The sequence below is a fragment of the Salinicola sp. DM10 genome (genome assembly GCF_017306975.2).
Taxonomy (GTDB): domain Bacteria; phylum Pseudomonadota; class Gammaproteobacteria; order Pseudomonadales; family Halomonadaceae; genus Salinicola.
The window spans coordinates 1-115,343 of the sequence record NZ_JAFLEN020000002.1 but is presented as its reverse complement, the minus strand read 5'-3'; the positions used below and the strand labels follow the sequence as shown (position 1 = coordinate 115,343).

Below are 115,343 nucleotides of genomic sequence, written 5' to 3'. Positions count from 1 at the left end.
TGAAACACCGAAAGCAACCGCTTGGCCTCGATCGCCTGCAGGCAGAGCTTCTCCGCCTCCGACACGTTGACCGTGAACGGCTTGTCGACCACCACGTGCTTGCCGGCGGCGAGCGCCTGGCTGACCAGCGGATAGTGGGTGGCATTGGGCGTGGGAATCACCACCAGATCGATGTCGTCCCGGGCGTAAAGCGCCTCGGGTGACGCTTCCACCGGCACATCGGGCCAGTCGGCTCGGACCTTGGCGCTGTCGCGACTGGCGATGGCGACCAGCGACAGCCCCTCCTGGGCGGCGATCAGCGGCGCATGGAACCGCTTGCTGGCCATCCCGTAGCCGACCAGCCCTACACGTATGGTTCCCTTCATGCAGCGTTCCTTGACGATGGATTCACGAGCCTGGAAGCGCCCGCGCTGGGCGGGCATCCATGGACCCGAAAACGGCTAGGATAGCGCAACTTGGCGCAGCGCGGTCGGTTGATCGCCACCGCTGGCCCGTGGCTTGGGCTGCCAGGCCGCCGGCAGCCGCCGCTCCAGCCATCCGCGCAGCGGCTTGACCACGTAGCGCTGCATGATCAGCGCCAGCACCACGATCAGCGTCAGATGAATCGCCATTGTCCACAGCGGGATGGCGAACTTCAGCGCCGCGTTGCTGCTCGCCGCGACCCAGCCCTCGTGCCAGCGCAGCAGCAGCCAGCGGGTGGCGCGGGCAAACGGGCCGATCAGCGGCGTGTGCAGAGCGAAAATGCACAGCGCCGCTTCGCCCAGGTGTTGTAGCCGAGCACGATTCGCCGCGCTGGCAGGCGAGGCGAAGGCGGTAGCACTCAGCAGCACCAGCGCCTGGAACGGCAGCAGCAGGCCGTTATGGGTCAGATAGTAGAGATGCAGGCCATCGAGCTTGAGCAGCCATACGCCCACCGGCACCCCGCACAGCCCCAACGCCAGCAGCGGATAGCGGAAACGGCGCAGCAGCTCGGCCAGCCCCTGCGTCTGCAGGGCGCGGTAGAGCAGGATGCCAGTCAGGAACTCCGGCAGTCGGAACAGCGGGTTGCGGTGCAGCATGCCGACGGTGACATAGTCGAAGGCACCGCTCAGGGTCGCTACCAGCGGACCCGCCGCATACAGGCCCCACACCACCAGCAGCGCCAGGCCCCAGCGCTGCAGGCGCATCAACCGCGGTGCCAACAGCGGAAAGCAGGCGTAGAAGAAGAGCAGTGCGGAGATCGACCAAGAGGCGCCGTTGAGCCATAGAAAACGCGGTTCCCAGGCTTGCAGCAGCGTCAGTTGGAGCGCGATGTGGCCGAGCGCGCTGGGCCAGGAGATGCGCCCGGCGAAGGCCGCCCGGGCCTCATCGCTGAGCGGTAGATAAGGGTGAGAATTGAAGTAGACATGCACGCCCTCCGGCCGGATCGGGTACTGGAACAACAGCAACCCCAGCGCCAGCAGCATGGTGATGACGTGGATCGGATAGAGGTTGCACAGCCGCCGCGCCACGAACGCGGGGCCCCCCATCTTCATCCCCCCGGTGTCATCCAGCGCGACATGGGCGAGCAGAAAGCCCGAGAGCATGAAAAAGGTGCTGGTGGCGAAAAAGCCCATACCGATAAAACTGCGCAGCAGGTCCGGCATGTCGCTGTAGATGCCGCCGAAATGGTAGGCGACCATCCACAGCGCCATGAGAAAACGCAACCACTCGAGACCGTGGTAGCGGCGCTTCTTGGGTGCATGCATGAATTCCTCCTCCCCCAGTGACCGGGTAGCAGGCCGATGAATGTCCCCTTCCTCGGAAAGGGAGCGAAATGCGACACGATGGTCCAAGCGAGCGCCGGAGATGATCGGGTTGAGGTCGGAGTCAGCGATGAACGGACGAGTCTCTCAAGGACTCTTGCCGGAGGCGTCGGTCGGCGTGCGTGCACGGCGGCACGGATTGTGCCCCAGCGAACGCTCAAAGTGTAATCAAACTGCAAATGAACGCGTATATAGCGACCGGGAATCACCGGGTTTTACACAAAGCCAAACGCCTTGTCGTCGATCAGAGACAAGCGCCTGCGCTTTCACCGATCGCCGAGCCCCGCTATCTTGAAATGCTATTTTGAGGTGCGATCCAGCGTCGGCCGCCGCGCCGCCGCCTCATCGTCGATAAGCCGACCGTTCAAGGAGTCAACATGAGCCAACCCCCTGTCGCTTTCATCACCGGCGCCACCTCCGGTTTCGGCCGCGCCTGCGCCGCGCGCTTCGCCGAGGCCGGCTGGGCACTGGTGCTCACCGGCCGTCGCCGCGAGCGGCTCGAAGAGGTGGAGCAGCAACTGGCCGCCAAGGTGCCGGTACATATCGCCACCCTCGACGTACGCGAGCGCGACGCCGTCGCCCAGGTCGTCGACGACCTGCCCGAGGCGTTCAAGGCGGTCAAGGTCCTGGTCAACAACGCCGGCCTGGCGCTGGGTGCCGGCCCCGCCCAGGAAGCCGACCTGGATGACTGGCAGACGGTCATCGACACCAACATCACCGGCCTGGTCAATGTCACGCGCACGCTGTTGCCGACGCTGATCGAAGTCGGCCGCGGTGCCGCGATCATCAATATCAGCTCCACCGCCGCCCTGTGGCCCTACCCCGGCAGCCACGTCTATGGGGCTTCCAAGGCCTTCGTCAATCAGTTCTCCTACAATCTGCGCTGCGATCTCAAGGGCACCGGCGTGCGTGTCACCGACGTCGCCCCGGGCATGGCCGAGACCGAATTCACCCTGGTGCGCATGAAGGGCGACCAGAACGCCCACGACAAGCTCTATGGCGGGGTCGAGCCGATCCAGCCGGAGGATGTGGCCGAACAGGTCTTCCACGCCGCGACCCTGCCGGCGCATCTCAACATCAACCGCCTCGAACTGATGCCGGTGTGCCAGTCCTGGGGCGGGCTAACCATCGACCGCGACTGAGGAACCACTGCATAAATGCCTGCACGAGCGAATGGCTACGTTGCGCGGTACTCGCAAGCTCGCCTAACTCCATGTTATGTCTCGCATGACGCGTTGCCTTCGGCAACTTGCCCTGACGGGCCGCCCTGTGGGCGTTCTCTACGCGTTGCTTCGAGTCTGCGTTCCGTGCGCCTTGCCCTTCATCTCGTTCGGCGATTTATTCAGCGCTTCCCTGACGCGGAGTTAGACCCTCACGCCGTCCATTCGCTTAGCCCTTTCGCTTCACCATCCTCGCTTCACCATCCTCGCGCCGCCCGCTGGCAACACCGCAGGGCGGCGCAGCCTCGTCGTAACTCGGCCTCGGCCGAGAAACACTGAGGCAGACCGTCATTGACGCCACCCCGGCGGCGACTCACCATCTGACTCTGACGACATTTCTCTCTCTGCGACCCGGTTACACCATGTCCACGCTCGACCAACGCGACACGCTGACGCTGCCTTCAGGCCACGACAAGCTGCTGCTCCACTCCTGCTGCGCGCCCTGCTCCGGCGAGGTGATGGAGGCGCTACAGGTCTCCGGCATCGACTATGCGATCTTCTTCTACAACCCCAATATTCACCCCAAGAAGGAGTATCTGCTGCGCAAGGAGGAGAACATCCGCTTTGCCGAGGAGAACGGCATCGCCTTCATCGATGCCGACTACGACACCGACAACTGGTTCGCCCGCGCCAAGGGCATGGAGTACGAACCGGAGCGCGGCATTCGCTGCACCATGTGCTTCGACATGCGCTTCGAGCGCACCGCGCTCTACGCCCATGAGCATGGCTATTCGCTCATCTCCAGCTCCCTGGGCATCTCGCGCTGGAAGAACATGGCGCAGATCAACGACTGCGGCCATCGCGCCGTCGCCCCCTACGCGGGCATGGCCTACTGGGACTACAACTGGCGCAAGAAAGGTGGCTCGCAGCGCATGATCGAGATCAGCAAGCGCGAGCGCTTCTATCAGCAGGAGTACTGCGGCTGCGTCTATTCGCTGCGCGACACCAACCTGCATCGCAAGGCCCAGGGCCGCGAGTTGATCCAGCTCGGCGTGCAGTACTATGGAGATGATGACTAAAAACGGGGGGGGGGGTGATTAAAAACGGGGGGTGATGAGTCAGAAACGCGGGACGCGGCTCATCGATCTACGAAAAGCGGCGGCGCCAAGGCGCCGCCGCACACCTGCCAAGAGACCGGCGTTCGGGTCAGCAGTTGCCCTTCTTGGCCTGACCCGGCGGGCAGAAATTGCCGTTACCGTGGCCATGATCGCCATCGCCGATGATCACTGCCGGTTCCGGCTCGATTCGCGCCGGGTGATAGCTGCACGCGCTCAGCAGCGCCATGGCCAGCATGGCCCAGACGACCTGGGTGGCGTAGCGATAGCGGCGAGAGGGATTGGTCATGGTGGTTCCTCGAGTTTCACGGTCATTCAAAGTCTAGCAGCCCGGGCGCTTGTCAGCGCCCGAACACCACCTTGGCGACATCCTGATAGACCTTGGCGAAATGCACCGTCATGCCGGCCTTGAGGTAGTCGGGTAGCTCGTCGTAATCGCGCTGGTTAGCGTCAGGCAGGATCAACTCGAAGATCTCACTACGCCGGGCGGCGATCACCTTCTCGCGGATACCGCCCACCGGCAGCACCTGGCCGGTCAGGGTCAGCTCGCCGGTCATCGCCAGCGGCCGGTCGATGCTCTGATTCTTCGCCAGCGACATCAGTGCCGTGGTCATGGTCACGCCGGCCGAGGGGCCATCCTTGGGCGTAGCGCCCTCGGGCACATGGACATGGATGAAGGCCTCGTTGAAGAAGTCGGCATCGGCGCCGTACTCGCCCAGATGACCCAGGGTGTAGCTGTAGGCGATATTGGCCGACTCCTGCATCACCTCACCGAGCTTGCCGGTGAGCTTGAAGCCGCGCGTCAGCGCATGCACCTTGGTCGCCTCGATCGGCAGCGTGGCGCCGCCCATGGCGGTCCACGCCAGGCCGGTGACCACGCCCACGCCCTTGAGCACCTTCTCCTTGCGGAATAGCGGTGCGCCAAGGAACTCCTCGAGGTTGTTGACCGAGACCTTGACCGTCTCCTGATCCTGCTCCAGCAGCTTGACCGCGGCCTTGCGCACGATGCGGTGGAGCTGCTTCTCGAGCTGGCGCACGCCCGCCTCGCGGGCGTAGCCTTCGATCACCTGCTTGAGTGCGGCGTCGGTCAGGTTGATGCGCTTCTTGGGAATGCGATCGCGCTTCAACAGTTTCGGCCATAGATGGTGCTTGGCGATCGCCACCTTCTCCTCGGCGATATAGCCGGAGAGGCGGATCTGCTCCATACGGTCGAGCAGCGGCCCGGGAATGGTATCGAGCTGGTTGGCGGTACACACGAATAGCACCTTGGAGAGGTCCAGGCGCACGTCGAGATAGTGATCGAGAAAGTCGACGTTCTGCTCCGGGTCGAGCACCTCCAGTAGCGCCGACGCCGGGTCGCCCTGGAACGACTGCCCCATCTTGTCGATCTCGTCGAGCATGATCACCGGGTTCTCGACCTCGACCTCCTTGAGCGCCTGGGCCAGCTTGCCCGGCATGGCGCCGATGTAGGTCCGTCGGTGCCCTTTGATCTCCGCCTCGTCACGCATGCCGCCAACCGAGAAGCGGTAGAACTCGCGCCCCAGGGCGTCGGCGATGGAGCGCCCGACCGAGGTCTTGCCGACCCCCGGCGGGCCCACCAGCAGCACGATCGAGCCGCCTACGTCGCCCTTGAACGAGCCCTCGGCGAGAAACTCGATGATGCGTTCCTTGACGTCGGCCAAGCCATCGTGGTCGCGGTCGAGCACCTCACGGGCGCGCTTGAGGTCGAGCTGATCCTCGGAGGTAATACCCCACGGCAGCGAGGTGAGCCAGTCGAGATAGTTGCGCGTGGTGCCGTACTCCGGCGAGCCGGTCTCGAGCATCGAGAGCTTGTCGAGCTCGTCGTCGATACGCGTCTGCACGCGCTCCGGTACCTGCAGGTTCTCCAGGCGCCCACGGAAGGTATCGACGTCGCTCTCGCGATCGTCCTTGGAGATGCCCAGCTCTTTCTGGATCACCTTGAGCTGCTCGCGCAGGAAGAACTCGCGCTGGCGCTCCTGCATCTGCGAGTTGACCTGCTCGCTGATCTGATTCTGCAGCTGGGCGACCTCGATCTCCTTGCGCAGCAGCGGCAGCACCCGCTGCATGCGATCCATGATCGGCAGCGTCTCCAGCACCTGCTGCAGCTCGCGCCCCTTGGCCGAGGTGATCGCCGCGGCGAAGTCGGTCAGCGGGCCCGGCTCGTGGGGACTGAAGCGGTTGAGATAGCTCTTCAGCTCCTCGCCGTAGAGCGGGTTGATCGGCAGCAGCTCCTTGATACCGTTGATCAGCGACATGGCGTAGGCGCGCGCCTCTTCCGCCTCGGCATCCACCGGCTCACGGGGATAGGAGACCTCGACCAGATACGGCGGCGTCTTGGAGAGCCAGCGATGGATGCGGAAACGCCGCATGCCCTGGGCGATGAACTGGATCTGATGCTCTTCGCTCTGGGTACGGTGCACCTTCACTGCGGTACCGATCTCGGGGAAGCTACCGGGGCTCAGCTCCTCCATGCTGACATCGCCGATGAAGGCAACACCGACCATGTGATGCGGGGTGTTGGCGACCCGCTGCATGGTCTCTTCCCAGCGCTGGCGCTGGATGATCAGCGGCTGCACCTGGGCCGGGAAGAACGGACGGTTGTGAATCGGCAGCAGGTAGATGCGCTCCGGCAGATAGTCGCCGGACGGCACCACGGCACCGCTGGCCGACTGCCCCTGCTTCGGCGTCTCCTCGCCCTGGGCCGCGTCGCCGCCCACGTCGATATGGCTATCGGCGTTCCAATCGTGTTCGCTCATCGTTGATCCTGTATCCGTCCATGGCCGAAGCGGCCCGATATCTGTGGGATGTGGGCAGGGGTGCGTAAGTTCAAGTGAACCCGCGACCGGCCAGTACCAATACAGGATAGGAGAGCGCCGCCAGCGCGGTGCCATAGCCGGCGAAAACAGGAAGGCCGAGCGGGATGCTCGGCCTTCGCAGGAGTATCGACACCGCGCCCCGGGCAGGGGCGCCTGGCGCTCAGGGCTGAGCGGGGGCAGCACCCGGCACCAGCGGTACCTGCTGGTCATTGAGGGTCATCACGCCATCGTCGAGCGCGATGCGCAGCGGGCCACCGCTCATCGGCAGTCCCAGCGACATCAGCAGGATCGGCGGCGCTCCCTTGAGTTCGAAATGACCGTCGAGACGCTTTAGCACCTCGCGATCGAGCGTCTCGGCGTCCATCGTGTCGAGATTCCAGTCAGCCATTCCGTCGCCGTCGAACTTGAGTTCGCCACTGCCCTGCATGTCGACACCCATCAGCGGGCTCTTCAGCGCCAGCTTGTCCACGGCCCAGCGCGGCGAGCCGGCGAAGATCGCCGCCAGCTGCGGCTTGAGCGGTGCCAGCGCCTGCGCCATCGCATCCTGATCGTCGGAAGCCGCGGCCGCCTGGATCTCGCTGGTGTGCGCTTCGAGCGCCGCCGCCAGGGCGCGATAGGCATCGCCATCGACATGATCCAGGGTCATTGCCAGCTCGCCACTGCCGAGCTGCTGATCGTCCATGGTGGTGTCGCCGAGCCGAGTCTCGAGATGCATGCGCATCTCCTTGGCATCGAGCTTGGCGTCGAGGGCGTAGCGCGAGTCGTGCGACACCAGCTTGGCGCCATCCGGCGAAACCACGGTGATGGTGGGCAGGGTGAGCGCGAGCGACTGGTCGAAGGCCTGACGGTCGCCCTGGAAAGCGCCCTCGATGGCCACGTTCTCCAGCAGCATGTTGGCGTCGGCGTCCTGCAGCTGCAGTCGCGGCGCCTGGCCATCGAGGGTGACCCGATCCGCGTGCTGGGTGAGGTTCAGCGTCAGACCCGAGAAGTCGACCTGCATCGGTCGCGCCGGGCGGAACTCGCCGCCGACTTCACCCGCTGGTACGGTCCACTGCTGGGAGAAACCGGGCAGCGCGATCGTGGCCTCCATGCGCTGCTCGCGGGTCAGGAAGCGCCCGTTCCAGGTCAGCGGCCCGTCGCTCTGGAGCAGATCGCCGAACAGGGTCTGGTCGTCGCCGATGCGCACCTGCCCCTCGCCGGAGAAGCTGGTCTCGAACAGGCCATGGTCGGCCTCGTAGGGCGCCTCGATCACCACCGGCTCGATCTCGTCATCGAGGTAGCGCGCCTCCAAACGGCCGCTGGAGTGGAACCAGCCGCTGTCGACGTCGGTGCGTTCGACCTGCCACTGAGGGCTGGCATCCAAGCGTGCCACGAGCTGCGACATCTCCTGCTCGAAGCGATGGCTGGAGTAGGCCTGGGCGCCGAGATAGCCCCCGCCCACGACGATCACGATAGCGGCACCCGCGCCGATCCACTTGCGCATTCCGCGCTCCTTGTCAGAGTTGATTGAGGGGTCGCTGTAGATAGTGATTCGGCGACGTCTTCTCAGGTGATGTACGCAACCCGGGACGCCGCTCGTTCAGTGCAGCCAGAACCACAGATGCATCACGCTCCAGGCATAGACCGCGGCCAGGATGTCGTCGAACATGATGCCGATCCCCCCGGCCACGCGGCGGTCGACCCAGCGGATCGGCCACGGCTTGATGATGTCGAACACCCGAAACACCACGAAGCCCCACAGCGCCGACTCCCACGAGAACGGCACCGCGGCCATGGTCAGCCAGTAGCCGACGAACTCGTCCCATACGATGCCGGAGTGGTCGTGCACGCCGAGATCCCGCGAGGTCTTGCCGCACAGCCAGATGCCGAGCAGCGTGGCGATGCCCATCACGCCTAGATAGAGTCCCAGCGGCAAACCCGAGAGCAGCCAGTAGAACGGGATCGCCGCCAGGGTGCCGAAGGTGCCGGGGGCAAAGGGCACGGCGCCGCTGCCGAGCCCGAAGGCCAGAAAGTGGGTGGGGCGACGCCAGACGCTCTTGGGGGCCCGGTTCATGCGCGTCTCTCCGCGAAATGATCCCAGCCGTCGAGCCCGGCGAACGCCTCGGGCAACCCACCGATGCCCTCGCCGGCGACGATGCGACCGATCGGCGTGAGTGGCAGATGCAACGCCGCCAGCTGCTGCTGTGCACGTTCGAGCTGAGCCGGGGGCAGCGTCACCAGCAGCTCATAGTCGTCGCCACCGGCGAGCACGCGGCGCTGGACCTGATCGGCGTCGAGGGTGGCGCGCAGCGGTGTTGCCAGCGGTAGTGCCGCCAGATCGAGCTGCGCGCCGACGTTTGAAGCGCGCAGTAGATGGCCGAGATCCGCCAGCAACCCGTCGGAGACGTCGATGGCCGCGCTGGCCAGCCCGCGCAGGCCCTCGCCGGCCGCCAGCCGCGGCTGCGGGCGCAGATAGGCATCTAGCAGCGGATGTGCCAGATCGCGCTCCCCCTGCTGCCATCGGGCCAGCCCCTCGGCGGCGCGGCCCGGATAGCCGGTCACCGCGATCCAGTCGCCAACCCGCGCACCCGCACGCGTCAGCGCGCTGCCGGCGGGCAGCTCGCCGTGTACGGTCACGCCGAGACTCAGATTGCCGCGGGTCACGTCACCGCCGATCAGCGCGCAGCCGCAGCGCTCGGCGAGGGCATGAAAGCCCTCACCCAGTGCTGCAAGCCAGTCGGGATCGGTCTCCGGCAGGGTCAGCGCCAGGGTGCACCAGCGCGCCCGCGCGCCCATCGCCGCGAGGTCGCTAAGCGCCACCGCCAGCGCGCGATGGCCGATCGCCGCTGGCGGCGCATCAGCAGGAAAATGCACGTCCACCACCGAGGTGTCGACGCTGATCGCCAGCTGGTGGCCGGGGGTGGGGGCGATCACCGCGCAGTCGTCGCCGTTGTCGACGACGATATCCGCCCGCCCGCTGGCGGGGCGCGCCAGGTAGCGGGAGATCAGCGCGAATTCGCTCAACGCAGCGCTGCTCATGTCAACGCCGGCGAGCAGCGACCTCGGCACCCCGCAGGCGCGAGGCCAGCTTGTCGAGGATGCCGTTGACGTACTTGTGGCCATCGGTGGCGCCGAAGATCTTGGCCAGCTCCACCCCTTCGTTGATCACCACGCGATAGGGGACTTCCGGGCGCCGCGACAGCTCGTAGGCGCCCAGGCGCAGGATCGCCAGCTCGATGCGGTCGAGATCCTCCAGCCGGCGGTCGAGCAGCGGCGCGATGGCGGCATCGAGCTCGCGCTGATGCTGGGCGGCGTTGTGCAGCAGCTCGTGGAACAGAGCAGCGTCGGCAATCTCCATCACCTTGTGCCAGTTCTCGTGATCCTCGAGATCCTCGTCGGCGATCTGGGCGCGAAACTCGGCCTCCACCGCGGTGATCGACTTACCGGTCATCTGCCACTGGTAGAGCCCCTGCACGGCCAGCTCGCGAGCCGCACGGCGCGACTCCTGGGCCTTGCTCGGCTGACGCGACGGTGCGCTCATGCCTCACCTCCCAGACGCTTGAGCAGCGAGACCATCTCCATCGCCGCCATCGCCGCCTCGGTGCCCTTGTTGCCGGCCTTGGTGCCGGCGCGCTCGATCGCCTGATCGATCGAGTTGACCGTCAGCACACCATTGGCGATGGGCGTGTCGTGAGCCAGCTGCAGCGCGGAGAGCGACGAGTTGCAGTTGCCGGCGACATATTCGAAGTGCGGCGTGCCGCCGCGGATCACCGCCCCCAGGGCAATCACCGCATCCGGGCGCGACACCGTGAGCACGCGCTTGACCGCCAGCGGCAGCTCCCACGCGCCAGGCACATGGATCAGCTCGATGTTCTCTTCACTCACGCCGTGACGCATCAGGCTGTCGACCGCCCCTTCGACGAGACTGTCGACGACATGATGATTGAAACGGCCGACGACGATGGCGTAACGCCCATCGACATCGGTGAACTGACCTTCCAGTTGCGCGATCGGTTGCATTGTCGGGTTCCGGAGTCACTGCGCCTGAAGCGGATCGGCGGATCCCCTCAGGCGTACGCTAAAAAAGAGTGATTGGCCGGCGCCAGAACGAGGCGCTCGGCGCGCGAAGCCGGCCATCTTACCATGTCCCGGCGGGCGCGGGCATGGCTCGACGCCAGCGGGCGACATGACCACCGCCCCGGGTACGACGGGCACGGCGGCATCACGGACGAGATCGGCATGGCCGCCATGGGATCAGACGTCACCGCTGACCAGTTCGACCACCTCGAGGTCGAACCCGGAGAGCGCCGAGAAGCGCCACGGCGAACTCAACAGGCGCATCTTGCCGACGCCGAGCTGACGCAGGATCTGGGCGCCGGTGCCGATCGACAGAAAGTTGCCACTACCATCGGCGGCGCTGGAGCGCGGCGCTGGGCGATGGCCCAGCAGTACATCGAGCTGAGTCTTGAGGTCGCCGCGCGGGCTGGCATCGTCGAGCAGCACGAAAACCCCGGCCTCGGCCTGACTCACCGCCTCCAGCGCGGTGTAGGCGGTCCAGTGCCCTTCGCCCTTGCACAGCGCCAGCAGGTCACCCAGGGTGTCGCCGGCATGCACCCGCACCGTGGTCGGCTGCATCGCCTCGGGCTCGCCCTTGACCAGGGCTAGGTGGTGGGTGTTCTGAATGCGGTCGTGGAAGACGTGCAGTGCCATCTCACCGAAAGCGGTCGTGACGCTCTGGCGTTCGACAGCATCCACCGTGCGCTCGTTGAGCATGCGGTAGTGGATTAGATCGGCGATGGTGCCGATCTTGAGATCGTGCTCGGCGGCGAAGCGCTCGAGCTCGGGCCGCCGCGACATGCTGCCGTCATCGTTCATGATCTCGCAGATCACGCCGGTGGCCTCGAAGCCGGCCATCGCCGCCAGGTCGCAGGCCGCCTCGGTATGCCCGGCACGCCGTAGCACCCCGCCCGGTTCCGCCATCAGCGGAAAGATATGGCCCGGCTGGACCAGATCCTCGGGACGCGCGTCACGCGCCGCGGCGGCGCGCACGGTGAGCGCACGGTCAGCCGCGGAGATACCGGTGGAGACGCCCCTGGCGGCCTCGATCGAGAGCGTGAACTTGGTGCCGTAGCCGGAGCCGTTGTCGTCGACCATCAGCGGCAGCTTGAGCTGCTGACAGCGCTCCCGGGTCATCGGCTGACAGATCAGGCCGCGCGCGTGACGCGCCATGAAGTTGATGTGGCTCGCCTCGACGCACTCGGCGGCCATGATGATATCGCCTTCGTTCTCGCGGTCCTCGTCATCCATCAGGATGACCATCTTGCCCTGCCGAATGTCTTCGACGAGCGCCTCGATGCTGGCCAGCCGGCCCGATTCCCCTGTCGTCATAGCTCTATCGCCATCGCCTTGGTCGTGCGCGCCGCGCGCTTGGATTCGATGACGGCACAGACTACCTGTCGGGCGGCGCCGACGCTACTGTCGTCGCATCGCAACGTCGCCGCATCGCAACGCCGTCACCGACCGGCGACGCCAGGGCTCAAGCGTCCACCCGCGGGCGGGCGCGAATCCACCAGTCGTCGCCCACGGCACGGATCTCGTCGATCTCGAGCCGACGCTGCTGGCGCATGCTGTCGATCCCGGGCAGCGCGAACAGCGGGCGCGCATCGCTACCCAGCAGCGTCGGTGCGACGAACAGTTCGAGACGCTCGATCCAGCCGGCATCGAGCAGCGCGCCGGCCAGGGTGGCACCGGTCTCCACCAGCACCTCGTTGCACGCTTCCCGGGTCGCCAGATAGCGCAGCGCTGCCTCGACATCGACCCGCCCGGCGCCATCGTCGGGTAGCGTCACCACCTCCGCCCCGGCGGCTTCGAGGCGCTCACGCCGAGCCGCGTCGGCACCGGCGACGCTGAGCACCAGGGTGCGGCCCGGCTGGCTCAGGCAGGCCGCTGCGAGTGGTAGGCGCAGCTGGCTGTCGAGCACCACCCGCAACGGCTGGCGGCGTACGATCTCGTCAGCCTCGTCGAGTTCCAGCTGTTCGGCGCGCAGGGTGAGCCGGGCATCGTCGAAGATGATCGACTCGACCCCGGTGAGAATCGCGCTGGCACCGGCGCGCAGACGCTGGACCTGGCGCCGTGCCGCCGGCCCGGTGATCCACTGCGACTCGCCGCTGGCCATGGCGGTGCGCCCATCCAGGCTCATCGCCATCTTCAACGTGACCCGCGGCAGCCCCTGCTGCATACGCCGCACGAAGCCCGGGTTGAGCGCCTGCGCCTGCGCTTCGAGCAGGCCCACCTCCACCGCGATGCCGGCCTCACGCAGTTGGGCGAAGCCGCGACCGGAGACCGCCGGGTTGGGGTCCTCCATCGCCGCCACCACCCGCGCTACGCCAGCGGCGATCAGCGCCTGGCTGCAGGGCCCGGTGCGCCCGGTGTGCGAGCACGGCTCCAGCGTGACGTAAGCGGTGGCACCGCGGGCAGCCTCGCCGGCCGCCGCGAGGGCGTTGATTTCGGCGTGGGCCTCGCCGGCACGACGATGAAAGCCCTCGCCCACCAGCTCGCCAGCGTTGACGATCACGCAGCCGACCCGCGGATTGGGATCGCAGGTGTAGTGGCCACGCTGCGCCAGGCGCAGGGCACGGTTCATCCAGGCCGTGTCCTGGGCCGCCGCACAAGCGGAGGTTTCGGAATCGAAGGCAGTACTACCCAGGGGGGCATCGGACATCGGCATCTCTCACACAGTGGCAAGGCCGGCGGCCGGCGCCGGCCAGCAGGGTCGGGGAAGCGCGATCAGCGCTTGGTGTCGCCGGGTATCTTCGGCTCCTGGGCCAGGCGGTCGATCTCGGCACGGAACTCATCGAGATCCTGAAAGCGGCGGTAGACCGAGGCAAAGCGGATATAGGCCACGTGGTCGAGGCGCTTGAGCATCTCCATCACCTCCTCGCCGACCTCACGCGCCTCCACCTCGCGGTCGCCGCGCGCGCGCAGGCGCTGGCGGATACGCTCCACCGCCGCCTCGAACGACTCGACGCTGACCGGGCGCTTTTCCAAAGCCAGCGACATGCCGGCGCGCATCTTCTGCTCGTCGAAACTCTCGCGCGAGCCGTCCGCCTTGATCACCCGGGGCATCACCAGCTCGGCGGTCTCGTAGGTGGTGAAACGCTCGCCGCAGGCAGCACACTGGCGACGCCGACGCACCTGATCCCCCTCGGCGACCAGGCGCGAGTCGGTCACCTTGGTATCGTGGGTACCGCAAAAAGGACAATGCATCGATGGTTCACTCGTCGGCGCGTTATGCGAGCAGTGTAACGGTTTGCACAAGATACCGGAAACACGGCGATTTCCGCGTTTCGTTCCCTGTTGGCCCAAGTTCTGCAAGGATAACGTCAAGCTCCCCTTTCGCCGCCACGTCAGGAACCGCCCCATGCCCAGCCGCGCTGCCAATTACCCCGCCCTGTCCGAAGACGCCTTCCTCGCCCGCGCCGGCGCCAGGCTCGAAGAGGTCTACGGGCCGCGACGGGACGAGGTGCTGCGGCGGCTGACCACATTGCTGGCGCACCATGAAGGTGCGCTCGACCGCCAGCCGCGCCCAACCTGGAGCGAACGCGACCAGATTCTGATCACCTATGGCGACAGCCTGATCGACGGCGAGCGCCCGCCGCTGGACGTGCTCGACGATTTTCTCGCTACCCGGCTCAACGGCGTCTTCAGCGGCCTGCACATCCTGCCCTTCTTCCCCTGGAGCAGCGACGACGGTTTCGCGGTGATCCACTACCGCGAGGTCGACCCCAAGCTGGGCGACTGGCAGGACATCCGCCGTCTGGCCGCGCGCAGCGACCTGATGGTGGATCTGGTGATCAACCACGTCTCGCGCGACTCGCTGTGGTTCACCGACTATCTGGCAGGTACCCAACCCGGGCGTGACTACTTCATCGAGATGGACCCGCAGACCGATCTTTCACAGGTCACACGCCCGCGTAACTCGCCGCTGCTGGTACCGGTCTCGACCCGACGTGGCACGCGCCATCTGTGGGCGACCTTCTCCGAGGACCAGATCGATCTCAACTTCGCCAATCCGGACGTGCTGCTCGAATTCATCGGCATCCTGCTGTTCTATGTCCAGCAGGGGGCACGAATCATCCGCCTGGATGCGATCGCCTACCTGTGGAAGGAGGTCGGCACCCGCTGCATCCATCTGCCGCAGACCCACGCCATCGTGCGTCTGCTGCGCGCGATTCTCGATTACGTGGCCCCGGGCACGCTGCTGATCACCGAAACCAACGTGCCCCACGCCGAGAACATGAGCTACTTCGGCCTGGAGAGCACGTCGGCTGAAGCATCGGCCACGGGGAGCGACGACGCTTCCGCCAGCGACACGGCGGCGCCCGACGAAGCCCATATGATCTACCAGTTCACGCTGCCGCCGCTGCTGCTGCACACGCTGACCAGCGGCGACGCCACTGCGCTGGCCGAGTGGGCGCGCGCGCTGCCACCACTGCCCGCCGGCTGCACCTACTTCAACTTCACCGCCAGCCACGACGGCATCGGGGTGCGTGCGCTGGAGGGATTGCTGCCGCCGCATGAGGTCTCGCTGCTGCTCGAGCTGATGCACCGCTTCGGCGGCTACGTCAGCATGAAGACCAACCCTGACGGCAGCGATTCGCCCTACGAGATCAACATCACCTACTTCGATGCCATGAAAGGCACCCGCCGCGGCGCCGATGCTTGGCAGGTCGAACGCTTCCTGTGCAGCCAGAACCTGATGCTCGCGCTGCAAGGCATTCCCGGGGTCTATCTGCACTCGCTGACGGCGACGCTCAATGACCACGAGGGCGTCGAACGCAGCGGCCGGCTGCGTTCGATCAACCGCCACCGCTGGGTCAAGGAGGAGCTCGACGAGCTGATCGACAGCCGCAGCACGCCCACCCGCGAAGCCTTCACCTCGCTCAAGCGCCGGCTCAATATCCGCGCCAGCGAGCCCTGCTTCCATCCCGAGGCGCCGCAGCGCGTGCTCGATACCGGGCCGGGGCTGTTCGCCATCGAGCGCGGCCCGCTGGCCAGCGGGCGCCGACTGCTGGCGATCTACAACATCAGTGACAAACGTCAGCCGCTGGATATCGACGCGCTGACGGACGGCGAGTGGTACGACGTGCTCAAGGATGGCAAGCGCTGGAATCCCCACCCCGAAGAGCGCGAGATCCTGCGACCCTACCGTAGCCTGTGGCTGGTGCAGCCGTGACTTGCCGCGGCCGTCGCGGCTGGCTAGAGTAGCAACCGGGAGATGGCATTCCTCCCGCGGCATGGGCCCCGCCGCCCCGGCCGCAAACCGCAGCCCGCTGATGATGCCTGCCAACGCACCCGAGGTGTGTCCTGCGCAGGCGTCATGCTTCAGCCCTTCCCGCCCGCAGGAGACCCCTCGTCTGCCGAGATCGACGAGGAGCGCAATACATGTGGATTTCGATCGCCGCCATCAGCCTGGGCGCCGCCATTGGCGCCAATCTGCGCTGGTGGCTGGGCGCGCACTACAACGGCTATTTCCTGCACATCCCACCGGGTACGCTGATCGCCAACCTGCTGGGGGCGTGGCTGATCGGCATGGCCCTGAGCTTTTTCCAGGACTCGTCGCTCAGCGTCGAGTGGAAACTGTTCGCGGTGACCGGCCTGCTCGGCGCGCTGACCACCTTCTCCACCTTCTCTGCCGAGATGGTCACTGCGATCCAGAGCGGGCGCTGGCTATGGGCCATCACCGGCACCCTGGTGCACGTACTCGGCTCGTTCGCCATGACCCTGCTGGGCATCGCCTGCTACGGCTGGCTGCGCCATTGAGTCCGGCTCATCCCTGATCTCATGCGAGCAGCGCCAGCGGCACCACCTGAACGTTGCCGCCTGGCGCCGAGACCACCAAATGCTCGCCGAGACGCTCGAGGCTGGCCGCCGCCAGCGCCGGATCACCCAGCGTCAGGCGCTGACGTTCGCGGCCCTCCAGCGCATCGATCACCACCAGTTCGCCGCGCGCGCTGATGACGTAGAACCGCTCGTTGTCCGCCAGCGGCGCCGCCAGCGCGGGCGGGTGAGACGCGTCGCGCTCCCCCAGCGCGACTTCCCAGACGCGCTCGCCACTGGCTGCATCGAAACCGAACAGGCACAGCGAGATCGGTGCCGCGCCGACATCCTGTACCGCCAGGCTCACCGCCACACGCTCCGCCTCAACCGCCGGACGCGCCGCCAGGCTGGCGGGCACGGCCTCGGGCATCTCGGCCATCCACAGCACCGCACGCGTCAATGGATCGATGCGCAAGAGCCGAGCGGGATCGGTGTCGCCCAGGAACAGCCGCCCCTGATCGTCGAGCAGCGCCGTGGCCAGGTCCACCGGCGCTCCCATGCCAATGCACCCGGTCTGGTGGCCATCGTGCAGCGACAGGGCGTGAATGGCACGATCACCGCCGCCGACATAGACCTCGCCAGCGTGCAGCAGCGGAAACGGCAGACCGCTCCCGGCATAGCGCTGATGCCACAGCGGTTTGCCGCTATGCAGATCGAAAGCGAGCAGACCGCTGGCGGGGGGCGTCTCCCCGCAGCGGGCAGACGAAGCGGTAGAGAGAGATCGTTCGGCATAAGCGACCACGCCGACAGCCGGCGTGGTCGCGATACGGGCATGGGCCCAGTCGGGCACCTCGAGCTGCCACAGCAGCGCACCGGAAGTGGCTTCGCGCCGCTGCAAAGAGCCCCGCGCCGAGGTATCGAAGCGTGGCGAGATCGACGCCCGCGCGCCGTACCAGGGAATCTCGGCCCAGGACGCATAGACGCTGATACGGTCATCGGGGGCTGCCAGCGCGACTGGTGCGACGTGACCGATCTCGAGCGCATTCTCTACCGAAGAGCAGAATGCACCTAAATCGATCGCGGATCGGGCGTGAGGGCCCGCCGACGTGAATGACGCGACATCTGTCAGGGCCTCGTCCGCGGGCGTCAGCGCGGGCGGGTCGAAAGCAGCATCAGGCACGGCGAATCTCCTCTCGGGGATAGGACGTGGCCCTGCGTAGGGTCGTTTTTGAGGTTATTTTCGCTAACGTGATTCTCACCGGCCCGAGCGATTCGCGCCGGTGCTAGGTCTACCCTACGCGTAACCGGGCGGCGCCGCCAGCGCTCTGGCGCCCAGGTGACAGAACCCATCAGCGCTTTGACTATCGCCTCAATCCACTTACCTAATTTAACTTAGATTAACTAAAAGCCTATGATGTAACGAAACGACTGCTCCGAATCGGCGGAAGCCCAAAGTCAGGTGATACATGCGGCCATTCTCGAACGCAATGCCAGGACGCAGGCGGCTACTCCCTTGCGTAGCCCGCCATGGGCCCCGCCACCTCCTGCTGGTGCTGGCCTGGCTTGCCCTGTGGCGCCTCTCTGCACTGATGGAGTTCGCTCCGCACGCCAGCCTCTGGTTTCCGCCGTCCGGACTGAGCTTCGCCGCCCTGCTCGTGCTCGGCTGGCGTGCGCTACCCAGTCTGATCGTGAGTTGCATGCTGGCCACCTTCTGGGTCGACCAGCTTTACGCCATGCACCAAAGCGCACGCGAGCTGCTGACGTCCGGACTGGCCTTCGGCCTCGCCCACTGCAGCGCCTATGGCGTCGGCGCCTGGGCGCTCAGAAGCACACTGGGCCGGCAGGCCGAGATCACCACGCTGACGCTGGTGCCACTGTTTCTGGTGACCGCCTGTCTCTCGGCGCTGGCCGCCACCCTCATGGGCATCCTAGCGCTGGAGATGACGGGTCTGCTGGTCTGGACCGAGCTGAGCGCGATCTGGCTGCCCTGGTGGATCGGCGACATGGCCGGCGTGATCGTGCTCGCGCCGCTGTTCCTGGCGGCGCTGAGCTGGCGCTACGCCGCACTCTCACCCTGGCTCGGCGGGCTCGACTTCCAGCTACCCCACCGTCCGAGCGTGGCCTTCATCGGCAAGCTTTTGCTGTGCCTTGGGCTGCTCAGTGTCGTGACCCTGGCCGATGCCTACACGCAAGATCCCGATGTCGCCTTCGCGATGTTCTTTCTGATCATCCCGTTGATGTGGGTCGTATATACCGAGAGTGCCTTTCGCAGCGCCCTGAGCCTGGCACTGTTCGCCCTGACGACCGCGCTCTGGGTAGCGGGGCTGGGTCTGGTCGAACAGTCGATGACCTATCAGTTCGCGCTCTGCGTGATCGCCACCAGCGGCTATTTCGGCTTCGCCGTCCCGGCGCTGACCGCGCGCAACCGCCAGCTCAGCGAGCTGGCGTCACGCGACTCGCTCACCGGCGTTTTCACCCGACGTGCCTTCTTCGACAAGGCGGTGCAGGTGCACGCGGAGGCGCAGCGGCGCGCCAGCCCCCTGGCACTGCTGGTGCTGGATATGGATCACTTCAAGCGGATCAATGACAGCCACGGCCATGATGTCGGCGATCAGACTCTGATCCTGCTGTGCCACACCGTGCTAGGCACGTTGGCACCTGGCCAGCTGTTCGGGCGCTTCGGCGGCGACGAGTTTCTGCTGCTGCTCGATAGCGATCTCGACGCCGCCCAGGAGACGAGTGATCACTTGCAGCAGCAGATCAGCCGCCTGCGGGTGCCGGGTACCCAGCAGCCGCTCTCGGCTACCATCGGCGTCGCCGAGCTAGGCCCGGAAGACACGCTCGCTCTAGCCTTTCGACGGGCCGACCTGGCCCTGCTACAGGCCAAGCGCGGCAGACGCAACCAGACCGATAATCCATCGGCTGCCGCCAACGGCTGATGCGAAGCGCGCCCCACGGGCCTCAGACGTCACCGGCGTTGTCGCGCTCGACGGCTTCGAAGAGCCGGTCCTGGAGGTCGGGAATCGCGGCCTGAACCCGGTTCCAACTGGGAATGAACGGCTTGTCGCGGGGGGATTCGAAAAACGCCGCACCGGCCTGCATGATGTTGTCGGCGAACAGCTCCACCGCCGCCTCCTCGCTATGGCGGTCGAGCTTGAGCCCATTCATCGCCGCATCGTGATCATAGGCCTCGATCAGGTCCAGTGCGGTGCGATAGTAGGTGGCCTTGACGGTGCGGAAGCTCTCGACGCTCATCTCCACCCCCAGGGTCGCCAGCTTGCGGTACATCGCCTTGGCGATGTCCATGCTCATGCGGTTGAGCCCGCCACTCGGGTCCGCCTCGGAGATCGGCTGATGCTTGTGGTCGTAGGCGTCGGCGATATCCACCTGACACAGCCGCTTGGTCGAGAAATTGCGATGCACCTCCGACAGCACCCCGATCTCCAGCCCCCAGTCGCTGGGAATACGGATCCCGTCGAGCACATCGGCGCGCATCGAGAACTCACCGGAGAGCGGGTAGCGGTAGCTGTCGAGGTAGTCGAGATAGGGCAGCGGGCCGTAGATCATCTTGAAGGCGCGGATCAACGGCGTGACCATCAGCCGCGCGACCCGACCGTTCAGCTTGCCGCCAGCAATACGCGAGTAGTAGCCCTTGCAGAACTCATAGTGGAAGCGCGGGTTGGCCACCGGATAGATCAGCCGCGCCAGCAGCCCGCGATCGTAGGTGACGATATCGCAGTCATGCAGCGCCACCGCCTCCGCCTTGCCGGAGGCGCGCACGTAGCCCGAGCAGTACCAGACGTTGCAGCCCTTGCCCGGCTCCAGCGGTGCCAGCCCTTCCGCCGCCAGCTCCTGGTGCAGCGCCTGCAGTCGCGGGCCGTCGTTCCACAGGATTCGATGGTGCTGCGGCAGGCGCGCGAAGAACTCCCGCGCCTTGAGAAACTGCTCGCGGTCGGCGCGGTCGAGACCGATCACGATCTCGCTGAGATAGGGCACCTTGCACAGCTCATCGACGATATGTGACAGCGCCGGCCCCTCCAGCTCCGAGTAGAGCGACGGCAGGATCAAACCCATCGGGCGCTGGCGCGAAAAGCCCTTGAGGTCGTTCTCCAGCGCCTCCACCGAGCGTCGGGTGAGGTTATGGAAGTTGGTGATGATACCGTTCTGGTAGAAATCGCTCATGCCACATCCTCGTTGTTATAAAAGCGCTGACTACAGACGCGCTGAACTGGCCGCCGGATATGCGTGAACAGCCAATCTCGAGGCACGCCGAACCTGTTCCGGCCTACGCACAAGAGCGACCGAGCGCACTCGGCGGCTCACGCTACGCTGGCCCTTGCCACCAATGGGCCACCCCTTCGGCCCAACCCTGCGGGCCCGGTGCCTCGGTGCGATAGAGCCGCGCATGGGTCAGCGACATCGGCTGGCCGTGATCCGCACGGATGATCACCGCCATGTCGGTGGCGGCAAGCAGGGTCAGATCGTTGGGCCCGTCGCCGAGCCCCAGGGTCGGCGGGCGATAGCCGCGCAGCGCCTCGAAACGTGCCAGCAGCCAGCGCACCGCGTGGCCCTTGTCGACCGCGCCCATCACATGCCAGAAGCGCCCGCCGCGGGTCAGCTGCAGGCCGTCGCTGTCGAGCGTCTCACGCAGCTGTTGCAGCTGGGTGTCGTCGCCCTCCCACACCAGCGGCTCACTGCCCTCGCGCGCCATCGCCTGGCGTGCGCCCTCGGCACTGAGCGCAGTCAGCTCGCATACCTCCTCAAGCGTCATCTCGCCCATCCGCCGAAAGCGCAGGTTCAGGCGCTCGCGCACCACGTCCAGACGCCGGCGGATGAAATCGACGTCCAGACTCGGCGTCTTCACCACCAGCCCTTCAGGCGACGCCGGATCGCGATCCAGACGCGCGTGCTGCCAGGCCGGCGGCAGGCCGATGACGGCGCCGTTCTCGGCAATGAATGGGGTGTGTTCGAGCGCCAGCTCCCGGCGCAGCGCCAGCAGCTCCGCCCGGGTCTTGCTGGTGGTGGGGATGACCGGCACCCCGGCCGCCGCCAGGCGCTCCAGCGAGGCCGCGGCGGGCTGCCAGTCGTAACTGTGGTGGTCTAGCAGCGATCCATCGAGATCGGTGAAAACCAGCAGGGGGGGCCGCTGCGGCCCGCCAGTCGCGTCACTCATCGCATCCCCCTATCCGCGTTCACGATCGGTCAGCCTCGGTGACCCTACCGCTTGAAGGTAGCACGGATCGTGCCAACGCCAGCGCACCGCGGCTATTCGGGCTGGCGCGACGCAAAACGGGGCACTGTCGCGCCCCGTGTTTCAGGGTAATGCACCAAGATGACGCACCAGGACGGTGCAAAGCGGCCTCAGCGCAACGCGTGGCGCGCCGCAATGGCGAGAACGCCGGCGATGGTGGCGGCATCGCTGTCGATAGTCACCACCGTCAGCCCCGCCTGCTCCAGCGCCTGGGTATAGCTCTGGCGTAGATTCTCGGCGCCGACCAGCAGGACCCGCCCGAGCGCCGGCCGCGCCGCGCGCATGGCGTGAACCTCCTCGCCGATCAGCACACCGGAGAGAAAGCTGCCCACCTGCTCCGCGGCCAGACCGGCATAGAGGTGTCGGCTGCGGCCTTCGAACAGCGCGTGCAGGACGCCACCGGCGTGGCCGGCGCGGGAGAGTCCCAACTGAAACGCGGCGGCGTCGAACGCCGCCTCGTCGCGGGCGGGCTCCCCCGGCAGGGTATGGAAACGCACCGCATGGTAGAGCTCACCGGTCATCAGCGTGGTGAAGTCGGTCAGACGCCCAGACTCGAGATGCGCCCACTTGCTGTGGGTACCCGGCAGACAGCAGTCGGCGCTGTCGACACCGGCCAGCGCCAGCGCCCCGAACGCCTGCACCTCCTCACCCCGCATGACGTCGACATGCGTCGAGGTGACCTGCTTGACCCCCGGCAAGATCCAGGTGTGATCGAGACCGGGCGCCTCGACCACCCGGTCGGCAAGCTCGGCGGCGGTCACCGGCAGCTCCAGCTGCGGCGCTTCGAACCAGCCGCGCTGCGAACCGACCATGCCGGCGAGATAGATCGGCACCGGCTCGCTTGCCTCGCCCGCCTCCCCTGCGCGCCAGTCGCTCACCTGTGCGGCGCAGTAGTGCGGGAACTCCTCGCGCGCCAGGGCACGCAGGCCGGAACTCGAACGCCGCGTATCGAGGATGCGACCGCTGGCAGCGTCGACCAGAAAGGCGCGGAAGTTGCTGGTCCCCCAGTCGACAACGATCAGGCGCGGGCTCATGCGTCGGCCTCGCGCTCCAACGCTTCGGCCTGCTGCGCCACTTCGCGCAGCCGCTGCCACTCGGCGACCAGCGCCCGCGCGATCTCGCCCACTTCGGCAGCGGGTCGGCCAGGCTTGTAGAGATTGCTGCCGAAGCCGAATCCGGCCACCCCATGGGCATGCCACTCGGCCATGTTGCTCTGCTCGATCCCACCGACCGCGAGCACCGGCAGCCCCTTGGGAAGAATGGCGCGGATATCCTTGAAGTAGGCGGTGCCCAGGCGCGCCGCCGGGAACAGCTTGAGCGCCGTGGCGCCCGCCTTGGCCGCGGCCAATGCCTCCGTGGGGGTCATGCAGCCGATCATCGGCGCCAGGCCGTGGGCGACCCCGGCACGGATCACCTCCGGGTCGCTGTTCGGGGTGATCAGCAGCGGCGCGTCCAGGGTGGCGAGACGCTCGGCATCCGCCGGGTCGAGTACCGTCCCGGCACCGACCACCACGTCTGCCGGACAGCGCTTGCTGATGGCCGCGATGCTATCCCAGGCGCGGGGCGAATTGAGCGGAATCTCAATCAGCTTGAAACCCGCCGCGACCAGCGCATCGAAGACGCCGTCGATCTCCTCCGGCGTGATACCGCGCAGGATCGCCACCAGCGGGCGCTCGCGCAGCGCCGTCTCGAGCGCGAACTTGCGTGTCTCCTTCATGTGTTTCTCCTGGATGTGGGTCCGTTCTGATGGTAGGCCACCAGCAGGATGCCAAACATCACCACTCGGCGATGGAGCCATCCTCGTGTGTCCATACCGGGTTGCGCCAGCGATGCCCGATCTTGGCGCGCTCCTCGACGAAGGCTTCGTCGATTTCCACCCCTAGCCCCGGGCCATCGGGGATCGCGCAGAAGCCGTCGTGAATCGATAGCGCGGACTTGTCCACCAGGTAGTCGAGGACGTCGTTGCCCTGGTTATAGTGAATGCCCATGCTCTGCTCCTGGATGAACGCATTATGGTTGACTGCGTCCACATGCAGCGAGGCGGCCAGGGTCAGCGGCCCCAGCGGGCAGTGCGGGGCCAGGGCGACGTCGAAGCACGAGGCCAGGGTGGCGATCTTCATGCCTTCACTGATCCCGCCGCAGTGGGAGAGATCCGGCTGCACGATATCGACCATGCCCTCGGCGAGCAGATCGCGGAACTGATAGCGGGTGTGCAGACGCTCACCCGTGGCGAGCGGATAGCCCAGGCCGCCAGCGATATGCTTGAGGCTGGGCAGGTGCTCGGGCAGCACCGGCTCTTCGACGAACATCGGATGATAGGGCTCGAGTTCGCGCAGCAGCGCCTTGGCCATGGGCCGATGGACACGCCCGTGGAAGTCGATGCCGATGCCCACATCGGGGCCGACGGCATCGCGCGCCTCGGCCACCCTCGCCACCGCCTCATCGACCTTGGCATGCGAATCGACGATCGCCATCTCGGCGGTGCCGTTCATCTTGAACGCGGTGAAACCCTTCTCGACCAGTACCTTGGCACCGGCGCCGACATCGCTCGGTTTGTCTCCGCCGGTCCAGGCGTACATACGCATGCGATCGCGCACCTTGCCACCGAGCAACTGGTGCACGGGCACACCCAGATCACGACCTTTAAGATCCCACAGCGCCTGGTCGATACCGGCGATGGCACTCATCAGAATCGGGCCGCCGCGATAGAACCCGGCGCGATACAGAGTGTTCCACAGGTGCTCGATACGGTGCGGGTCCTGACCGACCAGGTAGTCGGCGAGTTCATGCACCGCCGCCTCGACGGTCGCGGCACGCCCCTCGACCACCGGCTCGCCCCAGCCGTAGCAGCCTTCGTCGGTCTCGATCTTGAGAAACAGCCAGCGCGGCGGCACCTGCCAGGTCTTCAAACGGGTAATCTTCACGGCTCACCTATGTGCTAAGTCAGTGTCATGCCACTGGGTCAATGTCATGAAATGTGTGGGCGCGGGACGTCTCCGGCTCTCTCTGCGCGTGTCAGGGCGACGCCTGCGGCAGACCGATCACACGGGGATGTCGTACCAGCTCCTCCATGCCGAGATCACGCCCGGTCCTTTCGAGCACCGCCCGCGCGGCCTCGACGGCTTCCTCCGGCTGGCGCAGGCGGATCGCCTCCAGCACCCGGGCATGGCGCGCCATGCTGTCGTCGAGTTCGCCGGCACTGTGATTGGAGCGGGCGACGATCATGGCGATGGCGGGCTTGAGCACGTGCGAGATCTGCGCCCAGATAAGATTGTGCGAGGCCGCGAATACCGCTTCGTGGAAGGCGACGTCGTAGTCGTCGTGGCTCATCCCCTGCCAGCACAGATCCGGCGCCTCCAGCGCCGCCAGCATGCCCGCGTGCGCGCTTTCGATCGCCAGCAGATCGGCGGCGGTGGCGTGGGTCGCCGCCAGCCCGGTGACGAATGGCTCCACCGCTACGCGGAAAGCGAAGACCTCACGCTGCAGTTGGGGGTTGGGCCGCGCATAACGCGCCATCCAGTCACTCACCTGCGGGTCGAGCAGATGCCAGGCGGCCAGCTCGCGCACCCGTGTACCCTGACCCGAGATACGCGTGACCAGCCCGGCATTGACCAGCTTCTGCAGCGCGCTGCGCACGGTGCTGCGGCTGACCCCGAAGCGCGTGCAGAGATCGATCTCGCGCGGAATCATTTCGCCGCTGGCGTATTCACCGCCGAAGATCGACGCCGCCAGCGCGTCGGCGATGTCGGCACGGGGTTCCCGAGCGGCGGCGGCTCCGGCGGTTTGCACGTCTGTCGGCATGGATGTTCAACTCACTGCACACTATGTCCGACATAGCCTCGGGCATGCCAAAGAATAATGCTCTTAGACCATGGTCATGAACAAGACCAAAGTTGTAGGAAGGAAGCCTCCAGGATCATGCCTGGCGAACGAGTACCAGCATGGATACGAGTCGATCGGCTGAGGGAAAACTGCTTCCTGGAATGGTCATCGGCAACTGTAACGATCAATGAAATACGTTTAGTATCGCCGACCTCACCAATTTTCGAGGGTAACGAGATCCATGACGCAGCGACCTACGCTTTGGGAATCTCCTCGCTCTTGGCAGTGTCCCCGCGGTCTGTGGGTCGTGGGCGTCGCCTGCCTCTGGGCTTATGCCTGCCTGGGTATAGTGACCGAGCATCTAGGTGGCAAGGCAGGCACCCTGTCGGCATTGCTGGGCCTGATCGCGATTTTCGTCTACGGCAAGACGATGCGCCGCTCCGCTGCACTATGGTTACTGCTGGCCGCGATCGTAGTGCAAGTCATTTCCTGGACTTTCGGCTATTACCATCACCCCCAATGGATTGCGGACAATCCGCAGGTCGACCGCCTAGCCAAGCTATTCATCTTCACCGCCGTCGCCTGGTGGCTGGGCGGTAGCACCCGTAATACGCTTTGGCTTTGGATGCTGGCTCTACTCGGCTTTCTTGTCACCGCCGTCGTGCTCGCCGGTCCCGAAGAGTGGCTACGCGGATTGGAGGGAGAGCGCGTCGGCTTCGGCATTCGCAACGACCAGCACGGGTCTATGCTATTCGGGGTCGCCTTCCTCGGCATGGTGATCTTCGCCCGCCGCCTGATGATGCCAGCGGGACGTTGGGTAATTTGGCGCAGCGTCGTTTGGGGCATAGTAATGGCCGTGTGTGCCACCGCCATCGCCATCGGCCAGACCCGCGCGGTGTGGCTGGCGCTACTCGTCGCCCTACCGTTCGCCGGCCTCATCATGCTGGCCTGGGCACAGTGGCGCGGCACCGGCCAGCGCGTGCTAAGACCGCTACTGATCGGCCTGGCGCTAGGCTGCCTGTTGATCGTGATCGCAGTCTGGCTCTTCGGCGGCGTGCTGGTCGAGCGCATTACCGCAGAATCCTCCGTCATCTACCAGCTCGCCCACGGCAATCTGGAGGCCGTGCCCTACTCGAGCATCGGAATCCGTATCCATAGCTGGGTGGCGGCCTTTCAATGGATAGCGGAGCGCCCGCTGGTGGGTTGGGCCGGGGAGGGGCGCAGCCTGGTCATCGCCCACACCCCCTGGCTGCCGGTGGGGGTCAAGCAGAACTTCGGTCACCTGCACAACTTCTTCATCGAAGTCTGGGTAGCCTACGGCCTGCTAGGCGTAGGAGTGATAGCAGCCTTGGCGTTCTGGATCGGGCGTGGAACCTGGCTGGCCTGGCGCGGGGGCGCCATGCCCAATGACGTCGCCCTGTTCGGCGCGGCTTTCTTCGTCTATTGGATCATCGTCAACCAGTTCGAGTCCTACGACTCGTTCTGGACCGGGGTCTACGTACACAACCTTGTCGTCGGCGGGCTGGTGACCCACTACTGGCACTGGCGCTACGCCAAATCCGAAGAGAAGGCATAAAAACAGCGCGCCGCCGAGCGGTGGGTCTCGGCGGCGCGCAGGAAAAAAGATTTACGCCTTGAGCGCGACCGAAGAGGCTCCCTTCAGCCAGCGAGCGCCCTGATGCAGCGACTCAGAGCCTCCCGCCAGGGAGGCAAGACGACATCGAAAGTCTCGCTCAGCGAGGCGGTGTCCAGCCGCGAATTATGCGGCCGCGGCGCCGGTTGCGGATAGTCAAAGGAAGAGATGGCCTCGGTCGTCGGCCGTCGAGCAGGGTCGAGCAGCCCTTGAGCGATAGCCTCATCGAAGATTGCCTCGGCGAAACCGTACCAACTGGTCGCTCCGCTGGCCGTGAGGTGGTGGATGCCCGCCATCTGCTCGGTCCAGCCCTCACGGCGCCAGCCGTTTAACGCCAGCGCAGTGATATCGGCAATGGTAGCGGCCCAGGTCGGCGCACCGATCTGGTCATCGATGATTCGCAGTTGGTCACGTTCCTGCGCCAGGCGCAGCATGGTCTTGACGAAATTATGGCCATGGGCGGCATAGACCCAACTGGTCCGCAGCACCAGCGCCTTGGCGCCCGACTCAATGATTGCCTGCTCACCCTCGCGCTTGGTCTGGCCATAGACCGACGCCGGGGCTGTCGCATCGTCGGGTCGATAGGCCGTATTGCCCTCACCGGCAAAAACATAATCCGTTGAGTAATGAACCATTGGAATATCGCGCTCGGCACAGACGGTGGCCAACTCTGCCACCGCCTCGGCATTGATGCGTCTGGCTAGTGCCGGCTCGCTCTCCGCACGGTCGACCGCGGTATAGGCCGTGGCGTTGATCACCACGCACGGCGCATGGCGTGACACCGTCGCGGCCGCGGCGCCCGGCTCAGCCAGATCGCACTCCTGACGCCCCAGGACGAGCCCATGACCGAAAGGCTGCATGGCCCGTACCAGCTCGCGCCCGACCTGGCCGTTGGCCCCCAGAATCAGATAATCAATCTCCGTGTCGCTCACGCGAACACCTCCGCTTCGCAGAGTGCAACGCCAGCGAGATCCTTGTCAGAGAGCGTGAGATCGGCGACGTCAGGCCACTCAATACCGAGCTCGGGGTCGTCGTAACGGATACAGCGCTCCGACGCTGGATGATAATAGTCAGTGGTCTTGTAGAGAAAATCCGCGCTCTCAGAGAGCACCACGAAACCGTGTCCAAAGCCTTCGGGCACCCATAGCTGGCGATGGTTGTCAGAAGAAAGCTCCACGCCCACCCACTGGCCGAAACGGGGTGAAGAGCGGCGTAGATCGACGGCGACGTCGAAGACGCGGCCATGGGTCACGCGCACCAACTTGCCTTGGGGCTTCTCGAGTTGATAATGCAAACCACGCAGCACGCCTCGACGTGAGCGTGAATGGTTGTCTTGCACGAAATCACGCCGGCAGCCGGTAGCTTCCTCGAAAGCGTTACGGTTAAAGCTCTCCATGAAGAAGCCCCGCGCGTCGCCGAACACCTTCGGTTCCAGAACCATAACTTCAGGCAGAACGGTCGCCACAGCCTTCATCGATAAACCCCACGCTCTTTCACCACTCGGCGTAGGTACTGACCATAACTGCTCTTAGCTAGCGGCTCGGCCAACGCCAGCATTTGATCATCGTCGATCCACCCATGCCGCCAGGCTATCTCTTCTGGACAGCAAAGCTTCAACCCTTGACGATGCTCCAGGGTGGCGACGAAATGCGATGCCTCCATCAGCGACTCATGAGTGCCGGTATCGAGCCAGGCAAAACCTCGCCCCATGATCTCGACGCTGAGATCACCGCGCTCGAGATAGAGCCGATTGATATCGGTGATTTCCAGTTCACCGCGTGCGGAAGGTTTCAGCGACTTCGCCATCGCGACGACATCGCTGTCGTAGAAATAGAGCCCAGTTACCGCGAACGGTGATTTGGGCTCTGACGGCTTCTCCTCGAGAGACGTTGCACGCCCCTCGGCATCGAAATCGACGACACCATAACGCTCGGGATCATGAACGTGATATGCAAAGACACTGGCCCCTTGGGGCTGAGCCGCAGCATTGTTCAATAGCGGCTGAAAATCATGCCCGTAAAAAATATTGTCGCCTAAAACCAGACAGCTCGGCGCACCGTCGAGAAATGTTTCTGCGATAATGAAGGCTTGCGCCAGGCCGTCCGGAGACGCCTGCACGGCATACTCGAGCGAAACACCCCATTGATGGCCATCGCCTAACAGCTGCTCGAAACGCGGCGTATCCTGAGGTGTAGAGATGATCAAAATTTCGTCGATCCCTGCCAGCATCAGCGTCGACAAGGGATAATAGATCATCGGCTTGTCATAGACAGGCAGCAATTGCTTCGAGATCGATATCGTGACCGGGTGGAGGCGAGTACCGGAGCCTCCGGCGAGGATGATACCTTTGCGCTTCATGGCCTTTGTCCTAGTTCTACTCAGTTCGAGCCGTAATGGTGCGTCGTCCACTCGCGATAGGCACCGCTGGTGACCCCCTTCACCCAGCTATCATTCTCCAGATACCACTGCACGGTCTTGCGTAGCCCGGAGTCGAATGTCTCACGCGGCTGCCAACCAAGCTCGCGTGCGATCTTGCCAGCATCAATGGCATAGCGAAGATCATGGCCCGGGCGATCCTTGACATAGGTGATCAGGTTAGCATAGGACGCCACACCCGCTGGACGCTCAGGGGCTAGCTCCTCAAGCAGCGCACAGATACGCTCGACTACTTCGAGATTACGGTGTTCATTATGTCCGCCAATATTGTAAGTCTCTCCAACTTTGCCCGACTCGAGCACCGTGACCAGCGCCCGTGCATGATCCTCGACATACAGCCAATCTCTCACCTGACTGCCATCGCCATAGACGGGCAATGGCTTACCCGCACGAGCATTGAGGATCATCAAGGGGATCAGCTTCTCGGGAAAGTGATAGGGACCGTAGTTGTTCGAGCAATTGGTCACCAGCACCGGCAGGCCAAAGGTGCGGTGCCAGGCCCGCACAAGATGGTCGGAACCGGCCTTGCTCGCCGAATAAGGTGAACTGGGAGAATAAGGCGTCGCTTCGGTGAACAACGCATCCGGTCCCTCGAGATCGCCATACACCTCATCGGTAGAGACATGATGGAAGCGAAACGCCTGGCGTCCCTCCTCCGTCAGCGTCTCGACATAGGCCCTAGCTACCTCCAGCAAAACACCGGTACCTACCAAATTGGTCTGTATGAAGTCAGCCGGGCCGTAAATCGAGCGATCCACGTGAGACTCCGCCGCCAGATGCATGACCACGTCGGGCCGGTGGCGCGCGAACACGTCGCGCAGAGCATTCGCATCGCAGATATCGACCTGCTCGAACGCATAGCGGGAGTCACCGCTTGCCTCACCCAGGGAAGCTAGATTGCCCGCATAGGTGAGCTTGTCGACATTGACAACGCTGTGCCGAGTACCACCAATCAAGTGGCGGATTACCGCCGAGCCGATGAACCCGGCGCCACCTGTTACCAGAATTTTCATGACACACCCTGCCGGATCGAAAATCCACTCAGTCTACGGGTTCAAGCACCGGACGGCTACGCGCTGAATCACCAAGGTATCGAGACTCTGCGAGAAGATGCCCGACTAACGTCAGAGATAGTAGCTTTCATTTCACCTCTGAGATCGACAGATAGACAACGGAGAGTAATTAATCCAATCATTCAGACCGCACACACTAAGCGGGTGTTTACAAATTCAAAGAGCGAAGGAAAGACAACGCGAAATTGGCCGCAAAAGCGCAATTTACAAGAGGTAAATGAGCATTTTGAGGTCGATTTCAACGCCGTGTTGTCGAGCGCAGGCATTTTGTAGACACCCTCTAAAACAATCAAGTGATTAATTTTAGGGCCAGCGGGCGCACCGCCGCTGCCCAGGAGAACTGGCGCGCGGTGAGCTCCCGCGCCCGGGCGACCCGGGCCTGGCGCGTCGCGTCATCGGCCTCGAGCAGGGCGCGCAGGGTGTCGGCGAAGTCGTCGGGCTCGGCGACCCAGACAGCGTCGTCGGGGAAGCCCAGCCCGCGGTTGCCGAAGGGGGTGGTCAGCACCGGGATGCCGCTGGCGGTGTAGTCGAGCATCTTGAGATTGCTGCCCGAGCCGGCACTCATGGGGTTGAGCGCGACATCGACGCTGGCCAGCAGCACACGCAGGGCGTCGTCGCTGACCCGGCCCAGGGCGCGCACGTTGGGTGGCAGGTGGCGGAACTCGGGGCTGTCGCAGAGGCTGCCGGCGAGCAGAAAGCCCACGTCCGGGTGGCGCGGGGCCAGCCGCCGGCAGATGAAGTGCGCGGCCTGCAGGTTGGGGCCGTGCCAGCTCCCCACGAACAGCGCCAGCGGCCGGCCATGGACCAGACGCTTCTGCCAGCGTCGGCGGGTGGCGACGTCGATGAACGGCAGGTTCTCGAGCGCCGCGCAGTTGGGGATCTCGATGCCCTTGTCGACGTCCATGCCGTAGAGCGCGTGGAACCGGGTCAGATCGCCCCGGGCGCAGACCACCACCCGGTCTGCCTCGCAGCAGGCCAGGCGCTCGGCCTCGTCGACCCAGGCGATCGCCTCGGCGGCGCGGCTGCCGTCGACGGCGACCGCCTCGCGGCCGAGGATATCGCGCTTGAGATCGCCCTCGACGTTGTGCGCCTCGTAGAGCCAGGGCCCCGAGTAGTGGGCGCGCAGCGCATGCACCAGGTACGGGTGGGCGCAGATCGCCAGGGTGGCGCTGCGGGCGTGCTGGCGCAGCGCGGCGATATAGGCGTCGTTGGCCTGCCAGCCGTGAATGGCGGCGATGTCCGCCACCGAGGCCTTGAGCGCGCGGGTCAGCTCGAGCTGGCGCGCCTGCTGGCGCGAGGTCAGCGGAATGCGGTGCTCGTAGAGACCGGGGGCGATGCGCAGCTCGCGCGGGGTGGGCGTCTGCTCGTCGAGCACCAGCAGGGTGATGCGTACCCGCGCCGCCCGCGCCAGGTGGCGGTAGAGGTGGTACATGCGGTTCTGCCCACCGCCCATCGGCGGGTAGACGGCGTAGGTATTGAGCACCAGCCAGTGGCCCTGGGAGGTGTCCTCGTCGTCTTGCGCGGGCGCCGCCGGGGCGGCGGCGTCCGGCGCTTCAGCGTCGGCGGTGGCGCGGCCGTCGGCAGCGCCCGGCGTTGCCCAGTCCGCCCCGCCACGGCCACGCAGCACCGGGAACGGCGGCGTGTCGTCGGCGGCGAGTGCGCCGGAGTGTTCGAGCCGCAGCACGGTGTCCTGCCAGGTGACGTGCTGCACCGCCTGCCGGGCGCTGCGGCCCATGGCGATGGTGCGCTGGCGGTCCCCGTCGGCCTCGTCGAAGGCGGCGGCCAGGGCATCGGGCTCGGGGGCCACGCTCCAGCCGGTCTCGCCGTGGCGGACGAATTCGTTGACGCCCCCGGCGTCGTGACAGGTGATCACCGCCTTGGCCGCGCCCATCGCCTCGACGGTGATCAGGCCGTAGTCCTCATCGAACGGCAGGAACGGCACGGCCAGGGCGTCGCGGTACTGCGCAACGATCTCGCTGTCGCGCAGAAAGCCCAGAAAGCGCACCCGCGGGTCGTCGGCGGCGAGTTGGCGCAGGCGCGCTTCCTCCGGGCCGGTGCCGGCGATACGCAGCTCGCACTCGGCGTCACTGGCCATGAAGCCGCGCAGCAGCAGTTCGATCCGCTTGGGGCCGTCGAGCCGGCTGACGGTGAAGAAGTAGTCGTGGTTGCGGCCTTCGAACACCGGCAGGTCCGAGGGGTGGTGTACGACCTGCACCGGCACTCCGGGCGGGAAGTAGTTGTCGCGGCCGACCACGTTGCGCGAGATGGCGTTGTAACCGCGAATCGCTCCGGGGTCGAGGGCGATGCGATCCAGATGGTGGACGATGGCGCGGGTCAGCGGCCCGGGGAAGTGCAAGAGTCCCCAGCGCATCTTGTCGCTGAGCCAGCGGCCCTCGCGCAGGCTGGCGACCCGGGCGAACAGCTCCGGCAACTGGGCGCGCTCGGGCCGAGCCTCGAGCAGGCGGCGCAGGGCGCGCATGTCCGGGTGGTGGCGCAGGGCGACGATGGCGCTGGCGCCCAGGGCGTTGGGCCAGGCATGCGGCGAGAACGGGCTGTAGCGGGCGTGCTCGGGTAGCGGATAGGTGTCGTAGAGCCCGCGCAGGGTGTGCTGCAGGTAGACGTGATGGTCGGGGTGCTCGACCATCCACGCCGGGTACTTGGTGCTGATGACGCGGTCGAAGTGGCTGAGGTCGAGCACGGCGAAGCGCGCGTAGCTCTCCATGAGCTCGTCGAAGTTGCGCTCGGGGCTGGGCAGCTTGATCAGCTCCATGGCGTGATCGCTGAGCTGATTGACGTGGTGCTGGAGCCCCCACCAGAGCTTTTCCGCGCCGCCGACCGTAAAGGGCACCGAGCTGGGGGCGATGAGTGCGATCTTCATGCGCTTCCTTGACTACCGTGTGGCGCGACCGGCTGGCGCCCGCCGCGCGCTGTTCCTGAATAGAGAAGAGCGGCGCCGTCAGCCCACCAGCCTGGCGACGACGTTGTCCCAGCTGATGCCCGCCTGATGATAGGCGGCCTGTCCGGCGAGCCCCATGTCGCGGCTGCGGGCGCGGTGCTGCCAGGCGTCGTCGATGGCCGCGGCGACCGCCTCGGGCTGCGGCTCGGTGACCCAGCCGGTCTCACCGTGCTCGACGAAGGCCAGCGGGCCACCGGAGTCGGTGCAGGTGATCACCGGCTTGCCGGCGAGCATCGCTTCCAGGGTGACGTAGCCGTAGTCCTCGTCGAAGGGGCCGAAGAACACCGCCAGGGCGTGGGCGTAGCAGGCGATCTTCTCGGCTTCGCTGATGCGCCCCATCAGGCGCACGCGGTCGCCGAGGCCGTGGCGTTCGATCAGCCGAGCGAAGCGTTCCTGCTGGCCGCCCTCGCCGCCCAGCAGGAGCTTGACCGGGCTGGTCAGGTGGCGGGCGGCCTCGATCAGCAGGTCCTGGCGCTTGAGGCTTTCCAGGCGGCTGGGATAGAAGACGTAGCCCCAGTCTTCGTCGTGGCGCAGGCGTTCGGCCCCCGGCGGCGGGTGCGACAGTGGCTCGGCCTCGAGGCCGTTGTAGGTGGCCAGGCGCTCGGCGACCCGCGCCGAGTTGGCGAACAGCCGCTGGGCGCGAGCCAGGTGGCGCTCGTCATAGGCGTGAATGGCCTGGCGCAGCCGGCGCTGAGCATCGTTCGCGGCGGCATCGTCCCACAGTTCGTAGACGGCGCGATGCTGGTGCATGACCCATACGGTGTGGTCGGGGTGCGTGATGCCGTAGGTGGGGAACTGCAGGCTGACCGCCTTGTCGATGGTCAGCCCGTTGGGCGCGGTGACGTCCAGGGTCTCGGTGTAGTCCATGAGCCGTTGGATGTCCGCCTCGGGGCTGAAGCGAAACGGCAGGCGCAGGGTCTCGACGCTGTGCCCGGCGCGGCGCAGGGCGTCGCCGACCCCCTGGATGTGAGCCTCGGCCCCGCCGCTCATGAAGGGTACGTGGGTCGCGGTCACCAGCACTCTCATGACGTGGCCTCCGGGCGCTCGTCGGCGGCAGGCTCGGCATCGTCGGTCGTCGGCTCGTCGGCCGCCGTGGCGGTGGAGGCGGCCTCTGCGTTGGCGGCGCTGACCCGGCGCCCGACGACGGCGAAGTCCTGGGGGCCGCAGAGGTGGCCGTTGACCCGCTCGGTGAGCGGGTCGTCGCCGGGCACCCGGGCCGACTCGGGGTACGGATTGAAGCGCAGCACCTCGACCTCGGCGAAGCCGTGGTATTGCAGCAGGAAGGTCATCGCCGTAGGGGTCAGTGGGTTGCGGTGGGTGGGGTCGTGATAGAAGGTATGGCTGCCCACCAGCAGGTTCTCGGGGTTGGGGGTCTCAAGAATCAGCAGCCCGCCCGGGGCGAGCGCGCGCTGGGCTTCGTCGACCAGGGCATAGAGCGCTTCGAACGGCAGGTGCTCGGCGAGATGGAAGGCGCTGACCAGCGCCAGGCTGGCGTCGTCGCGGTCGCGCAGCGCGCCGATGGCGTCCTGCTGGCTGACCGCGAGCCCCTGCTCGCGGCAATGTTCGATCATGGCAGTGTTGAGGTCGATACCGTGGGGCACGAAGCCTTCGTCGGCGAGCAGGCGCAGCCATTCGCCGCGCCCGCAGCCGAGATCCAGCGCGCGCTCGCCGGCCTTCCGGGCCTGTGCGAGCTGGGGCCGGTAGTGGCGCAGGTGGGCGAAGATCTGCTCCTCGCTGCCGCGGCAGGCGTCCTCGAAGGCCAGGTAGTAGGTATCGAAGGTGTCCTGCTGCCAGCGCGCCGCCTGAGCGGCGTCCGCGGCCGGGGGCTCGGCGTCGGCGGGCGTCATCAGCGTTTCCACGGCGCGGCGCTGCTGGTGCAAGGCACTGAACAGCGCCGGCACGGTGCCCTCGGCCAGCCGGTCGAGACGTTCGCGCTGCGCGAGACCCGCGCGTTCCTGCCGGTCGAGACCTTCCTGTTGCTGCTCGAGGCGTTCCTGCTGTTGGCGAAGTCCTCGCTGCTGCTGACGCAGCTGCTCCTGCTGTTGGGCGAGGCGCTGCTGATGCAGGTCGTCCATGTCCTCGATCACATCGGCGAACTGGCGCCGCGTCTCGAGCAGGATCGCGGTCTGGCGCGAGAGCCGGGCCCGACGACGGAATGCCGGCCGCACGGCGATGGCGGTCACGCGGTAGGTGAGCTGAATCACCGGCCGCGCGAGGCGCCCCAGGGTGCCCAGGCGACCGGCGGCGCGCAGCGGCAGGGTGGCATAGCGCTGGCCGCGTACAGCGACCCCGCGCCGGCGCATGCTGTCGCGGGCCTCGTCGCTCATGAGCATGGCGGCCAGGGCGTAGAGCCGCCCGGCCCTGGGCAGCAGCCGGCCGTAGTGGTCGCGCCCGGCGCCGTCGGCCTCGCGCCCGACCAAGGTGCGGTAGGCGCGCTCGATGAAGGCCTCGTCGGAGAGGTCGGCGGCCACCAGTTCGTGCCAGCCGGGGCGCTGGGGGTCGATGGGGCCGCCCAGCTTGGTCGGGTCGTCGACGCTCAGCGCCTGCAGCGCGCGGTGGTATTCCGGCGCCGGCGGCTCGGTGGTTTCGCGCTGCTGCGGTAGCTGGGCGGCGACCCGTTTGAGGCGCCCGACCAGGGCATCCAGGTCCTGATAGTCTTGGGTCATGTCATGCGTTCCTTGAATGACTGGGTTCCCGGTCGGCGGGCAGCGCCGACAGCGTTTCGTTGGCCGTCACGTCGATGGGCAGACGGCATACGCCGGAGAACAGATGCTGGCGGAAGCCGGCGACCTCGAACTGCAAATAGCCATCGTGCCACCAGTAGCACTCGTCGAGATGGTGCTCGCGCGAGTGCAGGGCCACGGTCAGGGTGTATTTGCCCGGTGCGATGTCGGCCCCCACGGCGAGTTCGACGCGGCGCCGCTCGCCGGCGGCCATGTCGAAGGTGCGCTCCAGCTGGAAGGTGTTGACGCCGAAGATGTCCTGACCGAAACGGTCGCGGATCAACACGCCCAGCGAGATCGCTTCGACGTCGCGGAAGGCTTCCAGGGTCAGCGCGATACGCAGGGTTTCTCCGCTGCCCAGCATACTCGAATCGCTGGACTCGCCCCACAGCCGGCCATCGACCACGCTCACCGCGCCGTTGCCGTAAGCTTTCTGCTGACGTTCCAGGCGCGCTTCCTGCTCCTCGGCCTGACGCGCCATGATCCGGTTGTAGCGGTTGACGGCGTCGTCGGCGCCGCCGTCGAAGACCACTTCCCCGCCTTCGATGACCAGGGCGCGATCGCACAGCATCTTCACCGCGTTGAGGTCGTGGGAGACGAACAGGATCGAGCCGCCCCGCTCCTTGAACTCGCGAATCCGCTTCATGCACTTCTGCTGGAAGTAGCCGTCGCCGACCGATAGCGCTTCGTCGACCAGGAAGCATTGCGGATCGGCATGGATGGCGATCGAGAATGCCAGCCGCATGGCCATGCCCGAGGAGTAGGTGCGCAGCGGTTCGTCGATGTAACCGCCGAGCTCCGAGAACTCGATGATGGTGTCGCGCTTGGCGTCGATCTCCGCATGACTCATGCCCAGCATCAGGCCGTTGGCGGTGATGTTCTGCAGGCCGGTCAGTTCCGGGTTGAAGCCGGTGCCGAGTTCGAGCAGGCCGGTGATGCGCCCGTCGATGTGGATCGTCCCGCTGTCGGGAAGCAGTACCCCGGTGAGCAGTTTGAGCAGGGTCGACTTGCCGGCGCCGTTGCGGCCCAGCACGCCCAGCACCTCGCCCGGCTGGACCTGGAAGCTGATGTCGATGAGCGCCTGGTAGGTGGTGTGCCGGCACTTGCCGGTCACGGCCTCGAGGAAACGGTCCAGTGGGCGATGGAATAGCTTGAAGCTCTTGTGCAGTCCTTGGATATCGATCATGGGGCTCTCCCTAGAGGCAGTCGCGCAGGTCGCGTTCGGTGCGGCCCAGCAACCACAACGACAGGCAGAGGATGAGGGCGGTGCCGGCAGAGAACAGCGCCAGCGGTTCGAGCGGCGGAATCCGCTGGTACATGATCAGCTCGCGATAGGAATCGACGATGCAGAAGAACGGGTTGAGCTGCATCCAGCCGAGTGCCCAGGGCGGCAGGATCTGCGCGACATAGACGATCGGGGTGACCCAAAACCACACCTGGAGCACCACGGCCACGACTTCCTTGATGTCCTTGAGGTAGACCGCCATGACCGCCAGCGACAGACCGACGGCATACACGCACAGGCATTGCAGGGCGTATATCAGCGGCACCCCGAGCCAGTAGGCCGAGAGCGGGAAATCGATCAACAGTAAAAAGCCGACGAAGAAGCCCATGCTGATCAGGTAGACGATGGTTTCGGCAAGCAGCACGGCCAGGGGCAGCGCCAGCAGCGAGACGTTGACCTTGGTGACCAGGTGGCTCTGGTCCTTGTAGAGGTTGGTGATGCGCCCGAGGCTGTTAGCGAAGGCAGTCCAGGCCAGGACGCCGCTGATCAGATAGATGCTGTAGGAGTACTGGTCGATCTCGGCACCGAAGCCTTCGAGCTTGGCCCCCATGATGCGTGAGAACACCAGCACGAAGACCAGGATGTTGACCAGCGGCGCGATGAAGGTCCAGGTCGCGCCGAGCAGCGAGCCGGAGTGGCGTTCGATCAGATCCTGGCGGGCCAGGTGGAGAATCACCGGGATACTGGCGCGAATGGCACCGAGGCGTTGTCGCATGGATGAGTTACCGGGTCGTTGCATGAATGAACGAGGCCGTCAGGGCCTCGGCCGAACGCTGCCAGGTGTAACCCCTGGCCCGCTGTTGCCCCGCCTGGCGCAGCCGCTGGCGCAGTTCGTTGTCGTCCTGCAGCCGGACCAAGCCGTCACGCACGGCGTCGAGGCTTGCCGGGTCGACACACAGGGCAGCGTCGCCGGCGACTTCGCACGTTGCGCTGCGGTCGGCGGTGAGCACCGGCGCCCCGGCCGCCATGGCTTCGATGATCGGCATGCCGAAACCCTCGTAGAGCGAGACGTAGGCGAACCCGCTGGCGTTGGCGTACAGGGCGGGTAGCGCCGCGTCCTCGACGTATCCCAGGCGACGCACGCGGCCTTCGTCCAGGGCGTCGCGCAAGCCGTCCGGCAGCGCCTGGTCACCCCAGCCGTCGCCCCCCACCATGACCAGTGGGCACGCATGCTGGCGTGCCGGCGACAGGCTGAGAAAGGCGGCCAGCAGGGTACGCAGGTTCTTGCGCGGTTCCAGGGTGCCGACGCTGAGCCAGTAGCACTCGGGCAGCGCGTAGCGTTGCCGTACCCGCTCGCGATCCGCCGGCGAGGCGGTGAAGAAGCGCTCACTCACACCCGGGGATACGATATCGATGCGCGCCGGGTCGATGTCGAAGAGGTCGCTGAGTTCGGCGGCGGTGAACCGCGACACGACGTTGATACGGGTCGCCCGACTCAGGCCCGGCGCCAGGTGCCGGCGGAAATAGGCCACGCGTTCGGCGGGATGATACTCAGGGTAGCGGCAATGCGACAGGTCGTGCACCGTGACGACGCTGCGACCCGGCCAGGGCAGGCGTATGAAGCCGGGCTCCCAGTAGAGGGCGGTGCTCGCCCCCCGCGGGCCGAGCGCGTGCCAGCGCAGCCGCTGGGCAAATAGCTGATGATAAGCGAAGCGCGTCATCGGGTTGCGCAGGTAACGCCGCAGCCAGCGCGCGCGCCCGGATGCCGCGGGCGCGGGGGTTGCCTCCTGGAGCAGCGGATGGCCGGCATCCAGCGTTTCCAGGCGCGGCCCGCGCAGCCCCAGCAGCGTCATGGCCGGCACCTGGCCGGGCTGGTGCGCGACCAGCTGACGCAGCAGCTCACGCGTGTAGTGGCCGATCCCCGTCAGCGGACCCGACAGTGACTGAATATTGACGATCACTTCCATGGGCTCGATCAGGCGGTCACCGTCAGCCAGTCGTCGAGCCGGTCGTGCAGGCGCGCGAAAAACGCCTCGCGACCGAAACGCTGCGCCTGGGCACGGCAGTCCTCGGGGGCAAAGTTCGCACGCTCGAAACGCGCGATCGCCTCACACAGGCTGGCGACGCTCTGGGTATCGAAGAAGCAGCCGGTGGGCCGGGAGACGTGAGGCGCCCCGCGCACGGTCTCCAGCGCACCGCCATGCCCGTAGGCAATGACCGGCGTGCCGCAGGCCTGGGCTTCGAGCGGCGCGATACCGAAATCTTCGTTGGCGGCAAACACGAACCCTCGGGCCCGCGTCATGTAGCGCTGCAGATCCGCGGTGGGCACGAAGCCGCGCAGCTCGATATTGTCGGCACCCTCGGCCAGGCGTTCGAGCCGCGCGCGCTCCGGTCCATCGCCGACCACGATCAGGCGCCGCTCCGGCATCGCCCGGAACGACTCGATGATCAGGTCCAGGCGTTTGTAGGGCACCATACGCGATGCCGTGAGGTAGTAATCGTCTCGTGGCCCTGGATGAAAGGCGAATGCCTCGATGTCGACCGGCGGATGCACGACCATCGCCGAGCGACGGTAGAACTTGTCGATGCGCCGGGCCACATTGTGAGAGTTGGCCAGGAAGCAGTCGACCTGCCCGGCGGTCACGTAGTCCCACTGGCGTAGGCGATGCAGGGCGTAACGCATGGCCCATTCCAGCGGCGGGAAACGGATGCCGGCATCGTCCAGATAGGCTTCCTTCATGTCCCAGGCGTAGCGCATCGGCGTGTGGCAATAGCATACGTGGCGCTGTTCCGAGTGGGTCAGGACGCCCTTGGCGACCGCGTGACTGGAGGAGACGACCAGGTCGAAATCGCGCAGATCGAGTTGTTCGACGGCGTACGGCATCAACGGCAGATAGTGCCGATAGTGACGCCGCGCCAGGGGTAGCCGCTGGATCAGGCTGCGGTGCACGCGGCGACCTTCGAGCCGCCCGCGCAGTTCCGCCGGCATGAAATCCACCGTGGTGAAGATTTCCGCCTGCGGAAAGAGGTCGAGCAAGGCGTCGAGCACCTGTTCGGCGCCGCCGCGAACCACCAGCCAGTCGTGGACGATCGCCACGCGCAGATGCGAGGTCGCCGCCTGCAGGGACGACAGCGCCTGCCCGTTAGCGCTCGCGTCGTCATGCGGCGGTGGCGTGGCCGGCTCATGCATGCGTGTCGGCACCGTCCGTCTGACTCTCGAGGCGCCCATAGACATCGTCGAAACGCACGATGTCGTCCTCGCCGAGATAGCTTCCGGTCTGCACCTCGATCAGGCGCAGCGGTATCTTGCCGGGATTTTCCAGCCGGTGGACGGTACCCAGGGAAATGTAGGTCGATTCGTCCTCGGAGAGCAGAAAACTGTCGAGCTTGCCGTTCTCCCTTTCGCTCTCCCCCTGCGTGACCCGCGCGGTGCCCTGGACGACGACCCAGTGTTCCGCCCGGTGGTGGTGCATCTGCAGCGACAGCGTCTGCCCGGGATTGACGACGATCTCTTTGACCTGGAACCCGTCGCTGATCACCATGGTGCGGTAGTGCCCCCAGGGGCGATAGACCCGCTGGTGGCTTTGCCACTCGCCGCGCCGGCGAGCCTTGAGCTCGTTGACGATCTGCTTGGTGTCCTGCGCATGTTCGCGGTCGGTGACCAGCACGGCGTCATCGGTTTCGATGATGATGAGGTTGTCGACACCGACCGCGGCGACCAGCCGGGATTCGCTGCGCACGAAGTTGTCGCGCGCTTGGTGCAGCAGCACGTCGCCCTGGACGGTGTTGCCATCCTGGCCGGCATGCCGCGACTTGAGAGCGTGGAGCGCATCCCAGGCGCCGATATCGTTCCAACCGGGGTCCATGGGGACGACGCAGGCATGTGGGGTCTGTTCCATGACGGCATAGTCGATGGAGTCGCTGCGACACCCGGCGAAGGCGTCGCGCCCGGCCCGCACGAAGTCCAGGTCCTCGCTGCGCGCGTAGTAGGACGCTTCACAGGCTTGCAGGATGTCCGGCGCGTATTCGGCCAGCTCGCTGAGGTACTGGCGCGCGCGGAACAGGAAGATGCCGCTGTTCCACAGGTAGTCACCGCTGTCGAGGTACTGCTGGGCGCGTGCCGCGTCGGGCTTCTCGATGAAGGCATCGACCTGGAATCCATCCTGCCGGGAGGCCCCCTGGCGAATGTAGCCGTAGCCGGTATGAGGGGTCGTCGGGCGGATACCGAAGGTCACGAGGCTGCCCGCGTCGACCAACGAGATGCCGGTCATCACCGCCTCGCGAAATGCCTCGGCCTGCTCGATGACATGATCGGCCGGCATCACCAGCAGTTGGGGGTCGTCATCCAGTTCGAGCGCCGCCATGGCCGCCAGCGCCAGCGCCGGCGCGGTGTTACGCCCCTCGGGCTCGAGCAGTATACGCGATGGCACCACGCCCAGGGTTTGCAACTGCTCGGCGACCAGAAAACGGTGCTGCTCGTTGCAAACGACGAGCGGTGCCCGGCAGTGCGGCAGCCCTTCGAGACGCAGCACGGTTTCCTGCAGCAGGCTGTGGGTCTCGGAGTTCAGCTTGAGGAACTGCTTGGGGTAGTGCTCCCGTGAGACCGGCCAGAGACGCGAGCCAGAACCACCAGACATAACAACAGGAATAATCATAAAAGGCCCACCTAAGGTTTATTATTCAAAAAGCCGCGAAGAACGGTCAACAACAATATCTTAAAATCCAGCCCCAGGGACCAGTTTTTTATGTAATAAAGATCATATTCAACACGCCTTTCCATATCAGCAACATCTTCAATAATACCGCGCAGCCCGTGCACTTGCGCCCATCCCGTGATGCCCGGCTTCACACGATGACGCTGCATATAAGAACCAATTAAGTCTTTATACAACGCATTATGATCCACTGCGTGAGGACGAGGCCCGACCAGAGACATTCTACCTTGCAACACATTGTACAACTGCGGCAATTCATCAAGACTAGTACGTCTAAGCCATCGACCAAGACGAGTAACCCTAGGGTCCCCAAATTGAGCCTGACATGTCTGTTCTTGCCCGTCGTCATGCAGGCGCATCGTTCGAAACTTGTATATCTTAACGCGTTCACCATCCAGCCCATGACGATACTGCTTAAAGAGTATGGGACGCTTCATTGTCAGCCAGATAGAAATTGCAGCAACGCCCATGAACGGCAAAAACACCACCAACAATAACAACGCCAACAAACGGTCTTCAACTCCCTTAACAAACCTGGAAGCACCACGCAAAGGGCAATAATTGAGATCTATAGAAAACATATCAGCAACTTGAGCAACACGATGATTGAGCAACCGCACATCAGACAGATCTGGGAAATAGCGGACATCCACAGGAACGGCCACTAATAAATCAGCAAGAGTCTTGACAAGATCACCATGACTTAGTGGGTAACTTAACCAGACCTCATCAAAATCTCTTTCAAACGCAGAAACATGCGCCAACTCCACAACTTCTTTTACAACTTCAAAACTATCTTCACGGCAAACAGAACGGCCAACTCTATAACCAGCGAACGACAAGCTGTCAAGTCTTTCTCGCACATGCTGCACGCCTCCAGGGAGACCGATCAATAGCACAGTTTTCAGATTACGACCACGAGAGCGCAGATGTCGCAGGTAACCATACAGCAGACCTCGAGAAAACAAACCTATTATTAAAACACCTAATGCAGAAAGCCCCATCCACAAACGTGAATACACATGACTACTTTGGGCCACAACCAAAACAGAGCTCAGCAATAGAAGCGTCACGCTCCAGCAAACTATGTAGGTTCCAAACATACTAAAAATACTGCGACCTCGCCATGGCCTATACAGGCCCAAGGCTTCACCAACTGCCGGCAATAACAACGCGCCAGCAACTATTAACAGAGGGTAATCGTTGCCATATGAAAAATCGAGACCGTCTAGACACCAAAAAAATAAGCCACCCACAACCATGGCAATAAAGGCGTCAAAGCCACGCACCATGAGTTTCAGGGAGTTGTCATCGTTTTTCATGTCGCCATCTCGCCATTGAATCAGTCGCTTGCCTCTGCAGCCATATATCGAAGACGCCTCTATCAACCATTACCAAAATCACGCCACACACCACACTCAAGAAGCACTCATAAAAACTTTCAAATAGCTCTAGCAAGCAACCCAAGACAAAAAATAGCGACAATGACATCAACACCCAAAAAGCCGCAACCCAAACAAACAATTCACACCAATCACAAAAAAACCAACCCAAAGCGTCAAAGCAAAAATCGCTAAACAACGCAGCCATATGCAAGCTTAAATTTAAACCATCCTGAATTAGCCATCCTTCAGATAGCTACAAATACAGGCGTATAGCTTATCAGAAGCATCCCATAAATGGGAAAGCCTAGATACAAAAAATGGGGCGCCGCATGGCGGCGCCCCACTTCTCTGAAGTCATCGACCCGGCGCTCTGCCGAGTCAAGTCACCTCAACGATAGACCGGCAACCGGCCGCAGACCGTTTCGACCTTGCCCTTGACCGCGTTCTCGGCTTCGCTCGAGTCGCCCTGCTGCATGGCGTCGAGGATATCGCAGATCCAGCCGGCGAGATCGCTGCACTCGGTCTCACCGAAGCCGCGGGTGGTCACCGCCGGGGTGCCGATGCGCAGGCCGGAGGTGACGAACGGGCTCTGCGGGTCGTTGGGCACGGCGTTCTTGTTGACGGTGATGTGCGCGCGACCCAGCGCCGCATCGGCGTCCTTGCCGGTCAGGCCCTGCTTGACCAGCGAGAGCAGGAACAGATGGTCTTCGGTCCCACCGGAGACGACTTCGTAGCCGCGCTCGATGAACACGCCGGCCATCGCCTGGGCGTTCTTGACTACCTGCTGCTGGTAGCTCTTGAACTCGGGGTCCATGGCTTCCTTGAAGCAGACCGCCTTGGCCGCGATGACGTGCATCAGCGGGCCACCCTGGCCACCGGGGAATACCGCAGCCTGCAGCTTCTTCTCGATCTCGGCATCGTTCTCGGCGGAGAGGATCAGGCCACCACGCGGGCCGCGCAGGGTCTTGTGCGTGGTGGTGGTGACCACGTGGGCATGCGCCAGCGGGCTGGGGTAGACGCCAGCGGCGACCAGACCGGCGACGTGCGCCATGTCGACCAGCAGGTAGGCACCCACGCTGTCGGCGATCTCGCGGAACTTGGCCCAGTCGATGATCTGGGAGTAGGCCGAGAAGCCGGCGATGATCATCTTCGGCTGATGTTCCTTGGCCAGCTTGGCGACTTCGTCGTAATCGATTCGGCCGCTCTCGTCGATGCCGTACTGCACCGCATTGTAGTGCTTGCCGGAGAAGCTCGGCTTGGCGCCATGAGTCAGGTGGCCGCCGGCGTCGAGGCTCATGCCGAGGATGGTGTCGCCCGGCTTGACCAGCGCCTGGAACACGGCACCGTTGGCCTGGGAGCCGGAGTGCGGCTGGACGTTGGCGTAGCTCGCGCCGAACAGCTCCTTGGCGTAGTCGATCGCCATCTGCTCGATCACGTCGACGTGCTCGCAGCCGCCGTAGTAACGCTTGCCGGGATAGCCTTCCGCGTACTTGTTGGTCAGCTGCGCGCCCTGCGCCTGCATCACGCGCGGGCTGGCGTAGTTCTCGGAAGCGATCAGTTCGATATGCGCTTCCTGGCGCGCGACTTCCTGCTGCATCGCTTTCCACAGGGCATCGTCGAATCCGGCAATCTGCATGTCTCGCGTGAACATCGGCGGGTATCCTCGGCTCGGGGAGGGGACGATCGGACCCGCCCCCGGCGGACTCCGATCATGAAAACGTGGCGCGATGATACCCCAGCGCCGGCGGCCTTTCCTATGAAAGTCCGTCATGCGCGCGCGCATAATTTCTCACCTCGGCTTTAGCCTGGGTAAAACGTCACCGGATGCGACATCCGCTGTCGGCGCACCGTCTTTCGGGTGCGCCGCGCGGGCCGCTGGCATGCTGGAGTTTGCCTACACCATTCGCGCCCGGCGCCGCCTTGGTGCCAGCGCGCGTCGCACATCGCGGGTGGCCGCTGACGACGCTGCGCCGCCAGCGGAACGCTCGACCGGCACCGCGCCTCAGGGGGCCAACGAGATCCAGACGGTCTTTAGGTCGGAGTACTCCTCCAGCGAGTGGTGGGACTTGTCGCGGCCGTTGCCCGACTGCTTGACGCCGCCGAAGGGGACGGTCTGGTCCATCCCAGCCCAGTTGTTGACGTAGACCTGCCCCGACTGCAATCGCCGCGAGACGCGCATGACGCGGTCGATATCCTGGCTCCAGACCCCCGCCGCCAGGCCGTAGTCGCTGTCATTGGCAAGCGCGATCGCCTCCTCTTCGGTATCGAAGCCGAAGACCGACAGCACCGGGCCGAAGATCTCCTCACGGCCGATCGCCATGCTCGGCGAGACACCGTCGAAGATCGTCGGCGGGATGAATAGCCCCGGCCCCTCCGTGGCACTGCCGCCACTGCGCAGGGTGGCGCCCTCTTCGACCCCGCGGCGGATATAGTCGAGCACACGCTGATACTGGGTGCGGTCGACCATCGCGCCCATGAAACTCGCCGGATCGAGCGGGTCGCCAGGCCGCATGTGCTCGGCGGCCGCCAGCAGCTTGTCGACGAAGGTCTCGCGGATGCGATTCTCCACCAGCAGCCGGGAGGCGGCGATGCACACCTCTCCCTGGTTATGGAAGATCGCCTCGGCGGCATGGCGAGCCACGGCGTCGAGATCCTTGCAGTCGGCGAAGACCAGGTTGGGGCTCTTGCCGCCGCACTCCAGATAGACGCGCTTGAGGTTGGATTGCCCAGCGTACAGCATCAACTGTTTGCCCACCGCAGTGGAGCCGGTGAAGGCCAGGCAGTCGACGCCCATCGACAGCGCCAGCGCCTTGCCCACGGTGTGGCCGAAGCCGGGCAGTACCTGAAAGACCCCGGCGGGCAGCCCGGCCTCGCGCGCCAGCGCCGCCAGACGCAGCGCCGACAGCGGTGACTTCTCCGAAGGCTTCAAGATCACGCTGTTGCCGGCGGCCAGCGCTGGGGCGATCTTCCACGCGGTCATCATCAGCGGGAAGTTCCACGGCACGATCGAGGCGACCACCCCGAGTGGCTCGCGCAGCACCAAGCCCAGAGCATCGTCGCCGGTGGGCGCGACTTCGCCGTAGAGCTTGTCGATCGACTCGGCGTGATGGCGCAGACAGCCTATGGCACCGCTCATGTCCCCCAGGGAACTGCCGATCGGCTTGCCCATGTCGAGGGTGTCGAGCAGTGCCAGCTCCGCCTTGTGTACCTCCATCAGCTCGGCGAGGCGCAGCAGCACCGCCTTGCGCGCGCCGGGCGGGCGCCGCGACCACGCCCCTTCGTCGAAGGCGCGCCGCGCTCGGGCCACGGCCTTGTCGGCGTCGGCGACATCGCAGCTGGCGACCTCGGCGAGGGTGTCGCCGGTGGCCGGGTTGATGCTGGCGAAGGTCTCGCCGCTCTCCGCGTCGACGAAGGCATCGTCGATGAAGGCGCGGGTCTCGATCGTCAGCTCGCCGGCCAGACGCTGCCAGTCGGCCCGGGTCATCGCATCGGTCTTTGTTTCGGTCATAGCATTGGTCATCGCATCGCTCATTGCATGGCTCATCGCGGGTTTCTCCCTCGGACGCTGTCAGCAGAGCATACGCCGGCCGAGGCCTGCGCGGCACCTCGCCGCGGAGCCCAGCGCACGCCCCACCAATTCGCTAATCGCCCTTCCCCAATCACCCTTCTCCTAACAGCCCCAGGCTCTGCACCGGCGCCTGCCGGCGTAGGCCACGCGACAGTAGATGCCCGATCACGCCGATGAGCAGCGCGCCGCCGAACGGCAGCACCAACCATAGCCATAGATGCAGGCGCGGGGCGAGATCGAGCCAGCCGGCGTAGATGCCAAGCGCAGCGCCCTCGGCCAGCAGCGCCGCCATCAGCCCGCTGGTGAAGCCGAGCAGCGCGAACTCGACACCCTGGACCCGCGAGAGCAGGCGCTGCCCGGCGCCGAAGACCCGTAGCAGCCCACTTTCGTGGGCGCGCAGAGTCTGGCTGGCGGTGAGCGCGGCATAGAGCACGCTGATCCCGGCGAGCAGCACGAAGCCCAGCACCAGCTCCACCGCCCGGGTGACCTGGGCCAGCAGCTCGCGCACCCGGGCGAGGATGGCGTCGACATTGAGCAGCGAGACGCCGGGATAGGCCGCGACCAGCCGTCCCAGCACGTCGCCGTGGGCGGCGGCATCGAGGTGGAAGGCGGTGATGTAGCTATGGCCGTAGCGCTCGAGTACGCCGGGCGGGAAGATCACGAAGAAATTGGGGCGAAAGCTGTCCCAGTCGAGGTCGCGCAGACTGGTGATCTCGCCGGTCACGCTGTCGCTGCCGATGGTAAACGTCAGGCTGTCGCCCAGCCCCACCCCGAGGCGCTCGGCGAGGCCGCGCTCGACCGAGATCGGCACGCTGCCCGCGGCCACCTGGGTGTCGGCGTCGAACCAGCGCCCGGCGACCAGTCGATTGCTCTCCGGCAGCGCCGCGCGCCAGGTGAGGTTGAGTTCGCGCTTGAGCGCATTGTCGTCCCGGTGTGCCGCGGGTACCGCTTCGCGCGCTGGGCGGTCGTCGATGGCCGTCAGACGCCCGCGCACCATCGGGTAGAGCGCACTGCGGGTATCGGCGACCTGATCGAGAATGTCACTGAAGCCCTCACGCTCGCCGGGCTGGATATTGATCGCGAAGTAGTTGGGCGTATCCGCCGGTAGCTGAGTCTGCCAGGCACTCAGTAGATCGCCACGGACCAGAGTGATGATCGCCATCGCCGCGAAGGTGACGGCAAAGGCCAGCAGTTGGCCGAGACTCGCCTGGCGCCGCCGTGCCAGCTGACTCGCGCCCAGGCGCAGGGCGCGGCTGGCCTCGCCGCCACGCGCGCCGAAGCGTGTAGCCAGGCGCAGCACCAGTGCCAACAACAGCCAGCCCACCCCCCACAGCACCACAAGCGCGATCAGCCCGCCCACCAGCAGTGCCGCGGCGAGCCCGAGGTCACCGGAGTAGAGCCACAGCAGCGCGCCAAACACCAGACTGGCCACCGCCACCACCAGCCACGCCGAAGCGGGCAGCGGATCGAGCTCGCGGCGCAGGACCTTGAGCGCACTGACCCGCTGCAGGCGCAGCAGCGTCGGCCCAGCGAAACCCACCAGCACCGCCAGCGCGGTCAACACCCCCAGCAGCAGCGGCAGCATGCCCGGCGCCGGCAGCGTCAGCGGTAGAAAGCGCGCCAGCAGGGCCAGCAACGCGGCCTGCCCCACCAGCCCCAGCAGCGCGCCAACCACCGAGGCCGCCAGCGCCAGCCAGGCCAACTGCCAGGCGAACAGCTGGGCCAGCTGGCGCTGACTGGCGCCGAAGCAACGCAATAGCGCGGCGGTATCCAGATGGCGGTCGACATAGCGCCGGGTGGCCATGGCCACCGCCACCCCGGCGAGCAGCACCGCCGCCAATCCGGAGAGACTCAGGTACTTCTGCGCCCGGGTCAGGGCGCTGCCGAGCTGCGGCTGGTCGTCGCGTACGTCCTCGACCTCCACGCCCTGCTGGCGCAGCCGCGTGAGCAGATCGCCCACCGCTGCCACCGCCGCGGGGGAGCCCTTGGCCAGCAGTTCGTATTCGATCCGCGAACCTGGACGCACCAGCCCGGTGGCGTCGAGATCGGCCAGACGCATCATCAGCCGCGGGCTGAGACTGGCGAACCCCGCCGACTGATCCGGTTCGCGGTCGATAAGCCCGGACACCGTCAACTCACGCTGACCCACCTGCACCGGTTCGCCGATCTCCACGTCGAGCAGTTGGGCGAGTCGCGGCGCTATCCATACGCTGCCCGGCGCCGGCCCCGCGGCGCGCTCGACAATGCCCTCGCCGAGGTCGACGCGCAGCTTGCCGTAGAGCGGATAGGCGCCGTCGACCACCTTGAGACTGGCCAGCTGGAAGGCGTCGCCGTGGCTGACCATGGAGACGGTATCGACCTGATCGGAGAGGGTCAGCCCGGCAGTGCGCAGCGTGTCACGCAGGTCATCGCCGAAGGGGTCACTCCGTTCGAGCTTGATGTCACCGCCCATCAGCTGGCCGGCCTGGCGGGTCAGGCCACGATCCAGACGGTCGAGGAAGAAACCGATCATGGTGGTCGCCGCCACCGCCAGCACCAGGGCGACGAACAGCGCGCGCACGTCTCCGGCGCGCAGATCGCGCCGGAGCCCCTTGAACGACAGCGCCAGCAGCGAGCCGGCCGCCCTCATGCCTGTACCTCATCGGGCTCGAGTGCCACCAGTCGGCCGCCGTCGAGACGCAGGCAGCGCTGGCAGCGCCGCGCCAGATGGGGGTCGTGGGTGACCAGCACCAGAGTGGTGCCGGCCTCGCGATTGAGCGCGAACAGCGACTCGATGATCGCGCTGCCGGTGTCGCGGTCGAGATTGCCGGTAGGCTCGTCGGCGAACACCAGCTCGGGCCGGGTGACGAAGGCGCGCGCCACCGCAACGCGCTGCTGCTCGCCGCCGGAAAGCTGCTTGGGTAGATGATGAAGACGCTCGCCGAGCCCGACCCGGCCGAGCCAGTCACGCGCCCGCTGCTGATGATCGCGGCCGGGCGTCAGCTCCAGCGGCAGCATCACGTTCTCCAGCGCGGTCAGGGTGGGCAGGAGCTGGAAGTTCTGGAACACGAAACCCACGCGACCGGCGCGCAGTGCGGCGCGGCCATCCTCGTCGAGCGCCGGCAGTGCGGTACCGAACAGCGCGAGTTCGCCATGGCTGGGGGTGTCCAGCCCCGCCAACAGCGCCAGCAGGGTCGATTTCCCCGCTCCGGAACTGCCCAGAATCGCAACGCTCTCGCCGGGCATGACGCACAGGTCGAGGTCGTCGAGGATGGTCAACTGGCGCTCGCCGCTGGTGACCTGCTTGCCGAGGCCGCGGGCCTCGAGCGTCGGGATCGCGTCGGCCGAGGCGGCACGCGCGTCGCGGGAATCGGACATGAATCGGGGCTTCCTGTGCGGTGGCGCGTCCCGCTGGATGTCGGCGGCATCCCGCCGCGCGGCCAGCCGTGGACGCCGATGCTCTCCACTCTGGCACGGATCCCACCGACCGGCCAGGTGCGTCCCGACACCCTGCAGAGCGCATTCGCCATCTCCGTAGCGCCTGTCGGCTCCTGGATCATGATGCCTGAAGGCCAAAGGGTAGCGACGCCTCATGAAACCATGGTCACGCCGCCTGGCGGAATCGTGGTCGTGACGCTTGCCGGAATCGTGGTTGCAACGGCAACATGGCGATTTCGGCCGCCCACTGTCTATCCGATTCATGCTCGGCACCCGCTTCCGCCAGGGAAGTCGGGGCCCGAAAGCGCTTATTAGAGTTTGTACGAAAAGTCAGCGAGCGAAGGCAAGACAAGGCAAAAATCGGCGAAAACGCGGAGTTTACGGGGTGTAAATGAGCATTTTGAGCCGATTTTTAACGCCGTATTGCCGAGTGCAGGTAGTTTTCGTATAGAGTCCAGCGTTTTGCCGAGCCCCTGATCGGATAAGATCCGCGTTCGCCGATTATCCCGAGGAGTGAGACATGTTGCCTGGTTCGAGGATGCCCGGTTCGACGAAGAGGTCGACGACGCCATGGCTGCGCGCCTGCTGGACGCGTGCGCGGGGCCCACTGCTGGCGCTGGCCATGGCGCTGACGCTACTGCCCGGCACCGCGCAGGCACACACGCTGTTGGTGATGGGTGACAGTCTCAGTGCCGCCTATGGCATCGACCCTCAGGCGGGCTGGGTCAGCCTGCTCGAACGCAAGCTGGGCAAAGGCTACCCGGTCATCAACGCCAGCATCTCCGGCGAGACCACCTCGGGCGGCGCCGCCCGCCTGCCCGAGCTGCTCAAGCAGCATCACCCGGATATCGTGCTGCTCGAACTCGGCGGTAACGACGGCCTGCGCGGACTCTCGCCCCAACAGATGAAGGTCAATCTGGCCAAGATGGTCGAACGCAGCCGCGCGGAGGGCGCCCGCGTCCTGCTGCTGGGCATCGAGGTGCCGCCCAACTACGGCCCCGCCTATACCAACGCCTTTCGTAACGTCTTCACTCAGCTCGCCGACGAGTATGGTCTTCCCCTAGTGCCGTTTCTGCTCGAAGACGTCGATCTCGACAGCATGCTGCAGGCGGACGGCATCCATCCGACCGCCGAAGCCCAGCCGATCATCCTGGCCAATGTCTGGGCCAAGCTCGAACCGATGCTCGCCGACGACGTCGACGACCAGCGCTGAGCCGGATGGTAGCGCCTGGCACGCGGTCAACGGCGTGCTAGGCTCTGGACGGAAACTGCCTGCAGTCGCCGGCGCTGAGCCGCTGACATTTCATGGTCAGGCCAAACCGGCCAAGTCAGATGCGATTCAAGCCCGAGGAGGCACCGGGCGCCCCACCGAGAGGTCAACAGATGCAGATGGAAGGCGATACGGCGCTGGTTGCCGCCTATGAATTGAACGGCAGCGGCGGCGGCTCACTGCTCAGCGTGAGGCAGCTGCGCGAAGCCTGGCAGTCGCCGGAGCGGCCGCTGTGGATGCATCTCGATTTCCGCCATGCCGACGTCGGCACCTATCTCGAAGATATCGCCGGGCTCGACGAGGCAGCAATCGAGGCGCTGCTCGAGGAGGATACCCGCCCGCGCGTGGCCAAGTTCCGCAACGGCGCGGTGAGCACGCTGCGCGGCGTCAATCTCAACCCGGGCGCCGCCCCGGAGGACTTGATCTCGCTGCGCATCTGGATCTCCGCCAACCGCCTGATCACGCTGCGCCGGCGTCCGCTGAAATCGGTCAGCGAAGTGCGCGAGCGCATCGATCGCGGCGAGGGCGCACTGTCGGTACCCGACCTGCTCGCGTGGCTGGCCGAGACCCTGGTCGACAACGTCGGCGACGTGGCTCACCAGCTCGACGACCGCCTGGGCGAGCTGGAAGAGGACCAGTTGAGCGATCGCGAGATCGATCCCGACGATCTGTCGCACCTGCGCCGTTCGCTGATCACCCTGCGCCGCTTCATGGGCCCCCAGCGCGACTGCCTCGAACAGATCGCCCACGGCCCCGACAGCTTCGACGAGGATACCCGGGTCTCGGTACGCGAGAGCGCCAACCAGCTATCGCGCTACGTCGAGGACTTTCACGCCATGCAGGAGCGCGCGCTGATCCTGCAGGAGCAATTGCTCAACGAGCACAACGAACGCCTCAACCAGCGCATGTACATGCTGGCGATCGTCACCACGGTGTTCCTGCCGCTGAGCTTTCTGACCGGCCTGCTGGGCATCAACGTCGGGGGTATCCCCGGCGCCGACAGCCACTACGGATTTGCCGTCTTCGTCGCCATCACCGCGGTGGTCGGCGGCGCGGTGATGTGGCTGCTCAAGCGCAAGCACTGGTGGTAGGCGATCCGCGTCGCCCCGTGGCGCCTCAGTCGCCGCGGTCGACGTGGCCCAGATCGCGCTGCGGATCGAGCCGGTCGCGCACCCGGCGCTTGAGTTCCTTGATCTCGGGGAAGCCGCCGTCGCGCTTGCGCTCCCATAGGGTCTGCTCGTCGTAGAGCACCTCGAAGTGGCCACCGTGGCTGGGCGCCAGCGCCACCTGTTCGAGATCCTCACCGAAGGTCTGCAACAGTTCCTGGGCATACCAGCCGGCACGTAGCAGCCACTGGCATTGCGTACAATAATGAATGCGGATGCGGGCCATGCGATTCTCCTCGGGGCTCTCCTCGGGGACTTTCCCCGGCGATGATTGCACTGGCGCGCATGATGCGCGGATCACCGCGGCGAACTCAAGCGCGCGGCCGGCGAGTCGCAGGCTGGACGGCTACGAAGACCGCTTATCACCCAACCGAAAACAAGGACGTTTTCCATGACGGCAAGAAGTTCAAGCACTCACGGCGGCGATGACGACAGCCTCACCCGCCTTTTCGAACGCGTCACCGGCGACGACGACAGCCGCATGTGCCGGGATATCTCCGACGCCGCCTGCCGTGAACAGCCGGGCAACTTCTTCCGCCACCTGGTGGCGGCGCTGGGCAACAAACTCGCCGATGAGCTCTCCAACGCGCGCCTGATCCTGCCCTGGCTGATGGGGGCGATCGGCGCGCCGGTATGGATGGTCGGCCTGCTGGTGCCGATCCGTGAGGCCGGGGCCCTGCTGCCGCAGCTGTTGATCGCGGGCTATATCCGCCTGCGCGAGATTCGCAAATGGGTATGGGTGGCCGGCGGCGTGGCCCAGGCCGTGGGGGCCGTGCTTCTGGGCCTGCTGGCGCTGTTCGGCCACGGTGGCTGGGGCGGCGCGCTGGTGCTGGTGGCACTGACCGGGCTCTCGCTGGGACGCGGCCTCTCCTCGGTGGCGACCAAGGACGTGATGGGCAAGACCATCGCCAAGCAGCGGCGTGGCACGCTGATGGGCTGGAGCGCCAGCGCCGCCGGGGCGCTGACGCTGCTCGTGGGTGTCGGGCTGATGCTGATGGGCGACCGCCCCGGCACCTGGGCGCTGGCGGTACTGCTATTCGCTGCCGCGCTGGGCTGGGCGCTCAACGCCCTGTGCGCGGCCGCGATCCGCGAAGCGCCGGGCGCCACCGAGGGCGGGGCCAACGCCTGGGACAGCGTCAAGCAGGGAGTCTCGCTGATGCGTCGCGATCGCCGTTTCCTGCACTTCAACCTCTCCCGCGCCCTGCTGCTGTCGAGCGCCCTGGCGCTGCCCTATCTGGCCCTGCTGGGACAGCAGAACAGCGGCACCGACCTGGCCAGCCTGGGCATTCTGGTACTCACCTCAGGGGTCGCCGGCATGATCGGCGGGCCGATCTGGGGCCGGCTGGCCGACCGCTCCAGTCGGCGCGTCATGCGCAATGCCGCCATCGGCGCCGCCCTGTGCTGTGTTGCCGGCGCCGCCTGCGTGCTGCTGCCGGAGGCCGCGCGCACCAGCGTGTGGCCCTACGCCGTGGTCTATGGCCTGCTGATGATCGCCCATGCTGGTATCCGTCTGGGGCGCAAGACCTACGTGGTGGATCTCTCCGACAGCGACACCCGGGCGCTCTACGTCGCCTTCTCCAATACCTTCACCGGGGTGCTGATGCTGATCGTCGGCCTGCTGCTCGGCGTGCTCGCCCAGTGGCTGGGCAGCGCCCCGCTGTTGTTGCTGCTGGCGCTGCTGGCGCTGGCCGCCGCGGCAAGCTCGCACGCTCTGGCCGAAGTCGAGGCTTGAAGCGTCTTGCCCCGCCCGTACTGGGCGCTGTCAAAGCGTTGTAATCCAACGGCGCCATGGCATCATGACCGCTTGTATCGTCCCTACAAACCGTCGTATGTCCAGCCTGGAGACAAGGATGGCCAGTAACCCCAAGCGTCCCCCCATGATCAGCCCGGCCCTGCTCGAGCGCATCGTCAACGCCTCGGACGATGGGATCGTCGTCGCCGAGCAGGAGGGTGACGAGAATATCCTGATCTACGTCAACGAGGGCTTCGAGCGCCTCACCGGCTACAGCATCGACGAGATTCTCTATCGCGACTGCCGTTTCCTGCAGAATGGCGACCGTGATCAGCCCGCGATCGACCGCGTGCGTACCGCGCTGCGCGAGGGCCGCTCCTGCCGCGAGGTGCTGCGCAACTACCGCAAGGACGGCTCCCAGTTCTGGAACGAGCTATCGATCACGCCAGTCTACGACGAAGAGGATCAGCTGACCTATTTCGTAGGGGTACAGAAGGACGTGACCGGGCTGGTCGAAGCCTTGCAGGAGCTGGAAGCGCTCAAGGCCGAGCGCGACCCGGCCTGAGCCGAAGCCGACCTGCCACGCGGCCCCGGTCGGCTATCCTGAGCGGCTGTCCTGACTAGCTATTCCGATGCAGGGCGTCGATAGATTTTTTCAAACGGCCAAAGGCTTGTCTTGCGGCGCATTCGGCGATATATAGCCCTCGAGCATCATCAGGATGCCGTCACATCGGAGGGCCAAACGATGAGCCGTGAAGATTACGCCGAGGACCAAGAGCTTTACGACGCCGTCAACGACGAGCAATTCGAGCGTCCCCGCAGCAGCAAGGCCGACACCCTGAAGGCGCGCCGCCAGGTCGAGGCGCTGCTGGAAGAGCGCCGCCTGAAACGTGCGATCGAGGACGATTGGTACGCGGATTTCGACGACGAAGACGAGGAGGAGTGAGCGGATCACTCCCCCTTCATAGCCGTAACGACGGGCGCTCAGGCGTCCGTTCGCGTTAGCGGCCAGCGGTCGCAATCGCGTCGCTAGTCATATACCCTGCTTTATCCGTGTCGCCACCCCGCAGGTCGGTGCCGCCGGTCACGCTTTTCCAGGCGCGTGACTCCGCGACGCCCACCGCCCCGGGGCTGCCAGCGACCCTGACCCGATCTCATTGACCGCGATACTCAACCGAACCGGATTCCCATGGCGCAATACGTTTTCACCATGAACCGGGTGGGCAAGGTCGTCCCCCCGAAACGCGAGATCCTCAAGGACATCTCGCTCTCCTTCTTCCCCGGCGCCAAGATCGGCGTGCTCGGTCTCAACGGGGCCGGCAAGTCGACGCTGTTGCGGATCATGGCCGGCGTCGACACCGAGTACAACGGCGAAGCGCGGCCGATGCCGGGTATCAACATCGGCTACCTGCCGCAGGAGCCCGAGCTCGACGACACCAAAAGCGTGCGCGAGACGGTCGAAGAGGCCCTGGGCGAGGTCAAGGCCGCGCAGGAGAAGCTCGAAGGCGTCTACGCCGCCTACGCCGAGCCGGATGCCGACTTCGATGCCCTGGCCGCCGAGCAGGCGCGCCTGGAGAACATCATCGAGGCCGCCGACGCCCACAACATCGAGCGCAAGCTCGAAGTCGCCGCCGAAGCGCTGCGTCTGCCGCCCTGGGATGCCCGTGTGGGTCATCTCTCCGGCGGTGAGCGCCGCCGTGTGGCGCTGTGCCGGCTGCTGCTGTCGAGCCCGGACATGCTGCTGCTCGACGAGCCGACCAACCACCTCGATGCCGAGTCGGTGGCCTGGCTGGAGCGCTTCCTCCACGACTACCCCGGCACCGTGGTGGCGATCACCCACGACCGCTACTTCCTCGACAACGTCGCCGGCTGGATTCTCGAACTCGACCGCGGCCACGGTATTCCGTTCGAGGGCAACTACTCCCAGTGGCTCGAGTCCAAGGAGAAGCGGCTCGAGCAGGAGGCCAAGGCCGAGGCGGGTCGCCAGCGCGCGATCAAGCAGGAGCTGGAGTGGGTGCGTCAGAACCCCAAGGGCCGCCAGGCCAAGAGCAAGGCGCGCCTCAACCGCTTCGACGAACTGCAGTCCGGCGATTACCAGAAGCGCAACGAGACCAACGAGATCTACATTCCGCCCGGGCCGCGCCTGGGTGACAAGGTCATCGAGTTCCACGACGTCGCCAAGCGTTTCGACGACAAGCTGCTGTTCGACAATCTGTCGTTCCAGATTCCGGCAGGCGCGATCGTGGGGATCGTCGGCGGCAACGGCGCCGGCAAGTCGACCCTGTTCAAGCTGATCGCCGGCAAGGAGCAGCCGGACAGCGGCGAGGTGGTGGTGGGCGAGACCGTCGACATCGCCTACGTCGAGCAGCTGCGCGACCACTTCGACAACACCCAGACCGTGTGGCAGGCCGTCTCCGACGGGCATGACATGCTCAGCATCAACGGCTACGAAGTCTCGTCGCGGGCCTATGTGGGGCGCTTCAACTTCAAGGGCACCGACCAGCAGAAGCGTCTCGGCGAGCTTTCCGGCGGTGAGCGCGGGCGCCTGCAGCTGGCACAGACGCTCAAGCAGGGCGCCAACGTGCTGCTGCTCGACGAACCCTCCAACGATCTCGATATCGAGACCCTGCGCGCGCTCGAGGAAGCCCTGCTCGCCTTCCCCGGCTGCGCTCTGGTGATCTCCCACGACCGCTGGTTCCTCGACCGTATCGCCACCCATATCCTGGCCTACGAGGGCGACTCCAGCGTGGTGTTCTTCGAGGGCAACTACACCGACTACGAGGCCGACCATCAGAAGCGGGTCGGCAACGACACGCCCAAGCGCATGAAGTACAAGCGCATCGACGCCTGAGGCAGGCATCGCCCGCCCGAGCGGGGCGGGCGCATTCGCACCACCTCATCAACGCAAACGCCCGCCTGAAAAGGCGGGCGTTTGCGTCTGATCACGTTGAACGTCGGTATTGGTGCCTAGCGACCACGGCCGCGTATCAGCGATACGACGAACAGGATCAGGAAGATGACGAATAGCACCTTGGCGATCGTCGCCGCGATCCCGGCGACCCCGCCGAACCCGAGAACGCCGGCGATGATCGCGACGATGAGAAAAATCACGGCATAACTGAGCATGGCTTTACTTCCTGTGCTGGCCTGATAAGTGCCGCGCGACGGCATGCCCCGCGACGCCCTGCCCTCGCAATCCTTGAGGGTATCTTAAGCCTTGTTGGTGAAGCGCTTTTCGTCAAGGTAGGCAGGGTATCGGTTTGCAACCAGCTCAATAGACCGACGGATCACCCGGCGGGCGCGTCTTGAAGCGCCGATGCAGCCATAGATACTGCTCCGGATGCCGCCGGATCGCCTGTTCGATAAAGGCGTTGACCAGGGTCGCATCGGCGACCTCGTCGTCGCTGGGGAAGTTCTCGAATGCCGGCAGGTACTCCAGGGTGTAGGTGCGGTCATCGGGGTTACGATGGAACATGAACGGCATGACCGGAGCACCGGTCATGCGCGCGATCTTGGCGGTGAGCTTGAGCGTTGCCGCCTCGACCCCGAAGAAGGGTGCGAAGACGCTGGCGTCACGACCGAAGTCCTGGTCCGGCGAGTACCACACCACATGACCTGACTTGATCCGGCGTACCACGCCGCGCAGATCGTGGCGATCGATCGCGGCGCCGAAGATATCGCGCCGGGCACGGGTCATGAAGTTCTCGAACACCGGATTGTCGTGGGGTCGATAGACCACGTCCGCAGGGAAGAACAGCGAGTGCAGCGCCCCGCCCAGATCGAGGGTCGAGAAATGGATGCCGATCACCAGCACCCCCTTGCCCTGGGCCCGCGCCCGCTCCATGTGCTCGATACCGCGGAAGGCGATGCGCTGGCGCAGGTGCTCGGGATTACGGCACCAGCCGGTGGCGGTCTCGAGGATGCCGATACCGTTGGCGACGAAGGTGCGCTTGACCATCTCCGCACGCTTGTCGTTGTCCCACTCGGGGAAGCACAGCGCCAGATTGGTATCGGTGATGTGCCGGCGCCGCTTGGCCAGACGCCAGCTCAGCAGGCCGATGCCACGGCCCACGGCCAGCTTGAGCCGCCACGGCAGGAAGGCGCTCGCCTTCATCAGCGCGATGGCGAACCAGGTGCCCCAGTAGCGGGGATGGGCATGATTGGCGGGATAGACTTTCTTGGCCATAACGCTTCCAGATTCACAGTGATGACGAGCGGCGCGCCGCCCGCCCGGGCCCTAGGCTCTAGGCTCCAGGACCTCGCTCAACTCACCGGCGCCGCAGCTGTCGCCGGCAGATAGACCCGCGGCGCCCGCGGCAGCACACCGGTGAGCAGGGTATAGGCGATGGTGTCGCAGTGTCCCGCCACCTCGTCGACGCCGAGCCCGCGCCCCCACAGCACCACCTCGCTGCCGACGTCGGCATCGGCCACCTCGGTGATATCGACGGTAAGCATGTCCATCGACACTCGCCCGGCGATGGCGCAGCGCTGGCCGTTAACCAGCACCGGGGTGCCATCGCGGGCGTGGCGGTCGTAGCCATCGCCGTAGCCGGCGGCGACCACGCCGATACGGCTGCGCCGGCGGGTCCGAAAGCGCCCGCCATAGCCCACCGCCTCGCCCGCTTCCAGCGTGCGCACGGCGATCAGACGCGAGCGCAGCGTCATCACCGGCTCGAGCGCCACCCCTGCCGGCAGCGCACCCTCCAGCGGGTTGCTGCCATAGAGCATGACCCCCGGTCGATTCCAGGCGCCATGCGCCGGCGTGTGCTGCAGCGTCGCAGGTGAATTGGCCAGACACAGCGGTGCGCCCAGCGCCTCGCCCAGCGCACGAACCTGGGCGTGCTGGGCCTGGAAAGCGCTGTCATCGGCAAGGTCGGCCGTGGAGAAGTGGCTGATCAGATGCAGGTCGGTGACTCGCTCAGGCGCCTGGCGCAGACGCGCCCAGTGGCGGCGGAGTTCGTCCGCCGAGAACCCCAGGCGGTGCATGCCGGCATCGAACTTGAGCCATACCGGTAGCGGCCGACGCGGCCGATAGGCCAGCACCGCCTCCAGCTGCCACTCGCTATGCACCACCTGCCACAGCGAGAGTGCCTCGACCGTGGCCAGCTCGGCGGCTTCGAAGATGCCCTCGAGCAGCATAATCGGCGTCTCGATACCGCCGTCGCGCAGCGCCACCGCTTCCTCGATCGTCGCCACCGCGAAGGCCGGCGCCAGCCCGGTCAGCGCACGGGCGCAGGCGAGCGCACCGTGACCGTAGGCATCCGCCTTGAGCACCGCCATCGACCGGCTCTGCGGCGCCAGGGCGCTCGCCGTGCGATAGTTGCGACACAGCGCCGCGAGATCGATCTCGGCGCGCAGGGGTCTTGCCATGGTGGCTACGTCCTTCTCCCAAGAGGTGATACGACACCAGCCGCGTCGCGCCAGCGAACGCCATGGTAACGCGTTTGGCGGCATCGCGGGACGCCGGCGGCATAAACACAGACGCCGCTAACGGATAGCGGCGTCGGCGGTAGAATCGCAGCGCTCAGGGCGTCGGCGGTGTCGGCCGAGCGCCGATATCGTCGGTCGGCGAGCCGCCGCGCTGGGTATCGGCCAGATCGAGCGAGACCCGCTTGCTGTCGCGCAGCCACTGGTTGGTGCCGCGGATCACATCGAGACTCAGCACCCCGGCCTGCTGGCGCAGCTGGAGTAGATCGGTGACATAGGTGTAGCGCGCGTCGGCGTAGTTGGAGATCGACTCGTAGAGCGACTGCTCGGCGTTGAGCACGTCGACGATATTGCGCGTGCCCACCTCGTAGCCGGCACGGGTCGCTTCCAGCGCGCTGCGGCTGGAGACGATCGCCTCGCGCTGGGCATCGACCGACTCGACGTCATTCACCACCTGCGTGAACAGCGAGCGCACCTGCTGGGTGGTGTAGCGGCGCTGATCCTCGAAGTCGTACTGGGTCGACTCCAGCGAGTAGGTATTCTGCCGCACCGACGCGCTGGTCGAGCCGCCGGAGTAGATCGGCAGATTCGCCTGCACGCCGACCTCGACGTTCTCGTTGTGCCCGCGCAATGCATCGATGTCGTTGTCCGAATAGGCGTAATCGGCGTAGGCGTTCAGGGTCGGCAGATGGCCGGCACGAGCGATGTCCACGCTCGACTTGGCGACGTCGACCCCAGCCTCGGCGTAGCGGATCGATGGGCTACTGGTCATCGCCAGGTTGACCCAGTCGTCGCGGGTGGCGGGCTTGGGCGAAGCGATGGGCAGATCGTCGGCGAGACCGTCGATGCTGTCGTACTGCTTGCCGGTCAGACGCTCCAGCGCCTCGAAGCTCACCTGCAGATCACTGCGGGCGGAGATCAGTTGGGCGCGCGCCGAATCGTAGGCGGCCTTGGCTTCATTGACGTCGGTGATCGCCACCAGGCCGACATTGAACTGCTCCTTGGCCTGCTCGAGCTGGCGCCCGATCGCCTTGGACTGTGCTTCGCGGGCGTCGAGCACCTCCTTGGCGCGCAGAATCTCGAAGTAGGCACTGGAGACATCATAAAGCAGTTGCTGCTGGTCGATCTCGAGCTGCAGCGCCTGCTGCCCCACCTGCTTCTTGCTCTGCTGGTACTGATACCAGTTGGAGGCATCGAACAGCACCTGGGTCACGTTGACCCCGAGGCTGCTGCCGTTATAGTCCTGACCCGAGGTGGAGCCACCCGCTCCGGCGCCGGCACCGGCCGACGCACCCGCCGCATGCTGGGTCTCGAGCGAGTCACTGCGGTAGAGGCTGCCGGTGGCGCTGATCTGCGGCAGCAGCGTGCCACGCGACACGTCCTGCCCCGCTTCCGTGCTGCGGAAGGTGGCGCGCGAGGCGTTCAGGCTCGACGAGTTGGCCAGGGCATCCTGGGTAATGGTGAGCAGATCGGCCGCCTGCACCGACGGTGCGAACGAAGCGGCCAGCAGCAGCGGCAGCGCATGGCGCAGGGATAAACGGGATGACGACGGAGCAGAGGGCGACATCGAGACGGTTCCTATCGTTGAGCGCTGGCGGTTATCGACGCACGACGGCGGGCATATAGGCCCGGCATCACGCCCCGAGACGGCCCAGACACCCGGTATTGACTGGTGCGAGCCGGTTGCCACCGCACGGCGCGGGCGCGCCGGCGTCAGCAATCGTTCTGACGAACGACGAGGCGCCGGCTATCCTGCCGGCGCCTCGTCGCGAGGTTTACATACAATGCCGCATGTATGCATGGGGATCAAGCATTCGGCCAGAGATGCCGCGCTTTTGCGCGATTCCCGGCCTGCGCGTCACTCGAAGATCGAGTCCATCGACAACCCCTGCTTCTCGAGCATCCGGCGCAGTTTCTTGAGCGCCTCGACCTGGATCTGACGCACCCGCTCACGGGTCAGCCCGATCTCCTCGCCGACCTCTTCTAGGGTTGCCGCTTCGTGCCCGCGCAGCCCGAAGCGACGCACCACGACCTCGCGCTGCTTGTCACTGAGCTCGGCGAGCCACTCGTCGACGTGCGCCTTGACGTCGTCATCGACCAGATTGGACTCCGGACCCACTTCGTTCTCGTCGGCCAGGGTATCGATCAGCGGCTTGTCGCTTTCGCCGCCCATCGGGTAGTCGACGGAAGAGACGCGCTCGTTGAGCCCCAGCATCTTCTTGACCGTGGCCACCGGCTTGTCGAGGAACTCCGCGATCTCCTCTGCAGTGGCCTCGTGGTCGAGCTTCTGAGTCAGCTCGCGCGCGGCGCGCAGATAGATGTTGAGCTCCTTGACCACGTGGATGGGCAGACGAATGGTGCGCGTCTGGTTCATCAGCGCACGCTCGATGGTCTGACGAATCCACCATGTGGCGTAGGTCGAGAAACGGAAGCCGCGCTCCGGGTCGAACTTCTCGACCGCCCGGATCAGGCCCAGATTGCCCTCCTCGATCAGATCGAGCAGCGACAGCCCGCGGTTGAGGTAACGTCTGGCGATCTTCACCACCAGGCGCAGGTTGGATTCGATCATGCGCTGACGGCCGGCCGGATCGCCCTTCTGCGCCAGGCGCCCGAAGTGCACTTCCTCTTCCGGTGTCAGCAGCGGCGAGAACCCGATCTCGTTGAGATAGATCTGGGTCGCATCGAGACTGTGGTGGTAGTTGTTCTCCTCGCGACTGAGCGCCTTCTCGAACGCGCTCTCGTCGTCTTTGCCATCCGTGTCATCGGTATCGACCTGCTGGTCGGCACCGTCGAGCTCAACATCCTGAATATCCCGTTCAAGCATGCTCATGTCACTACCCCCAATCTGGGCTTCCTGAGTACCTTCGCCATGGGGTCTAGCCGCCCCAGGCGACCACGCAATCCTTGCTCTGTTTTACGTCCTTGATTACGACTTCCACTTACTACGTTCACTTACCACGTTGACTTGCCAGGTTGCCGCTCGAGCGGGCTACGTTGCTGCTCGAGCGGGCGACACTGCCGCCGGAGGGCTCGGCGGTGCGCCTTTGCGGCTGACCGCGCCCGTCAGGGCGCAGTCAGCGCGGCGGCGGTGACCGGTAAGTCTTCCAGCTTGGTAACGTCGGCCGTTGCAGCGATCTGGCGCGCTGACGACCGGTCAGCGTTTGGGGAGGTATTTGAGCGGGTCTTGAGGCTGGCCGTTGACGCGAACCTCGAAATGTAGCTCGACCTGGTCAGCATCCGTCTGCCCCATGGTGGCTATCGTTTCTCCTGCCTTGACGACATCGTTCTCTTTCACGCGCAACGTGTCGTTATGTGCGTAGGCACTCAAGAAGCGGTCGTTGTGCTTGAGGATGATGAGATTGCCATATCCCCTCACACCATCGCCGGCATACACCACGATCCCTGGCCCGGCTGCCTTCACAGGTTGCCCCTTTTGGCCGGCAATATCAATGCCGGGGGTGATACTGGAGTCATCATCGAAACGGCCGATCAGACGTCCTTCGGTGGGCCACTGCCAGGCCACGTTCTCGACCGGCTTGTAAGTCCGGTCCGAGCGGTCCGGCGCGCCGCTGGGCTCCCCCGCCACTTCGGTACCGGCATCGTTACCGGCCGCCGTGCGGGTATCCTTACGCGTCATGGAAGCAGAAGAAGATGACGAAGCCGTGTCAGCCGCGGCCGCCCCGGACGCAGGCTGACGCGCCGGCGGCGTAGCGGCGCCAGAACCCGAGCTAGAACTAGAACCAGAGCCACTCTGCGACGCCTGGCTCTGGCCGGTATTGGCAGCGACGCTCTGGCCGGCGTTGGCGGCGCGCTGGTCGATCACCGGGCCCGGCGTCGAGGCCTGCTGCCCACTGCTGGTGCCGCCGCCCGCCGGCAGCAGCCAGGAGGGGTTTTCGCCGTCACTCGCGGCGCTCGCCGGCGTCTTGCCGCCCAGCGGCGTGACGGTAGCCGCCCCCTGGGAAGAGGCCAGACTCTGGCCCTGGCTGGCATCGACGCTGGCGTTGGGCTTCAGCCGCAGCTGCTGGCCGGGCTGCAGTCGATACGGCGGCGAGATGCCGTTCATCTGGGCCAGATCGCGGAAATCGACCCGATTCTGCCAGGCGATACCGTAGATGGTATCGCCGGCCTTGACGGTATAGGTGGCGCTGGGCTGGCTGTTGCGGCTGACGGACAGGTCCTGGACCTGAGGGCGTCCGCTCGAGGTGGTGCAACCCACGACCCCGACGGCGACCGCCGGCAGCAGCCCCAGAAGTAGCACGATGCGACGCTTGTTCATGAAGAAAATCCCTTTTTTCCTGACGAGGCGTGCGGCTCGGACGGCTTGCGCTCTCCCAAGCACATTACCACTACCACACCTACCACGATCAATGCCGAGGCCGCGAGCCACTGGGAGGGCTCACCGGTCACCGCGGTGAAATCGGCGGGCAGCAGATAGCGATAGCTCAGCGCGACCTGCTGGCCATCGGCGGCGAGGCGATAGCTCATCATCTGGCGCCAAGGCCACAGCTGCGGCAGCGAGCCGAGGATGAAGCCGACGATGGTCATCATGGTGATGCCGTGGTAGTGGCGCAGCAGCCAGGAGAGCAGCCGCGAGAAGGTCAGCAAACCGATCAGGCAGCCGGCACCGAAGATACCGATCAGCCCCAGATCGAAGCTCTTCACTCCGCTCATCACCGTGCCGTAGAGCCCCATCACCAATAGCAGGAAGCTGCCGGAGACTCCGGGCAGCAGCATCGCACTGATAGCGATGGCACCGGCGCAGAACAGTGTGACATTGCCCGCCTGGCTCATGTCCGGCAGCAGCTGCGGCAGATAGGCGGCGACCACCAGTCCTGCCAGCAACGGCAGCAGATAGCGCCAGCGCCAACTGCCCGCCTGGCGCATCACCACCCAGGCCGAGGCCAGCACCAGACCGAAGAAGAAGGCATTGAGCAGCAGCGCGTGGTGCGCCATCAGCCAGGTGACCAGATGCGCAATGGTCACCAGACTGATCCCGATACCCAGCACCAGCGGCAGCAGAAAGCGCAGATTGAGATAGCCGATCAGCGCGCCCAGGCCACCTTCGCGCCAGACACCGAACGCCCCCGGGCCGAAGCGCCGGATGGTCTCGATCAGCTCTTCGTAGATGCCCACGATCAGCGCGATGGTACCGCCCGACACGCCGGGCACCGCATCCGCGGCCCCCATCCCCATTCCTTTCAAGACCGTCGTCACGCTGCGTTTCAACGGATGACTCCTTCCAGCAGTGGCACGAAACGCACCTCCTCGAGACGTTGATGATCGAACGCCTGGCCACGCCGGCGTACCCGGGTCAGCCATTGACGCCCTTCGCTATCCGCCAGCGGCGCGATCAGCACGCCGCCATCCTTCAGTTGTCCGAGCAGCGCCTGCGGCAGTTGACCGGCGCAGGCGGTGAGCAGAATGGCATCGAACGGCGCCGCCTGCGGCCAGCCCAGCCCGCCATCGGCATGGCGCAGCCGCACGTTGTGCGCACCGAGCCGCGCCAGGCGCTGGCGCGCCCGGTTCTGCAGCGCAGCGATGCGTTCGACGCTCCACACCCGCGCCACCAGCCGCGAAAGGATCAGCGTCTGATAGCCGGAACCGGTACCGATCTCGAGCACGCGCTCGGGCGCGGCCTGCACGATCAGCTCGCTCATCCGCGCCACCACCCAGGGCTGCGACAGGGTCTGCCCCAGCCCCAGCGGCAGCGAGGTATCCTCGTAGGCGCGGTGGGCCAGGGCCTCGTCGAGAAACAGATGGCGCGGCGCCTCGGCCAAGACCTCCAGCACCCGCGGCTGGCGAATGCCGGCGGCGATCAGACGTTCGACCATGCGATTGCGGGTTCGTTGCGACGTCATGCCCACGCCGCTGAGTTCTTCAGGCGTGTGACAATCCATCCAGCCAGCCCTGTACATCATCGAGCGTCGCGTGACGCGTGAGATCTGTCTGCAGCGGCGTGATCGAGACGAAGCCGCCCTCGATCGCCGCGAAGTCGGTATCGGGGCCGTCGTCGGCATTCTCCGAGACCGCCGCGATCCAGTAGCGATCGCGCCCGCGCGGGTCCTTCATGTGGATCGGATTGGAGGCCGGCCCGCGATAGCCCAGACGCGTGACGCAGAAGCCGCGGATCTCTTCCCACGGCAGATCCGGCACGTTGACGTTGAGCAGGCTGCGCGGCGGCAGCGAGAGTTTCTCCGCGCCACCGACCAGACTCGCCGCGACGCGTCCGGCGGTATCGAAGTGGCGCTGGCCGCAAAGCGAGATGGCGATCGCTGGCATCCCCAGGTTGCGCCCCTCCATGGCCGCGGCGACGGTGCCCGAATAGAGCACGTCGTCGCCCAGGTTGGCGCCGTGGTTGATCCCCGAGATGACCAGGTCGGGCTTCTCTTCCCACACCCCGTTGACGCCCAGATAGACACAGTCCGCAGGCGTCCCGTCGACACTGTAAAAGCCGCCGTCGAGCGCCTCGAGCGCCAGTGGCCGCGTCAAGGTCAGCGAGTTGCTGGCGCCACTACGGTCGCGGTCCGGCGCCACCACGCGCAGCCGCGCATGATCGCTCAGCGCATCGAAGAGCGCCTTGAGCCCCGGCGCGTGCACGCCATCGTCATTGGATAGCAACAGTCTACGCATCTCGCTCACTCCTCTCGGGTCGGGCTTGTCGAATTCGGCTCGTCGGGGTCGAATCGTGGGCTGTCTGGCGACGATTCAGACGAGGGTCGGATGACGCATCAACTCGCGCAGCACGGCGGTGGCAAAGGCCCCCCGCGGCAGGCTGAACTCGAGCCACACCGAGCTCTCCGTCTCGGCCGCACACCAGCTCGCTGCCCCCGGCAGCACCCGCAGGGCGCGCCGCTCATGCCGCGCACCGGCGGCGATCAGGCCATCGCGCAGCGCCGCGCATGCCGCCGCTTCGCGCTGCTCCAGCGCGGCCACCTCGCCCCGGCTATGCGGCTCCCCCTGCCCCCACAGCGGGCCGGTGGGGTGCAGATCACCGGCCGCCGCGCGCGCCTCGAGCGCAGGGTCGGCCGTCTCGCTCAAGAAGCGGCTGGCACTGCCTTCCAGATTGAGCACGTCGCCGGCCAGCGGCCGGCACCAGCTGCCGTCGGCCACCCGCGCCGACAGCACCTGATTGAAAAGATAGCTGCGCGCAGTGGAGAGCAGCAGCCCCTGCGGGTCCTCACGCTTGCGCCAGCCGCGGGCGAACAGCGCCAGGGCGCGCTGTAGATTGCGCCCCTCGGGGCCGAAGCGCTGGGGGCCGAAGTAGTTGGGCACACCCTGGGTGACCAGGCGTGTCCAGCGCTCGCGCACCGCGGGGGAACTCGCCGCCGGCCCGTCGATACGCAGGCGGAAACGGTTGGCACGGTGTACGCCGCGCTTGAGCTTGCGCGGATGGCGCTCCGCGCGCAGCACACGAATGCCCCGCTCAGCCAGGGGCGCCTCCCAGCCCGCTGCCAGGGTGCGCCCCGGCAGCGCCAGCGACAGCCACTGCCGGGTCACCGCGTCGCGATCCTTGAGCCCGCTGAAGCCAACGTCGCGCAGCGCGATCTCGGCCTGCCGGGCCAGGCTGCGAGCGGCATCCGGGGTGGTCACGCCGCGCTTCTCGATCCACACCCAGAGATGTTCTCCCTCCCCTTCCGGGGTGAAGTCGAGCACCTCCTCGACCTGGAACGCCTCGGCGCTCTGGCGGTAACTACCCTCGACGCTCGGCGGCGTCTCGGCATGGGCCCAGCGTGGCGGCCAGGCTGGCGCGTCGGGGCTCACGGCGCCGTCGCCAGCAGCAGGACCACCGCCTCTGCCGCGATCCCCTCGCCGCGACCGGTGAAACCGAGACGCTCGGTGGTGGTCGCCTTGACGTTGACGTTCTCCATCGCGGTCTCCAGGTCGGCGGCGATCGCCGCGCGCATGGGCTCGATCCACGGCGCCATCTTCGGCGCCTGGGCGAGGATGGTGGCATCGAGATTGCCCACCCGATAGCCACGCGCGCGGATCAGCGCCACCACCTGACGCAACAGCTCGCGGCTGTCGGCGCCGGCCCAGGTCGGGTCGGTGTCGGGGAAGTGGTGGCCGATGTCACCCAGCGCGCAGGCCCCCAGCAGCGCATCGCTGATCGCGTGCAGCAGCACGTCACCGTCGGAGTGGGCGACGAAGCCATGCTCGAAGGGAATACGCACGCCGCCGATCATCAGATGATCGCCCTCGCCGAAGCGGTGCACATCGAACCCGTGGCCAATTTTGAGCGTCATGCCTCGACTCCCTGTGCGGCGGTGTCAGTCTCGCTCTGCAGCGAGAGAATGCGCGCAGCCAGGATCAGATCCTCTCGGCGCGTGATCTTGAGATTGTCGCGGCTGCCCGGCACCAGCAGCGGTGCCAGCCCCATGGCCTCGATCGCCGAAGCTTCGTCGGTGACCGCGGTGCCGGTCGCCAGGGCCGCATCCAGCGCCTGGCGCAGCAGGTCGTAGCGAAATGCCTGCGGCGTCAGCGCATGCCACAGACCCTCGCGGGGCTCGGTGTGGCTGACCCGGCCGCGCGCGTCGGCGCGCTTCATGGTATCCGCCACCGGGGCGGCGAGCAGCGCGCCGATGGCCTCCTCCTCCAGCGCGCGGGAGAGCGCGGTGAGATCGGCAAGTTGCACGCAGGGGCGCGCGGCGTCGTGGACCAGTACCCAGTCGTCGGCGGCGGCCTCGGCAGCAATGCTGGACAGCGCGCGGCGCACGCTATCGACGCGCTCGCGTCCACCGTCGACACGCTGCCACTCACTGAAGGGCACGTCGTCCGGATCGAAATAGGCATCATCGGGGTCGAGACACAGGCGCAGCGCCGCCTCGGGGAAGGCCTGGTGCAGCCGCTCCAGCGTGCGTGCCAGCACGCTGCGCCCATGTAGCGCCAGGTACTGCTTGGGGCGGTCGGCCTGCATGCGAGTGCCGCGGCCGGCGGCGGGAACGATCAACCACAGCGTCATGGGGTGATCACCCCCGTCTCGGCGGCCGGGCCGGGGCTGGCGTCGACGTCAGGCACCCAGAAGAACTGCTCATCCTTGCGCACCATGCCGATATCGCTGCGGGCGCGTTCCTCGATCGCGTCGAGACCGGTCTTGAGGTCGACCACTTCCGCCGCCAGGCGGTCGTTGCGCGCCTTCAGGGTCTGGGTGGTACCTGCGAGCACGTCGGCCCGCGCCTGGATATCATTGAATTCGTGAATGCCGCCCTCGCCGAACCAGAGCCGGTACTGCAGCAGCCCGAGCATGACGACCAGGACCAGGATGACCCATTTCCACATTGCAAACGCTTCCCGCTCGACCAGGGTGACATGAAGGTGACATGAACGCAGAGAGACCGCCCGCCAGGGGCGTCACCGACGCGGCGGCCATTATGCCATCATCGCCCCAGGCGGCCCACCTCGCACGTCGCTGCCAGACACGCGGCGTGACGGCGTGGGCCCGGAGAACAGGATCAGGCCGAGCCGAAGAAGCGCTCGCGCTCCTCGAGGCCGATTTGCCCCGAGTGCAGCGGGAAATGGCCGTCCATGCGATCGCTGAAGAAGTGGCGCAGGGTGCGCTCGATGGTGGGAAAGGCGAGTTCGCCCCAGGGGATCTCGCTCTCCTCGAACAGCGCCACTTCGAGGCTCTCGGGTCCCGAGGCGTAGCCGCCGTCGAGCTCACCGCGGAAGATCATGTAGACCTGATCGATGTGCGGCAGACTGATCAGCGTGTAAAGTGAGGGCGCATCGACCACTGCGTTCGCCTCCTCACGGGTCTCGCGCAGCGCGGCCTGTTCGACCGTCTCGCCGTTCTCCATGAAACCGGCCGGCAAGGTCCAGTAGCCCTTGCGCGGGGCGATCGCACGGCGGCACAGCAGCACTCGTGTGCCCGACACCGGCAGCGTCCCGGCCACGATACGGGGATTCTGATAATGGATGGTGCCGCAGGCGTCGCACTGAAAGCGCGGGCGATCGTCACCCTCGGGGATGGCGAAACGCACCGGGTTGCCACACTGACTGCAGTAGTTCATCGACGCCTCGCAATGCATTCATCGAGCCCTGCCCTCGCCCGCCAAGCGCCAGTCGCCGCTGCGCGGGCCGGGAGTAGGCCCTGTAGGATCAGCACCGCATGTTAGAGACACTTCGCGAGCGCCTGCAAGCGCACCGTCCCCGCCAGCTCGACGCGGCCTTCCCTCAGGCCGCCGTGCTGCTGCCGCTGGTGGCCCGTCGCGAGCCGACGCTGTTGTTCACCCAGCGCACCGACCACCTCTCTTCCCACGCCGGCCAGGTGGCCTTTCCCGGTGGCAAGCGTGAACCCGAGGATCGCGACCTGCTGGCTACGGCGCTGCGCGAGAGCCAAGAGGAGATCGCCCTGGCGCCTGACGAGGTGGAGATCGTCGGCCGCCTCGGCGATCTGCTTTCACTGCACGGGCTGCGGGTCACCCCCTACGTGGGCATCATCCCCCCGGATCTGGCACTGACACCGGAGCCCGGCGAGATCGCGGCGATCTTCGAGGTGCCGCTGGCCCACTTCCTCGACGACCGGCGCACCCATACCGATGTGATTCCGGTCGACGATCACGAGTGGTTCGTACCCAGCTATCAGGTCGATGGTCGCATCATCTGGGGGCTCTCGGCGATGATGCTGGTCGAGCTGCTGGCGGTGGGCTTCGCCAGCCGGGTCTCGCTGGAACAGCCACCGACGGGCGGCGAGCTACGCTATCATCCGCAGCGCGGGCGCCGTACCACTCGATGACTCACGGCCTGCGCCGGCGCTTGTGCCCGGCCATGCAGTCTCGTCCCGGTATTCTCGACCAAGCATTCTGGACCAAGCATTCTCTACCACGCATCCTCGACCACGCTGTCCCAGCCACGCGCTTTTCCATCGGAGGCCCCGCGATGTCCCACACCCAGACTCACCACGCCTACTGGGACGAACAGCAGCTGACACCGCTGATCGACGCCCTGGTCGCGCACGGCTGGTACGCCGGGGAGAGGTTTCTGGACGCTGGCCTGTGCCAGGAGCTGCACGCCGAGCTGACCCAGCTCGAGGCGCGTCAGCAGCTGCAGGAGGCCGCCATCGGCCGCGGTGACGAGCGCACCCTGCGCCGCGACATCCGCGGCGACGCCATCCACTGGCTCGATCGCGAGAGTCTCGCCCAGCGCCGCTATCTGGCGCTGATGGCCGAGCTCCAGCAGCAGATCAATATCGCCCTCTATCTGGGGCTGTTCGAGTTCGAGGCGCACTTCGCCCAGTATCCACCGGGCGCCTTCTACCGCAAGCACTACGACAGCTTTCGCGGACGTGCCAACCGTATCGTCTCCACCGTGCTCTATCTCAACCCGGACTGGCCCGAGGACGGCGGCGGCGAGATGGCGCTCTACGACGAGCACGACAGCGAGCGCGAGGTCGCGCGGGTCATGCCACGCGCCGGCACTTTCGTCTGCTTTCTCTCCGAGCGCATTCCTCACGAGGTACTGCCGACCCGCCTGCCGCGCACCAGCATCGCCGGCTGGTTCCGGCGCAATGCCTCCCTCGGCGGGCTGGTCGACCCCGCGCGCTGAACTCTCGTCCCCCTGAAGACGCGGATCCAGCGCGCTCAGCCGCGTGTCGCGGTCTCTGCGTCGGCGTCTACCGGCCTGACCGCCGATCCGGCCGTTTCGGCCTCGGAGCCCGCGATATCCACCTCCGGTAGCGCCGTCTCCACCTCCGGGACGACCTGGGACAGATCCTCCTGCTGCTCGTGTTCGGTCGCCCCCTGCACCAGCGCCGCGGTCACCACCAGCTCGGCCCCCACCACCGACTGCGGCGGATTGGAGGTGAACGGAGCTACCGGTGCCGGCGCCGGACGACGGCTGCGCCGCCAGACGAAGAACACCACCAGACAGCCGCCCAAGCAGAGCAGCGCCACGAACAGCCCGGCATCGCCGACATGCGTCATCAGCGGGGTGATCAGCGGCGGGCTGAGAGTGGCGCCGAGGGCGTTGATCAGCAGCAACCCCTGGCTCATGCGCACCAGGGCGCCGGCCGGGGCGCGGTCGGCGGCGTGGCTCACCGCCACCGGATAGAGCGCGAATACCCCGCCGCCGAGCAGGAACAGCGCCCCCGCCAGCAGCCACGGTAGCGGCGGCAGCAGCATCATGCCCAGACACAGCAGGGTCATCGCCACACCGATCAGGATCAGCACGATCTGGCGGTCGTGGCGATCCGACCAGCGGCCGATGGGGTACTGCAGCAGCATGCCGCCCAGAATCAGCACCGCCATCATCTCGCCGATCTTCTGCACGTCGAGGCCGCTGCGCTGCAGATAGAGTGGCAGCAGGCTATAGATCGCCGAGATCGCCAGCCCCGAGCCGAAGCAGCCCATCACGCCGGTGGGCGTGACCGTGATCAGACGCCACGGCGAGAGCGGCTCGGCGTGCTCGATCAGCGGCGATACCCGCGGGATCATGCCCAGCGGCAGCACCGACAGCGATGCCAGAATAGCGATGATCATGAACGGCTGGCTGGCACCGGCGCTGTCGGCCACGCCGAGCAGCAGCTGGCCGATCACCCCGGCGCCGTAGAGCGAGATCATGTAGAGCGCCAGCAGGCGCCCACGCACGCGGGTATCCGCCGCCGTCAGCAGCCAGCTCTCGATCACCAGATAGACGCCCAGGGTGGCCCAGCCGCCGATCATGCGCAGGGTGAACCACAGCCCCGCATTGAGCCACAGCCCCTGCAGCAGCACGGTCACCGCCACCAGCGAGGCAAAACAGGCGTAGGCGCGAATATGGCCGATGCGCAGCAGCAGGCGGTCGTTGAACAGCGCCCCGATCGCCAGGCCGATGTAGTAGGCCGCCGAGACCCAGCCGATGGTGGTCACCGACTCGCCGGCGGCGTCCAGGCGCAGGGTAATCAGCGAGGCCAGAAAGCCATTGCCGATACCCAGGATGAACAGACCCAGAAGCGGCGCCAGCGCCATGGAAAGCAACTGCGGAGACATCGACGAACCCACCTTGCAACCGGTTCCGGCCCGGCGGCACGGGTGACGCCGCCAGCAACCGAAGAAGCCATAGAATGAGACACTCTGTAATGCGGAACCCTGGACTGAGAAGCCCTGAACAGCAGGCGTCCGGGCAGTATTCGGGCGAGCGCACTATACGCCGCGCCCGGCAGCCGAAAAAGCCGAATAGCGGCGAAAAATTCCCGTATGGCGGCGGCTGACATTGACCAGGGTCGTTATACCCCCACGCCAAGCGAACGTCGGCGCAGGTCGAGAGGAATCTGCGTATACTATTCTGTTAGCGCGCTAGCTAGTAGCTAGATAGCCTCTCCCCGCATCGACCGCCAAGGACACCATGCCCACCGCCGACAGCGCCGCCTCAACCCCAGACGATCCGTCACGCGTCGATCGCCCTGCTACCGATGATGACCACCCGCAGACGAACGCCGCGGACGCGGTCTACCGTCAACCCGGTTTCGCCGCCTTTCTGGTCTCGCGCCTGGCGGCGGTGTTCGCCATGCAGATCCAGGCCATCGTGGTGGCCTGGCAGGTCTACGACATCACCCGCGACCCACTGACGCTGGGCTATGTCGGCCTGGCTCAGTTCCTGCCGATGGTCGTTTTGCTGCTGCCAGCCGGCGACCTGGTCGACCGCTTCGATCGCAAGCGCATCCTGCAGCTCAGCTGGCTGGCCCAGGGCGTGTGCAGCGCCTGTCTGATCGCGCTCTCGCTGCAGCGCCCGGAGAGCGCGCTAACGTTCTATGCGGTGCTGGTGCTGTTCGGCGCAGCGCGGGCCTTCACCGGCCCCACCCTGCAGAGCCTGCTGCCACAGATCGTACCGCGGGCGCAACTGGGCAAGGCGATCGCGCTCAACTCCTCGATCATGAAGATCGGGGTGATCGGCGGTCCGCTGCTCGGCGGGCTGCTCTACACCTTCGGTGCGCCGCTCACCTACAGCGTGGTGCTGGCGTGCTTCGTGGTCGCCCTGCTCGGCCTGTTCGCAGTGCCGGTGCGCTACGCCGTCGAACGCCAGCCGCGGGATGACACCGCCTGGCAGCGCTTCACCGCCGGCATTCGCTATATCCGCAACAAGCCGGTGATTCTCGGAGTGATCTCGCTCGACCTGTTCGCGGTACTGTTCGGCGGCATCGTGGCACTGCTGCCGGTCTACGCCCAAGAAATCCTGCACGTCGGCCCCGAGGGGCTGGGCGCATTGCGCAGCGCCATCGCCATCGGCGCGCTGCTGATGGGGCTCTATCTGGGAGTGCGTGCCATCAACCGCCATGCGGGGCTGACGATGTTCGCGGCGGTGGCGGTGTTCGGCCTGGCCAACCTGGTGTTCGCACTGTCGCACTGGTTCTGGCTCTCGTTCGGCGCTCTGCTGATCGCCGGCGCCGCCGATATGATCAGCGTCTATGTACGCCTGACGCTGCTGCAGCTGGCAACCCCAGACGAGATGCGCGGCCGGGTCAATGCGGTCAACATGCTGTTCATCGGCGCCTCCAACGAGCTGGGCGAGTTCGAGTCCGGGGTCACCGCGGCCTGGTTCGGTACCGTGCCGGCGGCGGTGATCGGCGCGGTCGGCACCCTGGGGATCGTCGGGCTGTGGATGTGGGCCTTCCCGGTATTGCGCCGCGCCGACCGGCTGGATGATGTCGAGGAGGAAAGCGCCGAATCCAAGCCCGCCGCGCCGGCCAGGCAAGGCTGATTCAGCAAGCGCTCGCTGGCGCTCTCTCATGCCGTGGCACCATATGCGGCTCATCCTGCGTAGCAGAAGAACCATTCTTGTCCCGCCTCGGTCCGAGCGCGGAAGCTAGGCGCGAACCCGGCGCGGCCGCCCTTGAGGACAAGACGGCCCGCCGATGTCGTGTCGACTCCCTACGCAGGCACCGCCCCATGAACCGCCCCGCAGTCTCCTTTTCTCCAGGTGGCGGCAGCGCCATCGATAGCGCATCGCTGCCGCCGAGCGACGCCGCTCGCCCCACCGATCGCGGCTTTGAGGCCAGCGTAATCCACTGGCAGCACTTTCAGGTCGCCTACGACTACCCGGTGGCCTTCACCCGCGAACTGCTCTCCCCCGACAATCCGCTCCTGGCGGAGGTTGTCGCGCGCCGTGAGCCGGAGCTGCGCCACCGCTGCCTGGTCTATGTCGATGCCGGCGTGGCCGCCGCCTGGCCGGATCTGGCCCGGCGCCTGGCGCGCTATTTCGAGGCCCATGCCGCACGCATGGCGCTGATCGCGCCGCCGATCACGGTGGCCGCGGGGGAGGCGATCAAGGCGAGCCTGGCAACGGTAGAGCGCATGCTGGACGAGCTGCGCCAGCACGCCGTGGATCGCCACGCCTATGTGATCGCCATCGGCGGCGGTGCCGTCCTCGACGCAGTGGGCCTGGCCGCGGCCGTGGCCCACCGCGGCGTGCGCCTGATTCGTCTGCCGACCACGGTGCTGGCGCAGAACGACAGCGGTGTCGGGGTGAAGAATGCGGTCAACTTCCGCGGCACCAAGAACTTCACCGGCACCTTCGCCCCGCCCTGGGCAGTACTCAACGATCTCGACTTCCTGGCCACGCTGCCGCGCCGCCAGCGCCTGGCCGGGATCGCCGAGGCGATCAAGGTGGCTCTGATCCGAGACGCCGCCTTCTTCGACTGGCTCGAAGCCAATGCAGAGGCACTGGCGACCTTCGATGCCCGCGCCGAGGCCTACATGATTCAGCGCAGCGCCGAGCTGCACCTGGCGCAGATCGGCCGCGGCGGCGACCCCTTCGAACAGGGCTCGTCACGGCCGCTGGATTTCGGCCATTGGTCGGCCCACAAGCTGGAAGCGCTGACCCATCACGGCGTCAGCCATGGCGAGGCGGTGGCGATCGGCATCGCACTCGACACCCGCTACTCGGTGCTCGCCGGCCACCTGCCGGCGAGTGATGCGCGGCGGGTGATGCAGCTACTCGAGCGTCTTGGCCTGCCGCGCTATCACCCGCAGTTGCTGGAGCTCGATTCGCTCGGCCAGCCGGCGCTGCTCAGCGGTCTGGGCGAGTTCCAGGAGCACCTGGGGGGCGAACTGACGGTCACCCTGCTGGCCGCGATCGGACGCGCTGTCGACGTCCATGCGATGGATCACGCCCTGGTCCTCTCGGCGATCGAGTGGCTACACGCGGAGACCGCCCAGCATGCAGCTGCCTGACGCCCTGGGTCAGTTGACCTACTGCCTCAACGTGCACTCGACCCAGACCTGGGATGAGGTGCGCCGCGCGCTCGAGGGGCCGGTGGCCTACGTACGCCGTACGCTGGCGCCGGATGTCTCCTTCGGGCTCGGCCTGCGCCTCTCCGCCCAGGCGCTGGAGGAGCTGCGTGCGCCGGACGCCCGCGCCGAACTCAAGGCGATCCTGAGGCGCCACGATTACCGCCTGGTCACCATGAATGGTTTCCCCTTCGGCCCCTTCCACGGCGTGCCAGTGAAGGCCGCGGTCTATCAGCCGGACTGGAAGCAGCGGGCACGCCTCGACTACACCTGCTGGCTCGCCGATCTGATGACAGAGCTGGCCCAGCCCGGCGACATGCTCAGTCTGAGCACCGTACCCGGCACCTATGGCCCACTGACCGCGGGCGCCGAGGTGGCCATGGCCGACAATCTGCTCAAGTGCGTGGCGCACTGCGTGGGGCTGTTCGAACGTACCGGCGTCAGCGTAGCCATCGCCCTGGAGCCGGAGCCCTGCTGCTTTCTCGAGACCATCGAGGAGACGCTGGCGTTCTTCCGTAACTACCTGTTCTGCGACAGCGCCGCCGCTCGTGTGGCCGAGCTGAGCGGACTGTCGCTGACCCAGGCCCAGGCGGCGCTGCCGCGCCACCTCGGGGTGTGCTACGACGTCTGCCATGCGGCGGTCGAGTTCGAAGACCCCACGGCCAGCGTCGCCGCCCTGCGCGACGCAGGTGTCCCCATCCACAAGCTGCAGTTGAGTGCCGCACTGCGCGTGCCGGCGCTCGATTCGGCCACCCGCGAGGGGCTGGCTAGCTTCTGCGAACCGACCTATCTGCACCAGGTGGTGGCGCGCAGCGCGAGCGGGCTGGTTCGCTACAGCGATCTTCCCGAGGCGCTCGCGGATCCGCAGCGGGCCGATGGCGAGGAGTGGCGCGTGCACTTTCACGTGCCGATCTTCGTCGCCGACATCCCGCCCTTCTCGACCACCCGTGACTTTCTCGCCGAGATCCTGGCCCTGCATCGCCGTCAGCCGATCTCGACGCACCTGGAAGTGGAGACCTATACGTGGCAGGTACTACCCGAAGCGCTGCGTCGCCAGCGGCTGGAAGTGGCAGTGGTGAAGGAGCTCGAGTGGGTGCGACAGCAGCTGGGCGTCAGTGTCGACGCCGAGGCGCTGACGTCTGGCTGAGGCTGGGCCGGGTCTCCAATCTCCCCACGGTATGGAGCAATGCCCTGGCCGGTGCGCTGCTGGCCGGGGCGAGCGGATCGTTGGCAGCCGGTCTGGTGGTGCTGACCGCGCTGACGCTGAGCTATCTCGGCGGCATGTATCTCAACGACGCCTGCGACGCCACCATCGATGCGCGGGAGCGCGCCGACCGCCCGATCCCGCGTGGTGAAGTCGGGCGCGCCACGGTCGCGCTGATTGGCCTGGCGCTGCTGGCCTCTGCCGTGCTGCTGCTGTTCGCCACCGGCGTCGCGGCCGGCACGGCGGGCCTGGCGCTGGCTGCGGCGGTGCTGCTCTACGATCTGCGACACAAGGACGTGAGCTGGAGCCCGCTGGTCATGGGTGGCTGCCGCTTGCTCTGCTACCTGGTCGCGGCGATCGCACTGGGTGGCCAGCTCGGCGCACCACTATGGCTGGGGGCGCTGGGGCTGGCTTGCCATGTCATCGGCCTGACCTATGCCGCACGTCAGGAGGCCTACGACCGTCTGGGCGCGCTGTGGCCTTTGGGGATATTGGCGGTGCCACTACTGCTCACGCTGGCCGCTGTACTGCTGATGCCTGGCCCCACGCTGCTGGCCGCTCTGCTATGGCTGGGCTATCTCGCCTGGGGGTTGCGCTGTCTCGCCTGGCTACGCAGGCGCGCCCCCGGCGACGTGCCGCGGGCAGTGGTCGGCCTGATTGCCGCGATCTCACTTTACGATGCCGTGCTGATCGCCGCCCTGGGTCAGCCGCTACCCGCCCTGCTCGCGGTAGGCGCCTGGGCCGCCACGCTGCAGTTGCAGCGTCTCTCTGCCGGCACCTGAGCCGAGCGCGGCGGAGCACCGCGCCCGGCCTGGGTCGTCACTGGCCGGTGCGCTGGCCGTCTCCTTGGCAGGCCCCACAGACACCAGGCACTGAGGGCGGAATCAGAAAAGGGGGGAATCAGAGAAGAGTAGTCGCCGCCGACTCGCGTTCATCCGCAAGGCTGGCATCAGCACCGAACACATGTGCCAGCATCAGCGCCTTGAACTCGGTCGCCTTGACCGATCCCGCCGGCAGCAGTCCGGCCTCTGAGGAGATCACCAGCGGCCCCATCCTTGGGTCGTCGGTCACCCGGCCATGGGAGCCCTTGACCAGCGTCGTCTGCGTCGACGAGATCACATCCAGTAGCTGACGCATGCCGAGCTTGCGTTTGAACACCCGCCAGCCTGCCGCCAGCTTGGGCGCGCGCAGCATCGGATCGAAGAACAGCTCCACCGGGTCGTAGCCCGGCTTGCGGTGGATGTCGACGGTGCGCGCATAGTCAGGTGCCCGCGCCTCGTCGAGCCAGAAGTAGTAGCTGAACCAGCGGTCCGGCTGGCTGATCGCCACCAGCTCGCCCGCATTGGGGTGGTCGAGCCCCTCCCGGCGTTTCTCGCGGTCGCCCCACACCGCTTCGACCCCCGCTAGCCCTTCGAGCAGCGCCCTGACCCGGGACAGATCCTGTGGGTCGCGCACGTAGACGTGAGCCACCTGATGATCGGCGACCGCAAACGCGCGCGAAGCGCCAGGGTCGAGCTGCTCCTGCTCGCCCTCGCGTCTCACCGCGAGGTAGCCGGCCTGACGCAGCGCCCGATTGATATGAACCGCGTCCTGCACCGGGGTAATGCCGTACTCGGAGACCACGATCACACGACGCCCATCGCGCTCGGCGTCCGCGATCAGCTCGCCGCACAGGGCATCGACCTGACGCAGGTCACGCTGCAGCTCGGGATGATCGAGATCCGGCCCGAGACGCTGCAGGTTGTAGTCGAGATGCGGCAGATAGGTCAGCGTCAGCGTTGGATCACGTGTTGCCATCACGTGACGGGTCGCATCGCTGATCCAGCGGCTGGAGTCGATGTTGGCCAGCGGCCCCCAGAAGGAGAACAGCGGAAAAGTGCCCAGCTTGGCGTCGAGCTCGTCATGCAGTTCGGGGGGGTAAGTGTAGTGATCCGGCAGCTTGCGCCCGTCGGCGGGATAGCGCGGCCGCGGCGTCGCGCTCCAGTCCGCCGAGGCGTACATGTTGTACCACCAGAACAGCTTGGCGCAGGTGAAGTCGGCATGGCGCCGCCGCCCCGCCTCCCACACCTTCTCCCCCGCCACCAGCCGGTTGGATTGCCGCCACAGCCAGACCTCGGCGAGATCACGAAAATACCAGCCATTGGCGACGGCGCCATGCGCTGCCGGTGGCAACCCCGTGAGCAGTGTGGCCTGGACACTGCAGGTGACCGCCGGGGTAACCGTCTCGAGTGGGCGTAGCCCGCCCCGGCGCGCCAGACGTTGCAGATTCGGCGTATGTTCCCCCACCAGATGGGGGCTCAAGCCGACGACCAGTATAACCAGTGTCTTGTGCATTTTCGTTCTCTCTCATGGGCATTCCGGCCGCTTTAACAGGCTGATATCCGTGTCTCTCGACGGCGGCGATACCCGACCTAGCGATACTGATCAATACCGCGCTTTCACGCTTCGGTGCGATCAACGAGGCCACGATCGAGACTGCATATCAGCCCGCCGACTCGGGCTCAATCGACAACTGCTGGGGCGATAAAAATTGAGCCTTTGGGATGAAGAAAGGCATCACAGGATGGCGCCTTGGGCTCACATCATTCGCCAAAAAAGATGGCCCGTGGCCGCCTCGATCCGGCACCAATTCTCCAGATAATTGAGGTAGGGGCTCGCCGCGACAATCGATAGAGTGATTGTCGACATCGACCCGAAGCGATATGCGCCTGTCCGCCTTCTCTCAAGCCAGAGCCACAAACCAGATTCACAAACCATCGCCAACAGGATGCCCATGACCGAGCCCCTCCACAGTCGAGCGACGACAGCGTTATCGCCTTCGGCAGCAGACCTGCTGTGCCGCTGGGTCGTGCGTCAGGCGGCGGCGCAGGAGACCTGGTTTCTCGACGCGCTCGAGCGTCTGCAGACGAGTGCCGACGAGCGTGCGCTGCACCTCTTCCTGGGGCAGGTGCCCCGACGCCTGGGCAAGGCAGATCTCGCGTTGACACCTCAGGACCTGACCGCAGCGCACAGCGTGCTACCAGGCTGGTCTCCGCTCGACTGGAGCCTGGATGGCGCGGCGCGTATAGCCGGTCTGTTGACGTTTCGCGGCCAGCGCCCGTTCGCGGCGCTGTTCGAGGATCTCGTGCGCACTGCCGACGCCCGCGAGCTGATCACCCTCTATCGCGGCCTTTCGTTCTACCCCGAAGCGGCCTCATTGAGCACTCTGGTTGGGGCCGGGTTGCGCTCCAACATGCGCGCCGTCTTCGAAGCGATCGCCCATGGCAACCCCTATCCGCGTGACCATTTCGATCTCCACCGCTGGAACCACATGGTGCTCAAGGCGCTGTTCATCGGCAGTCGGCTGGCCCCGATCGTCGGCATCGACCAGCGCCACAACCCAGAGCTGGCGCGCATCCTGCTGGACTATGCCGAGGAGCGCTGGGCCGCCGGTCGCGGCGTCACGCCCGAGCTGTGGCGCTGCGTCGGCCCCTGTGTCGATGCGCTCGGCGCCTACGCCGCGCTGCAGCGTGCCCTGGCGGGCTCGCCCGCCGAACGGCTGGCCGCCGGGCTGGCGCTCTCCCAGGCCGATACGCCCTCGGCCCGACATCTGCTGACCTCCGCACCGGAGACCGCAGCCCTCATCGGCACCGGCCGTGTCGGCTGGAGCAATCTCCACCACTACGAGGCAATCTGAACGATGTTCATCGACCCGCATGCGCACATGGTCTCGCGCACCACCGACGATTACCAAGCCATGGCCGCCGCCGGCGTGGTCGCCCTGATCGAACCGGCGTTCTGGGTCGGCCAGCCGCGCACCTTCGTCGGCACCTATGTCGACTACCTGTCGTCGCTGGTGGGCTGGGAGCGCTTCCGCGCGGGACAGTTCGGTATCCGCCACTACTGCACCATCGGACTCAACTCGAAGGAGGCCAACAACGAAGCGCTGGCAGAGGGCGTGATGGAGTGGCTGCCACGCTTCGCCATGAAAGAGGGCGTGGTGGCGATCGGCGAGATCGGTTACGACGAGCAGACGCCGCTGGAAGAGAAGTATTTTCGCGCCCAGCTGGCCCTGGCCAAGGAGCTGGCGCTACCGGTGATGGTGCACACCCCGCATCGTGACAAGAAACGCGGTACCTCGCGCTCGATGGATGTGTGCGAAGAGATGGGCATAGACCCCAGTCGGGTGGTGATCGATCACAACAACGAAGAGACCGTGCGCGAGACGCTCGACCGTGGCTACTGGGCCGGCTTCTCGATCTACCCTTCGACCAAGATGGGCAATGCGCGCATGGTCGAACTGCTGCGTCAATACGGCGGCGATCGGATCATCGTCGACAGCGCCTGCGACTGGGGCATTTCCGACTGTCTTGGGGTCGCCAAGACCGCTCGCCTGGCGCTCGCCAGCGGTATCGACGCCCAGGTGGTGCGCCAGGTCACCTATGAAAACGCCCTGTGCGTCTACGGCAAAAGCGGGCAGATGCACGAATCCGACTGGCTCGACCCGCCGGAAATCGACCAGCGTACGCTCTATGAGGGTAACTCGATCCTGCGTGGCGGCCGCGAACCGCGCATCGAATACCCCCGCCGGCATGCCGAAGATGACCTGCTGATCGAGTGACAGCACGACAGCCCCGCGCATCGGCCCGCCAGCCATCCCGCGCTGGCGCGCACCGACTGCCTGACAAGCCACGCAAGGCCCTGCGCGCCTTACACCAGCGTCTGCGCTCCCGACGCCCTTCATCTACCCCTGCCCCATCACGGCGGATACCGCATCTGTTCTGCCTACACGCTGAGGTGACGCCACGCCGAACGCTGCATCGCGTGGCTCGCGCCTCGATTGCGCAGGCACTTTCAGCCGCCAGACCCACCTCTCTGCCACTCTACCCGCAGCGGAAAACCGCCTTACCTCGCCACAGCGAGTCATGCCGGCGAGCTACCTTGATACGCACCGAAACAATTAGTCGATTAATTTGCGCTGGTAACGAAATGTCATCGAAGAGTACCCCCTGAAAAGCGACTAAGGTCGCCCCTTCGCAGCTGCCCTAATTTACTCCAGGAAAATCGCAAGTCGCTGTAATAAAAGGAAAAAAGTTTACTTAGACCAAAAAGTACTAGAAAAATACCAAGCGGCAGAACTTTATATTCCTGAAAGCCGGTGCAACAATCCGAAACACAAAGACCAGCCTTGCACAATAACCAGAATATTTACCGTCTAGGCAACGTACGCCAGGGGAATATCATGTCAAACCCAGAAGCCTCGATGCTGATCGTGACCAGCGAGACAGCGCAGTCGACCCTGCTCGCGATGAGTCTCTCTTCGCATACCGGGATGAGCTATCGCCTGGCGGGACCACAGGAGCCGCACAAGGTCTCTAACGCCAGCTTCGACATCGCCCTGATCGACCTGAGCCTGGTCGACCCCATTCTGTTCCAGAAGTGGGAAGAGAGCCTGGCCGGCCAGGGCGACGGCGAAGTTCAGATCTGTGCCTTCAACGCCAAGAACGACACCCATGCGCTGGACGCGGTTTCGCTGTCGCATATCCGTGGCGTGTTCTTTCAGCAGGATACGCCGGAGCTGATGGCCAAGGGCCTGAAGCAGATCCTGCAGGGTCAGATCTGGCTTTCCCGCAATCTGATGAGCCTGCTGATCGACAAGCTGCGCCGCCAGAGCATGGACGCCTACCGTATGGAAGGATATCTGACCCACCGCGAGCGTCAGGTAGTCGGGCTGGTCGGGCTAGGCGCCACCAACGCGCAGATTGCCGAGAAGCTGTTCCTGAGCGAGCACACGGTCAAGACCCATATCTACAACATCTTCAAGAAGATCGGCGCCCAGAATCGAGTCCAGGTGGTGTGCTGGGCGCGCGACCATCTAGGTGCGCTGCCCAACTTGTCACGCCCGCGAACCAAGCATTGAGCGCGCGCCATGCACGCTTGCCACCGCGCGCCCGGAGCCCGTCTCCCGGGTCTGACACTGTTGGTGCTTCTTGTGCTGAGCCCGAACGGCCAGGCCCAGGATGGAGTCGAGCCTGATGCCACCAAGGCCCCCGACGCCCCTGCCGTCAGCATCGATGAGAAGAACCCGCAGCGCGCGCTAGACCAGCAGTTCAATCTGCAACGCCCGGAGCTCTCCGGCATCATCATCGACCGCACCATGACCATGGCGGGCCGCACCTTCTACCGCAGTTTTTCCCAGGCGGCCATGCGCGACCCCATCGTTTCCGGCGCCGAGCTCACCGTCAGCGAGCGCCCGGACCCGCGCTGGGGCAGCCAGCTGTGGATCGCCGAGCGCAATCAGATCTACTTCAGCACTCAGCTGTCGCCACGCATCAGCGAAGCGGATCGCTACGCCGACGAAGCGGTCCGTGTCGTCCAGGAGGCGATACTGCGCCGTCGCATCGCACAGTCGCTTCAACCCAGCCTAGACCTCTCAGATGAGGAGTTGTGACATGCGCAATCTCGTTCCGCTCTCTCTCGCCCTGGCGCTGGGCGCGCTCTCGGTCACCTCGCCGAGCAGTGCTGGCGAGCTGATCTATCGACCGATCAATCCGTCATTCGGCGGCGACCCGTTCAACGGCAGCTACCTGCTCGGCAAGGCACAGGCCCAGGATACCCACAAGGACCCTAGCCTCAATGACTTCGGCGGACTCTCGGCCACCGACCGCCTGGTGCAGAGCCTGCAGAGCCGGCTGATCTCGCAGCTGCTTTCGGATGTCAGTTCGGGAGATATCGGCACCGGCTCATATGACAGTGACGATTTCGGAGTCGTGGTTAGCGACGAAGGTGGGCAGCTGGTGATCACGGTCACCGACAAGGCCACCGGGGACATCACCAATATCAACGTGGGCGGGCTGTCGGCTGGCGGCTTCTGAGCCAGCACGACCCACGCAGGGGAACCACAACATGTACAAACTCATTGCTGCGGTCGCGACTGCCGCACTGCTCTCCGGCTGCGCCGGCATGGTCGCCAACGTTGACGGTCTCGAGGGCAAACCGCCCACGCTGACACCCCGCGGAGCGACCTGGCAGGATCTCAAGGCGCTGCCTCGCCCCGCCGGCAAGATTCTCGCCGCGGTCTACGATTTTCGTGACCAGACCGGGCAGTACCGTCCGGCTCCTGCCAGCACCTTCTCCACCGCTGTCACTCAGGGCGCCGCGGCGATGCTGACCGGTGCGCTGGCCGACTCTGGCTGGTTCACGCCACTGGAGCGGGTCGGCCTGCAGAATCTGCTGACCGAGCGCCGCATCATCCGTGCCGAGCAGGAGCGCTTCAATCGGCCGGACAACCTGCCCTCGCTGCGCTCTGCCTCGGTGCTGCTGGAGGGCGGTATCATCGCCTACGAATCCAACGTGCGCACCGGCGGGCTGGGCGCCGAATACTTCGGCATCGGCGCCTCGGGGCAGTATCAGGTCGACCAGGTGACGATCAATCTGCGCGCGGTCGAGATCTCCAGCGGAGAGGTGCTGGCCAACGTCACCACCACCAAGACCATCTACTCCAAGGAGATCCGCGCCGGCGTCTTCCGCTTCATCGATTTCCGCCGCCTGCTCGAAGCGGAAGCCGGCCTGACTACCAACGAGCCAGTACAGATGGCGGTGATGTCAGCGATCGAGTCCGCGGTCATCCATCTGATCGCCGAGGGGGTGCAGGATAGACTCTGGAATCTCGCCGACGGTGTTCCCCTGGAGAAGACCGTACTCGCAGACTATCTGAACGAAAGCGTGCCCATGATGTGAATGGATAACGGGCTAGAGGCTATGGCAATCACGAGGTCTCTACCGGGTTTTTCGCCATATACTACATAGTCATGACGCCGTTACGGGATCGCTCTACCACTGCTTTTTATGTCATTACATTGACAGCCGCCTTCAGGCGGCTTTTTATTAACTTCATAAAAAATAGCATCCAAAAAAACCTATCGATGACACCAGATTTATCATACCGATGAATCCCCCCGCCCCCCGATAGCCCGACTTCTTCGATCCAGCGATATTGGCCCCACGTACTCATGCCATTCGTACGGTAAAGCGAGTCTAACGAGGGTGTCACCATGCGTTATCCAGCTCCTATCATCCGCGCGCTATTCAGCATCTCTGCCGCACTGGTGCTGGCCACAACGCCTGTGCTATCTGAAGCATCCGAAGGTGAGCATATCGGCATCGATAACTCACGCGATCGTTATGAAAAACGCATTCTTTCCCAGCAAGCATCTTCGCAGCCCTCGCCCGAAATGCGTGGCGCCAATCAAGCCTCAGTGGTACAGATCGGAAACGATAACCGAGCCCATATCTCACAGCAGAACGGGCGCCGAGAAGCGGCCAACGTGGCTAGCATCCATCAGTCTGGTTATGACAACGATGCTCTGATCGATCAACGCGGCGACTTCAACGACGGTGTGATCGATCAGAACGGAAACTCGCTCGACGCCAAGCTGCTGCAGCAGGGCAGCGGCTACGACGCCAAGATCAATCAGCGCGGTGCAAACGGTGCCGTAACGATTCAACAGTCGGGAACGGGCCACCGAGCCATCACCGTCGACCAGCTGTCGCGGTCGGGTAGCGGCGCAACGGCCACCATAGTGACCTACTGATCGCTGCGTCGGCAGCGGGACAGGGGAACGCAAGGCGGTACTCAGAAAACCAGGGGAAGATCATGAAAATCAAGATGTCGGTACTCGCAGCCTCCATCGCCATGGCCATGAGCGCAGCCGCCATGGCAGCAGACGCGACGCAATTGAGCCCGGGCGGCAACACCAACCCGTCCGATACCTTCCAGTCATCGCGCAATGCGATCGACGCCATGGCCGGTTTCAACGGCAATGCGGGTAACGCCGCCGAGTCGTTCATCGACCAGAACGGCAACCACAACGATGCCAACGTCGTGCAGAGCGGCAATCAGTGGTCGCGCGTCACCCAGCAGGACAACGACAACCTGGCCCGCGTGCGCCAGGAGAGCGGCGCTGAAAACGAATCCGTGATCAGCCAGCAGAATAACGCCAACCTGGCAGAGGTTACCCAGAGCGGTTATCGCAACGATTCGATCGTCAGCCAGCAAGGCCCCAACGCCACCTACAACGACGCCTACGTCACGCAGAACGGCAACCTCAACGACAGCTACATCATGCAGGATGGTGACGGCGCGTACGCCTGGGAGAACGTGGCTCACGTGAACCAGCAGGGCGACGAGCTGGATAGCGACATCCTGCAGCAAGGCGGCGGCTTCAACCAGGCCACGGTCTCACAGTCCGGCTATGGTCACGACTCCTACGTCAGCCAGAATGGCTGGGACAACACCGCCACCCATACCCAGTCGGGCGGCTGGCAGAACTTCGCTCAGACAGTGCAGAACGGCCACGGCAACACGGCCAGCGTCACGCAGTACTGAGCCCCGCTACCAAAGCGCGCCAGAACAGCCCAGCCGGCAACCGCCGGCTGGGTTTTTGCGTTGGAGATCACCCGGCTATTCTCGCCAGGCCCTAGAACCCAGGCGATGCCACAGGCAAAATGCACGGCGACACTCGCCGAGAGATCGACCTTTACCCGGATGAAGAGATCGTTCAACGCCACTGCCATTCATGCGCTCTGGCGCCTACTGTCGGGCTGGCGCCTGATCACGCTGTGGCGCCTGGCGGGCATTGCCAGCCGCGTGCTCTACGCCGTGTCGCGCCGTGAGCGCCACGTGTCGCGGCGTAATCTGGAGCTTGCCTTCCCCGCGGACACGCTGGCCGAGCGCCGCCTGCGCGTGCAACAGAGCCTGCGCCACTCCGCAGCCACCATGCTCGAACTCGGCTTCGCCTGGATCGGCGACCCACGGCGCGTCGAGACGGCAATCGTCGAGGTGCACGGGCGCGAGCTGCTCGATGACGCGCGGGCGGAGAACCGCGGCGTGATCGTGCTGGCACCGCACTTCGGCAACTGGGAAGTGCTCAACTTCTGGCTCTCCAGCCACTTTCCCTTCACCGCCATGTACGAACCTCCCAAGATTGCCGATCTCGATCCGGTGATTCGTCACGGCCGCGAGCGCATGGGCGCCGAGCTGGTGCCGACCAATTCACGCGGTGTGGCCGCCCTGCTCAAGGCGCTGAAGCGCGCCGAGGCGATCGGCATTCTGCCGGATCAGGAACCGGACTGGGGCAGCGGCGTCTTCGCCGACTTCTTCGGCCGCCAGGCCTACACCGCCACCCTGCTGCCCAAGCTGGTGGCTCGTACCCAGGCGCGGGTGGTTACCGGAGTCGCGCGGCGGCTGCCCAAAGGGCGAGGCTTCGCGATCCACTTCCTGGCCGCCGACGAGCGCGTCTACGCCAGCGACGAGACTACTTCGGCGACCGGCGTCAACGCCTGCGTCGAGGCCGCCATCGCGCTCGACCCGGTGCAGTACCAGTGGGAGTACAAGCGCTGGAAGAAGACACCGGAAGAGGAGCAGAAAGTCCCCGACTTTCGGCGTTTTCGGCTCTATCGCTAGGCTTTGTACGAAAACTACCTGCGCTCGGCAATACGGCGTTAAAAATCAGCTCAGAATGCTCATTTACACCCCGTAAACTCCGCGTCTTCGCCGATTTTTGCCTTGTCTTGCCTTCGCTCGCTGACTTTTCGCACAAACCTAGTCCTGAATCGCCCGTGTCGGCAGAGTAGCGGATAGATAAACACCTAGCGCGCGTCGAGGTTACCGCGCCGCGCCGCGGTCTCGGCCAGTGCCGCCCAGTCCTTGTCGGCATCGCCGTGGGCCATGGCGTCGAGCAGGCTGTCACGCAGTACGCCGGCGAACGGCAGCGGCACCTGGCGCTCCTGCGACGCCGCCAGCGCCAGGCTCACATCCTTGAAGCCCCACGCCATCTTCATCCCCGCTGGCGTATAACGTGCCTCGCGAATCATCTTGCCGTAGCCCTGGTAGGCCGGCGCAGCGAATAGCGTGCTGGTGACGATCTCCAGAAAGGTGTCGGCCTCGATACCGTAGGCACGCGTCAGCGCCGAAGCCTCGCCCATCGATTCGATCGCCGTGGCCAGCATGAAGTTGGCCGCGATCTTGACCACGCAGGCACGCTCCGGTGCCTCGCCCACCGGCCACAGCCGCTGACCCAGCGCCTCCAGCACCGGCGTCACCCGCTCCTGCGCCGCCGCCGCTCCGGCCACGATGATATTGAGCTTACCCGCGGCAGCCACGTCCGGACGACCCAGCACCGGGGCCGCTACGTAGTGCGAACCGAGCCCTTCATGCAGCGCACTCATCGCCCGCGCCAGGCCCGGTGATACCGTGGCCATGTTGATGTGAACGCTGTCCTTGGGCAGCGCCTCGAGCGCCTTGGACGCCACCAGCACCTCGTGCACGCTGTGGTCATCGGGCAGCATGCTGATCAGCACTTCACACTTGGCGGCCAGTGCCCGCGCCGACTTGGCCGCTTTGGCGCCTTCGGTCACCAGCGCCTCTACCGGCGCCGGCGAGCGATTCCACACCGTCACCGTGTGGCCGGCCTTGAGCAGCTGCGCTGCCATCCCCTGGCCCATGGCCCCCAGACCCACGAATCCTACGTTCATTGCTGTCTCCTGATACGGATTGAAGCGCGATATACGCTTGAAGCTGGCGAGCGACCGAAGCCCGATGATCGTTAGAAACCAGATACTCGTTAGAAACCCGACGCTCGATCGCCAAGCGATGTCAGCATGCGGTCTTACCCTTCTCCGAGCCTAGACAGCCCGCGCGTCGACCGCCACGGTGATCACGCCAGCCCGCCGAAGCGCCCGGCCTGGTAGTCATCGATAGCTGCAACGATCTCTTCACGCGTGTTCATCACGAACGGGCCATGGGAGACGACGGGCTCATCGATCACCGCCGCGTGGCCGAAAATCAGCCGTGACTCGGTGGTTGCCGTCAATTCGACGCTATCTCCCTGCGTGTCCAGCTCGATCAGGTGCTGCGCTTCGACGTCGTCGCCGCCGACGCTGGCTTCGCCGTCGATCAGGTAGAGAAACACCTGGCGTCCTGACGGTGCCGGCAGCGTATGCGAAGCCCCCGGCGTTAGCGTCAGCGTCGACATGAACACATCGGTCAGGCTCTCGACAGGCCCGCGTTGCCCCTCGAACTCACCGGCTATCAGGTTGAGCTCACCGCCACCAGCCAGGGCAATCGTCGGAATCGACTCGCGCTGCAGCCCGGTGTAACGCGGCTCGCTCATCTTCAGCCGAGCCGGCAGGTTGATCCACAGCTGCAGAATCTCCAGCGGCCCACCGTCACGCAGGAACTCGGGCGGGGAAATCTCGGCGTGGACGATACCGCTGCCGGCGGTCATCCACTGCACGCCGCCGGTGTGGATCACGCTCTGATGGTCCGCGCTGTCGGCGTGGGCCAGCGAGCCTTCGAGGATGAAGGTCACCGTCTCGAAGCCACGGTGCGGATGTGGACCGAAGGGCAAGCCATGGTTATTGGGCGGATAGACCTGCGGGCCGTGATGATTGAGAAACAGGAACGGATCGAGCTGCGACAGGCGCGGCCCCGGCAGCGGGCGCCGGGTGGTCAGATCACCGATATCGTCGCGGATGGCCGGGTGCTGGGCAATGACACCGCGGGGGTTGAGGGAAGACATGCGAGGCTCCTGAATGGCGTTAGAGAGCAGTCTAGGTCACGGATGCCGCGAAAAAAGCGAATGATTTCAGCCCAACCATTGCATAGGGTCGTCGACAGCGGCGCGCGCAGCCTCGGCCAGCAGCGCCTCTTCGACCAGCGCCACCAGCGCGGACTGTTCCGGTGGCAGACGCGACACCATCACCAGCTCACGGTGGAAGACACGTTCTTCGAGCGACAGCACGCGCACCGGCAGCGGCGACTGCAGGCACCACATGCCGGTACGCGGGATCAGCGCCACGCCCAGGCCGCAGGCCACCAGACGCGCAATGGCATCGATCTCGTCGAGCTCGAGGCGAATCTGTGGGCGCAGCCCCTGACGCTCGAGAAAGCGCACCACCTGACGCCCGCCGAACGAACCGCGGTCGTAGAGCACCAGGGGATGGCGCATCAGCAGTGCTTCCAGGGTCGTCTCCTGACTGGCCGGCGGGGCAATCAGCACGAAGGGTTCGCGGGCGACGACACAGGCGTAGAGGTCCCGCGGCAGCCCGAACGGCGGTTTGACGATCAGCGCCATGTCCAGATCGCCCTTGTCGACCTGGTCGAGCAGCGCCAGTGACACCCCGGGCACCACCCGCGTCATCACCCCCGGCGCGCGCGCCGCCAGCGTCGCCAGAATCGCCGGCAGGCGCCCGCTCTGGACGCTGGCGATGGCGCCGAGATGCCAGTCACCGCTCAGTTCATCGCCGGTGGAGGCACGAATGCGCGCGGCCAGCTCGAGCATGCTCTCGGCCTGTGGCAGCAGGCGCCGACCTGCTGCGTTGAGACGCACGGCGCGCCCGGTGCGCTCGAACAGCGGCTCGCCGATGTCCGCTTCCAGGTTGCGGATCTGCGCACTCACCGCCGACTGGGTCAGCCCCACCGCTCCGCCGGCGGCAGAGAAGGTACCGTGACGCACCACCGCCAGAAAGGTCTTGAGTTCGCGCAGCATACTATTGCCATGAATCCACTTTTTTCGATATCAGACTGCAATATTATCCGCTTTCCATCGATTTTTTTCGCCATCAAACTGAGCCGACACACGACACTCGAGGAGCACTCATCATGGCACTCTCCCCTTTCCACCTCGCCATTCCGGTTCATGACCTGCCCGCCGCACGCAAGTTCTACGGTGAGACCTTCGGCCTGAGCGAGGGCCGTTCCAGCGAGCAGTGGGTGGATTTCGACTTCTACGGCCACCAGTTGGTGATCCACGAGCACCCGCAGACGCCGTCTCAACAGGCGGCACACACCAACCCGGTCGACGGCCACGATGTACCGGTGCCGCACTTCGGCATCATCCTGGGCTGGGACGAGTGGGAAGCCCTGGCCGAGCGTCTGAAAGGCTTCGGCACCGAGTTCGTGATCGAGCCCTATGTGCGCTTCAAGGGGCAGGTCGGCGAACAGGCCACCATGTTCCTGCTCGACCCCTGCGGCAACGCGCTCGAGTTCAAGGCCTTCAAGGACATGAGCCAGCTGTTCGCCAAGTGAATTCGGCAGCAGCGATCTCGCCGGTTAGCCTCGTTCGGGTGAACGCCCGAACGAGATAGCCCATAAGAAATAGCCCGTAAGAAACAGCCGAAAGATAGTCCGGAAAAGACAGCCAGGGGGCCGGTCACTGACCGGCCCCCTGGCGTTGTTGTTACCTGGCGTGGGTGTCAACTGGCCGCGCCGAGCGCTTCCAGGCGGCGCAGGCAGAGCACGCCGATCGCCAGCGCCACGAGCAGCAGTCCCCCGATGAACAGCGCCACGCCGTGCCAGCCGCCCCAGTACCAGAAGGCGCCGCCGAGGGTGCCGGCGACGCTGGAGCCCAGATAGTAGCTGAACAGATAGAGCGAAGACGCCTGCCCCTTGGCCTGCCGGGCACGCTGCCCGACCCAGCCGCTGGCCAGCGAATGGGCGGCGAAAAAGCCGAAGGTAAAGATCAGGATGCCGATCAGAATCAGGCTGATCGGCTTAAGCAGGGTGATCGCCAGCCCCACCAGCATCATCACGATGAACAGCCAGAAGATGCGCGGCCGCCCCAGGCGATCGGCCAGCGAGCCGGCCCAGGCCGAGCTGTAGGTGCCGGAGAGATAGGCGATGGAGAGTAGCCCGACCAGCGCCTGACTGACCTGATAGGGCTCCGCCAGCAGCCGATAGGCGATGTAGTTGTAGAGGGTGACGAAGCCGCCCATCAGCAGGAAGGCTTCAAGAAACAAGAGCGGCAGCCCGCGATCCTTGAAGTGCACCGTGAAGCCGGAAAGCACGCTGCGCGCATTGAACGGCCGCGGCGTGAAGTGCCGCGACGGCGGCAGCCAACGCATGAACAAAAGCGCGGCGAGCAGCGCCACCAGACCGATGATCGCCAGCGTCCAGCGCCACGGCACCCAGTCCACCATCACCCCGCTGATCAGGCGTCCACTCATCCCGCCGATGCTGTTGCCGCTGATGTAGAGCCCCATCGACAGCCCCACGTAGCGCGGATGAATCTCCTCGTTGAGGTAGGTCATCGCCACCGCGCACAGCCCCGACAGTGACAGCCCCGCCAGCGCCCGCATCACCAGGACCCCGGACCAGCTCGGCATCACCGCCGCCAGCAGCGTGCAGGTCGAAGCCGCCAGCAGTGCCACCGACATGATCGACTTGCGCCCCACCGCATCCGAGATCGGCCCGGTGATCAGCAGGCCGATCGCCAGCATGCCGGTCGCCACCGAGAGCGACAGACTGCTGGTGGCGGCGTCGATGCCGAAGGCGTCGGAGAGAATGGGCATGATCGGCTGCACGCAGTAGAGCAGCACGAAGGTCGAGAAGGCGCCCAGGAACAGCGCCAGCATGGTGGGTCGATAGCCGCGCCGGCCACGCTCGATGAAGTCGCCCTCGGCGGCCTCGGCTTCGAGACGTTCGGCGGCGTTTTTCAGCGACCGATTGGTGTCACTGACGGCATCGGTCGTGGCATCCAAGGTGTTATCGCGCAGCGGCGCGGGGGTGCGGTGGCGGGGCAAGTCGAGACTCCTGAGGAAAGCGGCCGCGCGGTGGTGGCCGCGCGCCGATCAGGACCTAGCATAAGCCGGCGCAAGCCTTATTTCGAATATATGATTCATAGTTTTTGATATCCTGAAGATATCATTCAGGTGGGCGAGACCATGGAACTGCGAACCCTGCGCTACTTCGTCGCCGTGGCCGAGGAGCTGCACTTCAGCCGCGCCGCGGCCCGTCTGGGCATCTCCCAGCCGCCGCTGAGTCAGCAGATCAAGGCGTTGGAGGAGGAGCTGGGCGGGCGGCTGCTGGTGCGCACCAATCGCCGTGTGGCGCTGACCGCCGCAGGCGAGCTGTTCCTCGACGAGGCGCGCGAGGTGCTCGCCCGCGCCGAGCGCGCCTCGCGGCTGGTCTCTCGCATCGGCCGCGGCGAGAGCGGCCAGCTGCGTATCGGTTTCACTACCTCGGTGCCGCTGACCCCACTGCTGCCGCGCACGCTGACCCACTACCGCCAGCGCTACCCCGACGTCGACCTACGCATGCACGAGCTCAATAGCCAGCGCCAGATCGCGCCGCTGCTGGAGGGCGATCTGGATATCGGCATCATGCGCCCGGCCACCCTGCCGCCAGAGCTTTCCGCTTTCACTCTGATACGCGAACCGCTGGTGGCGGTGGTCAATGCCCAAAGCGAGCTCGGCGCGAGCGATACCCCGCTGAGTCTGGCCGAGCTGGCCACCCAGCCGTTCGTCTACTTCTCGCCCGCCGCCGGTACCGGTCTGCTCGACCAGTTCAACGTGCTGTTCGCTCAGCGCGGGCTGACACCGCGTCTGGTCCAGGAGGTCGGCGGCCCCAACACCATCATCAGCCTGGTCGCCAGCGGACTGGGTGTCTCGCTGCTGCCCGAGTCGTTCCGCCACATCCATATCGATAACGTGCGCTACCGTCCGATCAGCGATGCCGACGCGCGCTCCGAGGTGTGGCTGACCCATCCGCGCCATCACCTGACGCCCCAGGCGCAGCACTTCATTCAGATCGTGCGCGAGGCCATCGCCGGCTGAACCGCCGCGTGCCGGCTTTGCGCGGCCGCCCGCAGCCGGTAGAGTCTGCGCCAGACCCGCTCGCGCCGAGCCAGCTCATCACGACGTGATCGTCATACCCGCTTCATGCACACAGGAGACGCCACCATGCAATCCGGCTGGAGCCTCGGTCTCATGACCGGCACCGTGCTCGATGGCAACATCGATATCGCCATGCTGCGCAGCGATGGCGACACCATCGACGAGTTCGGCCCCTACGAGCTGGTGCCCTACGCCCAGGATATCCGCCCGCTGCTGGCCGAGGCCCTCGAGGCCGCCCGGGCGTGGAACTTCGAAGGCCCCGAGCCGGCAATCTTCCGCCGCGCCGAGGCCGCGCTGACCGAGGCGCAGTCCACCGCCGTGAGCGAGTTCCTCGCCCGGCACGGCTTCCGTCCCGAACAGCTCAGTGCGGTCGGCTTCCACGGCCAGACCGTGCTCCACCGCCCGCCGGTCGCGGGGCGCCGCGGCGCCACTCGCCAACTGGGCGATGGCCAGCTGATGGCACGCCTGGTGGGCAGCGACGTGGTCTATGATTTCCGCAGTGCGGACGTCGAGCGCGGCGGCCAGGGGGCGCCGCTGTCGGCGGTCTATCACCGCGCGCTGCTCGAGCGCCTGAATGCCGGTGCCGAGAGTCTGGTGCTCAACCTCGGCGGCGTCGCCAATCTCTCCTGGTGGGACGGCGAGCCATCCGACCAGGGGCGCCTGATCGCCTTCGATACCGGCCCCGCCAATGCGCCGATCGATGACTGGGTGCGCCAGCACACCGGCGCGGCGATGGACCGCGACGGCCTCATCGCCGCCCGCGGGCAGGTGGATGAGCAGCGGCTTCAGGCACTGCTCGAACACCCCTACCTCGCCGCGCCCTATCCCAAGTCGCTGGATCGCTTCGACTTCCAGGCGGAGATGGCCGCGGGGCTGGAACTCGAAGATGGCGCCGCCACCCTGACCGCCTTCACCGCCGCCGCCGTGGCCCGGGCAATGGCCCTGCTGCCGCAGCGGCCCGAGCGGATCGTGGTGTGCGGCGGCGGGCGCCGCAACCCCACGCTGATGCGCGAACTCGCCCACCGCACCGGTGCCGAGGTGCAGATCGCCGATAGCGTCGGCTGGCGCGGGGACGCGATCGAGGCCGAATGCTTCGCCTACCTGGCCATGCGCTCGCTGCGCGGCCTGCCGCTGAGCTTTCCGCTCACCACCGGCGTGGCCGCGCCCCAGCCCGGTGGCAGGTTGGCACGGGCCAACGCCCCCGCTTGACCCGCTCTCTGCGCTCCCCCAGACTGGCCGAGATGTCTGCGCCCGGCCATTCGCCGGACGCCGGCATCGACGCTTGACGGGGTGCCGGTGGAACCGGCTGAGATCGTCCTGCGCAGTGCCCTCCCGGGCCCGGCGCCACGGCGGATCCCGACGAACCTGATCCGGCTAGTACCGGCGTAGGGATCAAGCGGAGGTCGGTGCGCTCGGTCAACTCGCTCGGTCCGCGCTCACGCCCCACCCAACCTCCCCCCGCCTACGCTGTGCGCCGGCCTGACTTGAGTCATGCACTGGAGCACGCTCGACATGAAATCTCCGCAGTTCCTCTCGGATACGGCCAGGGTCGACAGCGCCGCCATCGCCCCGCTGCCCGCTTCGACCAAGATCTACGTCGCCGGCTCACGCCCGGACATTCGCGTGCCGATGCGCGAGATCGCGCTGTCACCGACACCGACCCGCGACGGCTTCGCGCCCAATGCCCCGCTCGCGGTCTACGATACCTCCGGCCCCTACACCGATCCGGAGATCCAGATCGACATTCGCCGCGGGCTGCCGGAGGTACGCCGCGCCTGGATCGACGAACGCGGCGATACCGAATGGCTCGAGGGCCCCAGCTCCACCTTCGGGCGCCGCCGTGCCGAGGACCCGCGGCTCTCGACCCTGCGCTTTCAGCTCGCACGCACTCCGCGCCGCGCCCGCCCGGGTGCCAACGTGACCCAGCTCCACTACGCCCGTCGCGGCATCATCACCCCGGAGATGGAGTTCATCGCCATTCGCGAGAACCAGCGCCGGCACGAGCGTCAGGGCGAGGCAGCCGATCCCAGCCTGGATCACCAGCACCCCGGCGAGGCGTTCGGCGCCCATCTACCCGCGGAGATCACCCCGGAGTTCGTGCGCCAGGAGGTGGCCGCCGGGCGTGCCATCATCCCCGCCAACATCAATCACCCGGAGAGCGAGCCGATGATCATCGGGCGTAACTTCCTGGTGAAGATCAACGGCAACCTGGGCAACTCGGCGGTGACCTCGTCGATCGAGGAAGAGGTCGACAAGATGACCTGGGGCATCCGCTGGGGGGCGGACACCATCATGGATCTCTCCACCGGCCAGAACATCCACGAGACCCGCGAGTGGATCCTGCGCAACTCACCGGTACCGATCGGCACCGTGCCCATCTACCAGGCGCTGGAAAAGGTCGATGGCGTGGCCGAGAACCTGACCTGGGAGATCTTCCGCGACACCCTGATCGAGCAGGCGGAACAGGGCGTGGACTACTTCACCATTCACGCCGGCGTGCGCCTGCATCATGTGCCGCTGACCGCCAGGCGCGTCACCGGTATCGTCTCCCGCGGCGGTTCGATCATGGCCAAGTGGTGCCTGCACCACCATCAGGAGAGCTTTCTCTACACTCACTTCGAAGAGATCTGCGCGATCATGCAGGCGTACGACGTCGCCTTCTCGCTGGGCGACGGTCTGCGCCCGGGCTCGATCGCCGATGCCAACGATGCCGCCCAGTTCGCCGAGCTGGAGACCCTGGGCGAGCTAACGAAGATCGCCTGGCAGCACGATGTCCAGGTGATGATCGAAGGCCCCGGCCACGTGCCGATGCAGCTGATCAAGGAGAACATGGACAAGCAGCTCGCCTGCTGCGACGAGGCGCCGTTCTACACCCTGGGCCCGCTGACCACCGATATCGCCCCGGGTTACGATCACATCACCTCCGGCATCGGTGCGGCACAGATCGGCTGGTACGGCTGCGCCATGCTCTGCTATGTCACCCCCAAGGAGCACCTGGGCCTGCCCAACAAGGATGACGTCAAGACCGGCATCATCACTTACAAGATCGCCGCCCACGCCGCCGACCTGGCCAAGGGCCATCCCGGAGCCCAGCGCCGTGACAACGCCCTCTCCAAGGCGCGCTTCGAGTTCCGCTGGGAGGATCAGTTCAATCTCGGTCTCGACCCGGACACGGCGCGGGCCTTCCACGACGAGACGCTGCCCAAGGCATCCGCCAAGGTGGCGCACTTCTGCTCCATGTGCGGGCCCAAGTTCTGCTCGATGAAGATCACCCAGGAGGTGCGCGAGCGCTTCGGCGACGCAGCGCCCTCCGGGGATCGCGAAGCCGGCCTGAAGGCGCAGGCGTAACGCTTCCAGCGCGAGGGTGGCGAGCTCTACCGCGAGGTATGACGACATCGCTGCTGCCGCGCGCCGAGCAGGAGGTAGCGGCGTGTGGCGGCAGCGGGCGTCATACGCGACTTTGGTCGCAATCAGGTTATAGCGTATCCCGGTTGTGAATGGACGGATCGCAAACGCCCGCGGGATGGGTAGAATGCGCGCTTTTGCCCCCGGCAATCTGGCCTGCGCAAGGAGCCCGTGAATGACAACGAACAACGCCCGCCCCAATCTGTGGCGACGCATCCCGCTGTGGCAGAAGATCATCGCCGGCCTGCTGCTGGGTATCCTCGCCGGCGCCCTGATGGGCAAGGACGCCAGTCTGTTCAAGCCGCTCGGCGATATCTTCATCAACGGCATCAAGATGCTGATCGTGCCGCTGGTGTTCTCCACCCTGGTGGTGGGAATCACCGGCATGCGCGATCCGCAGAAGATGGGCCGCGTGGGGGCCCGTACCATCGCCCTCTATCTGATCACCACCGCTTTCGCCATCGCCATCGGCCTGGTCGCGGCGACTCTGTTCCAGCCGGGGGTCGGCGCCGATGCCTCGATGAGCGCCCCACAGCAGGCGGGCGAGGCGCCCTCGCTGATCGACATCCTGGTCGGTCTGGTACCCAACAACCCGCTGCAAGCGATGATCGAGGGCAATATCCTGCAGATCATCGTCTTCGCCATCGGCCTGGGCATCTCGCTGATGCTGATCGGTGACAAGGGCGAACCGGTGGTGCGGGTGTTCGAGAGCTTCGCCGAGGCGATGTACAAGCTGACCGCGATCGTCATGGCGTTCGCGCCGATCGGCGTGTTCGGCCTGATCGCCAACGTCTCGGGGCAGTACGGGCTGGACGTGCTGCTGCCGCTGGCCAAGGTGATCGGCGTGGTCTATCTGGCCTGCGTGTTGCACGTGCTGGTGGTCTACAGCGGCCTGATCGCGCTGCTCGGCCGGCTCAACCCGAGCCGCTACCTGCGCGGGATCGTCGACGCGCTGGTGGTGGCGTTCTCCTCGGCTTCGTCGTCGGGCACGCTGCCGGTCTCGATTCGCTGCGCGCAGAAGAATCTCGGGGTTTCCGAAGGGGTCTCCAGCTTCGTGCTGCCGGTGGGTGCCACCATCAACATGGACGGCACCGCCATCTATCAGGGGGTCGCGGCGCTGTTCGTCGCCCAGTTGGTGGGTGTCGATCTATCGATGACCGATTACGGCATGATCATCCTCACCGGCACCCTGGCCTCGATCGGCACCGCCGGGGTGCCCGGCGCGGGGCTGATCATGCTCTCGATCGTGCTGGCCCAGATCGGCCTGCCGCTGGAGGCGATCGGTGTGGTCGCCGGGGTCGATCGTATCCTCGACATGGCACGCACCAGCGTCAACGTGGCCGGCGACCTGATGGTCACCACGCTGGTCGGCAAGAGCGAAAAGGAGCTGGACCTGGCCATCTACAACAGCGACAACCGTATTTGATGCGCGGCCTCCCGGCGTCGGCTGTCAGCAACGCCGGTCCCGACCCCCGCGCCTAAACGCAACGGCCCCGACAGATGTCGGGGCCGTGCTGATGACGGGTCGGATCAGTGACGCGGTTTGGCGGCGTCCTTGAGATCGCCCTTGGCGGACTTGAGATGCCCCTTGGACTGCTGGGCCTTGCCCTTGCCCTCCAGCTCGCGATCCTTGGTCGCCTTGCCGGCCACTTCCTTGACCTTGCCGGCGACCTTGTCGATAGCGCCTTCGGCCTTGTCGGCTTTCGAACGTTGAGTCATGACATTCACCTCGCTGACGTGGAACTTCCCTTTCACGCCGCGAGCAGCGACTCGCTCGCTGCCTCGCGCTCTCTGAAGATAGTCCGATCTGGCCGTCGTCAAGATGAAATCCGCGTAACGTTTTGTGCCACTCCATCGCCGCCACATCGCCGCCGGGAGAGTCACCTCGCCCGGCGGAACGCGCCGTGATCAGCCGCGCGAGGTGACTTCCAGCAGGTGATAACCGAACTGGGTCTTGACCGGGCCGTGGACTTGGTTGAGGGCGCCGTTGAAGACGACCTCGTCGAACTCCTTGACCATCTGGCCACGACCGAAGGTACCGAGCTCGCCACCCTGGCGGCCGGAGGGGCACTTGGAGTACTGGCGGGCAACCTCGGCGAAGTCGCTACCGGCTTCGATCTGCTGCTTGAGCTCGAGACACTGCTGCTCGCTGTCGACGAGAATGTGGCGGGCGCTGGCCTGTGCCATGCGGTCACTCCTGGAACGATGAATGAAGATCGTACAGTTTACGAAAAGCCGAGCCGCCGCGTCACCGCCCGATTGCGCTCTCAGTGGCCGAAACGCTGCTTGAGATAACGATTGATATCCGCTGACTCGTACATCCACTCGATCCGACCATCCTCGTGAGCGATACGCAGACACGGCACCATGCTGCGACCGCCGCCGGCGATCAGATCGCGTCGGTGGTCGGGATCGCGCTGAATATCGCGCAGCTCGATCGGCAGGTTCAGGCGTTCGATCTGGTGACGCACGCGCACACAGAAGGGGCAACGCTGAAAGTGGTAGAGCGCCAGTCGTGTCGCCGCCTCGTCCACTGCCGCCTGATCTTGTGCCGAGCGTGTCATCGTTGCAGACATGGGTTGCAGCCACCTCCTGAGCCATTCGAACATCGTTTTTCCCATCGCTGACAGGCCTCTCACATTAGGCCGTCCTGCAACAGCGTAACCGCTGACAGCCTGCCGGCGACAGTCCCCCCCTCATGCATGCCTGCCAAGGCGCCCGATCACATCGCACGGCGAACGGTCCCGGCGTCGGGATCAGTTGGCACTGCCGCTGGCGTCATCATCCATCAATACCGGCACTTCGATGGGCGCGTTGTCCGGCACGCTCATGGTCGCCGGCGTCGGCGCATCGCTCGGCGCCGGATGGTAACGCTGGGACGGCGGCTCCGGCGGCAGGCGGTAACTGTCATCCACCGCTGGCTGAGTGGTGCGCAGATCATTGGGCAGCGTCAGCGTCGACTGCACCAGCGGCGTGGCGAACTGGGCCCGGAACTCCTGCCGTGACAGGTGGCCATCACCGTTGAGATCCAGCGTATGCCAGTTGCCGCCGAGACCCAGCGGTTCGACGTCGAGCGGGGTCAGATAGCCCTTGTCATCGTGATCCGCGGCATCGAACAGCTGGTCGGCGCTGACTGCCACCGGCCCCTGTATCGAAGGGCGTTCGACCACCACGTCGTGGCCGACCTGCGGTGACGCGCAGGCGCTCAGCAAGCCCGCAGCGGAGATCAGCGCCAGGCTGGACCAGCACGACCGATTCGTTCCCTTGTTCATCTTCTATTCCTCGAAACATCCGATGGCGTTAGCGCCAGGTGAATGATCACTGCCGCGGATCGCGCAGCGTGCCCTGCTCCAGGCGCTGCTGCCAACTCTGCCACAGGCTCAGGCGGCTGGCGTCGCCGACCTCGCGCCCGCCACCACCGAGTTTGCTGATCCACAGGTGGCTACCGTTGAAGCTGTAGATCGGCAGCAGATCGTTACGTTGCGACGCCGGCTCGATCCGCTTGTCGATATTGTCGAGCACCACCGGAGGCGTGGTCGGTGTGGGTGCCCAGGTCACGACCATGTGGAACTGGTCGTAAGGGATGTACTTGACGTAGTGCAGCCGCAACTGGTCTTCCGGTACTCCCAGCTCGCGCAGCGTCAGGTACTTGGCCATGGCGAAGTCTTCGCAGTCGCCGGCGCCTATGCCCAGGAACTCGAACGGCGTGGCCCAGTAGTCCTTGACGTGCCAGACATCGATATCGTCGAGGAAGCGCAGCTGGTTGAAGAAATCGTTGACGCCCTTGAGCTGCACCTCGATCGATCGCCCCTGCAGGCGGTCGATCAGCACCGGCCACTGCTGGATACGCTGCCAGCCGGCCGCGCCGTAGAGCCTGACGACCTCCGACTGCGGCGGCAGACGCGGCAGCGCCTCGACCGTCGCCTGGCCGCCGAGCAGCGCCACCATGCATACCGATGCCAGCCAGGCGGCCCCAACCACGCCGCCACGGCGTGGGCGAGCGTCGCCTGGGTCGCGCCGCCTGCTGCCAAGGCGACGCCAGGCCGCCATCCACTTTGCGCCCACGCCTCAAGCCAACGTGAGCGGTGCGGTCGGCGCCAGGTACCCCTGATAGCCGTCGGCCCCCACCTCGCTGACCCGCTGACGCTGCTCGTCGGACTCCACGCGGGTCACAATGACCCGCGACTCCACCTGATGCGCCGCCATGCATAGACTGCGCAGAAACTCGGTATCCACCTCGTCGCGGACGAAGAAGCCCTGGTCGATCTTGACGTAGTCCGGGCGCAGCCGCGACAGATAGGCCATCGCCTGCAGGTTGCGTGCGAAGCGGTCGACCCCGCACCGGGCACCCAGCCGGTGAGCCAGGCGGAACAGCTGCTGCACCGCGTCGAGATGCTCCAGGGCGATCTCTTCGCTGACCTCCAGGTCGAGCACCGCGGCTAGCCGCGTATGCGTCTCGAGCCAGGTGACCAAGCCGCGGTAGGCCTCGGGCTCGGCCAGCGAGTCGGCGGTGAGGTTGACCGCCAGGCGTCCACTAACCTTACCAGCCAGGCCGTCGAGCGTATCGAGCACGCTGCGGTCGAGCCGGGCGCCCAGCCGGAAATGATTGAGCACCGGCAGGAACACATAGGCCGGATGCTGCTTGTCGCCTTCGTTGAGGCGCACGAACACTTCTCGATGCAGTTCGCTGCCATCGGCCAGCAGTACCGGCTGTGCCACCAGGCTCAGGTCGCGCTCGACCAGCGCACGCTCGATCACCTGACGCCACTCCTGACGTCCCCTTGCGGCCAGCGTGTTCTCTGGGCGCACCACCACCCAGCGCTGGCCCAGCTCGATCGCGTCACGCAGGGCGCTGTCGGCGCGGGCCAGTACACTCTCGCGGCTCATGCCGGCATCGCGCAGCACCACTCCCGCACGGGTGTAGTGCTGGCGCGTCTCGGCAAGCGGATTGGCATCGACCAGGTCATCCACCCGGTCGAGCGTGTCCGCCAGCCAGCGCTCACGCACGTCGTCATCGCAGTCAGGGAGCACCAGCGCGAACTCCTCGGCGGAGAGGCGTGCCGCCTGCACCTCACGGCCACCCAGTTGGGTGCCCTTGAGTCCGTGGCCGATCGCCCGGATCGCCTGGTCACGCGCCTCGAAACCGTCGCGGCGGTAGAGCTCCTGGAGGTGGTCGATACGCAGAATCACCAGCGCACCACCCTCGGGAGCCGACAGCCACTCGTCGAGCACCCGGGTCAGATAGGCCCGATTGCCCAGCTGCGAGACCGCATCCTGCTCGGTCATGCGCTGCAGCCGCACCACCTGTTCGGCCTGCTGGTCGAACTGCTGATTGAGACGCTCGCCGAGCCGGTTGACCGCCTCGGTGATGCCGCGCAGCTCGTGAATACGGCTGGGCGCCAGCGGCTCGTCGAAGCCGTCGATCTGCATGTCGGAGATACGCCGCGACAGCCGGTTGAGCGGCCCCAGCAGTCGCTTGAAGCCGATCACGCAGAGCACCACCACCCCGAGCATGCCGATCGCCAGCCAGCCCAACAGCTGCAGCGCCAGCGTCCACAGCTGATCGTAGGCACCGGCGCTTTCGGAGACCACGCGAATACTCCCCAACGCCGACCAGCCGCCGCTGATCTCACGCTCGCTGATGGCATTGGGCAGCGCCACCGCATGCTGGAACCAGGCCGGCGTGCTACTGACCCGCTCGGACGTCATCACCAGCGGCTGATCGCGCCCCACCGCCTCTAGCCGCAGCTCGCGCACCGCGCCGCCATCGGCAGCGGCGCGCATCAGGGTTTCCGCACTGGTCCAGTCGCCGATCTCGACGAACGGCACCAGCGACAGACTCAGCGCCTGGGCCAGATTGTCGACGTCGGCCTGCTGGCGCTCGGCCAGCGAAGCGCGGGTCTGATGGACTTCGATGGCGAAGATGCCCGCCGAGAACAGCAGCAACAACCCCACCATGATGGCGACCGAGCGCCGAAACAGGCTCATGGCATTCTCTCCTTACTCAATCCTGAGGGACTCAACCCTGAGGCCCGGATGTCACGGTGCTCGGATAGCTTTCTCCGGCATCGGCGATCAGGCCGACGTCTACCTGGAGTGTATCGAGCAACTGGCCGGTGGCGGCGAGCAGGCGATAATTGGCACGACGCAGCGAGAATTCGGCTTCTACCTGGGAGCGCTCGGCATCGTAGAGTTCGGTCTCGCTATCGAGCATGTCGAGCAGCGTGCGCCGGCCGATGTCGAACTGCTTGCGGTAGTTGACCCGGGTCTGCTGGCTGGCCTCGACGTGGCGGCTCAGAAACGGCAGCTGACTGGTGAGATAGTCGCGGGCGTTCCAGGCCAGGCGCAGCTCGTCGCGAATCTCGCGCAGCGAGCGGTCGCTGTCGTAGCGCACCGCGCGCAGGGCGTCCTCGCGCGAGCGCATCTGGGCCAGATCGATACCACCGCGATAGAGATTCCACGACATCACCAGGTCGGCGTTCCAGTCATCGGCGCTGTCGCCCTCGAAGTCGTAATCGCGGCTGGCCAGGCGGCTCGCCTCGGCACGGAAAGTGGGCAGGAAATCACCGCGCTCGGCGGCGACCTCATGCTGGGCAGCGGCGATTGAGTGGGAAGCGGCGACGACCAGCGGATTCTGCGCCGTGGCCATGGCCATGGCGGCGTCGAACGACTGCGGAACTCGGCTCATGTCGGCCGCCGGTGGCAGGGTCAGGTTGCGCGGCGTCTCCCCCACATAGCGCAGAAACGCCGAGGTCGCGTCGTCGAGGTTGTTGCGCGCGGCGATCAAACTCGCCTGCGCCTGGGCCATGCGCCCGTCTACCTGGATGGTGTCGGTAGCCGTGCCCGCACCCAGGTCGGAGCGGCGGCGAATATCGGCGGCAATACGCTGGTGAGTATCGACGTTGCGCTGAGCCAGTTCTACCAGACGCTGGCTACGCAGTACGTCGAGATAGGCCTGGATCGTGGTCAGCCCGACTTGGTTGGCCACCGCCGCCACTTGCCAGCGCTGGTAGTTGCTCTGTTCATCGGCCTGACGAATACGCTCGATGGTGGTGTTGCCATCCCAGATCAACTGCGACAGCGTCAGCTGCGCACGCCGGTAGCTGTGCGGGTCGCTGTCCTGAGAGACACCGCTGGTCTCGCTCTCGTTGGCACCATAACCGACACGCCCTTCGAGGCTCAGCGACGGCAGATAAGCGCCGCGCTGGGCCCGCGCATCGTCGAGGTTCTGCTGGTAGCGCGCCATCTCGGTGCGGGTGGTGGGGTACTGCATGACCGCCTGGGTCACGGCTTCGGTCAGACTCTGTGCCTGCACGCTGCCCGCCAGCGCGGCTACCCCAACGCCTAGGATCCATTGCCTCATGATTGTCATGTCTCTCTGTAGTGATGTTCCCTGCCCGGCGCCTCAGCGTTCGCGCATCGCGCTCTGCTGGGCCCGCAGAATCGGCTTGAGCAGATACTGCAGAATGGTCTGGCGGCCGGTGATGATATCCACCGTGGCCTGCATACCGGGAATGATCGCCAGGTCGTCGCTGTTCTTGCCGAGATGATTGCTGTCGGTGCGTACGGTGACCACGTAGTAGGTATTGCCCTTGTCGTCCTCCTCGGTGTCCGGGCTGATGCGCAACACCTTGCCCTTGAGCCCGCCGTAGATGGTGAAGTCGTAGGCCGAGAGCTTGACCGTGGCCGGCTGCCCCGGCTGGATGAAACCGATGTCGCGCGGCGCCACCTTGGCTTCGACCAGCAGGTTGTCCTCGATCGGCACGATCTGCATCAGGCTGGCGCCGGGGTCGATAACCCCACCGATGGTGTTGACGTTGATCGACTGCACCTTGCCACGCACCGGTGAGGTGATCAGGGTGCGATCGACCCGGTCCTGCAGGCTGGCGCGCCCCTGCTGCAGACTGTCCAGCTTGCCGCGTGCCTCGCTCAGGGCGTCGGCGCTGCGCGAGCGGAACTGCTGGGCCACGTCACGGCGCTTGCTGATCGCCTCCTGCAGCTCCGACTGCTTGGCCGGGATAGAGAGCTGCGCCGACTCCAGTTCGCCACGCTGGTCGTTGACCTGGCGCTGCAGATTGAGCAGGTCCACCCGCGATACCACGCCCTCCTTGACCAGCGGCGCGGTGATGCCGAGCTGCTGACGCGAGAGCTGGTAGCTGCGCGACAGCGACTCGGCCTTGGCACGCAACTCCTGCAACTCCTGCTGGCGCTGCTCGATCTGCGCCGCGGCCTGGTCGAGCTGCGAGCGCAGGCCATTGATACGTGCGCTGTAGGCGTTCTCGGCCGCGGTATAGATATCCGGATTGGTCTTCTGAAAGGTCTCGCTGACCGGCAGCGGTTGGGTCGAAACCGTGACCTGGTCACGCCAGCTGTCGGCATCGGGTTTCACCGTCACCGAGGCCATTTCGGCCTGATACTGCGCCACCGTCGCCTGCAGTCCGGCCAGGGTCGACTCGCGTTCGGCGAGATCGGAGCTGGCGCGGGTCGGATCGATGCGCGCCAGCGGCTGGCCAGCATCGACGATATCTCCCTCCCGGACATAGATATCGCGCACGATACCGCCCTCGAGGTTCTGGATCGTCTGCAGACGTGACGAGGGCACCACCTGCCCCATGCCGCGGGTGACTACCTCGATACTGGAAAGCCCCGCCCACACCAGAAAGGCAATGAAGAACGCCAGCAGCACCCAGATCAGGATGCGCGAGCGCCAGGGCGTGGCGAGCAGCGTCGCCGCGCTGGCGTCATCGGCCAGCTCCAGCTCCTGGGCCGTCGGGCGCGGCCACTTGAGCACCTTACCCGCCATGGCGCACCTCCGAAGCCCGCGCCGGCGTGGCTTCCGATGGCGCCTGGACGCGACCTTCGTTGAGTGCCTTGAGTACGGTCGGCTTGGGCCCGTCGGCGATCACACGGCCGCTGTCGAGCACGATGATGCGCTCGGCGACCTCGAGCATCGCGCTCTTGTGGGTCACCAGCACCAACGTCTGGCTGCGCGGCAGCTCCCTCAGCGTGCGCCGCAGCAGCGCTTCGGCGCGGTTATCCATGTAGGAGCCGGGCTCATCGAGCAGCAGAAGCGCGGGATTGCTGAGTATCGCCCGCGCCAGCAGCACCGACTGGCGCTGACCGCTCGACAACAGACGCCCGCCTTCACCGACCTGCCGGTCGAGACCATCCGGATCGCGTCGGGTGAATTCGGAGACCCCGCTGATGTCGGCCGCGCGCTGGATCGCCTCGTCGCCGGCATAGGGCTGGCCGAGAATGATGTTGTCGCGGATCGAGCCGAAGAACAGCGTGCTGTCCTGACCGGCGAAACCGATGTGCCGGCGCACGTCTGCCGGGTGGATCTGATTGATGTCGAGGCCATCGATGCGCACGCTGCCCTCGGAGGCGCGATAGAGACCGCTCATCAGCCGCTGCACGGTACTCTTGCCCGCGCCCATCCGCCCGATGATCGCGACACGCTCCCCCGGCTCGATGGTGAACGAGACATCGCTGAGCACCTCGGGAGAGTCCTCGCCATAGCGGAATCCAACGTGATCGAACTCGATCCGCATGTTGAGGCGGTCGCGGTGGACATAGTTCTTCTCCGCCTCGACCTCGTCGGGTAGCTGCATGATCTGGTCGATCGCCGCCATGGCGCTGCGGGTCTGGCCGAACCGCGTGATCAGCAGCGCCATCTGCGCCAGCGGCTGCAGCGCACGCCCGGTTAGCATGACGCCGGCGATCAGGCCGCCCATCGAGAGTCTGCCTTCCCCGATCAAGTAGACGCCGAGCACCACCAGACACACCGTGGAAAGCTGGTTGACCGTGGTGGTCAGCGACGACACCGAGGTCGAGAGATTGCGGCTCTTGACCCCCCACTTGGCGATCTCGCCGACGGCGCGCTCGTAGCGCCGCTGGGTCTCGCCCTGGGCGTTGGCCAGCTTGATGCTCTCCAGCCCTGCGACGCTCTCGACCAGCCGTGCATGCTTCTCGGTGGCCAGCCGCGACCCCAGCTCGATCGAGCGCTTCAGCGGCCACTGGATGGCGATCGCATAGCCGATCAGGATGATCAGCGCGCCCAGCGGCACCAGTACCAGCGGCCCGCCGATGATCCACACCACCAGCAGGAACAGCAGCGCGAACGGCAGATCCACCAGGGTGGTCATGGTCATCGAGGTGAAGAAGTCGCGTACCGAGTCGAACTCCTGCAGGTGTTTGACGAAGGCCCCGACCGAGACCGGACGCGCATCCATGCGCAGGTTCATCACCTTGGCGAATATCTTGGCCGACAACAGCACTTCCGATTTCTTGCCGGCGGTATCCAGAAACCAGGCGCGCACCTGGCGCATCAACAGATCGAAGCCGACGATGATGCCCATCCCGGTGGCCAGCACCCAGAGGGTGTCGAAGGCCAGGTTGGGCACCACCTTGTCGTAGACGTTCATGGTGAACAGTGGCGCCGCCAGGGCAAACAGGTTGACCAGCAGCGAGGCGATCAGGACGTCGCGATAGATCGGCGTGGAGAGCTTGAGCGTCGACCAGAACCAGTGGCCATCGGCCAGCTTGACCGTCTCTGGCGCGCGCGCATCGAAACGGTGCTCGCGACGGACGTAGATGATCTGGCCAGTGGCCTGTTCGCACAGCGAGGCCATGTCGACTTCCTGGGTGCCATCCGCTTCGGGCAGATAGACCGTCGCCTGCTGACGCTGGGGATCGCGCTCGAGCAGCACCGCGGCACGACGCCCCTGGAGCACGACGATACACGGCAGCAGGATGTCGGCGACCCGATCGGGTCGCTGGCTGACGAGCTTGGCCGACAGCCCGGCGCGCTGCGCCGCACGCGGTACCAGCGACAGCGTCAGGCGCCCTTCGTCCAGCGGCAATCCATCGCTGATCACATCGCCCGAGCGCGGCACACCGTGAAAGCGCGAGAGGAACACGAGCGACCCCAGCAGCGGGTCGCTCTCCTTCTCGCCTAGCGGGTCGGGACGAAGGGGTGTCGGTTCATCAACCAAACCTCGAGTCTCCTGTCATGCCATGCTGGTGTCGATTCATGCTGGTACGTCTCAAGTCGTCGTCCCTCAACCATCCATGTTCGTCTTCAGGTTACCGTGATCCAGCAGCGTCTTGATGATCTCGGTATCCGAACTTCCCAGACTGGTCATATCGACGTTGCTGAAGACGATCTTCTGGGTCACCGCGCCGTTGGGACCATCAGTCTTGATCTCCAGCGTCGAGCCGCCGCTGGTGGCGGTACCCGGCGCACCACTGGTCTCACCCTTGACGAAGTGCAGCTGCTGGGCGGCCAGTGAGGCCAGATCGGCGTTGGAGAGGCTCGAACTGCCGATATCCAGCATGTCGGAAAGATCCAGCCGGTCGCCGCCGTCACCGCCCTTGAAGTCGGTGATACGGTCAACCGCCGGTGCGCTCGAGGAGCCCTGGTCACCGCGCATCCAGGCGAAAGTATCGCTGCCATCCCCGCCGGTGAGGATGTCGTTGCCCTTGCCGCCCTCGAGGCGATCGGCCCCCGCACCGCCATCGAGGATGTCGTTGCCAGCGCCGCCGCTCAAGGTATCACGACCGGCACCGCCGCTCAGGGTATCGTTGCCTTCGCCGCCGCGCAGGATGTCGTTGCCGTCGCCGCCGGTGAGGATGTCGTTGCCCTTGCCGCCGATCAGTACGTCATCACCCTTGCCACCATTGAGCGTCGTACTGCTGTCGTTGGCCATCAGGGTGTCGTTGCCGTCGGTGCCGGTCAGCGTCTGCCCGCGATGATAGTCGACGGTCACCGCTGCCGTATCGGTAGTGCCATCACTACCGGTGAGCGTGTAGTCGGTCCTCAGCGTCGTGGTCATATCAGCGGCGTTGGCATAACCGATCTTCATCGACAGGTCGTAGGTCTCGGCACCATAGCCGTCGAGTAGCCCCGAGCCGCTATCCTTCACGTTCATGACGGCAACGGTATAGCTCTTGTCGGCGCCGCTCGTATTGGTGAAGGTGCCGCCGTTGGTCAGCGCGCTGAAGTAGTTATCTCCGGCGCCCCTATAGGCCAGCGCCACACTGGCAGCGACATTGGTCGCGAGGGTCAAGGATTCACCGGCACGCAGGGTCAGCGTCATGAGATCGTTGGCGTTGCTGCCGAATCCGAACAGTAAATCTCCCCCCGCCAGGCTTCCTCGTACCACAGTCGCCGCGGTGTTGGCCGCCTGGGCAACGGTAGAGAAGCTGCCACGATCGAGCGCGAAGTTGTCGACGCTGCGCTTGTCCTGAACCTGTACGCTGGGCGCGGTGAAATCGGATGCACGATCCTTCCAGCCGGTGGTCAGTGTCAGCCCGTTGGTGGTCGCCGTGGTACCCGCCGCGATGGCGTCATTGGCGAGCAGCACGTCGGCACCGATGCTCAGGCTCGGGCTCAGGATATTGGTGATGATGTGGTCGTCATGGGCGGCGGTCACACTATTCTTGACGTTGATGTTCATCACCCCGCTGGCGGTATCACCATCGGCATCGCTCAGGGTGTAGCGAATGGCATCGGTGCCGAAGCTGCCCAGCTTCGCCGTGTAGCGATAGCTGCCATCGTCCATGTCCATGATCAGCTTGCCGCCCAGCTCGGTGGTGATACCGAGCTTGTGCGAACTGCTGTCGTAGGTATAGCTGATAGTGCTCGACGAGGCGCTGATCGCGCCGCTGGCCTTGTCGAAGGTGAAGGTCACGCCGTCGACCGCCAGGCTCTTGACGAAACCGCCATCGCCGCCCATCAGCGACAGCCCATGAGCGCTACCGCTCAGCAGGCCGTCCTGCAGCAGCGGCATCTGCACCGTCCCCGCAACCACGTCATCGAGCGCATTGAAATCACGGATGATCACGGCGTCGGTGTTGTCACCGGTACGGCCATCGTAGGCTACCGGATTGAGATAGGTCTGACTGACGTCACCACCGATCCCCAACGCCAGGGAATCGATACCGTTCTTGCCGAGAAACGCCTTCCAGGCGGCCTCTTCGCTGGCATCGATACCATCGCCCAGATTGACGTTCACGGTATCGCCCGGGTTGGTCTGTGATGCTATCGGATAGGCGCTCGACAACGTGGGTTCGCCGTCGGAGAAGAAGTAGGAGACGTTCTGCACGTCGCCGGTCAGCTTGCCACTGCCGTTCCAGGCGTTCTGGGCGTTACTCAGCGCATAGTCGTAGTTGGTGCCGCCATTGGCCTGCAGCGCGTCGACGACCTTGAGCGCATCGGCGACCGTCATCCACTGCTTGGGCGAGCTGTCGAGCTGATCGGAGAACGGCGCCAGCGCCACCTTGACGTTACCGATGTCATCGTAGCGGCCGAGCATCTCGCGAATCGACTGCTGCAGCACCTGCAACCGCGTCTGCTCGACACCATCCACCGTGACTCTGTCATTCATGCTGGCCGACGTATCCACCACCAGCAGTACGTTGGTGTTGATCGCCCCCTGCACGAAGTTGACGTCACGCGTGCTGGCGATCGGCGAGTCGTCCTCGACGGTGACGCCGATGCTGCTGTTGGCGCTCAGGCTACCATCGCTGACCTTGACCCCAAGATTGAAGCTCAGGGTGTCTTCGCCGCTCTGCGGGTGATCGACCCCGGCTTTCAGCGTGACCTGATACTGGCCGTTGGCGTCGATGGTGGCGCGAATCACCTCCTTGCCACCGGCCGAACCGATCAGCGTGCCACTGTTGTTGCCACTCCAGGTGATCGCGGTGCCCCCAGAGGTCAACGTCGTGGTCGGCGCCGTCAGCGTATAGGTCAGCTTGTCACCATCGACATCGGTAGCGACCACACGGCCACTGGCGGTCGCTGAGTCGGTCGTATCGGAAGTGCCTTGGGTATCCGGCGCGCCACCCGGCAACCCCTCTTCGGAGACAGTGGCGCTGTAGCCCTGCGCCACGATCATCGGCGCATCGTTGACCGCATGCACGGTGACCGGAATGGCCACACTAGTGGTCGCGCTGTCGCCATTGCTGCTCTCGGTCGACGTGACCGCGGCGGTCAGGTTGATCGTGCCGTTGTAGTTGGCCGCCGGCTTGAGGGTCAGCGTATTGAGATTCCAGCCGCTCAGATCCACGCTGGTGCTGCCGCTGCCGCCGACGAAAGTATGGCTGCCATCGCTCAGCGTCGCGCCTGCCGGAATACCGCTCAGCCGGACGCCGCTGAGCGTCTCAGAACCATCGGTGTCGGTCAGTGCCGCGGCGATCTTGGACAGATGGATCACCGAGTCCTCGTCGCCTTCGTTCATGGCGTAGAGCTGGTAGTAGCCGTTGCCATGACCATCACTGCCGAGCAACCCGGAGTGGTTGACGTTGGCGGCGTCGAGCGCGCTGACATCCTGCATCAACACGTAGTTGACGGTATTGAGCGGCACCGGTGCACTGCCGTTGACGCCGACGTTGAGGCTGTAGTTGCCCGCACCCGTCTGGTTGTGATGATAGAGATCCAGGGTGTAGTAACCGCTCACGCTGGGCTTGAAAGAGCCGGCGTAGACACCAGCGGAGCCGCCCCAGGTCGCCTGGGCGACCACGTTGCCACCGACCAGCAGGCGAATACTGTCATCGCCACTCCCGCTGAAGGCATAGGTCTTGCCCGCTTCCAGATACATCAGGCCCGAGAGATGCGTCGCGGTTCCTACGGCGACGTTGCTATTGGCAGCATTGGTGGTGTTGCCACTGCTTGCCGGCGTGCCGGCAGCGTCGATCGTCGACTGCATTATCGCCGGATCGGCGCCGTTGCCATCGGAGCCCAATGAGCTGATCGCGAAGGTTTCCTTGAGCAGCCCGCTACCATTGGCGCTGTTACCACTCAGCGTCAGTGAAGGCGCATCGGCCACTGCCGTCACGTTGATCGTGGCCGTTGCCGGCGTGGCGTCCTTGCCCCCCAGGTTGTCGATCGCCGTGTACTTGAGAGAAGAGGTTCCGGACCAGTTGCCATCGGGTTTGAAGTAGACCGTCGCGCCATTGTTGCTGGCTGACAGTGTCGCACCGGGAGCCAACTGCTGGGTGCCCGCAGCATCACTGTAGAACTTGCCGTTGGCCCCCAGAGCCGTGAGCTGGAAGCTCGCGATCGAGCCATCGACATCCGTACCCGACAGATTGACCGCGATCAGGGGTGACGGATCTTCGTGTCCTGTGACGCTGACATCGCGTGCTTCCGGCAGCTCGTTGGTACCCGCGATGGTCACCGAGATCGTTTTGGTGGTGCCGTCGAGGGTGGTCACGGTGAAGTTCTCGACCTTTGTATCGCCCGCCTTCAGATACTGCACGGCACTGTTGGCCACGCTGTAGCTCCAGTTGCCTCCTGCGGTGATGGCGAGTGTGCCCAGGGTACCGGCGGCAGCACTGGCATTGCCCGGCACGAAGGCACTCTGCGCATAGTCGGCATCGGTGACCGTCAAGGCCCCGTTGGTCGTCAGATTACCTGCGGCGTTGACGTTGGTATCCTCGGTGACCGAGCCGGTGGCAGCCCCAGTGATGACCGCCACATCGTTGGTGCCGGTCACACCCACGGTCAGCGTCGAGGTGGCGCTGCCGCCATGGACATCACTGATGACGTAGGTGAACTCGTCGCTTCCTCGGCCACCCTCGGGCAACTCCCGAGTCGTCTGGCGGTTAACATCCAAGGCGTAGCTATAGCTGCCATCCGCATTGAGCGTCAGCGTGCCGTACACCCCCTCCAGGACGATGCTCGCGCTACCTGCAACGCTCGATTGGGTACCCGCTTGCGGATTGGCGACACTCGTCACCGTCAGCGGATCGCTTTCAGGATCGCTGTCGTTGATCAGGATGTTGCCGCTGGCCAACGTCGAGCCAGCATCGATGACACTAGCGCTGCCGTAAACCGTACCGCCTTCCAGCGCCGTGAGGGTGGTCGGCGTGCCGAGCGCGTGAGTCTCCACATTCATCGGGGTCGCACGGCCATCGGTCGTGACAATCAGCAGATCCCCGGTGGAGCTCTCCGCCAGGCCGTATACCTGACCACTCATGCTCGCTACCACAGTCGTGGAGGCATTGCCGAGGGCATCGGTCAGGATGCTGCCGTCACCGTTCAACGCCACCTCGAGCACGTTCCCGCTCGAATCGGACATGTAGAGATGGTTGCCGACATACTGCAGATCACCGCCCGCCGTGAAGTCGGTCGAGGCAATCTTGGTGGCAGTCATCGTTGTCGGATCGATCGAGAACAGCCCCGTCGTGGCAGCACTAGCAGCAATCAACTGGCCATTGGGCATAGGGGCCAGCGAATTGATTTGCGAGAGTCCCGACACGACTCCCATCGCACTCGCCAATCCCGTCATCGCGTCGATGCTGTAAAGCGTCGATGTACTATCCGAGAAAGCCACTCCATACAGCTTGCCTGACGTATCGCTGCTCGAGATATCGCCCAAATCGGTGACCACGTGACCGGCGCCATCTTTGATGGTGACACTGATCTGGCCTCCCGTGGTCAAGTTCCAGGTCTCGAGTGTGCCCTGGGCAGTGGAGAGATAGACGAAGTCCGGCTTGTCCGTGACCTCTGCGACATCCGGTCGTGCCACCGGCGCATCGTTGGTGCCGGTGACGGTCACGGTCAGCGTGGCGGTATCGCTGCCACCCTGGCCGTCGCTGACGGTGTAACTGATCTGAGTGGTGTCGCTCTGGCCTGCGGCGAGGCGATCAAACGCCGTGCCCGGATTGAAGCTGTAGCTGCCGTCCGCGTTCAGCGTGAAGGTGCCGCCGTTGGAGCCGGCGATCGCCTGACCGACGTTGGCGTCGGTGCCGTTCACCGCGCTGACGCTTAGCGTGCCGCCATCGACATCGCTGTCGTTGGCCAGTACGCCCTGGGCGGCAGACACATTGAGGGTGGCGTTCTCACCGGTGCTGCCAGTATCGGCAACGGCCACCGGCGCATCATTGGTGCCGGTCACCTTGATCGTCAGGGTCGTCGTGTCGCTGCCGCCCTGGCCGTCGCTGACGGTGTAGCTGATCTGGGTGGTGTCGCTCTGACCCGCGGCCAGGCGATCGAACGCCGTGCCCGGGTTAAAGCTGTAGGAGCCATCCGCGTTCAGCGTGAAGGTGCCGCCGTTGGAGCCAGTGATCGCGGTGCCTACGCTACCTGCTACTCCATTGACCGCGCTGACGCTTAGCGTGCCGCCATCGACATCGCTGTCATTGGTCAGCACGTTGCCGTTAACCATCACCGCGTCGGTGTTGCTGGCACTTCCGTAAACCGTGCCACCGTTCAATGCCGCGAGTACCGTCGGCGCACCGAGCTCGTGGGTATCGGCGTTCATCGGCGTGACGCGACCATCGCTCGTGGCGATCAGCAGATCACCACGACCATTTTCCGCCAGGCCGTAAATCTCGCCGTTCAGGCTCGCCACGACCGTCGTGGTCGCATTGCCCTGGGCGTCGG

Annotated in this window: 99 protein-coding genes and 2 riboswitches (1 of these 101 running past the window's edge); of the genes, 32 read left to right on the top strand and 67 right to left on the bottom strand. The window is 65.6% G+C overall.

Annotated features, from left to right (window positions below):
* Positions 1-365 carry the 5' end (the start) of an oxidoreductase gene (locus J0A90_RS09320; protein WP_207035186.1) on the bottom strand. The gene continues 691 nt to the left of window position 1, outside the view, so only the first 365 of its 1,056 coding nucleotides appear in the window; it begins with the start codon at positions 363-365; the stop codon falls past the left edge of the window.
* 75 nt (positions 366-440) lie between these two features.
* Positions 441-1,727, bottom strand: a complete 1,287-nt coding sequence (locus tag J0A90_RS09315; RefSeq protein WP_207035188.1) for an acyltransferase — start codon at positions 1,725-1,727, stop codon at positions 441-443.
* Positions 1,728-2,161: 434 nt separating this feature from the next.
* Here J0A90_RS09315 and J0A90_RS09310 point away from each other — a divergent pair, with 434 nt between their 5' ends.
* Positions 2,162-2,926, top strand: coding sequence for an SDR family NAD(P)-dependent oxidoreductase (locus tag J0A90_RS09310; RefSeq protein WP_207035190.1), 765 nt, complete (start codon positions 2,162-2,164; stop codon positions 2,924-2,926).
* Positions 2,927-3,366: 440 nt separating this feature from the next.
* Entirely contained in the window at positions 3,367-4,023 is a 657-nt protein-coding gene (locus J0A90_RS09305; protein ID WP_207035192.1) for an epoxyqueuosine reductase QueH, read from the top strand.
* A gap of 127 nt (positions 4,024-4,150) precedes the next feature.
* Here J0A90_RS09305 and J0A90_RS09300 read toward each other — a convergent pair whose 3' ends face one another.
* The 10 genes from J0A90_RS09300 to nrdR form a co-directional block, all read right to left on the bottom strand.
* Positions 4,151-4,348, bottom strand: a complete 198-nt coding sequence (locus tag J0A90_RS09300) for a hypothetical protein (protein ID WP_207035194.1) — start codon at positions 4,346-4,348, stop codon at positions 4,151-4,153.
* A gap of 52 nt (positions 4,349-4,400) precedes the next feature.
* Positions 4,401-6,836: an endopeptidase La gene (gene lon / locus J0A90_RS09295; RefSeq protein ID WP_207035196.1), complete on the bottom strand. Its 2,436-nt coding sequence runs from the start codon at positions 6,834-6,836 to the stop codon at positions 4,401-4,403.
* Positions 6,837-7,056: 220 nt separating this feature from the next.
* Entirely contained in the window at positions 7,057-8,379 is a 1,323-nt protein-coding gene (locus J0A90_RS09290) for a DUF945 family protein (protein ID WP_207035198.1), read from the bottom strand.
* Between the two features lie 96 nt (positions 8,380-8,475).
* Positions 8,476-8,949, bottom strand: a complete 474-nt coding sequence (locus J0A90_RS09285; protein WP_035475196.1) for a phosphatidylglycerophosphatase A — start codon at positions 8,947-8,949, stop codon at positions 8,476-8,478.
* Entirely contained in the window at positions 8,946-9,914 is a 969-nt protein-coding gene (gene thiL / locus J0A90_RS09280) for a thiamine-phosphate kinase (RefSeq protein ID WP_207035200.1), read from the bottom strand. The genes J0A90_RS09285 and thiL overlap by 4 nt, the downstream gene beginning before the upstream one ends.
* A gap of 1 nt (position 9,915) precedes the next feature.
* Entirely contained in the window at positions 9,916-10,416 is a 501-nt protein-coding gene (gene nusB, locus J0A90_RS09275) for a transcription antitermination factor NusB (RefSeq protein WP_207035202.1), read from the bottom strand.
* Positions 10,413-10,895, bottom strand: a complete 483-nt coding sequence (gene ribE, locus J0A90_RS09270) for a 6,7-dimethyl-8-ribityllumazine synthase (protein ID WP_035475199.1) — start codon at positions 10,893-10,895, stop codon at positions 10,413-10,415. The genes nusB and ribE overlap by 4 nt, the downstream gene beginning before the upstream one ends.
* A gap of 234 nt (positions 10,896-11,129) precedes the next feature.
* On the bottom strand, positions 11,130-12,263 hold the full coding sequence (ribBA, locus tag J0A90_RS09265; RefSeq protein ID WP_207035204.1) for a bifunctional 3,4-dihydroxy-2-butanone-4-phosphate synthase/GTP cyclohydrolase II: 1,134 nt from the start codon (positions 12,261-12,263) through the stop codon (positions 11,130-11,132).
* A gap of 148 nt (positions 12,264-12,411) precedes the next feature.
* Complete coding sequence (gene ribD / locus J0A90_RS09260) at positions 12,412-13,596, bottom strand: bifunctional diaminohydroxyphosphoribosylaminopyrimidine deaminase/5-amino-6-(5-phosphoribosylamino)uracil reductase RibD (RefSeq protein WP_207035206.1); 1,185 nt, start codon at positions 13,594-13,596, stop codon at positions 12,412-12,414.
* Between the two features lie 65 nt (positions 13,597-13,661).
* Positions 13,662-14,141 (bottom strand): transcriptional regulator NrdR, encoded by a 480-nt coding sequence (nrdR, locus tag J0A90_RS09255; protein ID WP_106418359.1) that lies wholly within the window; start codon positions 14,139-14,141, stop codon positions 13,662-13,664.
* Between the two features lie 154 nt (positions 14,142-14,295).
* On the opposite strand from nrdR, the gene J0A90_RS09250 reads away from it, so the two are divergent.
* Positions 14,296-16,110, top strand: coding sequence for a sugar phosphorylase (locus J0A90_RS09250; protein WP_207035208.1), 1,815 nt, complete (start codon positions 14,296-14,298; stop codon positions 16,108-16,110).
* 29 nt (positions 16,111-16,139) lie between these two features.
* Positions 16,140-16,227: riboswitch (Fluoride riboswitch) on the top strand.
* A gap of 92 nt (positions 16,228-16,319) precedes the next feature.
* Entirely contained in the window at positions 16,320-16,697 is a 378-nt protein-coding gene (crcB, locus tag J0A90_RS09245; protein ID WP_035475204.1) for a fluoride efflux transporter CrcB, read from the top strand.
* Between the two features lie 19 nt (positions 16,698-16,716).
* Here crcB and J0A90_RS09240 read toward each other — a convergent pair whose 3' ends face one another.
* Positions 16,717-17,874 carry a PQQ-binding-like beta-propeller repeat protein gene (locus J0A90_RS09240; RefSeq protein ID WP_207035210.1) on the bottom strand — a complete coding sequence of 386 codons (1,158 nt, stop codon included), beginning with the start codon at positions 17,872-17,874 and terminating at the stop codon, positions 16,717-16,719.
* A gap of 307 nt (positions 17,875-18,181) precedes the next feature.
* Between J0A90_RS09240 and J0A90_RS09235 the strand changes: the two genes are divergently transcribed.
* Complete coding sequence (locus tag J0A90_RS09235) at positions 18,182-19,633, top strand: diguanylate cyclase (protein ID WP_207035212.1); 1,452 nt, start codon at positions 18,182-18,184, stop codon at positions 19,631-19,633.
* Between the two features lie 22 nt (positions 19,634-19,655).
* Here the strand turns inward: J0A90_RS09235 and J0A90_RS09230 are convergent, their stop codons facing one another.
* The 6 genes from J0A90_RS09230 to J0A90_RS09205 form a co-directional block, all read right to left on the bottom strand.
* Entirely contained in the window at positions 19,656-20,876 is a 1,221-nt protein-coding gene (locus J0A90_RS09230; protein ID WP_207035214.1) for a glycosyl transferase, read from the bottom strand.
* Positions 20,877-21,018: 142 nt separating this feature from the next.
* Positions 21,019-21,867, bottom strand: coding sequence for a mannosyl-3-phosphoglycerate phosphatase (locus J0A90_RS09225; protein ID WP_207035215.1), 849 nt, complete (start codon positions 21,865-21,867; stop codon positions 21,019-21,021).
* A gap of 188 nt (positions 21,868-22,055) precedes the next feature.
* Positions 22,056-22,979, bottom strand: coding sequence for a 2-dehydro-3-deoxygalactonokinase (locus tag J0A90_RS09220; RefSeq protein WP_207035217.1), 924 nt, complete (start codon positions 22,977-22,979; stop codon positions 22,056-22,058).
* A complete protein-coding gene (locus J0A90_RS09215) occupies positions 22,976-23,662 on the bottom strand; it encodes a 2-dehydro-3-deoxy-6-phosphogalactonate aldolase (RefSeq protein WP_207035220.1) in 687 nt (228 codons plus the stop codon). Before J0A90_RS09215 ends, J0A90_RS09220 begins: the two co-directional genes overlap by 4 nt.
* Before the next feature lie 58 nt (positions 23,663-23,720).
* The gene (gene dgoD, locus J0A90_RS09210; protein ID WP_207035222.1) at positions 23,721-24,869 is read right to left on the bottom strand and encodes a galactonate dehydratase; all 1,149 of its coding nucleotides are present in this window, start codon (positions 24,867-24,869) and stop codon (positions 23,721-23,723) included.
* A 91-nt stretch (positions 24,870-24,960) separates the two neighbouring features.
* Complete coding sequence (locus J0A90_RS09205) at positions 24,961-25,746, bottom strand: FadR/GntR family transcriptional regulator (protein ID WP_207035224.1); 786 nt, start codon at positions 25,744-25,746, stop codon at positions 24,961-24,963.
* Between the two features lie 262 nt (positions 25,747-26,008).
* Between J0A90_RS09205 and J0A90_RS09200 the strand changes: the two genes are divergently transcribed.
* Positions 26,009-27,343 carry an O-antigen ligase gene (locus tag J0A90_RS09200; RefSeq protein WP_207035226.1) on the top strand — a complete coding sequence of 445 codons (1,335 nt, stop codon included), beginning with the start codon at positions 26,009-26,011 and terminating at the stop codon, positions 27,341-27,343.
* Positions 27,344-27,426: 83 nt separating this feature from the next.
* Here the strand turns inward: J0A90_RS09200 and rfbD are convergent, their stop codons facing one another.
* The 17 genes from rfbD to J0A90_RS09115 all read right to left on the bottom strand — a co-directional run bounded on the left by rfbD (position 27,427) and on the right by J0A90_RS09115 (position 50,838).
* A complete protein-coding gene (gene rfbD, locus J0A90_RS09195; RefSeq protein ID WP_207035228.1) occupies positions 27,427-28,332 on the bottom strand; it encodes a dTDP-4-dehydrorhamnose reductase in 906 nt (301 codons plus the stop codon).
* Positions 28,329-28,874, bottom strand: a complete 546-nt coding sequence (gene rfbC / locus J0A90_RS09190; protein WP_207035229.1) for a dTDP-4-dehydrorhamnose 3,5-epimerase — start codon at positions 28,872-28,874, stop codon at positions 28,329-28,331. Before rfbC ends, rfbD begins: the two co-directional genes overlap by 4 nt.
* Entirely contained in the window at positions 28,871-29,758 is an 888-nt protein-coding gene (gene rfbA / locus J0A90_RS09185; protein WP_035475221.1) for a glucose-1-phosphate thymidylyltransferase RfbA, read from the bottom strand. The genes rfbC and rfbA overlap by 4 nt, the downstream gene beginning before the upstream one ends.
* 20 nt (positions 29,759-29,778) lie before the next feature.
* On the bottom strand, positions 29,779-30,849 hold the full coding sequence (gene rfbB / locus J0A90_RS09180; protein WP_207035230.1) for a dTDP-glucose 4,6-dehydratase: 1,071 nt from the start codon (positions 30,847-30,849) through the stop codon (positions 29,779-29,781).
* A 349-nt stretch (positions 30,850-31,198) separates the two neighbouring features.
* Positions 31,199-33,787, bottom strand: coding sequence for a glycosyltransferase (locus J0A90_RS09175; protein WP_207035231.1), 2,589 nt, complete (start codon positions 33,785-33,787; stop codon positions 31,199-31,201).
* 78 nt (positions 33,788-33,865) lie between these two features.
* A complete protein-coding gene (locus J0A90_RS09170) occupies positions 33,866-34,891 on the bottom strand; it encodes a glycosyltransferase family 4 protein (RefSeq protein WP_207035232.1) in 1,026 nt (341 codons plus the stop codon).
* Positions 34,888-36,531 carry a methyltransferase domain-containing protein gene (locus J0A90_RS09165; protein ID WP_207035233.1) on the bottom strand — a complete coding sequence of 548 codons (1,644 nt, stop codon included), beginning with the start codon at positions 36,529-36,531 and terminating at the stop codon, positions 34,888-34,890. Before J0A90_RS09165 ends, J0A90_RS09170 begins: the two co-directional genes overlap by 4 nt.
* Position 36,532: 1 nt before the next feature.
* A complete protein-coding gene (locus tag J0A90_RS09160; RefSeq protein ID WP_207035234.1) occupies positions 36,533-37,774 on the bottom strand; it encodes an ABC transporter ATP-binding protein in 1,242 nt (413 codons plus the stop codon).
* Between the two features lie 10 nt (positions 37,775-37,784).
* On the bottom strand, positions 37,785-38,588 hold the full coding sequence (locus J0A90_RS09155) for an ABC transporter permease (RefSeq protein WP_233076663.1): 804 nt from the start codon (positions 38,586-38,588) through the stop codon (positions 37,785-37,787).
* A gap of 7 nt (positions 38,589-38,595) precedes the next feature.
* Complete coding sequence (locus J0A90_RS09150; protein ID WP_207035236.1) at positions 38,596-39,780, bottom strand: glycosyltransferase family 1 protein; 1,185 nt, start codon at positions 39,778-39,780, stop codon at positions 38,596-38,598.
* Positions 39,781-39,788: 8 nt separating this feature from the next.
* Entirely contained in the window at positions 39,789-41,003 is a 1,215-nt protein-coding gene (locus tag J0A90_RS09145; protein ID WP_207035237.1) for a glycosyltransferase, read from the bottom strand.
* Complete coding sequence (locus J0A90_RS09140; RefSeq protein ID WP_207035238.1) at positions 40,996-42,468, bottom strand: mannose-1-phosphate guanylyltransferase/mannose-6-phosphate isomerase; 1,473 nt, start codon at positions 42,466-42,468, stop codon at positions 40,996-40,998. Before J0A90_RS09140 ends, J0A90_RS09145 begins: the two co-directional genes overlap by 8 nt.
* 11 nt (positions 42,469-42,479) lie before the next feature.
* The gene (locus J0A90_RS09135; RefSeq protein WP_233076661.1) at positions 42,480-43,850 is read right to left on the bottom strand and encodes an undecaprenyl-phosphate glucose phosphotransferase; all 1,371 of its coding nucleotides are present in this window, start codon (positions 43,848-43,850) and stop codon (positions 42,480-42,482) included.
* A gap of 451 nt (positions 43,851-44,301) precedes the next feature.
* Complete coding sequence (gene glyA, locus J0A90_RS09130; RefSeq protein WP_035475229.1) at positions 44,302-45,564, bottom strand: serine hydroxymethyltransferase; 1,263 nt, start codon at positions 45,562-45,564, stop codon at positions 44,302-44,304.
* Positions 45,565-45,915: 351 nt separating this feature from the next.
* Positions 45,916-47,421, bottom strand: a complete 1,506-nt coding sequence (locus J0A90_RS09125; RefSeq protein WP_207035239.1) for an aldehyde dehydrogenase — start codon at positions 47,419-47,421, stop codon at positions 45,916-45,918.
* Positions 47,422-47,572: 151 nt separating this feature from the next.
* On the bottom strand, positions 47,573-50,110 hold the full coding sequence (locus J0A90_RS09120) for an ABC transporter permease (RefSeq protein ID WP_207035240.1): 2,538 nt from the start codon (positions 50,108-50,110) through the stop codon (positions 47,573-47,575).
* Positions 50,107-50,838: an ABC transporter ATP-binding protein gene (locus J0A90_RS09115; protein WP_207035243.1), complete on the bottom strand. Its 732-nt coding sequence runs from the start codon at positions 50,836-50,838 to the stop codon at positions 50,107-50,109. Before J0A90_RS09115 ends, J0A90_RS09120 begins: the two co-directional genes overlap by 4 nt.
* Positions 50,839-51,520: 682 nt before the next feature.
* Here J0A90_RS09115 and J0A90_RS09110 point away from each other — a divergent pair.
* Positions 51,521-52,111 (top strand): arylesterase, encoded by a 591-nt coding sequence (locus J0A90_RS09110; protein ID WP_207035244.1) that lies wholly within the window; start codon positions 51,521-51,523, stop codon positions 52,109-52,111.
* A gap of 170 nt (positions 52,112-52,281) precedes the next feature.
* On the top strand, positions 52,282-53,259 hold the full coding sequence (locus J0A90_RS09105; RefSeq protein ID WP_207035247.1) for a zinc transporter ZntB: 978 nt from the start codon (positions 52,282-52,284) through the stop codon (positions 53,257-53,259).
* 25 nt (positions 53,260-53,284) lie between these two features.
* Here the strand turns inward: J0A90_RS09105 and J0A90_RS09100 are convergent, their stop codons facing one another.
* Complete coding sequence (locus tag J0A90_RS09100; RefSeq protein ID WP_207035249.1) at positions 53,285-53,560, bottom strand: SelT/SelW/SelH family protein; 276 nt, start codon at positions 53,558-53,560, stop codon at positions 53,285-53,287.
* A gap of 165 nt (positions 53,561-53,725) precedes the next feature.
* On the opposite strand from J0A90_RS09100, the gene J0A90_RS09095 reads away from it, so the two are divergent.
* The 4 genes from J0A90_RS09095 to ettA all read left to right on the top strand — a co-directional run bounded on the left by J0A90_RS09095 (position 53,726) and on the right by ettA (position 57,917).
* A complete protein-coding gene (locus tag J0A90_RS09095; RefSeq protein WP_207035251.1) occupies positions 53,726-55,066 on the top strand; it encodes an MFS transporter in 1,341 nt (446 codons plus the stop codon).
* Positions 55,067-55,184: 118 nt separating this feature from the next.
* Positions 55,185-55,631: a PAS sensor domain-containing protein gene (locus J0A90_RS09090; protein WP_051896227.1), complete on the top strand. Its 447-nt coding sequence runs from the start codon at positions 55,185-55,187 to the stop codon at positions 55,629-55,631.
* Between the two features lie 180 nt (positions 55,632-55,811).
* The gene (locus J0A90_RS09085; protein WP_035475238.1) at positions 55,812-56,012 is read left to right on the top strand and encodes a PA3496 family putative envelope integrity protein; all 201 of its coding nucleotides are present in this window, start codon (positions 55,812-55,814) and stop codon (positions 56,010-56,012) included.
* 243 nt (positions 56,013-56,255) lie between these two features.
* Positions 56,256-57,917 carry an energy-dependent translational throttle protein EttA gene (gene ettA, locus J0A90_RS09080; RefSeq protein WP_035475240.1) on the top strand — a complete coding sequence of 554 codons (1,662 nt, stop codon included), beginning with the start codon at positions 56,256-56,258 and terminating at the stop codon, positions 57,915-57,917.
* A 116-nt stretch (positions 57,918-58,033) separates the two neighbouring features.
* On the opposite strand, the gene J0A90_RS09075 is transcribed toward ettA, so the two are convergent.
* The 14 genes from J0A90_RS09075 to J0A90_RS09010 form a co-directional block, all read right to left on the bottom strand.
* Positions 58,034-58,192, bottom strand: a complete 159-nt coding sequence (locus J0A90_RS09075) for a DUF1328 domain-containing protein (protein WP_035475241.1) — start codon at positions 58,190-58,192, stop codon at positions 58,034-58,036.
* 145 nt (positions 58,193-58,337) lie between these two features.
* Entirely contained in the window at positions 58,338-59,252 is a 915-nt protein-coding gene (gene lpxL, locus J0A90_RS09070) for an LpxL/LpxP family Kdo(2)-lipid IV(A) lauroyl/palmitoleoyl acyltransferase (protein WP_207035253.1), read from the bottom strand.
* Positions 59,253-59,329: 77 nt separating this feature from the next.
* Complete coding sequence (gene alr / locus J0A90_RS09065) at positions 59,330-60,436, bottom strand: alanine racemase (protein ID WP_207035254.1); 1,107 nt, start codon at positions 60,434-60,436, stop codon at positions 59,330-59,332.
* A gap of 154 nt (positions 60,437-60,590) precedes the next feature.
* A complete protein-coding gene (locus tag J0A90_RS09060) occupies positions 60,591-62,060 on the bottom strand; it encodes a TolC family outer membrane protein (RefSeq protein ID WP_207035256.1) in 1,470 nt (489 codons plus the stop codon).
* 291 nt (positions 62,061-62,351) lie between these two features.
* Complete coding sequence (rpoS, locus tag J0A90_RS09055; protein WP_035475246.1) at positions 62,352-63,323, bottom strand: RNA polymerase sigma factor RpoS; 972 nt, start codon at positions 63,321-63,323, stop codon at positions 62,352-62,354.
* Positions 63,324-63,647: 324 nt separating this feature from the next.
* Positions 63,648-64,769 (bottom strand): peptidoglycan DD-metalloendopeptidase family protein, encoded by a 1,122-nt coding sequence (locus J0A90_RS09050; protein WP_207035258.1) that lies wholly within the window; start codon positions 64,767-64,769, stop codon positions 63,648-63,650.
* Entirely contained in the window at positions 64,766-65,680 is a 915-nt protein-coding gene (locus J0A90_RS09045) for a DUF368 domain-containing protein (protein WP_233076660.1), read from the bottom strand. Before J0A90_RS09045 ends, J0A90_RS09050 begins: the two co-directional genes overlap by 4 nt.
* Positions 65,681-65,715: 35 nt before the next feature.
* A complete protein-coding gene (locus J0A90_RS09040) occupies positions 65,716-66,351 on the bottom strand; it encodes a protein-L-isoaspartate(D-aspartate) O-methyltransferase (RefSeq protein WP_233076659.1) in 636 nt (211 codons plus the stop codon).
* Between the two features lie 19 nt (positions 66,352-66,370).
* Positions 66,371-67,123, bottom strand: a complete 753-nt coding sequence (gene surE / locus J0A90_RS09035; RefSeq protein ID WP_035475252.1) for a 5'/3'-nucleotidase SurE — start codon at positions 67,121-67,123, stop codon at positions 66,371-66,373.
* Between the two features lie 75 nt (positions 67,124-67,198).
* Positions 67,199-68,254 (bottom strand): tRNA pseudouridine(13) synthase TruD, encoded by a 1,056-nt coding sequence (gene truD, locus J0A90_RS18745; protein ID WP_207035262.1) that lies wholly within the window; start codon positions 68,252-68,254, stop codon positions 67,199-67,201.
* On the bottom strand, positions 68,251-68,736 hold the full coding sequence (gene ispF / locus J0A90_RS09025) for a 2-C-methyl-D-erythritol 2,4-cyclodiphosphate synthase (RefSeq protein WP_207035264.1): 486 nt from the start codon (positions 68,734-68,736) through the stop codon (positions 68,251-68,253). The genes truD and ispF overlap by 4 nt, the downstream gene beginning before the upstream one ends.
* Positions 68,733-69,452 carry a 2-C-methyl-D-erythritol 4-phosphate cytidylyltransferase gene (ispD, locus tag J0A90_RS09020; protein ID WP_207035265.1) on the bottom strand — a complete coding sequence of 240 codons (720 nt, stop codon included), beginning with the start codon at positions 69,450-69,452 and terminating at the stop codon, positions 68,733-68,735. Before ispD ends, ispF begins: the two co-directional genes overlap by 4 nt.
* A complete protein-coding gene (ftsB, locus tag J0A90_RS09015) occupies positions 69,449-69,769 on the bottom strand; it encodes a cell division protein FtsB (RefSeq protein ID WP_207035268.1) in 321 nt (106 codons plus the stop codon). Before ftsB ends, ispD begins: the two co-directional genes overlap by 4 nt.
* Positions 69,770-69,942: 173 nt before the next feature.
* The gene (locus J0A90_RS09010) at positions 69,943-70,500 is read right to left on the bottom strand and encodes an NUDIX hydrolase (protein ID WP_207035270.1); all 558 of its coding nucleotides are present in this window, start codon (positions 70,498-70,500) and stop codon (positions 69,943-69,945) included.
* A 98-nt stretch (positions 70,501-70,598) separates the two neighbouring features.
* On the opposite strand from J0A90_RS09010, the gene J0A90_RS09005 reads away from it, so the two are divergent.
* Both J0A90_RS09005 and J0A90_RS09000 read left to right on the top strand, forming a co-directional pair.
* Complete coding sequence (locus J0A90_RS09005; RefSeq protein ID WP_207035272.1) at positions 70,599-71,225, top strand: CoA pyrophosphatase; 627 nt, start codon at positions 70,599-70,601, stop codon at positions 71,223-71,225.
* Positions 71,226-71,368: 143 nt separating this feature from the next.
* On the top strand, positions 71,369-72,034 hold the full coding sequence (locus J0A90_RS09000) for a 2OG-Fe(II) oxygenase (protein ID WP_207035275.1): 666 nt from the start codon (positions 71,369-71,371) through the stop codon (positions 72,032-72,034).
* Positions 72,035-72,069: 35 nt separating this feature from the next.
* On the opposite strand, the gene J0A90_RS08995 is transcribed toward J0A90_RS09000, so the two are convergent.
* Complete coding sequence (locus J0A90_RS08995; protein WP_207035277.1) at positions 72,070-73,455, bottom strand: MFS transporter; 1,386 nt, start codon at positions 73,453-73,455, stop codon at positions 72,070-72,072.
* 355 nt (positions 73,456-73,810) lie between these two features.
* On the opposite strand from J0A90_RS08995, the gene J0A90_RS08990 reads away from it, so the two are divergent.
* The 4 genes from J0A90_RS08990 (at position 73,811) to J0A90_RS08975 (ending at position 78,678) form a co-directional block, all read left to right on the top strand.
* A complete protein-coding gene (locus J0A90_RS08990) occupies positions 73,811-75,163 on the top strand; it encodes an MFS transporter (RefSeq protein ID WP_207035279.1) in 1,353 nt (450 codons plus the stop codon).
* Positions 75,164-75,351: 188 nt separating this feature from the next.
* On the top strand, positions 75,352-76,635 hold the full coding sequence (locus J0A90_RS08985; RefSeq protein ID WP_207035281.1) for a 3-dehydroquinate synthase: 1,284 nt from the start codon (positions 75,352-75,354) through the stop codon (positions 76,633-76,635).
* Complete coding sequence (gene eboE, locus J0A90_RS08980) at positions 76,622-77,839, top strand: metabolite traffic protein EboE (protein ID WP_207035283.1); 1,218 nt, start codon at positions 76,622-76,624, stop codon at positions 77,837-77,839. Before J0A90_RS08985 ends, eboE begins: the two co-directional genes overlap by 14 nt.
* Positions 77,782-78,678 (top strand): UbiA family prenyltransferase, encoded by an 897-nt coding sequence (locus J0A90_RS08975; RefSeq protein ID WP_207035285.1) that lies wholly within the window; start codon positions 77,782-77,784, stop codon positions 78,676-78,678. Before eboE ends, J0A90_RS08975 begins: the two co-directional genes overlap by 58 nt.
* A 118-nt stretch (positions 78,679-78,796) precedes the next feature.
* On the opposite strand, the gene J0A90_RS08970 is transcribed toward J0A90_RS08975, so the two are convergent.
* Positions 78,797-80,230 (bottom strand): alkaline phosphatase family protein, encoded by a 1,434-nt coding sequence (locus tag J0A90_RS08970; RefSeq protein WP_207035287.1) that lies wholly within the window; start codon positions 80,228-80,230, stop codon positions 78,797-78,799.
* A 439-nt stretch (positions 80,231-80,669) separates the two neighbouring features.
* Here J0A90_RS08970 and J0A90_RS08965 point away from each other — a divergent pair, with 439 nt between their 5' ends.
* The 9 genes from J0A90_RS08965 to J0A90_RS08925 all read left to right on the top strand — a co-directional run bounded on the left by J0A90_RS08965 (position 80,670) and on the right by J0A90_RS08925 (position 88,340).
* On the top strand, positions 80,670-81,572 hold the full coding sequence (locus J0A90_RS08965; protein WP_207035289.1) for an EboA domain-containing protein: 903 nt from the start codon (positions 80,670-80,672) through the stop codon (positions 81,570-81,572).
* Positions 81,573-81,575: 3 nt separating this feature from the next.
* The gene (locus J0A90_RS08960) at positions 81,576-82,496 is read left to right on the top strand and encodes a TatD family hydrolase (protein ID WP_207035290.1); all 921 of its coding nucleotides are present in this window, start codon (positions 81,576-81,578) and stop codon (positions 82,494-82,496) included.
* 621 nt (positions 82,497-83,117) lie between these two features.
* Entirely contained in the window at positions 83,118-83,795 is a 678-nt protein-coding gene (locus J0A90_RS08955) for a LuxR C-terminal-related transcriptional regulator (protein ID WP_207035292.1), read from the top strand.
* Between the two features lie 72 nt (positions 83,796-83,867).
* Positions 83,868-84,326 carry a curli production assembly/transport protein CsgE gene (locus J0A90_RS08950; protein WP_233076658.1) on the top strand — a complete coding sequence of 153 codons (459 nt, stop codon included), beginning with the start codon at positions 83,868-83,870 and terminating at the stop codon, positions 84,324-84,326.
* A gap of 1 nt (position 84,327) precedes the next feature.
* Positions 84,328-84,750: a curli assembly protein CsgF gene (locus J0A90_RS08945; RefSeq protein ID WP_207035296.1), complete on the top strand. Its 423-nt coding sequence runs from the start codon at positions 84,328-84,330 to the stop codon at positions 84,748-84,750.
* Between the two features lie 31 nt (positions 84,751-84,781).
* On the top strand, positions 84,782-85,615 hold the full coding sequence (locus J0A90_RS08940; RefSeq protein WP_035475277.1) for a CsgG/HfaB family protein: 834 nt from the start codon (positions 84,782-84,784) through the stop codon (positions 85,613-85,615).
* Between the two features lie 314 nt (positions 85,616-85,929).
* Positions 85,930-86,469 (top strand): hypothetical protein, encoded by a 540-nt coding sequence (locus tag J0A90_RS08935; protein ID WP_207035298.1) that lies wholly within the window; start codon positions 85,930-85,932, stop codon positions 86,467-86,469.
* A gap of 62 nt (positions 86,470-86,531) precedes the next feature.
* On the top strand, positions 86,532-87,263 hold the full coding sequence (locus J0A90_RS08930) for a hypothetical protein (RefSeq protein WP_207035300.1): 732 nt from the start codon (positions 86,532-86,534) through the stop codon (positions 87,261-87,263).
* Positions 87,264-87,422: 159 nt separating this feature from the next.
* On the top strand, positions 87,423-88,340 hold the full coding sequence (locus J0A90_RS08925) for a lysophospholipid acyltransferase family protein (RefSeq protein WP_207035302.1): 918 nt from the start codon (positions 87,423-87,425) through the stop codon (positions 88,338-88,340).
* 185 nt (positions 88,341-88,525) lie between these two features.
* On the opposite strand, the gene J0A90_RS08920 is transcribed toward J0A90_RS08925, so the two are convergent.
* From J0A90_RS08920 to J0A90_RS08910, 3 genes are all read right to left on the bottom strand, one after another.
* Positions 88,526-89,443 (bottom strand): NAD(P)-dependent oxidoreductase, encoded by a 918-nt coding sequence (locus J0A90_RS08920; protein ID WP_370635776.1) that lies wholly within the window; start codon positions 89,441-89,443, stop codon positions 88,526-88,528.
* A gap of 149 nt (positions 89,444-89,592) precedes the next feature.
* Positions 89,593-90,456, bottom strand: a complete 864-nt coding sequence (locus J0A90_RS08915) for a pirin family protein (protein ID WP_207035306.1) — start codon at positions 90,454-90,456, stop codon at positions 89,593-89,595.
* A gap of 66 nt (positions 90,457-90,522) precedes the next feature.
* A complete protein-coding gene (locus J0A90_RS08910) occupies positions 90,523-91,425 on the bottom strand; it encodes a LysR family transcriptional regulator (protein ID WP_207035308.1) in 903 nt (300 codons plus the stop codon).
* Positions 91,426-91,538: 113 nt separating this feature from the next.
* On the opposite strand from J0A90_RS08910, the gene J0A90_RS08905 reads away from it, so the two are divergent.
* Complete coding sequence (locus J0A90_RS08905) at positions 91,539-91,964, top strand: VOC family protein (protein ID WP_035475289.1); 426 nt, start codon at positions 91,539-91,541, stop codon at positions 91,962-91,964.
* A gap of 167 nt (positions 91,965-92,131) precedes the next feature.
* Here the strand turns inward: J0A90_RS08905 and J0A90_RS08900 are convergent, their stop codons facing one another.
* Positions 92,132-93,457 (bottom strand): MFS transporter, encoded by a 1,326-nt coding sequence (locus tag J0A90_RS08900; RefSeq protein WP_233076657.1) that lies wholly within the window; start codon positions 93,455-93,457, stop codon positions 92,132-92,134.
* Between the two features lie 141 nt (positions 93,458-93,598).
* Here J0A90_RS08900 and J0A90_RS08895 point away from each other — a divergent pair, with 141 nt between their 5' ends.
* The 4 genes from J0A90_RS08895 (at position 93,599) to J0A90_RS08880 (ending at position 99,380) form a co-directional block, all read left to right on the top strand.
* Positions 93,599-94,489, top strand: coding sequence for a LysR family transcriptional regulator (locus J0A90_RS08895; RefSeq protein WP_207035310.1), 891 nt, complete (start codon positions 93,599-93,601; stop codon positions 94,487-94,489).
* A 126-nt stretch (positions 94,490-94,615) separates the two neighbouring features.
* Entirely contained in the window at positions 94,616-95,758 is a 1,143-nt protein-coding gene (locus J0A90_RS08890) for an anhydro-N-acetylmuramic acid kinase (protein ID WP_207035312.1), read from the top strand.
* A gap of 67 nt (positions 95,759-95,825) precedes the next feature.
* Positions 95,826-95,958, top strand: a riboswitch (TPP riboswitch).
* Between the two features lie 103 nt (positions 95,959-96,061).
* On the top strand, positions 96,062-97,897 hold the full coding sequence (gene thiC, locus J0A90_RS08885) for a phosphomethylpyrimidine synthase ThiC (protein ID WP_207035315.1): 1,836 nt from the start codon (positions 96,062-96,064) through the stop codon (positions 97,895-97,897).
* Between the two features lie 232 nt (positions 97,898-98,129).
* Positions 98,130-99,380: a dicarboxylate/amino acid:cation symporter gene (locus tag J0A90_RS08880; protein ID WP_207035316.1), complete on the top strand. Its 1,251-nt coding sequence runs from the start codon at positions 98,130-98,132 to the stop codon at positions 99,378-99,380.
* Between the two features lie 104 nt (positions 99,381-99,484).
* On the opposite strand, the gene J0A90_RS08875 is transcribed toward J0A90_RS08880, so the two are convergent.
* From J0A90_RS08875 to J0A90_RS08830, 10 genes are all read right to left on the bottom strand, one after another.
* On the bottom strand, positions 99,485-99,673 hold the full coding sequence (locus tag J0A90_RS08875; protein WP_035475295.1) for a CsbD family protein: 189 nt from the start codon (positions 99,671-99,673) through the stop codon (positions 99,485-99,487).
* A gap of 189 nt (positions 99,674-99,862) precedes the next feature.
* A complete protein-coding gene (locus J0A90_RS08870; protein ID WP_207035318.1) occupies positions 99,863-100,141 on the bottom strand; it encodes a peptidylprolyl isomerase in 279 nt (92 codons plus the stop codon).
* Between the two features lie 80 nt (positions 100,142-100,221).
* Positions 100,222-100,530: a glutathione S-transferase N-terminal domain-containing protein gene (locus tag J0A90_RS08865; protein WP_233076656.1), complete on the bottom strand. Its 309-nt coding sequence runs from the start codon at positions 100,528-100,530 to the stop codon at positions 100,222-100,224.
* 180 nt (positions 100,531-100,710) lie between these two features.
* Positions 100,711-101,226 (bottom strand): EF-hand domain-containing protein, encoded by a 516-nt coding sequence (locus J0A90_RS08860; protein WP_207035322.1) that lies wholly within the window; start codon positions 101,224-101,226, stop codon positions 100,711-100,713.
* A 46-nt stretch (positions 101,227-101,272) separates the two neighbouring features.
* Positions 101,273-101,902: a transglutaminase-like cysteine peptidase gene (locus tag J0A90_RS08855; protein WP_207035324.1), complete on the bottom strand. Its 630-nt coding sequence runs from the start codon at positions 101,900-101,902 to the stop codon at positions 101,273-101,275.
* Positions 101,903-102,022: 120 nt separating this feature from the next.
* Positions 102,023-103,942, bottom strand: coding sequence for an EAL domain-containing protein (locus J0A90_RS08850; RefSeq protein ID WP_207035326.1), 1,920 nt, complete (start codon positions 103,940-103,942; stop codon positions 102,023-102,025).
* Between the two features lie 31 nt (positions 103,943-103,973).
* On the bottom strand, positions 103,974-105,317 hold the full coding sequence (locus J0A90_RS08845) for a TolC family outer membrane protein (RefSeq protein ID WP_207035328.1): 1,344 nt from the start codon (positions 105,315-105,317) through the stop codon (positions 103,974-103,976).
* A gap of 42 nt (positions 105,318-105,359) precedes the next feature.
* On the bottom strand, positions 105,360-106,757 hold the full coding sequence (locus J0A90_RS08840; RefSeq protein ID WP_207035330.1) for an HlyD family type I secretion periplasmic adaptor subunit: 1,398 nt from the start codon (positions 106,755-106,757) through the stop codon (positions 105,360-105,362).
* The gene (locus J0A90_RS08835; protein ID WP_207035332.1) at positions 106,747-108,948 is read right to left on the bottom strand and encodes a type I secretion system permease/ATPase; all 2,202 of its coding nucleotides are present in this window, start codon (positions 108,946-108,948) and stop codon (positions 106,747-106,749) included. The genes J0A90_RS08840 and J0A90_RS08835 overlap by 11 nt, the downstream gene beginning before the upstream one ends.
* Positions 108,949-109,014: 66 nt before the next feature.
* Entirely contained in the window at positions 109,015-115,311 is a 6,297-nt protein-coding gene (locus J0A90_RS08830) for a VCBS domain-containing protein (RefSeq protein WP_233076655.1), read from the bottom strand.
* Positions 115,312-115,343 lie beyond the last annotated feature (32 nt).

Coding starts and splice junctions, on each gene's coding strand:
- J0A90_RS09315 (WP_207035188.1), bottom strand. CDS start 1,727: ATGCATGCACCCAAGAAGCGCCGCTACCACGGTCTCGAGTGGTTGCGT.
- J0A90_RS09310 (WP_207035190.1), top strand. CDS start 2,162: ATGAGCCAACCCCCTGTCGCTTTCATCACCGGCGCCACCTCCGGTTTC.
- J0A90_RS09305 (WP_207035192.1), top strand. CDS start 3,367: ATGTCCACGCTCGACCAACGCGACACGCTGACGCTGCCTTCAGGCCAC.
- J0A90_RS09300 (WP_207035194.1), bottom strand. CDS start 4,348: ATGACCAATCCCTCTCGCCGCTATCGCTACGCCACCCAGGTCGTCTGG.
- lon (WP_207035196.1), bottom strand. CDS start 6,836: ATGAGCGAACACGATTGGAACGCCGATAGCCATATCGACGTGGGCGGC.
- J0A90_RS09290 (WP_207035198.1), bottom strand. CDS start 8,379: ATGCGCAAGTGGATCGGCGCGGGTGCCGCTATCGTGATCGTCGTGGGC.
- J0A90_RS09285 (WP_035475196.1), bottom strand. CDS start 8,949: ATGAACCGGGCCCCCAAGAGCGTCTGGCGTCGCCCCACCCACTTTCTG.
- thiL (WP_207035200.1), bottom strand. CDS start 9,914: ATGAGCAGCGCTGCGTTGAGCGAATTCGCGCTGATCTCCCGCTACCTG.
- nusB (WP_207035202.1), bottom strand. CDS start 10,416: ATGAGCGCACCGTCGCGTCAGCCGAGCAAGGCCCAGGAGTCGCGCCGT.
- ribE (WP_035475199.1), bottom strand. CDS start 10,895: ATGCAACCGATCGCGCAACTGGAAGGTCAGTTCACCGATGTCGATGGG.
- ribBA (WP_207035204.1), bottom strand. CDS start 12,263: ATGACGACAGGGGAATCGGGCCGGCTGGCCAGCATCGAGGCGCTCGTC.
- ribD (WP_207035206.1), bottom strand. CDS start 13,596: ATGTCCGATGCCCCCCTGGGTAGTACTGCCTTCGATTCCGAAACCTCC.
- nrdR (WP_106418359.1), bottom strand. CDS start 14,141: ATGCATTGTCCTTTTTGCGGTACCCACGATACCAAGGTGACCGACTCG.
- J0A90_RS09250 (WP_207035208.1), top strand. CDS start 14,296: ATGCCCAGCCGCGCTGCCAATTACCCCGCCCTGTCCGAAGACGCCTTC.
- crcB (WP_035475204.1), top strand. CDS start 16,320: ATGTGGATTTCGATCGCCGCCATCAGCCTGGGCGCCGCCATTGGCGCC.
- J0A90_RS09235 (WP_207035212.1), top strand. CDS start 18,182: ATGCCAGGACGCAGGCGGCTACTCCCTTGCGTAGCCCGCCATGGGCCC.
- J0A90_RS09230 (WP_207035214.1), bottom strand. CDS start 20,876: ATGAGCGATTTCTACCAGAACGGTATCATCACCAACTTCCATAACCTC.
- J0A90_RS09225 (WP_207035215.1), bottom strand. CDS start 21,867: ATGAGTGACGCGACTGGCGGGCCGCAGCGGCCCCCCCTGCTGGTTTTC.
- J0A90_RS09220 (WP_207035217.1), bottom strand. CDS start 22,979: ATGAGCCCGCGCCTGATCGTTGTCGACTGGGGGACCAGCAACTTCCGC.
- J0A90_RS09215 (WP_207035220.1), bottom strand. CDS start 23,662: ATGAAGGAGACACGCAAGTTCGCGCTCGAGACGGCGCTGCGCGAGCGC.
- J0A90_RS09205 (WP_207035224.1), bottom strand. CDS start 25,746: ATGCCGACAGACGTGCAAACCGCCGGAGCCGCCGCCGCTCGGGAACCC.
- J0A90_RS09200 (WP_207035226.1), top strand. CDS start 26,009: ATGACGCAGCGACCTACGCTTTGGGAATCTCCTCGCTCTTGGCAGTGT.
- rfbC (WP_207035229.1), bottom strand. CDS start 28,874: ATGAAGGCTGTGGCGACCGTTCTGCCTGAAGTTATGGTTCTGGAACCG.
- rfbA (WP_035475221.1), bottom strand. CDS start 29,758: ATGAAGCGCAAAGGTATCATCCTCGCCGGAGGCTCCGGTACTCGCCTC.
- rfbB (WP_207035230.1), bottom strand. CDS start 30,849: ATGAAAATTCTGGTAACAGGTGGCGCCGGGTTCATCGGCTCGGCGGTA.
- J0A90_RS09175 (WP_207035231.1), bottom strand. CDS start 33,787: ATGAAGATCGCACTCATCGCCCCCAGCTCGGTGCCCTTTACGGTCGGC.
- J0A90_RS09170 (WP_207035232.1), bottom strand. CDS start 34,891: ATGAGAGTGCTGGTGACCGCGACCCACGTACCCTTCATGAGCGGCGGG.
- J0A90_RS09165 (WP_207035233.1), bottom strand. CDS start 36,531: ATGACCCAAGACTATCAGGACCTGGATGCCCTGGTCGGGCGCCTCAAA.
- J0A90_RS09160 (WP_207035234.1), bottom strand. CDS start 37,774: ATGATCGATATCCAAGGACTGCACAAGAGCTTCAAGCTATTCCATCGC.
- J0A90_RS09155 (WP_233076663.1), bottom strand. CDS start 38,588: ATGCGACAACGCCTCGGTGCCATTCGCGCCAGTATCCCGGTGATTCTC.
- J0A90_RS09150 (WP_207035236.1), bottom strand. CDS start 39,780: ATGGAAGTGATCGTCAATATTCAGTCACTGTCGGGTCCGCTGACGGGG.
- J0A90_RS09145 (WP_207035237.1), bottom strand. CDS start 41,003: ATGCATGAGCCGGCCACGCCACCGCCGCATGACGACGCGAGCGCTAAC.
- J0A90_RS09140 (WP_207035238.1), bottom strand. CDS start 42,468: ATGATTATTCCTGTTGTTATGTCTGGTGGTTCTGGCTCGCGTCTCTGG.
- J0A90_RS09135 (WP_233076661.1), bottom strand. CDS start 43,850: ATGAAAAACGATGACAACTCCCTGAAACTCATGGTGCGTGGCTTTGAC.
- glyA (WP_035475229.1), bottom strand. CDS start 45,564: ATGTTCACGCGAGACATGCAGATTGCCGGATTCGACGATGCCCTGTGG.
- J0A90_RS09125 (WP_207035239.1), bottom strand. CDS start 47,421: ATGACCGAAACAAAGACCGATGCGATGACCCGGGCCGACTGGCAGCGT.
- J0A90_RS09120 (WP_207035240.1), bottom strand. CDS start 50,110: ATGAGGGCGGCCGGCTCGCTGCTGGCGCTGTCGTTCAAGGGGCTCCGG.
- J0A90_RS09115 (WP_207035243.1), bottom strand. CDS start 50,838: ATGTCCGATTCCCGCGACGCGCGTGCCGCCTCGGCCGACGCGATCCCG.
- J0A90_RS09110 (WP_207035244.1), top strand. CDS start 51,521: ATGGCGCTGACGCTACTGCCCGGCACCGCGCAGGCACACACGCTGTTG.
- J0A90_RS09105 (WP_207035247.1), top strand. CDS start 52,282: ATGCAGATGGAAGGCGATACGGCGCTGGTTGCCGCCTATGAATTGAAC.
- J0A90_RS09100 (WP_207035249.1), bottom strand. CDS start 53,560: ATGGCCCGCATCCGCATTCATTATTGTACGCAATGCCAGTGGCTGCTA.
- J0A90_RS09095 (WP_207035251.1), top strand. CDS start 53,726: ATGACGGCAAGAAGTTCAAGCACTCACGGCGGCGATGACGACAGCCTC.
- J0A90_RS09090 (WP_051896227.1), top strand. CDS start 55,185: ATGGCCAGTAACCCCAAGCGTCCCCCCATGATCAGCCCGGCCCTGCTC.
- J0A90_RS09085 (WP_035475238.1), top strand. CDS start 55,812: ATGAGCCGTGAAGATTACGCCGAGGACCAAGAGCTTTACGACGCCGTC.
- ettA (WP_035475240.1), top strand. CDS start 56,256: ATGGCGCAATACGTTTTCACCATGAACCGGGTGGGCAAGGTCGTCCCC.
- J0A90_RS09075 (WP_035475241.1), bottom strand. CDS start 58,192: ATGCTCAGTTATGCCGTGATTTTTCTCATCGTCGCGATCATCGCCGGC.
- lpxL (WP_207035253.1), bottom strand. CDS start 59,252: ATGGCCAAGAAAGTCTATCCCGCCAATCATGCCCATCCCCGCTACTGG.
- alr (WP_207035254.1), bottom strand. CDS start 60,436: ATGGCAAGACCCCTGCGCGCCGAGATCGATCTCGCGGCGCTGTGTCGC.
- J0A90_RS09060 (WP_207035256.1), bottom strand. CDS start 62,060: ATGTCGCCCTCTGCTCCGTCGTCATCCCGTTTATCCCTGCGCCATGCG.
- rpoS (WP_035475246.1), bottom strand. CDS start 63,323: ATGAGCATGCTTGAACGGGATATTCAGGATGTTGAGCTCGACGGTGCC.
- J0A90_RS09050 (WP_207035258.1), bottom strand. CDS start 64,769: ATGAACAAGCGTCGCATCGTGCTACTTCTGGGGCTGCTGCCGGCGGTC.
- J0A90_RS09045 (WP_233076660.1), bottom strand. CDS start 65,680: ATGGGGGCCGCGGATGCGGTGCCCGGCGTGTCGGGCGGTACCATCGCG.
- J0A90_RS09040 (WP_233076659.1), bottom strand. CDS start 66,351: ATGACGTCGCAACGAACCCGCAATCGCATGGTCGAACGTCTGATCGCC.
- surE (WP_035475252.1), bottom strand. CDS start 67,123: ATGCGTAGACTGTTGCTATCCAATGACGATGGCGTGCACGCGCCGGGG.
- ispF (WP_207035264.1), bottom strand. CDS start 68,736: ATGACGCTCAAAATTGGCCACGGGTTCGATGTGCACCGCTTCGGCGAG.
- ispD (WP_207035265.1), bottom strand. CDS start 69,452: ATGACGCTGTGGTTGATCGTTCCCGCCGCCGGCCGCGGCACTCGCATG.
- ftsB (WP_207035268.1), bottom strand. CDS start 69,769: ATGTGGAAATGGGTCATCCTGGTCCTGGTCGTCATGCTCGGGCTGCTG.
- J0A90_RS09010 (WP_207035270.1), bottom strand. CDS start 70,500: ATGAACTACTGCAGTCAGTGTGGCAACCCGGTGCGTTTCGCCATCCCC.
- J0A90_RS09005 (WP_207035272.1), top strand. CDS start 70,599: ATGTTAGAGACACTTCGCGAGCGCCTGCAAGCGCACCGTCCCCGCCAG.
- J0A90_RS09000 (WP_207035275.1), top strand. CDS start 71,369: ATGTCCCACACCCAGACTCACCACGCCTACTGGGACGAACAGCAGCTG.
- J0A90_RS08995 (WP_207035277.1), bottom strand. CDS start 73,455: ATGTCTCCGCAGTTGCTTTCCATGGCGCTGGCGCCGCTTCTGGGTCTG.
- J0A90_RS08990 (WP_207035279.1), top strand. CDS start 73,811: ATGCCCACCGCCGACAGCGCCGCCTCAACCCCAGACGATCCGTCACGC.
- J0A90_RS08985 (WP_207035281.1), top strand. CDS start 75,352: ATGAACCGCCCCGCAGTCTCCTTTTCTCCAGGTGGCGGCAGCGCCATC.
- eboE (WP_207035283.1), top strand. CDS start 76,622: ATGCAGCTGCCTGACGCCCTGGGTCAGTTGACCTACTGCCTCAACGTG.
- J0A90_RS08970 (WP_207035287.1), bottom strand. CDS start 80,230: ATGCACAAGACACTGGTTATACTGGTCGTCGGCTTGAGCCCCCATCTG.
- J0A90_RS08965 (WP_207035289.1), top strand. CDS start 80,670: ATGACCGAGCCCCTCCACAGTCGAGCGACGACAGCGTTATCGCCTTCG.
- J0A90_RS08960 (WP_207035290.1), top strand. CDS start 81,576: ATGTTCATCGACCCGCATGCGCACATGGTCTCGCGCACCACCGACGAT.
- J0A90_RS08955 (WP_207035292.1), top strand. CDS start 83,118: ATGTCAAACCCAGAAGCCTCGATGCTGATCGTGACCAGCGAGACAGCG.
- J0A90_RS08945 (WP_207035296.1), top strand. CDS start 84,328: ATGCGCAATCTCGTTCCGCTCTCTCTCGCCCTGGCGCTGGGCGCGCTC.
- J0A90_RS08940 (WP_035475277.1), top strand. CDS start 84,782: ATGTACAAACTCATTGCTGCGGTCGCGACTGCCGCACTGCTCTCCGGC.
- J0A90_RS08935 (WP_207035298.1), top strand. CDS start 85,930: ATGCGTTATCCAGCTCCTATCATCCGCGCGCTATTCAGCATCTCTGCC.
- J0A90_RS08930 (WP_207035300.1), top strand. CDS start 86,532: ATGAAAATCAAGATGTCGGTACTCGCAGCCTCCATCGCCATGGCCATG.
- J0A90_RS08925 (WP_207035302.1), top strand. CDS start 87,423: ATGAAGAGATCGTTCAACGCCACTGCCATTCATGCGCTCTGGCGCCTA.
- J0A90_RS08915 (WP_207035306.1), bottom strand. CDS start 90,456: ATGTCTTCCCTCAACCCCCGCGGTGTCATTGCCCAGCACCCGGCCATC.
- J0A90_RS08910 (WP_207035308.1), bottom strand. CDS start 91,425: ATGCTGCGCGAACTCAAGACCTTTCTGGCGGTGGTGCGTCACGGTACC.
- J0A90_RS08905 (WP_035475289.1), top strand. CDS start 91,539: ATGGCACTCTCCCCTTTCCACCTCGCCATTCCGGTTCATGACCTGCCC.
- J0A90_RS08895 (WP_207035310.1), top strand. CDS start 93,599: ATGGAACTGCGAACCCTGCGCTACTTCGTCGCCGTGGCCGAGGAGCTG.
- J0A90_RS08890 (WP_207035312.1), top strand. CDS start 94,616: ATGCAATCCGGCTGGAGCCTCGGTCTCATGACCGGCACCGTGCTCGAT.
- thiC (WP_207035315.1), top strand. CDS start 96,062: ATGAAATCTCCGCAGTTCCTCTCGGATACGGCCAGGGTCGACAGCGCC.
- J0A90_RS08880 (WP_207035316.1), top strand. CDS start 98,130: ATGACAACGAACAACGCCCGCCCCAATCTGTGGCGACGCATCCCGCTG.
- J0A90_RS08875 (WP_035475295.1), bottom strand. CDS start 99,673: ATGACTCAACGTTCGAAAGCCGACAAGGCCGAAGGCGCTATCGACAAG.
- J0A90_RS08870 (WP_207035318.1), bottom strand. CDS start 100,141: ATGGCACAGGCCAGCGCCCGCCACATTCTCGTCGACAGCGAGCAGCAG.
- J0A90_RS08865 (WP_233076656.1), bottom strand. CDS start 100,530: ATGTCTGCAACGATGACACGCTCGGCACAAGATCAGGCGGCAGTGGAC.
- J0A90_RS08860 (WP_207035322.1), bottom strand. CDS start 101,226: ATGAACAAGGGAACGAATCGGTCGTGCTGGTCCAGCCTGGCGCTGATC.
- J0A90_RS08855 (WP_207035324.1), bottom strand. CDS start 101,902: ATGGTGGCGCTGCTCGGCGGCCAGGCGACGGTCGAGGCGCTGCCGCGT.
- J0A90_RS08850 (WP_207035326.1), bottom strand. CDS start 103,942: ATGAGCCTGTTTCGGCGCTCGGTCGCCATCATGGTGGGGTTGTTGCTG.
- J0A90_RS08845 (WP_207035328.1), bottom strand. CDS start 105,317: ATGAGGCAATGGATCCTAGGCGTTGGGGTAGCCGCGCTGGCGGGCAGC.
- J0A90_RS08840 (WP_207035330.1), bottom strand. CDS start 106,757: ATGGCGGGTAAGGTGCTCAAGTGGCCGCGCCCGACGGCCCAGGAGCTG.